This window comes from Streptomyces sp. NPDC001401 (assembly GCF_042895385.1).
In the GTDB taxonomy this organism is placed as follows: Bacteria; Actinomycetota; Actinomycetes; order Streptomycetales; family Streptomycetaceae; genus Streptomyces.
Genome location: NZ_JBIAWI010000003.1, coordinates 339084 through 454426, shown reverse-complemented (window position 1 = coordinate 454426; position 115343 = coordinate 339084). Strand labels below are relative to the sequence as shown.

The window sequence follows — 115343 nt, the reverse complement described above, 5'->3', positions numbered from 1 at the left end:
GCACACCGGCCCGCCCTGCTGCTCAAGATCGCGATCCGGGACACGGCGCCCGGCATGGACGCCCGCATCCCGTCCGCGCCCTTCGCCGCCGCAGCCGACGACGAGAACGCCACGAGCAGGCCGTCCATCCTGCTCGCCGAGCTCCACCCGGACGCGCTCCCCGCCTCCGCAGATGACCTGCCGGCCGGCGGGGGCGAGATGCCCGGCGCGCTGGAGGACGGCTGGCCCGGCTTCTTCCACCGCGCCCACCGGCTCCTGCCCGCAAACGGTCACCTGCTGATGGCCACCCGCCAGCGCCGGGATGGCGGACGCCTCACCGACCCGCTCGGCGCACTGATCGCGTCCGCCCGCACCGCCGGCTTCCGCTACCTCCAGCACCTCGTGGTCGTCTACGGCCACCCGGTCGGCGACCGCCTGGTACCCGCGCCGCCCACAGACGCGTCCCGCGGCGTCGCGCACTGCGACGTGATCGCACTGTCCGCGATCACCCATGCCTAGGCCGAGGAACAGGAGAACCGACATGCCGTCCCCCCTCTCGGTGTGGAACACCGCCCCGACCTCCGCCCCCGCCCAGCGCGCCGACCGCTACGTTCCCGGCTCCGCCGCCCACCCCGCCAAGATGCTCCCCCAGATCGCCGCCCACGCCATCGCCGCCTACACCCACCCCGGCGAACTGGTCCTGGACCCCATGTGCGGCATCGGCACCACCCTCGTCGAAGCCATCCGCCTCGGCCGCCACGCCCTCGGCACCGAGTACGAACTACGCTGGGCCGACCTGGCCCGCGCCAACGTCATCCACACCATGCAGACGAGCGGACGCGGCAGCGGACAGGTCGCCTGCGGCGACGCCCGCCACCTCACCGACCTCATCGACGAACGCCACCACGGCAAGATCGCCCTCGTCGTCACCTCACCGCCGTACGGCAACTCGGTGCACGGCCAGGTCCGCTCCACCCGCGAGACCGGCGAACGCGGCGTGGTCAAGAAGGACTACCGCTACAGCCACGACCCCTCCAACCTCGCCCACGTCTCCACCGACCGGCTCCTGGAGGCCTTCACCGAGATCCTCACCCAGTGCCGACGCGTCCTGCGCCCCGGCGGCACCGTGGTCGTCACCACCCGCCCCTGGCGCGAGGGCGGCGAACTCATCGACCTGCCCTCCGCCGTCCTCGCCGCCGGCCAGGCAGCCGGGCTGACCCCCGCCGAACGCTGCGTCGCCCTCCTCGCGGGCATCCGCGACAGCCGCCTGATCACCCGCCCGTCGTTCTTCCAGATGAAGAACGTCCGGGACGCCCGCCGCCAGGGCATCCCACTTGCCGTGATCCAACACGAGGACGTCCTGGTCTTCACACGCCCCGCCCTCACCCCGATGCGCCCCGCCGGCCACACGCAACTGCCGAGCACACCGCGATGCACGACCCGGGGTACCCGCACACCGGCCACCGGAAAGGCTTGCCGTTCTCGCACATGCATGTCAGAAGGCAATCGCGGCGAACACTGATGGCGGACATCGACTCGGACCTAAACTCCCGGACGCGCGGCTCCCGGCAGGTGGTCCGGCGGTGGCTCGCACACCAGGCTTCCTGCATAATCGCCACCTCCGTATCACCCTGCGCGCGAGCAGCACCGGGTTCTTTCGACCACCGCTCGTGACGGGCGCCAAGGCAGTTGACCGCCCTGGGCTGCCGTGGAGTGGTCCGCCACCGTTGTGGACCGTGAGCCAACCCGACTCGGCGCGGTTCGCGAAGTCGGGGGGAGAGCGAGGACGTGAGCCGCCGGGCCCGTTCCTCCTATGGGCAGGAACGGGCCAGGCGTGCCTCGTCGACGGACTACACGGTCCGTTCCGGCATCGCCGCGCGGTAGGTGCGCGGGCGGTCGGTGACCTGTTCGACGAGGCCCTGCCTGGCGAGGGTGGCGAGGGCATTGGCGATGGCGCCGGAGGAACGGTCGATCATGCGGCTGATCCGGGTGGCCGTGAAGGCTTCACCGGGGTGGGCGTTGAGGTGGTCGGTGACGAGTTGGCGGAGGCATCCGGGGGCGAGGCGCTGCTTTCCACCGGGCAGGGAGTCACCGGGGGAGAGGCTGGTCGGCACCGCGCGTTCGGTGTGCCGGGAGGGCGCGGGAGCGGCGGTCTTCTCAGGCTCCCGGGCAGCACAGGTGCTCTCACTCCTGTCCGCCATGGGCGCGTCCGGCACCGCGTCGGAGTCAGTGAGGTCCGCAGCCGGTTCGCCGGGGGATGCCGCGGCGGTCATTGGCTCGACCGGGCCCTTTTGGGCGGCGGACTCGTCGGGCGCCGCACAGGAATCTACGGCGGTGGCGCACCAGAGGTCAGGGCGGCGGCAGGGACCGTTCTTGATCCCGCGGTCGCGGCGTGCGAGACCGCGCTTCTCGAGCGAGACAAGAGCCTTGAACGTGCTGGAGCGGGCGGCCCCGGCTGCACTGGCGATGTCGTCGACGGCGGCCGGTTCGGTGAAGGCGACCAGCTGGGTGTAGACGGTGATGACGGCGGGGGCCAGGCCCGCCAGTTGATCGACCGTCGTGGTCTGGGACATGAAGGGGCCTCGTTTCCTGAGAGGTGAAGTGGTGAGGTCCCCGGCCGGGGTGCGGTCCCGTGCGGGCCGCTGGTGTCGCCGGCGCGTGCGCATCGCGGGTGATCCGGGCTGACGGGGCCGACGACGTGGTGGACCATGGCGGTCCGTGATCCCCCTCGGCGGGTCGGCCGCGACCATGGACGCTCGGATACGGGTATGAAGTCAAGCGCTGGTTATCCGCTCGGTGTCCGACCACTCAGGGGAGGTTCAGACTGCGGCAGCGTGATCCCTGCACGCGATCCGGGCCCCGAAGGACTGTGGGGTCAGGAGCTCGCGTAGATACTGACCCGCATGGCAGAAGATTCCGATCCACGGCAGGACGTCACCTACCGAGCGCCGGTCGGTTCCGTCGATCTCAGGGCATTCGATGACGACGACAACTCGTACGAGATCCACGCGTGCCACGACTGCCTGCCGTGGCACGCGGAGGTCGTGGTCATTGACGGGCAGATCCTCGTCAGGGAGTGGCATGCCGTCGGATGTCCGCAGTTTCAGCAGCTCATCCGAGACTGATCGGGAATCCGTCACTCAAGTCCGGGCCCGCCCTGATGGGTGATGATGTTGGGGTGAGTCTGGACCTGAGTGACTACGAACTCCTCTGGCCCACATTGCTGTTCGTGCCCGAAGGCCAGCGTGTCCTTCGGTACTCGAACACCTCATGGGAGGACCAGGCGATATAGAGGACCAGGCGATATAGCTGATGACGGAGCACTGGCCGGTACCACGCTCACCTCGACGCACAGCTCCACGAGGTCAACCTCATGATCAAGAAAGCCGACCAGTGACCGATTCGCCCAAGACCGAACGAGCTCTCCGCGAGGCGGTGGAGCGTCTCCTCGCTGGCGCCCCCGAACGCACCGACGGCAAGCTGACCAAGAACAACCTCTGCCACGAGGCCCAGGTCAGCCGGGCAACGATGAACAGGGCCGGGCCCCGACGTTCTGACGGAATGAGGCAGCCGCGTCGGGACCAGCCCCGCTGGCCTCCGGGAGCAACGGCGTGACGCCGAGCTCGCCGCGCTCCACAGCAACTGAAGTTCCGCAAAAGACGCGATCAGTATCGGCAGCTCTAGAACAAGTCGACGCTGCCGCGACGGTCATCATGGCCTTACTGTCGGAGATCGCCACATTTCGCGAGCACGCAGGAACCCGCTCAGTCGCCGTCGTTCCACTCCCCCTCAGCCGAGCGCAAGCCACCCGGGAGTGAAATTCCTCTGCGCGAGGCGGGCGTCAGCCGGGACACCATGATGGGAAAAGCCTGAAAATTGACCCACCCGATCACGGTGCCTTCTTCAGTCCACGTCGGCTTGAAAGCAAGGCGACATCCTTCTTGTTGACACTCCGCTGCAAGCTGCCCAGGACGGCATGCTCGGTCTCGGGTGTCCAGAAGATTTGGAGATGCTCGCGGGCCCGGGTGATCGCCGTGTAAAAGATATTGTGCGAGATATCGTCCTCGTTGGCGTCCGTGATCACGACCTTCACCGAGTCATACTCAAGGCCTTGTGCCTTGTGGATAGATACTGCGTAGGCAACTTGGAACGGTACGGACCCGGTCGTCGAGTCGTCATCGTCGTCCCCGCTGCCACGCTCATAGACATCGAACTGCACCGTGGAGTCCTGGACGTAGCGAAGTTGGACGCCATCAACGTCGAAGGCGGTCACTGGTCGATCGAGCGACACATCGAACTGGATCCGACCAGGGAACGTCTGGATCGCTACGATCTTGCCTTTCAGATTGTTGTAAATGACCGGCCTGAACCGATCAGTCTCGTTGAACAACACCGGGTCGCCGACCTTGTAGGTCGAAGCACCCCAAACGGTTGCCGCACCAGGGTTGCTGCTCTGGAGGAACCGGTTAACGTTGTTGATGCCGTACAGACCATCGTAGTTCAAGCACAGGATGATCTCGTCGCTCCGCTGTGCTGCAAACAGAGACTTATCGAGAACCGTAGAGTAACTGTTGCGCGCCAGCGTCTCCGCGATGTCCTCCTTCAACTCACGAACAGTCGACCATAGGTCCAAAAGGTTCGCGTTCTTGGTCCTGAAAGGCGTCTCAAGCTCGAATACTGCAGTGCTCGGGATGAATGACCGGGAAAGCCCAAACCAGTTTCCAAACTGAATTGACTCAATCTGGAAGACATCACCAACTAGCACGAGAAGCTTGAAGGATGTCTGCTCAAGCACCTTGAGCAGGTCGGAATTGCTGACCGTACTGCACTCATCGATAACCAAGACGTCGTAGTCGGTCGCGTCGCTGCGGCCGATGTGGCTACTGATCGTGCGGAAGGTGGACTTCTGTGCACTGACTCGACGCTTGAGATTATCGACGGCCGGATTCGTGTGAGCGAGGAAGAGCTTCTCGTTGCCGTTGAAATAATTGGCGATGAGGCCGACCATCGTCGACTTGCCCGTGCCAGCAGCCCCGTAGATAAGTGCGACTTGCGAATCGACGAAGAGTTCCTGGAGTGCCTGCACCTTAATTGGGTCGTCGGGGGCGGGGGTCGCCTGAGCGAGCCACTGCTTGACCGCAGCCTCATACCCAGCAATCCCCGTAGCCGCGAGCTGCTGGAGCTTGGTGATGATCTCGACGATATCGTCCTCATAGCCCTTGATGAAGACGTGTCCCTTGTCTTTAAGTAGCCTCCGAGCAGTGTGCTTGTAGTACAACTTGCCGTTGTGGGTTGCAACCAACTGATCTACGTCTCCGAGATCCTCCAGGTCAGATACCGGCGAATAGAGCATGCCGCGGTCTTCGACGTTGGTCTTCACACGTCGAGCTAGGAACTCATGAGTGTGACCGCTCGTGTCCAAGCTCTCAATAAGGTCAGAAATTCGGGGGTTATGCCTATACAGAGACGTGCAGAAGGGCATCTCGTCGAACGGCTTGCACCCGTACTCCAGATTGAGGTTTGCCAGCACACCGCAGGCGGCCGGCCTGTACTGCCACTTAATGAACTGGTTGTTCATCTGCAGCATCAGGTAGCGGAGCACGTTGTGCCCGGCAACCCTCGACTGGATCATCTGGCGTGCCATGTCCAGCACGGGAAAGATCTGGGGCGCCTGTGACCGCTGCGTCGCCCAAGATTTCACTCGCGAGTACTGATCATCTGAGAGGTCAACGAGGTCGAGCAGGCTCGATGAGGTTGCAGTCAGATACTGCGCCAGATTGCGATACTCGGGACTGCCGGAGGACACACTGATGGTCTGGCCGAAGATCCTTGCAAAGTTGTCGAACTCGCATGGCCGGATCGACACCTCCCACTCGCGGATGATCGTGATCGGCATGGTTTGCCCGAGTACCCGAATCGAGTCGCTCGCAAGCATCAGATTGGCCGCGTGCTTGTCAGTGATCTCGATGTCCGTGAAACCAATGATGCGATCGAACTTGCTAACCCTGTTAACGGCGTTGTAGAAGGTCACCTCGTAGTAGATGTGCCCGCCCGAGTAAAAGGGTCGCACTGCGTGGATGTAGTAGCGAGCCTTGGGAGCTTGGCCGAGCGGCAACGCGCGTACAGCTAGGAGCCGGGCCGCGATCTTCTCGTGGTACTCCCGAAGCGAGGGGTCGAGATCGACGGGAAAGTCTTCCAGATTCGGTAGAATATCGAGATTGAGGTGAGTACGAGCCAGGTCGCGGATCCGAAGCAGGTAATCGTAGTACTTAAGTATCAGCCGCTCGGAAGGATCGCCGCCCATTGTGTAATGCGACGCACTGATCTGAAGCAGCTTATGGAATCTCGCGAGGAAGTTGAGCTTGGCATCCGAACTCACGTGGCCTGCTGCAGGTTTTACGGAGGAGTACTGGAACTCCACGTCTCCGCGGCCGGCGTGAACTCGCACCATGACGCCCTCAACCAAGTTGCGAAGCTGGCTGAGGATGTTCTGTGCCAGTAGGGCTCGATCGTGACCCAGAGACGTAATGTTCGAAGAGATCGTGCTGGCAGCACTACGAATCTGTTCGTCTACGGTGCCCATGCGATGCCCTCTGACTTTCCCTCTGCGCAGTTCCAAGACGGCTGCGGCACTCCCACTCACCTTCAACAAACCGAGGCCGAAGCGCCGCTCGCAGAAGACGCCGAGTTCGTTTAGCTCACTCTGCTTCCTCGCCGTGCCCGCCGTCAGCCACGAAGAGTGAGGCCGGCGGAAGCACCTTGGTGCCCAACCGGCTTCAGGAACAACTGCGACAGCTCCCTATTCTGCCTCATGAAGCTCAACTACCACCGAGGGCCAACGCGTTGTCTGCGCTCAGATGCACCGCCGGACATCCGTCCGGATGCCGGGGCAACGGCCTGCTGTGCGCGGTCAACCTCCTGGGTGAGGTATTCGGCGAGGGCAACGCGGGCTGGAGAGGCTGCATGAGCCGTCGAGTGTGGCGTTGGGAAGAGCATCGGCTGGGCGCGACCGCGCACCCGTCGGCAGTCTGGGTGGTCCAGGCTGCGAAGAATCTCGTCATGGACCTGGAGGATGCGGGCTGCCGAGTAAGGTTCTTGATCCGGGACAGGGGCGGCAAGTTCCCCGAGTTGTTCGATGCCATCTTGAAGGATGCGGGCGTCAAGGTAGTGCTCAGTGGAGCCCGGATGCCGCGAATGAACTCGATCATGGAGCGGTAGGTGCAGACCTGTCGGCGTGAGCTGCTGGACCGCACGTTGACCTGGAACCAGCGCCATCTCTGTCATGCCCTGCGGGAGTTCGAGCGGTTCTACAACTTCCATCGGCCGCATCAGGGCATCGCGAACGCCCGACCGCTGCACCCCTTGCCTGGGGTGATCACCGATCCAGGGCAGATCGGTCGTCTCGACATACGTAGGCGTGAACGCCTGGGCGGCATCCTTCACGAGTACGAACGAGCCGCGTGACCTGGGCGGACGAGGTTCCCAGCAAGGGCAACGTCCCGTGTTCGAGCCGAGACCATTACGTCACCACCGTCGGCGGCCTGGCGGTAGGCTCGCGTCATGCCGATCATCGAATACCGGGGCGAGAGCGCGAACTTGAAGGTGCTGGCACGGGAGATCGAGGCGGATCCACACCTCGCCGGAAAGTGCTCTCTCACCCTCATGCCCCTGCGCCAGGACAGGCGCGACTCCTTACGTCACGCGAACTGGGCGGAGATCACCATCTCAGTCGCCTCCGGACTGGCCACGAACGCGGTGTACGACGCTCTGAAGGCCTTGGTCGAGCGGGCGCGTGACCGTGGACCCGTGGACGAGGTGTCCCCACGTCCGGAGGGCGGCAGCGGCGAGGAGACGGACAGCACCGAGGTCGCGGCGGAGCGGTGACCGTACACTCCCCACGCCTGCGGAACTCCAGCGGCGCCGAGCTGAACCTGCGCAGCCAGATCCTTTTCCAGGACCCGACCCGCACCCGTACCAAAGACCTCGTCACGGCGGTCGGCTCCTGGCACAAGACCTACGTCCACGAGAGCAGCCACTGGGCGCGGTACCACGGATCCACCGTCGGCATCCTGCTGAGCCTGCTGCGGCGATCGAGGGACCAGCTGGCCGCGTACACGATCTCCCACTTGAGTCAGCGACAAGCGGGGGATCTCCACGAGGGCCGGAGGAGCGGACGGCCCTTCCTCTCCTTCAAGCGTTACCCCCAGCACGCCGGCGGGGAGTTGAGATACAACGCGCTGGACTGGCTCAATCTCTACTACGCCTACTACGTTCTGCTGGACCCTGCGGGCTTGACAGAGTTCGATTTCACGACCTGGGACACGCGGGCGGCGTTCGAGAACTCATTGCAAGACACTTGGCGCCAGAGCGCGGGCGTGGAGATGCTCGAGCGTCCCGAGGACACGCCTGTCAGCGTCACGGGGCCCCTGAAGCTCGTGCACACCTCCGAGGGACAGCTCACCACCCGCCTCCTGTTCGAGTGCGCGGCGGTGATCGACGAGCTCTTCCAGTTCGAGGGCGCTTTCATGCGAATGACCGACCCGACGCTGCGGGAGTTCCTGCTGGAGGAGATGAGCGGCGAGTACGGGCTTCCGTGGCGTCTGGCCAGTGCTCTGGCGGGGCGGAATCTCGGCGGGAGCGTCGTCCTGGCCCTCATCGACTTCGCGTTGAACCCGGTGGTGCCGGGCCTGACCTCCGCCGACCCGACCGTCGACTGGAGGGAGCTGTACCCTCCCTACCGCTTCACTGCGGCGGCGAAGGCGATGGCGGACTGGAAAAGCGACCTGGAATTCCAGTATCCGAGCCATGAGGTGACGGTTCACTTCCAGCACACACTGGCCAAGCGCAGCAGGCTCCGGATGGGACGCGTGGCGTCCCGCCCGTCCGGCCTCTCCACGCTGCGGGAAGCGGCCACGGTACCTATGCACCTCGCCGACCGAACCCCTGCCGTTTCCCTCATGTGCGCCTCACATCTGCTCGACCTCCGCGAGGAGGATGTCTGCGCGCTTTCCCACTACGGCGTCAACTTCCTGGGCGACCGGGCGGTCAGGTTCGTGGCCCCCGACCGGGACATGTGGTGGCTGTTCCCCGTGTTCCAGGTAAGCCAGGGTGAGTACCGGTGGCCGGCGGAGCACGTGACCCTCGACGAGGCCACGGACTTGCTGATAGGAGCCGCTGTGGCGTCGGCGTACGACGACATTCTGCACGGCACCGGCCCCCTCGCCTCCGACCATCTTCCCCATGCCTCCCTCGAGGACCGCGGAGAAGTCGAGGCACTGAACAAGGTCCTCAAGGACTCGACGGGCCTGGACATGGGCTGGCGTCAGCCCTGATCACCACGCGTTCGAGGGGCGTCCTGGCTCCGATAGGTGCCATGTCACGCCATCCTTTGTGGGTCATCCTGTCTCCCGGCACACCTCATCAGAGACAGAACTTCCCTTGCGCCACCACGACCGTATCGTCAGTAGTCAACTCGCCCCTCGGACACCAGTGAGACCCCTGCTGAGCAGGGGTCTTTTGCGTTTACGGACGAAACGCCCACTGCATTCCCGGCTCCACGGCGAAGCGGAAGACCCGCCGGACAGGCGGTGTGCACAGGGCGGTCACCACCGCGGCGGCGACGAGGGTGACGGTGATCTCGCCGAGCGGCCCGTGGATCCAGCCGGGGGAGTACCAGCCCCAGAACCTCGATCCCTGGGCGACGAAGCCGTGCAGCAGATAGCCGTACAGCGTGCCCGCGCCCAGTGCGGTGAACCACAGGCGGCGCCCCGGCACCCAGGCCAGGAAGCAGGCGACCAGGACCATCGAGCAGCCGAAGACGGCCAGCGTCATCACCGGCCCGTACCAGGCGGGCGCGCCCAGCTCCTCGGCGCTGTCGCGGTGGAAGAACCAGGCGCCGGTCATCCGCGGCACCGACCAGTACGCGGCGGCGAGCGCACAGACGAACACCGGCACGGCCAGTACGCGCACCTTCCAGCGGCGTACCAGCCGGAAGTGCTCCGGCCGCAGGCACAGACCGACCACGAAGTACGGCAGGAACTGCAGCACCCGCTGCAGATCGAGGTCGTTGCCGATGGACGGGGAGACGGTCGCCAGCATCGCAACCACGAGCGCCGCCGGCAGCGGCCATCGCACCTTCTGCCAGATCGGGGTGGTCAGCCGCCAGATGAACAGCGCGACCAGGAACCACGTCAGATACAAGGGGTCCAGGACCGTGACCGGCCGGTCCGGGACGCCGTCGGTCCAGCGGGTGAAAAGGGTGTACGCGGTCTCGAAGACGATGTACGGAACGGCGATGCCGGTCACCAGTCGTCTGATCTTCGCCGGGCTCGCGTCGAATCCGCGGGAGAAGTAGCCGGAGATCACGATGAACGCCGGCATGTGGAAGGCGTAGACGAGGTTGTAGAGCGCGGTGACGACCCGGCTGCCGTCCCGCATCGGTTCCCACGCGTGGCCCATTGCCACCAGCACGATCGCCAGGTACTTCGCGTTGTCGAAGTAGGCGTCGCGCGGTTTCACCCGCCCTTGCTGCACACCGCGTGGGGAACCTGTGCTCTCCGGTGCATGTCTTACCTGAGTTACGGCTGTGGTCTGGGGGTGGAACATCCCACGCGCCTCACCGGTTCTGCGCGACGTAAACCACCCGCGCAGGCCGGGGACGCCGCCGGTGGGGCGGAGGCCGGATCAGAGGTCGAACTCGTGCGGCGGCAGGTCGAGGGTGAAGCACGCCTCCCGCACCACGGCCTGCTCCGTCTTGTCGAAGTCGCCGTCTGCGCCGCCGATGACGATGCCGATCTGGATGACGGCACGGGCCTCGGCGGGCTTCTTCTTCGCCTTGGCGATCTCCTGCAGCACGCTGACCTTGCCGAAGGCGAAGTCCGTCGTCAGTTTGTTCAGGTTCTCCTCGAAGCGGCGGCGCAGATCGTCCGCGGGGAAGTTCTGCAGGACCTCGTTGGTGGCGATCAACTGGGCCACGCGCTGCCGCTCGGCCGGGTCGATGGTGCCGTCGGCGGCAGCCACCAGCGCGCACATCGCCATGCTGGCGTCGCGGAAGGCGCCGCTCTTCAGGTCGTTCTTCTTCGCCACGAGCTGGGTCTGCATCGTCGACGCGGATTCCTTGATGCGGTCCCACAGGGCCATGAGAGCTCCATCGTGTCGGTTGTCGTAAGAGGTAAGAGATCTACAGCAACCTAGAAACTTCCGGCCCGGGGGATAAGTTCCGACCGTTCCCGGAAAGTTCATGTGGACTGCCCGGGAAGCCGTGCCGCGGAAAATGCCGTGCCCCGCCCTCCTCGGTTTCCCTACACTCGCCACGCACCGCACGTCGCCGTGACGCGCGGGAGGAGTGACGAGGGGAGACCGGCCGTGCAGTACCGCACCGCTGTCGTCGTCCCCCGCTCGCAGTACGAGGTGATCCTGGTGTCCTCGTCCGTCCGGTGCCCGCTGCGCGGCCGGTACCGGATGCCCGTGACGAGCATCTGAGCACGCCAACATCTGTTGCCCGGCCGTCTGTTGACGGTCCGTCAGGTCATGCCTGCTTGCACACCACGCCTCGTCCGGGAATCGCGCTGCCCTGTTCCGATCATCGCCGATGATCAGCGATCACCAGAAAGGCCAACGGGCCGTGCGCACCAACCTCAGTACCCTCGCCGTCGTCCGCAACCTCGGCATCCTTGCCCATGTCGACGCGGGCAAGACCACCGTCACCGAGCGGATCCTGTACGCCACCGGGACCACGCACCGGCGCGGTGAGGTCCACGACGGCACCACCATCACCGACTTCGACCCGCAGGAGCGCGATCGCGGGATCACCATCTTCGCCGCGGCGGTGAGCTGCGCCTGGGACGGTCACCGGATCAACCTCATCGACACCCCCGGGCACGTGGACTTCGCCGACGAGGTGGAGCGCTCGCTGCGGGTGCTCGACGGAGCGGTCGCGGTGTTCGACGCCGTTGCCGGGGTCGAGCCGCAGAGCGAGTCCGTGTGGCGGCAGGCCGACCGGCACGGCGTTCCGAGGATCGCGTTCGTCAACAAGCTGGACCGCGCGGGCGCCGACCTCGACGCGGCCGTCGCGTCGATCCGCGCGCGGCTGCATCCGGCGCCGCTGGCCGTGCAGTTGCCGATCGGCGCGGAGGACGGGTTCCGCGGGGTCGTCGACCTCGTCCGCATGCGGGCGCTGGTCTGGGCCGACGGGAGCGACACGGTCGTGGAGGGGCCGGTGCCGGAGGAACTGCGCGAGGAGGCGCAGCGGCGTCGGCGGCTGTTGGAGGAGGCGGTGGCGGAACTGCACACCGGAGCACTGGAGGAGTTCTGCATGCGGGCGACCCTGTCCGCGCAGACCCTCGCCGCCGCCCTGCGCGACCTGACCCGTAGCGGCGACGGCGTGGTGGTGCTGTGCGGCTCGGCCTACCGCAACCGCGGGATCGAGCCGCTGCTCGACGCCGTGGTCGCCTATCTGCCCTCGCCGCTCGACGTGCCTGCCGTACAGGGGACGTTCGACGGTACGGAGCAGGAGCGGGCGGCCGATCCGGCGGCGCCGTTCGCGGCGCTGGCCTTCAAGGTGAATGCCACCCCGACGGGGCGGCTGACGTATCTGCGGGTGTATTCGGGAACGATCGAGAAGGGAGATGCTGTGTGGGACGCGGGCGTGCGCCGCACGGAGCGGGTCGGACGGATCCTGCGGGTGCAGGCCGACCGGCACGCCCGGGTGGACCGTGCGGTCGCCGGGGACATCGTCGCCGTGGTCGGGCTGAAGTCGGTCCGCGCCGGTTCGACGCTGTGCGCCCCCGGCGCGCCGATCGTGCTCGAACCGCCGGGTGTCGCCGAGCCGGTGGTCTCCGTGGCCGTCGAGGCCCGCAGGTCCACCGATGCCGGCAAGCTGGCCGCGGCACTCGCACGGCTGGCCGAGGAGGACCCCTCGCTGGTCGTGCGGACGGACCCCGACACCGGCCAGACGGTGCTGTCCGGGATGGGCGAACTCCACCTGGAGGTCGCGGCGGAGAAGCTCCGGCTCGGCCACGGGCTCGAGGTCAACGTCGGCCGTCCGAGGGTGAGTTACCGCGAGACGGTCGGGCGCGGGGTGTCCGGGCTGGTCTTCCGGCACGTCAAGCAGGACGGCGGTGCAGGGCAGTTCGCGCATGTCGTCCTCGACGTCGAACCCGCCGAGGGGGGCTTCGCGTTCCGCTCGGCCGTCGTCGGCGGCCGGGTGCCGCAGGAGTACGTCCGTGCGGTCGAGGCCGGCTGCCGGGACGCGCTCGCCGAGGGTCCGCTCGGCGGTCACCCGGTGACCGGGCTTCGGGTCACCCTCACCGACGGGGCGACCCATGTGAAGGACTCCTCGGAGACGGCCTTCCGCACGGCGGGCAGACTCGGTCTCCGGGAGGCCCTGCGCGCCTGCGCGATGGTCCTCCTGGAACCGGTCGTCGAGGTCACGGTCACCGTCCCCGAGGACGCGGTCGGCGGAGTCCTCGGCGATCTCGCCGCCCGTCGCGGCCGGGTCTCGGGCTCGGCAGCGCGCGGCGGCGCGGCGGTCGTCACGGCCACCGTGCCGCTGGCCGAACTCTTCGGCTACGCAACCCGGTTGCGCAGCCGGACGCAGGGCCGGGGCACCTTCACGGCCCGTCCCACGGGCTACGCGCCGGCGCCGGCCGCGACAGCGGTCCGGTGACCGACACGGCGGCCCCGCCCGTACGCGGGCGGGGCCGCCGCTCGTTCACGGATACGACACCACCGTGGACGGCACGGTCGACGTTCCCGACGTCGGCGCGCCCGTGTCGTTGATGACGTGCTCGTACTGGCCCTTGCCGCCCAGGGAGACCACCAGCAGGTCGTGGAAGCGCACGCCGGGCCGGTTCGGCGCGGCGAAACCGCTGTGCTGCACGATCGTCGGGTCGACGTTGTAGTAGCAGTAACTGCCCAGGCCCCAGCCCTCGTGCGCGGTGACGCCGTCGCCGACCTTGTAGGCGGCGTAGCCCTTCACGGCGCCGTTCTGGATCGCGGCCTGGTTCGGGGCGTCGTAGGCCTTCTCGTTCTGGAAGAAGATCGTGCGGCCCCGCTGCCCGTACCACTGCACGTCGTACTTGTTGAAGTGCTCCACGAACAGGCCGGTGCACAGCACGTCGTCCCCGTTCACGACGATCCCGTAGTCGGCGCGGTTGGTCTCCCAGCCGACACCCGTGCCATGGTCCGCGCGCCACACCCAGGTGTGGTCGACGATGGTGTGCCGGCTGTTGACGACCATGCTGGTGGTGGCCTTTCCGGCGCCCGCCCCGCCGATGCGGACGAACACGTCCTGCACGGTGGTCGGGTTGGCGGAGTGGTCGCGGGAGGCGCCGCGCGGGCCGATCTCCAGCAGCGTGGGGGAGTTGACCGGTCCGGCGTCGACCAGGAATCCCGCCAGGCGCACGCCGTCGACGTCGGCGACGCGCAGAGCGGTAACTCCGTTGTCGGGTACGAGAGTTGCGTAACCCAGGCCCAGAACGACCGTGCCCGCCCGGTTCACCTGGATCGGCCGGTCGAGGTGGTAGATCCCCGGCGTCAGCAGCAGGTGAAGCCCCTGCGCGAGCGCCTGGTTGAGGGTGGCCGCGGTCACGCCCGGCTTGGCGACGTAGAACTGCGACAGCGGCAGCGAGGTGCCTCGCGGGGTGCCGTTGCCCCAGGTGACACCGCGGGCGTTCGTCCGCTTCTCCGGCAGGAACACGCGCAGCTCGGAGGCGCCGCCGACGTACAGGAAGGGCTTCTCGCGCGAGACCGGTGTCGTGTCGAGAGTGGTGTACGGCGGGTTCGGGAAGCTCTGCGCCGGGGCGCCCTCGACGCCGGAGAACACCATGTTCCAGACGCCGTTGAGCCAGCTGCCGATCGCGCTGTCCCGCGTGTACCACTGCTGCTGGGAGTACGGGCCGACCTGGCCGTCGACACGGCTGTCGGCGATGTAGCCGCCGCTGGCCCAGCCGTAGCCGGTGGGCGAGAGGTTGAGGCCGCCGCGGACGTGCATCCGGCGGAAGGGGGCTGCCTGTGCGACCGCCCACCGGTTGGTGCCGTTCGCCGGGACCAGGGCCAGGTTCTCCGCCGAACGCCAGAAGTTCTGCGTGGCGTTGCCGTTGAACCAGCCCGCGTCGACCGTGACGTCCCCGTTGATGGTCGTGTCGTCGGGGGAGAGCCCCAGGCCCATGATCGAGGTGTAGAAGCCGAGTTGGGCGTTGAGACCGTTGTACGTACCGGGCTTGAACAGCAGCGCGTAGCGGCCGGTGCCGAACTGGGCCGACTCCTGCTGCTTGAACACGTCGTCCAGCTTGGCCTGGATGCCCGGGGTGGACGGGTCGAAGACCAGGACGTTCGGGCCGAGGTCGCCGCCGCCGGGGAGGAGCCGCGGCTTCTTTGCGGAGGGGGCGGCGAAGGCGCGGGCGGGCAGGCCGAGTACCGCGGGGGCGGTGGCGGCAGCGGCGCCGAGGACGGTTCTGCGGCCTATGTCGGGCAGGGGCATGGGGCGGCTCTCCTGTTCAGGAAGTGAACGAGGTGGGGTTTGGGAGCGCTCTCTCGCCGCTGAATGCTTCAACTACCCGAACAGGCGCGTCAAGGGGTGCGACCGGAGTTCCACAAGGGTTGCCGCACCCCTTGACGCGCCCACTCCTTGAGGTTTAACTCACGTCCTAAATTAAGTCATGAGTGCAATCCCTGAAGGGACACCGGGAGCCATGCGCAGCATCCGAGCCGCGGCCGTAGGCGCCGTCACCATGTCACTCGCCCTTGCCGCCTCGGCCTGCGGAGGCGGTTCGTCGACGGGCGGCGGGTCCAACGACTCGCCGAAGACGCTCACGTACTGGGCCTCCAACCAGGGCGCCAGCATCGCCGTCGACAAGAAGGTCCTGCAGCCCGAGCTCGACAAGTTCGAGAAGCAGACGGGCATCAAGGTGAAGCTGGAGGTCGTTCCCTGGTCGGACCTGCTCAACCGGATCCTCACCGCGACCACCTCCGGCCAGGGCCCCGACGTCCTCAACATCGGCAACACCTGGAGCGCCTCCCTGCAGGCCACCGGCGCACTGCTGCCCTGGGACGCCAAGAACCTCGCCAAGATCGGCGGCAAGGACCGCTTCGTCGACTCGGCACTCGGCTCGACGGGAGCGGCCGGCAAGGACCCGGCCGCCGTACCGCTGTACTCGATGGCCTACGCGCTCTACTACAACAAGCAGATCTTCGCCGACGCCGGTATCACCCAGCCCCCGGCCACCTGGGCCGAGTTGGTCGCCGACGGCAAGAAGATAGCGGCGAAGGGCAAGTCGCCCCTGGGTGCCGAGGGTTCGAACCTCGCGGAGAACATCCACCACGTCTTCGTCTTCGCCAAGCAGCACGGCGCCGACTTCTTCACCGCCGACGGCAAGCCCGACTTCACGAACGACGGTGTGGTCACCGCGGTCAAGCAGTACGTCGATCTGATGGCCAAGGACAAGGTCATCCCGACCGGCGACGCCGAGTACGCGCAGAACCAGTCCGTGAGCGACTTCGCGAAGGGCAAGCAGGCGATGCTGCTGTGGCAGTCCGCGGCAGCGAACCTCAAGTCGCAGGGGATGAGCGAGAGTTCGTACGGCATCGCGCCCGTGCCCGTGCAGTCCGGCACCCCCGGCACCGGCACCCAGACCAACTCGATGGTCGCGGGCATCAACCTGGCCGTCTTCAAGAACAGCCACAACCTCGACGGCGCCACGAAGTTCGTGAAGTTCATGACCAGCGACGCGGAGCAGAAGATCCTCAACACGGCGTACAGCTCGATCCCGCCGGTCAGGGCCGCGCAGGGCGAGGCCGCGTTCAACTCCCCGTCGAACTCCGTGCTGAAGGACACCCTCGCCAAGAGCGCGGCCGCACTGCCACAGGTCGCCGACGAGTCGCAGTTCGAGACGGCGGTCGGTACGGCGGTCAAGGACCTGTTCGCGGACGCGGCGGCCGGACGCGCGCTGACCGCCGACTCGGTGAAGGCGGCGCTCGAGAAGGCCCAGCAGCAGATGCCGGCGAAGTGATCCCGATGACGACCACCGCCCTCAAGGAGCCTTCGGTGCACGGGAGTTCCTCCGGGGCGGCGGCACGCGAACCGCGTCGCCGCCGCCCCGGCCGGATCCGCCGTGTCGGACTCCCGTACCTGCTCCTGCTGCCCGCCCTGATCCTCGAACTCCTGGTCCACCTCGTGCCGATGGTCATCGGCATCGTGATGAGCTTCAAGGAGCTCACGCAGTTCTACATCCGGGACTGGGGCACCGCGCCCTGGTCCGGCCTCGGCAACTACAAGGTGTCGGTGGACTTCGACGCCCCCGTCGGCGAGGCACTGCTGCACTCCTTCTTCGTCACCGTCGGCTTCACCCTGCTGTCGGTCGGCCTGTGCTGGCTGACCGGCACGGCGGCGGCGGTCTTCATGCAGGACACGTTCCGCGGCCGCGGCCTGCTGCGGGCGCTGTTCCTGGTGCCGTACGCGCTGCCGGTCTACGCCGCCGTCATCACCTGGGTGTTCATGTTCCAGCACGACAACGGCCTGGTGAACCACGTCCTGCACGACCAGCTGCACCTCACCGACAAGCCGTCCTTCTGGCTGATCGGCGACAACAGCTTCTACGCGCTGCTCACCGTGTCGGTGTGGAAGGGCTGGCCGTTCGCCTTCCTGATCGTCATGGCCGGCCTGCAGAACATCCCGCGCGAGCTGTACGAGGCGGCCGCCCTGGACGGTGCCGGGATGTGGCAGCAGATCCGCCGCATCACCCTGCCGTCCCTGCGGCCCGTCAACCAGGTGCTGATCCTGGTCCTGTTCCTGTGGACCTTCAACGACTTCAACACCCCCTACGTCCTGTTCGGCAAGGCGGCCCCCGAGGCCGCGGACCTCATCTCGGTCCACATCTACCAAGCGTCGTTCGTCACCTGGAACTTCGGCACAGGCTCCGCGATGTCCGTACTCCTGCTGCTCTTCCTGCTGGTGGTGACGGGCGGGTATCTGGCGCTCACCTCGCGCGGACGGAGGACTGCCGATGTCTGAATCCCGGATGTCCAACTCGCCGATGGCGCCGCCGAGTTCGTTCCTCTGGTCCCGGCGGGTCTTCCTCACCCTGCTCACCGGCTTCGTCCTGGTGCCGGTGTACGTCATGGTCTCCAGCTCGCTGAAGCCCCTGGCCGACGTGACGGGCAAGTTCCGCTGGCTGCCCAGCGGCCTCACGATCCGCCCGTACATCGACATCTGGTCGACGGTCCCGCTGGCGCGCTACTTCGTGAACTCGCTGATCGTGGCGGGCTCGGCGACAGTCTGCTCGGTGGTGATCGCGGTGTTCGCCGCCTACGCCGTCAGCCGCTACACCTTCCGCGGCAAGCGCGTCTTCACGATCACCGTCCTGTCCACGCAGATGTTCCCGGGCATCCTCTTCCTGCTCCCGCTGTTCCTCCTCTACGTCAACATCGGCAACGCCACCGGTATCGCCCTGTTCGGCTCGCGCGGTGGCCTGATCCTGACGTATCTCACCTTCTCCCTGCCGTTCTCGATCTGGATGCTGATCGGGTACTTCGACTCGGTGCCGCGCGACCTGGACGAGGCGGCGCTGGTGGACGGCTGCGGACCGCTGGGCGCACTGCTGCGGATCGTCGTACCGGCCGCGATTCCCGGCATCGTCGCGGTCGCCGTCTACGCCTTCATGACCGCCTGGGGCGAGGTGCTCTTCGCCTCCGTCATGACCAACGACACCACCCGCACGCTCGCCGTCGGCCTCCAGGGCTACTCCACCCTCAACGACGTCTACTGGAACCAGATCATGGCCGCCTCGCTGGTCGTCAGCGTGCCCGTGGTGGCCGGCTTCCTGCTGCTGCAGCGCTATCTCGTCGCCGGACTGACGGCCGGAGCCGTCAAGTGACCGACTCCGTTGACCCTGAAGGGACTTACGTGACCATCGACCTCGCCGCACTCCCGCACGACTTCCTGTGGGGCACGGCCACATCGGCGTACCAGATCGAGGGAGCCGTCACGGAGGACGGCCGCTCGCCGTCGATCTGGGACACCTTCTCGCACACCCCTGGCAAGATCGCGGGCAACGACCACGGCGACGTGGCCTGCGACCACTACCACCGCTGGCGCGAGGACATCGGGCTGATGCGTCAACTGGGCACGAACGCCTATCGGTTGTCGATCGCGTGGCCGCGCGTCGTCCCCGGCGGCGACGGTCCGGTCAACCCCAAGGGGCTTGCCTTCTATGACGAGTTGATCGACGGCCTGCTGGAGGCGGGCATCACCCCGTCCGTCACCCTCTACCACTGGGATCTTCCGCAGGTCCTCCAGGACCGCGGCGGCTGGCCGGAGCGGGAGACCGCCTTCGCGTTCGCCGAGTACGCCGCCGTCGTGGCCGAACGCCTCGGCGACCGCGTCACCCACTGGGCCACCCTCAACGAACCCCTCTGCTCGGCCTGGATCGGCCACCTGGAAGGCAGGATGGCCCCCGGCCTGACCGACCTGACGGCCGCCGTCCGCGCCTCGTACCACCTGCTCCTGGGGCACGGTCTCGCCACGGAGGCGATCCGCGCCGCGTCCCCGTCCGCCCAGGTCGGCCTGGTCACCAACCTCTCCACGGTGCACGCCGCCACCGACCGCGACGAGGACGTCCGGGCGGCCCGCCGCATGGACGGCCACGTCAACCGCTGGTGGCTGGACCCGGTGCACGGCCGTGGCTTCCCGGCCGACATGCGCGAGGTGTACGACGTCGAACTCCCGGAACAGGCAGGCGACTTGGCCACCATCGCCGCCCCGCTCGACTGGCTCGGCCTGAACTACTACATGCCGGCCACCGTCGCCGACGACCCATCGGGCCCCGCACCCCGCATCCGCTCGGTCCGCCGGCTCGGCGTCCAGCGCACCGGCATGGACTGGGAGGTCGACCCGAGCGGCATCGAGGCCCTCCTGCTCCGCCTCACCGACGAGTACGGCGCCCGCAGGCTGTACGTCACGGAGAACGGCTCCGCCTACCCGGACGTCGTACGCCCCGACGGAACCGTCGACGACCCCGAACGCCAGGACTATCTGGAACGGCACCTGGCCGCCTGCGCGTCCGCGGCCCGCAAGGGCGCACCGCTGGCCGGCTACTTCGCGTGGTCGCTGCTGGACAACTTCGAGTGGGCCTACGGCTACGACAAGCGCTTCGGCCTCGTCCACGTCGACTACCGGACACAGGTCCGCACGATCAAGGGGAGCGGACGACGGTACGCGGAGATCGTACGGGCGCACCGGGAGAGGGGGCGGAGGGCGGCCTGAGCCTGCCGCTGCGGCGGACCACGTACCTGACCAGGGGCTTCTCGGTCGCACGAACAGATTCAGGAGCTTTGCCCATCCATGAAGTGTCGAGTCCGCGTCAGCATGGCACGATAGTGATGAACATCACCCTACGAGGGGGTGTGCGGCATGGCCGTATCAGAAAAGGCGCCCATTCCGGGAACCCACAAACCGGGACTGAAGCGCGAGATCGGCTTCATCGGTCTCATCTGGGCCTCGGAGGGATCGATCATCGGATCCGGGTGGCTGTTCGGCGCCCAGGGCGCCCTCGCGGCGGCCGGGCCGGCGGCGATCATCTCCTGGGCCATCGGCGGCGTGGCGATTCTCATCCTGGCGCTGGTGCACGCCGAGCTCGGCGGAATGTATCCGGTGTCCGGCGGGACCGCCCGCTTCCCGCACTACGCCTACGGCGGCGCCGCCGGCGCCTCCTTCGGCTGGTTCTCCTGGCTGCAGGCCGCCACGGTGGCACCCATCGAGGTGCTGGCCATGATCACGTACGGCCAGCACTACTCCTGGGCGCACGGCTGGGAGAAGATCAAGGGCGGCGAGCACGTCCTGACGGGGTCCGGCATCGCCGTCGCGGTCGGACTGATGGCGGTCATCACGGCGATCAACTTCCTCAGTATCCGGCTGCTGGCCCGCACCAACAGCGCGGCGACCTGGTGGAAGGTCGGCGTACCGCTGCTGACGATCTTCGTCTTCGCCATCGCGACATTCCACTCGGGCAACTTCACCGCTGCCGACGGATTCAACCCCTACGGCGCCAAGGGCATCCTGTCCGCCGTCTCCACCAGCGGCATCATCTTCGCCCTGCTGGGCTTCGAGCAGGCCGACCAGCTGGCCGGTGAGAGCGCCCATCCCAAGCGGGACATCCCGAGGGCGGTGATCGGATCGATCATCCTCGGCATCATCATCTACATCCTGCTGCAGGTCGTCTTCCTCGCCGCACTCCCCGCGAACCAGATCGGCCATACCTGGGCCGATTCCGCGTTCAACGCCCTGAGCGGACCATTCGCCCAGGTCGCCACGCTCATCAGCCTCGGCTGGCTGGCCACGATCCTCTATCTCGACGCGGTGATCTCCCCCGGCGGCACCGGCCTGATCTACATCACCGGCTCCTCCCGGGTCTCCTACGGCCTCAGCCGCAACGGCTACGTGCCGTCCGCGTTCGAGAAGACCAACGGGCGCGGTGTCCCCTGGGTCGGACTGATCACCGCCTTCGTGATCGGCTGCATCTGCTTCCTGCCCTTCCCGAGCTGGCGCTCCCTGGTCGGGCTGATCACCAGCGCGAGCGTGCTGATGTACGCGGGCGCCCCGCTCTCCTTCGGCGTGTTCCGCAACCGGCTGCCCGACGCCCACCGCCCCTACCGGCTGCCCGGCGGCAGCTGGATGTCCCCGCTCGCCTTCTGCGTCGCCAACCTGCTGATCCTGTGGTCGGGCTGGACGACCGACTGGAAGCTCGGCGTCGCCATTCTCATCGGCTACGTCATCCTGGTCGCCAACCGGGTGTTCAAGATGAACCCGATCACCCCCGAGCTGGACCTGCATGCCGCCCAGTGGCTGCCCGCCTATCTGGTCGGCATGGGCCTGATCGTCTACCTCAGCGACTTCGGGCCCCTCAAGCACCCGTGGTTCCCGCTGTGGTGGGACATGGTGGTCACCGCCGGCTTCAGCCTCGTCATCTACTACTGGGCGATGGCCGTCGCCCTGCCGGCCGAGAAGATCCAGCACATGATCGACCAGGTCGTCATTCCCGAGGAGGAAGAGATCCTCTGATCCTCTGACCTGCTGAGACCTTCTGGCCCGAAGCGGCCGGCAGGGTGTCGCCCGTCAGCAGTCCCTGAACTCCGGCGACTGGTTGAGCACCTGCGATCGCAGCGACGTGAACCGCGCGTACGTCTCCCCGTCCCGCGCCCCGGGCCGGAACGCGGCCACCCGGTGGCAGTTCTGGAAGGCCAGTTCCACGCCGAAGTGGCGTTCCAGGCTGCCGCGGATGGCGTCGCTGGCGAGGGCGCGCAGGAGCTGGCCGCGTTCCTGCTCGGAGGGGGGAGGGGTCTGGTTGTCGGTGAACTCGGCGGTGGTGCCGTTGAGTTCGGTGGTGAGGGAGGCGATCAGGTTGTAGGCGTACGGGAGGGACGTGCGGACCGTGTCCACGAAGTCCTTCTCGCGGATGTCACCGGACTCGGCTTCGGCGAGGAGCTTCGGGGAGACGTCGAGAGACATGAAAGGGGGCGTCCGTTCCAAGGGTTGGTGGATGTGCTTCATGGGGGCCGGTGGTCAGGTGAGCGCCGTCGGGCCCGGTACGAACTCCGGGTCCACCTGGGCGGCCAGGTCCAGGCCCGTCGCTTGGTCCGCCCACGCGCGGGCATTGCGCAAGTGGAACTCGACGGCGTGGCGGTGGAGGGTGGGCCAGTTCTTGGGGTGGCCGTCGATGGTCTCGCGCAGGATGTTCAGGGCGTGGCGGTTGTGCGGCTCCAGGGTGTCCAACCCGTCCTCCGGGCGGCCCTGTTCGGCCGCTCGTACCCAGGGGGAGTGGACCAGGTGGGTCAGGAGGTCGTCGCCCACCTGCTCCTTCAGGAACAGCAGGTCCTCCTCGCCGGTCACCTTGTTGCCGATCACGGCGATCCGGATCCCGAACTCGCGGGCATGGTCGCGGTACTGGCGGTACACGGAGACGCCCTTGCGGGTGGGCTCCGCCACCAGGAACGTGATGTCGAACCGGGTGAACAGGCCCGACGCGAAGGCGTCCGCGCCCGCCGTCATGTCGACCACGACGTACTCGCCGGGGCCGTCGACCAGATGGTTGAGATACAGCTCGACCCCGCCGAGCTTGGAGTGGTAGCAGGCCACCCCCAGGTCGCTCTCGTCGAACTCGCCCGTCACCATCAGCGGTACGTCGCCCACGCGCCGGACGTGCCGTGCGTGGATTTCGTCGTCGCCGAGGAGGCGGAGGAGGCGGGAGCCGCGGCCGGGCGGGGTCGTCTTGATCATCGCCTCGCGGGAGGCGATGCGCGGGTTGGTGCCCCGTAGGCAGTCCTTGATCTCGGGCAGGTGGGCGCCCAGGGGTGGTGCGTCCAGGTGGTCCTGTTCGAGTCCCAGTGCCTCGGCCAGGTGCTGGTTGATGTCGCCGTCGATGGCGAGTACCGGCGCGCCGGAGCGGGCCAGATGACGGGAGAAGAGCGCTGACAGGGTGGTCTTGCCGCTGCCGCCCTTGCCGACGAACGCGACCCGCATTACCGGGCCGACCTCATTTTGAAAATGAATGTCATGTGGCTAGGTTTTAGGCAGCTTCCGACGCTCTGTCAAATCGGGAGATGATCAGAGTGGGGGTCTTAATGCATATGATGTGCAAGTGCTTGACTACTGCATCAGGGCAGCGGGCCCGGACGACCTCGACGGTGCGCGAGCCGTGATGCTCGACACCGTCCACCGCGACTTCGGCACCGGCTACGTGCCCCGCTGGCACGGCGACATCCTCGACCCGGCCGCCGCCTACCTCGCCCCTTCCCGCCACGCCCTGCTGGTGGCGCTCGACCCCGCCGACGGAAGCGTCGTCGCCACCGGCGCCCTCGACTCCCGCGGTCCCGCCCACCCGCCGAACCCGCGCCACCTCGCCGAGCGCTACCCCTCCGGCGAGACCGCGCAGCTGCGCCGGGTCTACGTCCGCTCCGAGCACCGTCGGCGCGGCCTGGCCCGGCGGCTCGTCGGCGAGCTGCTCGCGTTCGCGGCCGCGGACGGCGGCTACCGCGCCGTCTACCTGCACACCGACCCGGCGGTCCCGGGCGCGGAGGCCCTGTGGCGGTCGCTCGGCAAGGTCGTGCACGACGAGCGCGAGGAGCCCGGTGGCGGGCAGGGGATCGTCCACTTCGAGATACCGATGGGGCGATAGCCGCCGTGCGCCATCTCCGACTGCTCCTCGCACTCCTGCTCGCGCCCGTCCTGACCGGCTGCTTCGCCTCCGAAGGCCCCGGCGGCTCCGGCGGTGGGGCCGGTGGGGCGAAGGCCGGCTCCCGGTTGCGGGTCGCCCTCGCCTTCCCGCCCGCCCAGAACCTCTCGCCGTACGGCGACGACGCCACCATCCTCAGCCGCCTCGGCGTCACCGAAGGCCTCACCGCCCTGGATGCCAACGGTGCCGCCGCCCCCGCGCTCGCCGCCTCCTGGCGCCGGGAGAGCGACCGCAGCTGGCTGTTCACCCTGCGCGAGGCCACCTTCCAGGACGGCACGGACGTCACCCCGTCCGCCGTCGCGGCCTCCCTCACCCGTGCCGGCCAGGCGAAGCCCGCGCCCGCCGCCCTCTCCGGCGTCAGCCTCGAGGCGGAGGCCGACGGCAGGACGGGCGTACGGATCACCACCGGCAGCCCCGATCCCGTACTGCCGTCGCGCCTGTCCAGCCCGAGCCTCGCCGTCTTCGCGCCGAAGGCCTACGGCGCCACCGGCCGCGTCGATCCGGTCGGCACCGCCACCGGCCCCTTCGAGCTCACCAAGGTCACCGGCACCACCTCCGCCACCCTCGACCGCTTCGACGACCACTGGGGCGGACTTGCCCGGTCCTCCGGCGTCGACGTGAGGTTCATCGCCGACGGCACCGCCCGCACGGCCGCCCTGCGCACCGGGCAGGTCGACCTTGCCGAGGCCGTCCCCGTCGCGCAGGCCGCCACCCTCGAGGGGGCCACCCGCAAGGAGACGGCCACGACCCGCACCACCAGCCTGCTCCTCAACACCCAGTCCGGCCCCTTCAAGAACCCCGGGCTGCGGGCCGCCGCGCGTCGGGCCGTCGACACCTCCGCGCTCGCCGACGGCGTCCACGAGGGGCACGCCGACGCCGGAGCCGGTATCTACGGGCCCGCCGTCACCTGGGCCGAGAGCAGGCGCAGGCCGCCGGTCGGGCGTGCGAAGGCCACGGCTCCCGATGGCAGGAAGCTCACCCTCGCCACGTACGACAACCGGCCCGAACTCCCGGAAGTCGCCCAGGTGTTGAAGCAGCAGCTGGAGAAGGCGGGGTTCGAGGTCGAGCTGGAGGTGCGCGAGTACTCGCGGCTGGAGAGCGATGCGCTGGCCGGGAAGTTCGACGCCTTCGTGCTCGCCCGCAACACCCTGGTCGACACCGGCGATCCCGTCGCAGTCCTGGCCAGCGACTACACCTGCGACGGCGGCTACAACCTGGCGCTGCTGTGCGACAAGGACGTCGACCGGGCGGTGGCGAGGGCCGAGCGGGCAACCGACAGTGCGCAGCGACAGGTCGCGGTCATGGCGGCCGAGGCGGAGATCCTCGGCACCGACGCCGTCGTCCCGCTCGTCCACCAGCGCCTCATCACCGGCGTCGGCGCCTCGGTCCACGGTGCGCTCCTCGACCCGTACGAGCGCACCCTCGTCGGCCCCGGCACCCGGCGCTGACTCATGCGCCACCACGTCACCGCGCTCCTGTGGCGCGCCGGACTCGCTCTCGCCCTCCTGTGCGGTGTCGGCCTGCTGCCCTGGCTCTCGCGCACCGACCCGGCGCTCACCGTGCTCAAAGCGCGCTCGGCCGAACGCGACCCCAGCCCCGACGTGCTGGCCGACATCCGGGCCCAACTCGGCCTGGACGACGGCCCGTTGCGACTCCTCGGGCAGTGGTTCGGCGGGCTGTGGCGCGGGGATGCGGGGCGGTCGTGGATCTCCGGCGCCGAGGTCACGCCCGCCGTGCTCCAGGCCCTCGGCGTCTCCCTGCTGCTGATGGCCGTGGCGTTCGTGGTCGCGGTCGTGACGGCGGGGCTCGTCTGCGCCCGGACCCTGTGCAGGCGGGAGCGCCGGGGCGGTTCCGGCCCGGCGGTCCTCGCCGCGCTGCCCGAGTTCCTCACCGCGTCGGTGCTCGCCACCGTGGTCGGCGTGCAGCTCGGCTGGCTGCCCGCCCTCGGCTGGTACGGGCCCCGCTGGACCGTGCTGCCTGCGCTCGCCCTCGGTCTGCCCGCCGGGGCCGTGCTCGGGCGGCTCCTCGACGACCTGCTGCCCGGCGCCTTCGCCGAACCCTGGGCGCGCGCCGCCACCGCTCGCGGACTGCCCCGCCGGAGCATCGCCCGTCAGGCCGTACGCCGCTGCCTGCCCGGACTGCTGCCCAATGCGGGGCTGTTCGTGGTCGGGCTGACCGGCGGATCCGTCGCCGTGGAGCAGATCTACGACATCCCCGGGCTCGGCCGTACGACCCTCCAGGCCGCCCTCGCCCAGGACCTGCCGGTCCTGCAGGCCGGAACGCTCGTACTCGTCCTGCTCGCCGCCGTCGCGGCGGGCGCCGCCCGGCTCGCGGCCCGGCTGCTGATCGGACCCGCCCTGCGCGACGGGGCCCTGCCGTCCCTGCACCGGCCGTCGCCGCAGGTCCGTGGGATCCGGCTTCTTGCATACGGTGGGCTGTTGCTCGTCGTCATCGGGCTGGGCCTGCCCCGGGATCCGCTCGCCCTCGACACCGGCGAGCGGCTCCGACCCCCCTCCTTGACCCACCCGTTCGGCACCGACGCTCTCGGCCGGGACATGCTCGCCCGGGTCGCCCACGGCGCCCTCGACACACTCCTGCTCGCCCTCGCGATCGGTGCCGTTGCCCTGCTCACCGGCGTACTGCTCGGACTGCTGCCCCGGCTGTCCGGGCCGCTCGTCGACACCGTCAACGCCGTACCGCCCGTGCTCGGCGCACTCCTCGTCGCCGCCGTCGCCGGCAGCGGACCGGCGACGCCCGCGCTCGCCGTGAGCGCCGTCGCCTGGACGCCCCTCGCCGCGCACACCTCCGCACTGCTGCGGCAGGAGCGCGCCGCCCTGCACCTGACCGCCACCCGCGGCCTGGGCGCCGGCCGCCGACACCTGCTCCGCCACGGGCTGCTGCCCGCTGTCCTGCCGCCCGTCACCCGCCACGCCCTGCTCCGCCTGCCCGGCACCGCCCTCGCGCTCGCCTCGCTCACCTTCCTCGGCCTGGGCGCCCAGCCGCCCTCCCCGGAGTGGGGCCTGCTGCTCGCCGAGAACCAGCCCTACGCCGAACGCGCCCCCTGGGCGGTCCTCGCCCCCGCCGCCGTACTCGCCCTGCTCGGCGCGCTGGCGGTCGGCGCGGGCGGGGGAGTGCGGTGGCCCCGGCGTCGTATCGCTGCAAGGGTCGTTGAACAGCAGGCGCACGCAAGGGAGTTGGTGGGCTTCAAGTGACGTCGCTGTCGGTCGGACTGCGGAAGGCGGACGGCGGCACCCGGCGTCTCACGCCCCTGCTGAGACTCCTGATTCTCACCCAACTCGCCTTCAACATCGGGTTCTTCGCCGTGCTGCCCTTCCTGTCCGAGCACCTCGGGCAGTCGATGGGCATGGCGGGCTGGCTCGTCGGGTTCGTCCTCGGGCTGCGGACCTTCAGCCAGCAGGGACTGTTCGTGGTGGGCGGGGCGCTGGCCGACCGGTACGGCATCCGACCGGTGGTGCTTGCCGGTTGCGCACTGCGGATCGTCGGCTTCGCCTGGCTCGGGTACGCCCGTGAGACCTGGGCGGTCGTCGGTGCCGTGCTGATGATCGGGTTCGCCGCCGCACTGCTCTCACCGGCCGTGGAGTCCGAAGTCGCCCGGCAGGCCGTGGTGTTGGAGGAGACGGGCGGTTCACGCACCCGCGTGCTCGCTCTGTTCACCGTGGCCGGACAGGCGGGGGCGTTCGTCGGGCCGCTCCTCGGTGCGCTGCTGCTGGCGGTGGACTTCCGTGCGGTGTGCCTGGCGGGTGCCGGGATCTTCGTCCTCGTCCTGGCCGGGCACGTGTGGCTGCTGCCGCAGCACATCCCCGGGCGGGCGCACACCCGGGTCGGAGGCGGGATGCGCGCGCTGCTGCGCAACCGCCGCTTCCTGGCGCTGTGCTGCGCGTACGGCGCCTATCTGCTGGCCTACAACCAGCTCTACCTCGCGCTGCCCGCGGAGGTGGAGCGCGCGGCGGGCTCGCAGGCGCCGCTGGCCTGGCTGTTCGCGCTGTCGTCGCTGCTGGTGGTGACCGCGCAACTGCCCGTCACACGCTGGGTGGGCGGCTGTCTCACGCTGCGCCGCTCCATGACGGCCGGGCTGTTGCTGATCGCGGCCGGGTTCGCGGTCGTGGCCGTTGCTCGTCCGGCCGGTCTGACCGGCACTACGGGACTGCTGCCCGCCGCCGGTTTCGTCACGCTGCTCACCCTCGGCCAGATGCTCGTCGCGCCCGTCGCCCGCGCCTGGGTTCCCGACCTCGCGGAAGAGGGACGGCTGGGGCTGTACACGGGGGCACTGTCTTCGGTGTCCGGACTCGTCGTCCTGGTCGGCAGCGCGGCGACCGGGACTCTCCTCGACATGGGTCTGCCGGTGGCCGTGCCCTGGCTGGTGCTGGCCGCGGTGCCTGCTGCGGCGATCGGGCTGCTGCCGCGCCCGTAACCGCCGCTATCAGTCGTCGGTCGTCCGCCGCGGCGTCGTGGCTGGTCGCGCCCCGCGGCGGAGCCGCTGATGTCATGGCCCCGCGCCCCTTTTGGGGCGCTGCTGAACCGTTTCCTGACCTCAGGACGCCACCGTCTCGCGTTCCGACTCCAGCTCCAGCATCTCCTCGACCTCGCCGTCCCGGACCCGTGACGTGCGCCGCAGCCACAGGACGTCGCGGCCGAAGGACCAGATCAGCGAGGACAGGGCCACCACGACGATCCCCAGGGACGCGGAGTGCGGAAGGTAGTCCGAGGCGGCCAGCAGCAGGCAGATTCCCTGCATTGCGGCGACCGTCTTGCGGGCCGTGCTCGGCGGGAGTGAGGCGTTCAGCCACGGCCAGACGCGGGCCGCGGCGACGAAGGCGTAGCGCATGCCGCCGATCAGGAGGACCCAAGGGCCTTGCTGCATCGAGACGTAGACGCTGAGCACCAGGATCAGGAACGCGTCGACCTCCATGTCGAAGCGGGCGCCCAGGGGGGTGGAGGTGCCGGTGGCGCGGGCGACCTTGCCGTCGACTCCGTCGAGGATCAGGGCCACGGCCGTCAGGCCGACGAAGAGGGTGACCGGCGGGGAGCTCTCGAAGGAGTCCGCGACCAGGGCCGTGACGCCGCCGACCAGAGTGGCCCGGCCGAGGGTGACCCGGTTGGCCGGGCCGAAGGAGCGCAGCCGGGAGCGGTGCAGTGCCCGGGAGAGCACCGCCCAGCTGGCGACGGCGAAGGCGAGGCCGGTCAGCCAGCCCGCCGGCCCCATGCCGATCGCCGTTCCGAGCAGAGCCAGCAACAGGATCTGAACGCCCGCTCCCACAGCGGTCTCCTGCTGGACCAGCCTTGCGTCGTAAGTGTTGTTCAGGGCCACCGCACACCCTCCGGCCGTATGACAGAGTCGATCAACGCCGCGTACTGTGCGCGGCCTGTGCACACCTCGGTACGTGAACAACTTCCAGATCGTTCAGGAGGAGGCCGGATGAACCGCGTCGCACGCGCGTTCTGGCTCAGTCGTCCGGGTCTCGGCGAGATCCGGAGCGTCGACCTGCCGGAACCCGCGCCGGGCGAGGTGCTGGTGCGCTCGCTCTACTCGGGAGTCAGCCGTGGCACGGAGACGCTCGTCTTCCGCGGCGGCGTTCCGGAGAGTCAGCAGGCGGCCATGCGGGCGCCTTTCCAGGAGGGCGAGTTCCCCGCGCCCGTGAAGTACGGCTACCTCAGTGTCGGGATGGTGGAGGAGGGGCCCAAAGAGCTGGTCGGGCGCACGGTTTTCTGCCTGTACCCGCACCAGACGCGGTACGTCGTCCCGGCCTCCGCCGTCACGGTGGTACCGGAGAACATCCCCGCCGAGCGGGCCGTCCTCGCCGGCACCGTCGAGACCGCCGTGAACGCCCTGTGGGACGCTGCGCCGCTGGTCGGCGACCGGATCGCCGTGGTCGGCGGCGGCATGGTGGGCTGCTCGGTGGCCGCCCTGCTGGCCCGCTTCCCGGGCGTACGCGTGCAGCTGGTCGACGCCGACCCGGCCCGCGCCAAGACGGCCGAGGCTCTCGGCGTCGACTTCGCGCTGCCCGAGGACGCGCTCGGCGGCTGCGACCTCGTCGTGCACGCCAGCGCCACCGAACAGGGCCTCGCCCGGGCACTGGAACTCCTGGCTGCCGAGGGCACCGTCGTCGAACTGAGCTGGTACGGCGACCGGAAGGTGAGCCTCCCGCTCGGCGAGGCCTTCCACTCCCGGCGGCTGACGATCCGCAGCAGCCAGGTCGGCACCGTCTCCCCGGCCCGCGCGAGCCGCAGTTACGCCGACCGGCTCGCCCTCGCCCTCGACCTGCTCGCCGACCCGGCGCTCGACGCACTCATCACAGGGGAAAGCGCGTTCGAAGAGCTGCCGGAGGTGATGCCCCAGCTGGCCTCCGGCGAGATTCCCGCGCTGTGTCACCGTGTGAGGTACCCCGAAACGGTCTGACCTGAGAAAAGAGTGAGACTGGGCTGAACGCGGGAAAGCGAAGAGCCGTACTAGACGGCATCCTCCGGCGGCCAACGGCCGGAGGACCAGACGCGCCGCACCTGGAGGGTCGTCCGTTGTTCAGTGTCACCGTCCGCGATCACATCATGATCGCCCACAGCTTCCGCGGCGAGGTCTTCGGACCCGCGCAGCGCCTGCACGGAGCGACGTTCCTGGTGGACGCCACCTTCCGGCGCGAGCAGCTGGACGACGACAACATCGTCGTCGACATCGGACTCGCCACCCAGGAACTCGGCGCCGTCGTCAGCGAGCTGAACTACAGAAACCTCGACAACGAGCCCGACTTCGCCGGAATCAACACCTCCACGGAGTTCCTGGCCAAGGTCATCGCCGACCGGCTCGCCGAGCGCATCGAGAAGGGCGCGCTCGGCGAGGGCGCCAAGGGCGTCGCGGGCATCTCCGTGACCCTGCACGAGTCGCACATCGCCTGGGCGAGTTACGAGCGTGCCCTGTGACCGACGTGACCCTGGAGAAGGTGAACCAGCCCCTGGGGAAGGCGGAGACGCCGTCGCTCGGCTACGTGCCGGTACAGAACTCCGCCCTGAAGAACGCCGAGATCATCCCCATGTCCCTGCGCTCCGTGCACTTCGTCATGCCGGGCGGCGTCGACGACCCGGCCGCGCCGAGCGGCGGCAACGCCTACGACCGGCGCGTCAGCCTGGACCTGCCCGGCTTCGGCTGGCAGGTGCACAAGCACGCCGTGGCCGGCGAGTGGCCCCGGCCGGGGGCGGCGGCCCGGACGGAACTCGCGCGTACGCTGCGGGAGTTGCCGGACGGAACGGTCGTCCTGCTGGACGGGATCGTCGCCTGCGGGGTCCCGGAGATCGTCGTCCCGGAGACGGAGCGGCTGCGCCTGGCCGTCCTCGTACACCTTCCGCTCGGCGACGAGACCGGCCTCGAGCCCGCCGTCGCCGCCGAGTTGGACGCCAAGGAGCGCGACGTGCTGCGGGCCGTGCCCGCCGTGATCGCCACCAGCGACTGGGCGGTCCGCCGCCTCGTCGCCCACCACGGCCTCGCGCCCGAGCGGGTCCATGTCGCCGCCCCCGGCGCCGACATCGCGCCCCTCGCCTCCGGCACCGACGGCGTCTCCCGGCTGCTGTGCGTCGCGGCGGTGACCCCGCGCAAGGGGCAGCACCGGCTGGTGCAGGCGCTGGCCGCGGCGGCCGACCTGCGGTGGAGCTGCGTGTGCGTCGGCGGGCTCGGGCACGACCCCGAGTACGTCGGCCATCTGCGGCTGCTGATCAAGGAGCACGGTCTGGAGGACCGCATCGAACTGGCGGGCCCGCAGGCCGGTGCCGAGCTCGACGCCAGCTACAACGCCGCCGACCTCATGGTCCTCACCTCGTACGCGGAGACCTACGGCATGGCGGTCACGGAGGCCCTCGCGCGCGGCATCCCCGTGCTGGCCACGGACGTCGGCGGTCTCCCGGAGGCGGTGGGACGCGCCCCCGACGGCGGAGTCCCCGGCATCCTCGTGCCGCCGGAGGACCCTGCCGCGCTCGCCGCCGAACTGCGCGGCTGGTTCGGCGAGGCCGACGTACGACGCCGGCTGAAGGCCGCCGCCCGGGGCCGACGGGCCGCCCTGGACGGGTGGGCGACCACGGCCCGAAGCCTTGCCGGAGTACTGGGCCGGCTGCCGAACGAGCCCAGGAGGGCGGCATGAACAGGACGGCACAGATCGGTGGGAAGATCCCGGCGCAGCCCGGGGCGCGGAACGGCTCCGAACCGGTGGACGAGGACGGCTCCGAACCGGCGGACTCCGTGATCCCCGGCGCCGGCCCCGCCCCCCGCCCAGGCGAGCGCGCCACCGTGCGGCTGCGGGACACCGGGTCCGAGGAGCCGCCCCGTTACGCGCCCGAGTGGCTTGAGCTGCGCGAACCCGCCGACGCCGCCGCGCGGGCAAACGAACTGCTCGACCCGCTGCGGATCCGGCTGGCCAACCTGCCGGGCAAGGCCGGGTCTGCCATCCACGACCTGGGCTGCGGCACCGGCTCGATGGGCCGCTGGCTCGCACCTCGCCTGGACGGTGCCCAGCACTGGATCCTGCACGACCGCGACCCCTACCTGCTGCATTTCGCGGCCGTCGCCTCCCCGCGCTCCGCCGCAGACGGCAGCCGGGTCACCGTGGAGACCCGCCGCGGCGACGTCGCCCGGCTCACCCCGGACGCCCTCGCCGGCGCCTCGCTCGTGACGGCCTCGGCGCTCCTCGACGTCCTCACCCGCGAGGAGATCGAGACCCTCGCCGACGCCTGCACCGGAGCCGGCTGCCCGGCCCTGCTGACGCTCTCGGTGGCCGGACGCGTCGAACTCACCCCGTCCGACCCGATGGACGAGGAGATCACCGAGGCGTTCAACGCCCACCAGCGCCGGGGCGGCCTGCTCGGCCCGGACGCGATCACGGTGGCCTGCGAGGCCTTCTCGGAACGGGGCGCGACGGTACGGGTCAACCCCAGCCCCTGGCGCCTCGGCCCCGACGAGGCCGCCCTGACGGCCCAGTGGCTGCGCGGCTGGGTGGGTGCGGCCGTCGAGGAGCGCCCCGAGCTGAAGGCCCGTGCAGAACGGTATCTGCAGGACCGGCTGGCGGCCTGCGCGGCGGGCGAACTGCACGTCGTGGTCCACCACAGCGACCTGCTGGCGCTGTCCCGGCCGACGGGCGGCGCGTCATGAGCGTGGAGACGGTGAAGGCGTACGTGGCGCGCGCGCCGCGGGAACGAGCGATACGGGCCGGGCGCCGCCTGCCCCTCGAGGCGCGCGTCGACAGCGTGACGTCGGCGGGCGTGGCCGTGGACGTGCTGACGGGCCCCATGCCCGCCGCCGCGCCGACGGGTACGGCCGTCGAGGCGCGGACGGGCGCCGTCGCGGCCGTCTCGCCCACCGGTGCGGCCGTCTCCAAGGCGCGTATCGGCGTGATCGTCTCCTCGGCCCGGCCCGCGGCGGCAACCGCGCGACAGCCCTGGTGGCGTGCGGTGCTGTCCCGTCTCAACTCCCGTGCCGTACGCACCCACTTCGGCACCGTCGCCGGAGTCGTCATCCTCGGCGCGCTGCTGTGGCGCCTCGGTACCGGGGTGCTTCTGGACGGGCTGCGGCGGATCGACGTGCCGACGCTGCTGGCGGCGCTGGTGATCGGAGTGGTCACCACCGTGCTCAGTGCCTGGCGGTGGGCGCTGGTGGCCCGGGCGCTCAGGATCCGGCTGCCGCTCGGACCGGCCGTCGCCGACTACTACCGGGCGCTGTTCCTGAACGCCGCCCTGCCCGGCGGTGTCCTCGGCGATGTGCACCGGGCGGTGCGGCACGGGCAGAGCGCCGGTGACATGGGCCGCGGCGTGCGCTCGGTCGTCCTCGAACGGGTCGCCGGGCAGGTCGCGCTGACCGTCATCGGCGGCGCGGTGCTGCTGACCATGCCGTCCCCCGTGCTGGCTCAGACCCGGCACTTCGCGCCGCTGGTCGCGCTCGCGGTGGTGGGCGCACTCGCCGTCGTGGTCGCGCTGCGGATGAACCGGGCGCCCTCCCGCCGCGGGCGGGCGCTGCGCGCGACGCTCGCCGAGGCGCGCGAGGGGCTGCTGTCGCGGCGCAACTGGCCGGGCGTCGTCGTCTCGTCCGTGCTCGTCCTGGCCGGCCACATCGCGATGTTCGTGCTTGCCGCGCGGGTCGCCGGATCCGGCGCCTCCGTCGCCGCGCTGCTGCCGCTCGCGGTCCTCGCGCTGGTCGCGATGGGGCTACCGCTGAACGTCGGCGGCTTCGGCCCCCGCGAGGGCGTCGCCGCCTGGGCGTTCGGAGCGGCGGGGCTGGGCGCGAGCAGCGGGGTGGCCGTCGCCGTCGTGTACGGGGTGCTCAGCTTCGTGGCGGCCCTGCCGGGCCTCGTCGTCCTCGTCGCCCGCTGGTACACGGGCCTGCGGGCGGGTTCCGGGACGGCCGCGACGGCAGCCCCGGAACCCGCCCGCGAACGCGACTACCCGCGCGCACTCCCGGCTTCCCCCGTGTCTCCGGTTCCTCCGGTTTCCGTGTCGGAATCGTCCGCCGAGGTGAGGAGCGAGAAATACGCTCCGAAGGAATCCGCCAGGGCGGCGAGCAGTTCCTTCCCCTTTTCCGCGGAACCCAGCGAAGGGCGTCCGATGACGCCCGAATCGGTATAGCCGGACATACCGAGGGTGAGCAGATGACGCCGGTCGTCCGCGACGAAATCAGAGGTCTCATAACCGGGCCGGAGCAATTCGGGGTGAGCGTGCAGAAGGATAGAGGTCTCGATTTCTCCCGCGTGCATGTCGGTCAGCAGCGAGGTGGTCACCCCCGCCCGCTGCCGCGCCGCTTCCCAGTCCTCCGCGGCCGGGAAGAGCGCCATGCGCTCGCCGCGGGCGGAGGATTCCTGAACGACGTTGCCCAGTACGTAGTTTCCGCCGTGCCCGTTGACCACCACCAGGGCGTCGACGCCGGAGCGGCGCAGCGACTGTGCAATGTCACATACCACCGCGTGAAGGGTCACGGAGGAGATGCTGACGGTCCCCGGCCACGCCGCATGCTCGTGCGAGCAGGAGATCGTCACCGGCGGAAGGAGGTGCACCGGGTACGCCGCGGCGATCTCCCGGGCCACGGCACAGGCGACCAGAGTGTCGGTCGCCAGCGGCAGGAACGGACCGTGCTGCTCGAAGCTCCCGACCGGAAGGACGGCGATCTGCGTTGAGACACCCGCCGCCCTGGTCCGTACCTCTTCCGTAGTGTCCGCCGGCACCAGCCCGTATGCCGCCGTACGCGCGCCCGAAACACTCATTTCTTCACGGCCTTTCGTCTCTGCTTAGGAATCAGATCATGACAGATAAAATCGGCGTCCTCGGCAAGAAGTCCCCACAGCGCACGGGCGTGGAACGCATTGTGAATGCCCCGCTGCCCACGGTGTACGGGCAATTCCGGGCGGTGGGTTACATGGATCACGATCGCGGCGACGAGCAAGTGGCCCTCGTCCATGGTGACATCGGCACGGAGGGTGTTCTCACCCGGCTGCATTCCGAGTGCCTGACCGGTGACGCGTTCGGCTCCCAGCACTGCGAGTGCGGCGACCAGCTCGCCTCCGCGCTGAAGGCCGTCGTCGCCGAAGGCAGCGGCATAGTCGTCTACTTGAGGGGCCACGAGGGCCGCGGCATCGGCCTGCTCGCCAAGCTGCGGGCGATGGCGCTGCAGGCGGAGGGCCTGGACACCGTCGAGGCGAACCTCGCGCTGGGGCTGCCGGTGGACGCCCGCGACTACGGCGTCGCCGCCAAGATCCTGCAGGACCTGGGTGTGAACTCGGTGCGCCTGATGTCCAACAACCCCCGCAAGCGGGAGGCGTTGGTGCGGCACGGCATCCAAGTGGCCGAGACCGTCCCGCTGCTGATCCCGCCGTGCGAGAGCAACATCACCTACCTGCGCACCAAGCGGGAACGGCTCGACCACGTCCTGCCGCATCTGGACGCGGTGGCGCACCTGTCCTGAACGGCATCGCGGATCACCTCGCCGGCACCGGCCGCCGGCGAGGTGATCCGCGCCCCGGCCGCACACCCTTCGGGGACGTCGGCCAACGGCGTTCAGTCCATGACCGCCTCATGGACCAGCCGCTTGAGGTCGGGGAAGAGCTTCAGCGACGACTTGGGCCGGACCTGCGTCATGAACTGCACGGTCAGATCACGGCTCGGGTCCACCCAGAAGGTCGTGGTCGCCACCCCGCTCCAGCCGTACGTGCCCGGGCCCGAGGGTGCCTGGGCGCGTTCGGGGTCGATGACGACGGAGACGCCGAGGCCGAAGCCGACGCCGTCGTTGCCGGGCTCGTCGTGAGCCGGGCGGCTGCCGAAGGCGCGCAGGTCGGCGCCGCCGGGCAGGTGGTTGCGGGTCATCAGGTCCACCGTCCCGGGGGCGAGGAGTCGGACGCCGTCGAGCTCGCCGCGGCGGCGCAGCAGCTCCATGAAGCGGTGCACGTCGTGTGCGGAGGCCACCATGCCGCCGCTGCCGGACAGGAAGCGGGGCCGCCCGCGCAGCGGCAGCCCGGCGATCGGCTCGATGCCGCCGGCGTCGGTCTCCCCGTACAACTCGGAGAGTCTCGGGGCCTGTTCGTCCGTGATGCGGAATCCGGCGTCGGTCATGCCGAGCGGGCCGAGGATGCGTTCGGCGAAGAACACGTCGAGCGGTTGCCCGGTCACGACCTCGATCACTCTGCCGAGCACATTGGTGGCGACCGAGTAGTTCCACTGCGTGCCCGGCTCGAACTGCAGCGGCAGGCGCGCGTACGCGTCGACGGTCCCGGCCAGGTCGGAGCCCGGCAGCACGGCCGAGTCGAGGCCCGCCTCGCGGTAGAGGGCGTCGACGGGGTGGTTGTGATAAAAGGCGAAGGTCAGGCCCGCGGTATGGGTCAACAGGTGCCGGATCAGCGGGGGTTGGGCGGCCGGGCGGGTGCGCAGGCCCGCGCCGGATCCGCTCTCGTACACCTGTGGGTCGGCGAAGGCCGGGAGGTGGCGGGCGACCGGGTCGTCGAGCGACAGGCGGCCCTCCTCCACCAGGATCAGCGCGGCGACCGAGGTGACCGGCTTGGTCATGGAGTAGATCCGCCACAGGGTGTCGGCCTCGACCGGCAGACCCGCCGCGACGTCGCGCCGGCCGTGGGTGGTGAGGTGGGCGACGCGTCCGCCGCGGGCCACGGCCACCAGGTAGCCGGGCAGGCGTCCCTCGTCGACGTAGTGGGCGAAGTGCTGGTCGAGGCGGTCCAGCGCCTTGGCGTCCAGCCCGGCCTCGCCCGGGTCGGCCTCTTGTCGCAGCTGTGCCATCGCTCTCCTCCGAATGCGCGAAGCGCTCCGCTGTGAGTGCCGCGACCGACCGTCGGTCGTCCGCGGCACCTTTGTGGCTGGTCGCGCAGTTCCCTGACCTGCCTGGTCGAGGTGCAATCCGGCATACCCCGCCGCACCGGCCTCAGACCTCATCGTCGCTCAGGAACGCGGACGAGGTCCCCCGGTTGACCATGATTGATCGTTGCGGCGGAACGTTTCGGCAGTGCGCGGCCCGCCGCCGCCCCGGCCATCGCCACCGCGGCGAGGACGAACAGCGGCAGCCCGTGCCCGTGGCCCAGCCCCATGAGCGTCGTCGCGGCGGCCACGCCCAGCGCCGGGCCGACGTTCATCGCGGTCTGCTGCAGCCCGCCCGCCACCCCGGCCGACCCGACGGCGGCCTGTCGTACGACGACATGGGTGGCCGCCACCATCACCGTGCCGAATCCGGCCCCCAGCAGCGCGAAGGCGGTGCAGAACCCGACCGTGCCCGAGGCCCGGCCCAGCACCAGGACCCCGGCGGCCAGGACGGCCATCGCCGCCACGGTCGTACGGCGGGCCCCGGCCCGGCGCAGCAGCAGCGCGCACCCCGGTGCGGCGACGATCATCAGTGCCGCGAGCGGCAGGCTGAGCAGGGCCATGTGCAACGGGTCGAGACCGAGCGTGTCCTGGAGCAGGAAGGTCGCGATGAACAGCGTGCCGTTCAGGGCGGCCGACGCGGCGACGAGAATGCCGAGCGCGCAGCCGACGGCCGCCGAGCCCACGATGTCCGGCGGCACCAGCGGGCTCGGGGTCCGCCGTTCATGCCGTACGAAGGCGGCACCAGCGACGACGGCGGACGCCAGGCCGAGCGCGCTCGCCGTGGTCCATCCGCCGTCCGGCAGCGTGACGAGGGTGTGGACCAGACAGGTCAGGGTCACCGCGAGCAGGAGCGCGCCGGTCACGTCCGGGCGGGCCGCTTGACGCAGACCCTGGGGGCGCGGGCCGTGCAGCGTGAGCGCGAGCAGGCCGAAGGCGAGTGCCGGTACGACGTTGAGGAAGAACACCGCCCGCCAGCCCGGCCCGGCCACCAGCGCCCCGCCCAGCACGGGCCCCGCCGCGGCCGCCACTGCGATCGCACTGGTCCGCACGGCGATCGGCATCCGCAGCCGGTCGGGCGGGAAGGCGGCCCGCAGCATCCCCAGCGTGGCAGGCTGCAGCAGCGCCCCGAACACGCCTTGCAGGACCCGCAGACCGATCACCCAGCCCACACCGGGCGCCAGACCGATGCCCGCCGACGTCGCCCCGAAGCCCAGCATCCCTATGCCGAAGACCCGTTGATGCCCGTACCGGTCGCCGAGCCGCCCCGAGAAGACCAACAGGCCCGCCACCGCGATGAGATAGCCGGTGCTGGTCCACTGGACCTGCGCGAAGGACGCGCCCAGATCCCGCTGCAGGGTGGGCTGCGCGACGGTGAGGACCGTGCCGTCCAGGGCGACGATCACCGCCCCGACCACGCTGCTTGCGCATGTCAACGCGCGGTGCGGGCTCATGCGCCGTCCCCGAGATGCGCGTCGAGGGCCGACCGCAGCAGGGGTACGAAGTCGTCGGCGCCCGTGGCGAGTTGGAGGCTGCCCCAGGCCCACAGCTGGGCGATGCCGTGCAGGTTCGCCCACAGCGCGCCCGCGACGACCCGGGCGTCCGCGCCGGGCCGGGCCCGTCCGACCAGCTCCACCAGGCGCCCGAACAGCGGCAGGCTGGTGTCGCGCAGGCCCAAGTGGCCGCTCTCCAGCAGGTCGTGACGGAACATCAACTCGTACATGCCGCGGCTCTCGACGGCGAACTCCAGGTAGACCCGCCCCAGCGCCGTCAGCTGCTCGCGCGGGGGCGCCGTGCCGTCTCCGGTCGCCGCCGTCGCCCGCTCGGCCAGCTCGGCGAAGCCGCGGCGGGCGATGGCGGACAGCAGCTCCAGGTGGGTGGGGAAGTAGCGGCGGGGCGCCCCGTGCGAGACGCCCGCCCGGCGCGCGATCTCCCGCAGGGTCAGCGCCTGCGCGCCTTCCCGGGCGACCAGATCCACTCCGACGTCGACCAGGCGGTTCCGCAGCCCCGTATCCGATTCAGACATAGACACTGTCTACCACCCGCCAGTAGACAGTGTCTACGAGGGAATGCGGAGGTCGGTCGGACGAGTTGACCGGGTATGACTCACGACACACTGCTCGAGCTGCTCTCCGACGACCGCAGCGGCGTGCTGGTCACCCTCAAGCGCGACGGCCGGCCCCAGCTGTCCAACGTCAGCCACCACTACGACCCCGACGAGGGCATCGTCCGGATCTCCGTCACCGACGACCGGGCGAAGACCCGCAACCTGCGCCGGGACCCGAGGGCGTCGTACCACGTGTCCACCCCCGACCGCCGGGCCTACACGGTCGTCGAGGGCACTGCCGAGCTCACGCCGGTCGCCAAGGACCCGCACGACGAGACAGTCGAGGAGCTGATCCGTCTCTACCGTGGCGTCCTGGGTGAGCATCCTGACTGGGACGAATACCGGGCGGCGATGGTCCGCGACCGTCGGCTGGTGGTGCGGCTCAAGGTGGAGCGGGCGTACGGGATCCCCAAGGGGGTCAACCGGGGGTGACGGCCGCCATGTCATCGCCGCCGTAGCCGACCGGAGTGCCATGGGCCGGCCCGCGACTCCGAGGCGGGCCGGGGACCCGTGGGTCAGCGACGCCGGGCCGGGTGCACCGTCATGAGATCTGTTCGTTGTCCTGGGGGGCTCCGTTGTTGTCGGTGTCCGCGTACACGCTGGACTGCACCGTCGTGCCTTTGTCGTAGTCCTCGGAGTAGTCGTTGACGCCGACGGTGGCGGTCAGGTGCCGGTAGACGCGGCTGCGCGGAGGGGTGTGCGGTGAGGGACGCAGTGGTGGTCTCCGCCGGAGCCGTGGGCCGACATCAGGGCGACTTTCGGTTGCCAGGCAACCTGCTTCGAATTCTCACCGTTTTCACAGATGGCACACAAGAACCTCCTTCCGTGCCTGCAAAGCGTGCACGACTCGTCCCGACCAGACGCAGAAAGAGCACCCATGAACAGACACCACCCCACCGTCTTACGGCGTTCGGCGATCATCGCCGCTGCCGCCCTCACCGTCGGCGCCGCCGGAACCCTCGCCGCGCCCGGCGCGGGAGCGGCGACGCCGGCGGGTACGCCGAAGCTCCAACTGATCGCCGCATCCCCCGCGGTGACCGTCGACCGTTACGAGGGCGAGCCGGGGGTCTACCTGGATCTCGGCACCTACATCACCGTCGACGGGGGGCCGCTCGAGCTGCGGGTGACGCGCAAGTCCTACAACGACGCCGTCGTCGCGTCGCAGGTCATCCGCTCCGGCGGCCGGACGGTGACCAAGACCCTGCCGAAGGGTCTGGTGAAGGACTTCTCGGGCCTGCCGGACTTCCTCAAGGTCAGCATCAGCGACGCGTCGGGCGCCAAGGTGGCCGACACCACGCAGTCGTTCTGCCCGAACAGCCGGGCGGGCCGGATCCGGCCGGACGCCCCGGCCACCTCGAAGTACCCCGCCGGCTGCTCCGACAACCCGTTCGCGCTCGGCGGGGTGTGGGGTGTCGAGAAGGGCTGGGCGGCCGCCACGTCCCAGGGCTTCCGCGGGGACAACACGATCGACCTGCCCGCCGGTGTCTACACCGCGAAGGTGTCGGTGGCGAAGAAGTACCGCGACCTGTTCGGAATGCCGGACAAGACCCAGACCGTCAAGGTGACGGTCCGCCAGAACTCCGGCGGGGGCCAGGGCCTGGCCGGCGTCAAGCACGGGCAGAAGAACGCGTCGAAGAGCCCGAAGCCGGCGGCGAACCGCCCGGTCGGCAGGGCGGCCGTCCCCGCCGATGTGCCCAAGCCCGACCTGCGTGCCCTCCCTGCGTACGGCATCGCGATCACCGACGGGGGCGAGGGCGGAGCGGGTGCCGTCCCGGGCAAGGACTACCTCGCCTTCAGCGCCACCGTCTGGAACGGTGGCCCCTCGCCGCTGGTCGTGGACGGGTTCCGCAAGCCCGGCGCGGAGAAGATGGACGCGTACCAGTACTTCTACGACGCCAAGGGCAAGCAGGTCGGGTACACGCCCACGGGCACCATGGAGTGGGACCCGCGGGAGGGCCACCAGCACTGGCACTTCAGCGACTTCGCCAGTTACCGGCTGCTCGGCGCGGACAAGAGGGAGATCGTCCGCAGCGGCAAGGAGGCGTTCTGCCTGGCCAACACCGACGCCATCGACTACACGGTGAAGAACGCCAACTGGCACCCGTACAACACCGACCTCGCCACCGCCTGCGGTGAGGAAACCGCCGTCTCGGTGCGCGAGGTACTGGACGTCGGCAACGGCGACACCTACAGCCAGTACCGTCCGGGTCAGTCGTTCGACGTCTCGGACCTGCCGAACGGCACCTACTACATCCAGGTCATCGCCAACCCCGACAACCGGCTCAAGGAACAGAGCACGGCCAACAACGTCACGTACCGCAAGGTCGTCCTCGGCGGCACGCCGGGGGCCCGCACGGTGACCGTGCCGAAGTACGGCGTCATCGACGCTCCCTGACCACCCGGCGGGCGGGGGCACGCGCCTCCGCCCGCTGCCCGGCAGGACGCCAGGCAGCAGACGCCCGTATGCGCGGAGAACCCCGGTTTCGGCGTCGCCCGTCAGCCCGCTTCGCTCGCGGACGTCGCCCAGCAGAGCCTCGACGGACTTCATCGGCGGCAACGCCGTACCGCGGGTCTCCCACGGGCACTTCGGCCGGGCGGGAGCGTGAACACGGTTGCGGTGCAGCGGCGGGTGTGCGGATCTTCCCCGGTCCGCGCACCCCGGCCGCCCCTGAATCCGGCCGGAGCGCGCGGAGGTCCCTCATGATTACCGCAGTGCGCGCAATGCCTCAACAGCGCCTTCGGCCCGGAGGTTCACGAAAGCGGGCGTGACGGTGAGCGGGGTGGCGTGCGCCTTGAGGGTCGTGGAACCCTCGGTCGTCGTACCGCGGTTGACGTTGCACCACGTGCCGGGCGGCAAGATGCAGGGCGCGAGCCGCTCATGGCGGGAGATCGCCTCGTGGAGACCTAGGTCCCAGGATGCAGGGCGGGCGACCGATGGTCCGCCGATCACGGACTGCTTAGGCTGCGAAGACGAATCCCGGAGCTCAGGAAGAGGTTCACGATGCCGGTCGACGGCCGCAGCCACATCCGTATCGCCCGCCCGTCCCGGGACCTCGCGGCCGCCGAGCGGTTCTGGGCCGAGGGGTTCGGGCTGAGTGTGGTGTGGCGGGCCGAGGGCGGCTCCGAACCCGGCGAGCACGACCTCCTCATGCTCGGCCGGCCGGACGCCGCCTGGCATCTGGAGCTCGTCCACGAACCCGCCCGGCCCGTCGAGCCCCGGCCCACCGAGGAGGACCTCCTCGTCGTCTACGTCGACGGGCCGGTGCCGGACGACCTGGTGGCCCGGCTGGAGGAGCACGGCGGCAAGCGGGTGCAGTCGCCCAATCCCTACTGGAACCAGTGGGGCGTCACGATCGAGGATCCGGACGGCTACCGGCTGGTGCTGTGCGAGCGGGGTTGGTCGAACGCCTGATCAGACTCCAGGCGCGGCCCCGCTGTCAGTGGTGCGCAGTACGGTCCTCGTATGGCAGCCACCTTCGATCTCACGTTTGACTGCGCGGACGCGCGGCTTCTCGCCGAGTTCTGGAAGACGGCGCTCGGCTACGTCGACGAGCCGCCGCCGGCTCCCTTCGCCACGCGCGAGGAGTGGCTCGCGCAGTTCGACCTGCCGGACGACGACCCGGCGGACGACGGCGCCTGGCTCTGCGATCCCGACGGCGTCGGCCCCCGGCTGTCCATCCTGAAGGTCCCCGAGCCCAAGACGGCGAAGAACCGCCTCCACATCGACGTCCGGGTGCCGGGAGGCGGCGGCCCGGACGAGCGGTGGGCCCGCATCCGGGCCGAGTCCGACCGCCTGGTGAAGGCGGGCGGAAGCGTCCTGGAGGAGTTCGACGGACACCACATCCTGATGGCCGACCCGGAGGGCAACGAGTTCTGCGTGGCCGCGGCCTCCGCCTGACGGACCGCGTGCCGCCCTTGCCGTGCCCCGGGTCGGGGACCTAGCCTCCGCGGGTGATCAATGGTGCACATGTGGTGATCTACACCCGCGACGCCGAGGCGGACCGTGCCTTCTTCCGGGACGTTCTCGGCTGGGCGCACGTCGATGCCGGACACGGCTGGCTGATCTTCAAGGCGCCGCCCGCCGAGGTCGCCTTCCATCCGTCCGACGGCGAGCCGTCGCACGAACTGATGCTGATGTGCGACGACATCGACGCGACGACCGCCGAACTGACCGAGAAGGGGGTGGAGTTCACGCGGCCCCTGCAGGAGGCACGCTGGGGCCGGTTGACGGGCTTTCGGCTGCCGGGCGGCGGCGAGGTCGGCCTCTACGAGCCGCGTCACCCGCGAGCGTAGGACCGGAGGCCTGCCCGGCCCAGGCCTCCAGCAGGTCCGCGAAGTCCGCCGCGCTGTGCTGCCAGTTGAGACGGGCGAGTGCGGCCTCGCGGCCGCGTTGCGACGCGCGGAGCCGGAGTCCGGGGTCCGCGCACAGGCCTCGTACGGCCTGTGCCGCGGCCGGCGGATCCTCGTACGGCACGACGAGGCCGCAGCCGTGGCGCTGGACGAGTTCGGCGGCCAGCGGAGTGGGCGTGGTGACGACGGGGACGCCGTAGGCCATGTACTCGACGACCTTGGTCGGGCGCGAGTGGCGGTAGTTGGGCTGGTCGTGCAGGAGGGACAGGCCGGCCAGGGCGCCGGGGAGCAGGGCGAGCGCGCGGTCGTTGGGCAGGAAGCCGTGCCAGCGCAGGACGCCGTCCCGGTCGGCGGCGGCGAGTGCGTCCCGCACGTCCGGGTCCACCGCCCCGATCACCTCGACCAGCAGGGCGGGGCCGAGCAGGGCCGCCGTCTCGATCAGGTCCAGCGCGCCGCGCGCCCTCGACAAGTGGCCCAGATAGACGACCCGTTCGGTGCCCGGCGGCTCGGGCGGGGCGGACGGTGCGGTCGCGAAGTTCGGGACGACCGGGTGGGTGCGGCGGAAGCGGGCCTGGTAGGCGTCCTCGGCGAGCAGCAGCCGCAGATGCCGCTCCGCCAGCCCTTCGGCGGCGCGCACGCCGAGCCGCAGCGGCGGCCGCAGCGCCCGCGGCACCCAGCGCTTCATGGTGAGCGCCGCCGCCGTGTCCTCGTGCACGTCCCAGACGGTCACCGGGGATGTCCCGGCCTGCCGCCAGCGGCGCAGCGTGCCGGGCAGGGCCAGCAGCAGCTCGGGGTCGTGCAGCAGGACGACGTCCGCCTCCGGGCCGCGCTCGGCGAGCAGCGTGCGGGCCGCCCGCAGCGCCGCGCGGCGGTCCCGGCCGGCGGCCCGGGGGAGGTCGACGCCCTCGACATCGGCGCGCGGCGCCACGCCTCGGGCCGCGAACGGTGCGGCGTACACGATCCGATGTCCGCGCTCCCGCAGGGCGGCGATCTGCCGGTGCAGGATGCGTGCGTCCTCGGGGTGGTGCACGACGGTGACGACAAGTATCCGCATCAGAGCACCTTTCAACTCCGCGCAAGGGAAAGGGTTTTGGCGTTTGCCGGAAGGTCAGAGGACCTCGACGTCCGGGCGGAAGATGCGCCCTCGGGTGTCGAACAGCAGGCGGGCCTGGTCGGCGAGGGCGGGCAGGTCGTAGGCGGAGTGGTCCTGGAGCAGGATGGTCAGGTCGTGGCCGCGGACGGCCGCCATGAGGTCGTCGACGCGGGGGATGTCCGTGCCGGTGACGGACCACCGCGGGACGTGCGGGTCGTGGAAGGACACCTCGGCCTCCCGCTCCCTCAGCAGTCGCGCCACGGGCACCGCCGGGCTCTCCCGCTGGTCGGCGACGTCCGGCTTGTAGGTGACGCCGAGCAGCAGCACCCGGGAGCCGTGCAGCGGCCGGCCGGCACTGTTGAGGAGGTCCTGGGCGCGGCGCACGACGTACTCGGGCATGCGCCGGTTGATCTCCTGGGCCAGCTCGACGAACCGGAAGTCGTACCCGAGCGACGAACGCACCTTGTACAACAGGTAGTTGGGGTCGATGGGGATGCAGTGACCGCCCACGCCGGCGCTCGGCCTGAACGCCTGGAAGCCGAACGGCTTGGTGCCCGCGCAGCGGATCGCGTCCCAGACGTCGATGTGCAACTCGCGGCTGATGATGGCGAGTTCGTTGACCAGGGCGATGTTCACATGCCGGTAGGTGTTCTCCAGCAGCTTGGCCATCTCGGCCTCGCGGGTGCCCTTCGCCTGGACCACGGTGTCGATGAACTTGCCGTAGAAGGCGACCGCCCGCACCGCGCAGGACGGGGTGCATCCGCCGACCACCTTGGGCACCTCACGCAGGGAGTGCGTGGTGTTGCCCGGGTCGATGCGCTCCGGTGAGAAGGCGAGCGCGAAGTCCGCGCCGGCCCGCAGCCCCGACTCCTCCAGCAGCGGGCGTACGACCTCCTCGGTGGTGCCCGGATACGTCGTCGACTCCAGGACGACGAGCTGTCCGGGCCGCAGCCTGCCCGCCACCGACCTCGCCGCGGCGGTCACGGCGCTCAGATCGGGCCCGCCGTCCCCGCTCAGCGGGGTCGGCACGCAGATGACGACGGTCTGCGCACGGGCCAGACAGGCGTTGTCCGTGTGCGCGGTGAAACCGGCCTCCCGCATTCTGCGGACGTCCTCGTCCGAGACGTCGTCCACGTGCGAGCGGCCGGAGTTGAGTGCCGTGACGACATGTGCGTCCTGGTCGAGACCCACGACGCGCAGGCCGACCGACGACGCCTCCCGCGCGAGTGGCAGTCCTACGTAACCGAGGCCGATCACCGCCAGTTCGACGTGGCCGGCCGGTGCTGATTCCCCGAGCTGTTCGCTTGCTTCCCCGAGCGATACGGCCTGTTCGACCTGCATAGGGATTCACCCAGTCTCAAGGCAGGACTCGATGGAATGGGGTCTAGGCGCATCCCAGTGCGCGATACGCCTCACGGGTCGTGGCGGCGACCCGCTTCCAGGTGCGTTCACGTGCGACCAGCGCGCGGGCAGACGCTCCCCACTGGGTCCGCCGCTTTTGACTGTAAAGCAGATCTTCGAGCGCATCTGCCCAGGGAAGGGACGATTCGGGGAGAATTAGCCGCCCGTTCACTTCCGGTTCGATCAGTTCTCTCATTGCGGTGAGATCACTACTGGCCACGGCAAGACCGCTCGCCATCGCCTCGACCGGTTTGAGAGGGGTCACCAGATGGCAGACGCGCTCGTCGGTGCGCGGCACCGCGAACACATCCAACACGGCGTGGAATTCCCGCACTTGGGCGTGCGGCACCCGGCCGGTGAACAGGACGACGCCGTCGCCCAGGCCCAGCCGGACGGCCAGCCGCTGCAGCGCGGCGCGCTCCGGGCCCTCGCCGACGATCAGCAGCCGCAGCGGAACACCCCGGCGCCGCAGCTCGGCACCCGCATGGAGCAATGTGCCGATGCCCTCGTGCGGGGTGAGACTGCTGACGGTGCCCACGACGAGGTCGTCCGGCGCGATGCCGAGCCGGGCCCGCACCGGCGCCCCGTCCGGCAGCGGGGCCAGAAACGCCTCGTCCACGGCGTTCGGCGAGATCAGCACCCGCTCCTCGGGCACCCCGCGCGCCACGATCTCCGCCTTCATCGCCGCACCCAGCGTCAGCACCAGGTCGGCCTCGCGCATGCAGTACGTCTCCAGCTCGCGCCGCATGCGGTACACGGGATCCTGCCGGCTGCGTCCCGGGGCCTGGGTCAGCCAGGTCTCCTCCAGAAAGCCCCGCACCTCGTAGACCACGGGCAGCCCGTAGGCCTCGCGCAGGGCGAGCGCCACCCGACCGTTGCCGTGGTCGGTCGCCGCGTGCAGCACGGCGGGCCGCAGCCGCTCCACCAGCCGCCCGGCCAGCTCGGCGTTGCGCGCCAGCACCGCGCCCTGCCCGTACGGCAGCGTGCGCGGCAGCAGCCGGTGCTGCGGCACCCCGCCCACCAGCTGCAGCGGCCGGGCGTCCAGCACGCCCTGCGCCACCGGGAACCCGACGCGCGTCACGACATGCGGATCGAGGCCCGCCGCCCGCTGCGCCTCGGCCAGTTTCTGCGTGCGCACCGTGTAGCCGGCGTGCTTGAACGGCAGCCCGTTGGTGACCAGATGCAGTACCCGCCCCGGCACGGGCCGGACCGCCCGTCCGGCGGGCGCGGGCACCCGGGCCGTGGAAGGGTTCGCGGTGGGCCCTGCTGTACGGGCCCGCGCACCGAGCCGCCGCTCGACCGGCCGCATCCGCCGGCGGACACGGCCGGGCAGCAGCCGTACGCCGAGCAGCGCGGCCCGAGCCGGGCCGTGACGCAGCTCGCCCCAGGCCACGGACGCGGCCAGGAGGAGAGCGCGGGGGAGACGTCGGGGCACGCGGTCACCGTAGGGCGGCTCGATGAACATCCGGGGGGCCGACACGACGGAGGAGGTCCCGTATGAACGGCCGTGTCCTGCACGTCGTCGGCACCCGCCCGAACTTCGTCAAGGCCGCCCCGGTCGTCGCCGCACTCGGCAGGGCCGGCTGCGAGCAGGTCCTCGTCCATACCGGCCAGCACTACGACGAGCGGATGTCGGACGTCTTCTTCCGCCAGCTCGGCCTGCCCGAACCGGACACCGACCTGGGCGTCGGCTCCGGCAGCCACGCCCGCCAGACCGCCGACCTACTGGTGGCCCTGGAAGCCGAACTCGCCGCGCGGGCCCCGGCGTTGACCGTCGTCTACGGCGATGTGAACTCCACGCTGGCCGCCGCCCTCGCCGCCGCCAAGCTCGGCATCCCGGTGGCCCATGTGGAGGCGGGTCTGCGCAGCTTCGACATGTCGATGCCGGAGGAGGTCAACCGGCGCCTGGTCGACCAGCTGGCCGAGCTGCTCTTCGCCACCAGCCCGGAGGCCGTCGGCCACCTCGCCCGCGAAGGCGTCGACCCCGGCCGCGTCCACTTCGTCGGCAACCCGATGATCGACACCCTGCTCACCCACCTGGACCGCCTCGATGCGGCCGCCGCCCGCACCGCCTGCGGCCTGCCCGCGCGCTACGGCGTCGTCACGCTGCACCGCCCCGCCAACGTCGACGACCCCGACGCGGCCCGCGCCGCGGCCCGCGCGCTGGCCGAGGCCGCCGCCCACCTCGACCTCGCCGTACCGCTCCACCCGCGTGGAGGGGCGGCACTGCGCGCCGCCGGTCTTGTGCATGCACCCGGCATCCATCTGCTCGAACCGCTGGGTTACGTTGAGTTCATGAGCCTGGTCCGCGGCGCCGCCGCCGTCATCACCGACTCGGGCGGCGTCCAGGAGGAGACCACCGTGCTCGGCGTCCCGTGCCTGACCCTGCGCACCACCACCGAGCGCCCGGTGACCGTCAGCCACGGCACCAACCGCCTGGTCACAGCCGCCGAGTTGGCGCCCGCGCTGCACAAGGTGCTGAACGGCTCCGCGCCCGCACCCGCCGAGGGTCCGCCCCTGTGGGACGGAAAGTCCGGCCACCGTATCGCCCGGGTGCTCACCCGCTGGCTGGAGAACCATGACTGACCACCGCACCCGCTCCCACCAGTACTGGGACACCCGTCACCGCGAACGCGACGACCTCGCCTCCGGCGGCCACATCGGCCTCGACCGCCCCGGCAACGAGATCTTCTACGCGCAGCGCCTCGGCGCCCTGCTCACCCTCATCGGCGACCTGTCGAGCCCCGAGGCCCCTCTCTTCGTGCTCGACGCGGGCTGCGGCAAAGGGCACTTCGCGCGTGGCCTCACCCGCTGCGGCCACCGCGTCGACGCCTTCGACGCCAGCCCCGAGGCGATCACGCAGGCCCGCGCCGAGGGCGGCGGCCCGCGCTACAGCGTCACCGGGCTCACCGACTTCCGCAGCCCGTGGCCGTACGACATCGTCCTGTGCGTGGACGTCCTCTTCCACGTCCTCGACGACACCGAGTGGGCGGCCGCCCTGCACAACCTGGCCTCGCTGGTGCGCGTGAGCGGACGGCTGATCCTCACCGACGAGGACACGTCCGAGCGCACGGCACGCGGCGACTACATACTGCACCGCCCAACTGCCGCCTACCGCAAGGAAATCGAGCACCTCGGCCTGACCCACACCCGCTTCCAGCCCTACGGCTTCCGCGAAAACCTGGTCGGCTTCCACGTCTTCACAAGGACCCGCTGATGCGCCTGACCGATCTGCTCCGCCCCCATCTGGACGGCGTCACCACCGTCGTGGACGCGACCGCGGGCCGCGGCCTGCGCCTGGCTCCCTATCTGGACCTGCCACCGGGAGTGGAGCTGCGGGAAGGCGAACAACCCGTGGGCGAGGGTGAGTTGGTGCTCCTCTCCTACGGCCCCGACCCCGACCTGCACGGCGACGAGCAGCACTGCCGCTCCGTCCTGGAGCGGATGCGGCCCGGCGGCCGGGGCCTGCTCCTCTTCGGCCACCGTCCGGCCGATCTGCCCTACCACCGGCTCCTCGACCACCTGGTCACCCGCAGCTGCCAGGTCCTGCGCGCCGCCGCCCTCGACTACGCGCATCTGCACGCGGGCGCCGTCTTCGCCTGCACGGAGGAACTCCTGCCGCTGCACGACTGGTTCGGGCGGTCCGTGCCGACCGGCGGGCTCGCCACGGCATTGCGCCTCGCCGACGAGTACGTGTTCGCCGACCTCGTCTCCCGGGCCGTACGGGCCCGTGCGCTGGATGCGGAACGCGAGGCCGAGGAGGCCGTCCGCGCCCTGGACGCCGCCCGCGACGACTCCGCCTTCGATCAACTGGCCGCCGCCGTACGGGACAAGGAGCGGCTGGCGTCCGCTCTGCGTGCCGCCCGCGAACGGGTCGGCGTGCTGGAGGCGCGGGTGGCGATGCTGGAGGGGTCGACCTCGCTCCGGGTAGGACGGGCGCTGGTCTCGGCGGCGCGGTCGCCGGGGCGGGAGGCGGTGCGGTTGCCGGGGGAGCTGTACGAGGTGTGGAAGGGCAGGCGGAGGGGCGGTGCGCGGACTGCCGGTGCCGGCCGGCCGGCGTCCTCGGCCGACACCCGGGGTACCGGCGGGTCGGTGCGGACGCCCGAGACCGACGATGCCGCGGTCGTGGCCGGCCGCGCCCTCCTCGCGCACCGCGCGCTCGTGTCCACACCCCGCGACCGTCTCGTCCTCGCCGGAGTGTTCACCGACCGCACCGCCGAGGACCTCGCGGCCGACGCGGTCGTCAACCGGCTGCTGCCGCACGACGGGCGGCTGCTCGTCGAGCGCACGGACCCGGACGCCGTGGTGGTGCAGCTCAGTGCCTGCGCGGGGGACGGGGACGGCGTCCGCCCCTGGGCACTCACGGGCACGGGCCTGGCCCCCGACCTCGACCGACGGCTGGCCGAACTCCTCGGCCAGGCACAGGCGTTGGACCGCACGACGATCCTGTGGCAGGACGCCCCCGTTGCCTGCGCCCCCGGCCTCGCACAGTTCGCCTGGGACGCCGTCCTCGACGCCGATACCGGTGTACGGCTCTCCCGGCTCGACCCCGCCGCGGACGGCGCGGAGCGGCTCAGGGAGGCGTTTTTCCGGGACAGCACCCGCGTCCGCCTTGCGGAGCTCGCCCGGCTGGCCGGCGCCCCGGACCCGCTGGCCGGGCGGCGGGTCGCCGTGCTGGCCGACCCGCGTGACGCGGCCGACGTGGCAGTGCTGACCGCGCAGGTGCTCGGCCAGCTCCATCGGCCGGCCGAGGTGATCGTGCCCGATCCCGCACTGCCCTTCGACGAACTGCTCGCCTCCGGGGTGACGGTCCGCGAGGGACCGCCCGCCGCACCCTGGGTCGCCGACTGGACGGACCTCTCCGCCGACCGCCCGGACACGCTGCTGCTGGACCTGATGTGCGCTCAGGAACACTCCGGCGCCGACGCGTTGGGCCACACGCCCGCCGACGAGCCCTACACCTTCGTACCCGCCCTGCACCCGCTCCTCGTCCGACTGCCGCTGTTCCTCTCCGGGCTGCCACCGGAGTCCTGGTCCGGCAGGGGCCACCGGCTGTTCGCCGTACCCGGGAAGGAATCGTCATGACGCGCACGCTCAAGGCCCTCGTCTACGGCGACGTCGACATGAACCTCATCGACGGCTCGGCCGTGTGGGCGCAGTCGACGGTGCAGGCGCTGTCGCTGGCGGGGTGCGAGACCCGGCTGGTCCTCAAGTCACCCGTGCGGACGGGGCGGTTGACCGATCCGCTGGCGGAGCAGCCCGGGGTCACGGTGGTGCGGCCGTACGAGGAGCGGCTGGTGGGCGGGCAGGGGGCGCGTCCGCTGTCGCCCGCGCAGGCCTCGCAGTTGCTGGCACGGCTGGACCAGGACGAGCCCTGCGACCTGCTGGTGCTGCGGGGGCGGGCGCTGACCGGCCGGGTCGTCGCCGAAGGCGCCTTCGACGGGCGGATCTGGGCCTACCTCACCGACATCCCGCAGTCCGCCGCCGAGATGACCGAACAGGAGCGGGCAGAGCTGTCCCGTATCGCCGCCGCGTCCTGCCAACTCCTTTGTCAGACGGAGGAGTTGCGGAGCTTTCTGGAGACATGGGTGCCGGAGGCCTGCGGGCGCTGCGCGCTCAGTCCGCCGGCCGTGCCCGAACCCGGCTTCGCGCCGCCGGAGCGCGAGGGGATCCACGACCCCGTACGGCTCGTCTACACCGGCAAGTTCGCGCCCCGCTGGAACACCCTGCCCATGACCCGGCTGCCGGAGCTGCTGGCCGGGCAGGGCATCCGGGCCGAACTCCACACCGTCGGCGACAAGATCCACGACGACCCCGCCCACCCGGACTTCCGGTCCGCCATGACCGAGGCCCTGCACGGCGGCACACCCGGCGTCCGCCACCACGGCGGACAGACCCGCGAACAGGCCATGCGCATCGCCGCCGACTGCGACCTCGGCCTCGGCTGGCGGGACCCCGTGCTCGACGCCAGCCTCGAACTGTCCACCAAGATCCTGGAGTTCGGCGCGGTGGGCCTGCCCGTCGTCCTCAACCGCACCCCCGCGCACGAGGCACTGCTCGGCGCCGACTATCCCCTCTACGTCCCCGGACGCGCCACCCTCGCCGACGCGGCCGAGGCCGTCGCCCGTGCCGTACGGGAACCGCAGGCGCGGCGCCTGGCCGCCGGCCGCTGCCGGGAGGCGGCCGGCCGCCACACCCTGGAGGCCGCGGCGGCACGCTGGCGCACTCACCTCGACCGCGCCTTCCCGTCCGAGCCGCCCTCCCTGACCTCCCGCTCGCGCCCCCTTCGGGTCGGCGTGGCGGGCCACGACCTGAAGTTCCTCACCCGGCTCCTCGACCACTTCCGCGCGCTGCCCGGCCTCGACGTACGCGTCGACAACTGGCCCGCGATCGCCTCGCACGACGAGACCGCGAGCCGGGAACTCGCCGACTGGGCCGATGTGGTGGTCGTGGAGTGGTGCGGGCCGGCCGCGGTCTGGTACAGCCGCCACAAGAGGAAGGGCAGTCGACTGCTCGTACGGCTGCACCGTTTCGAGCTGGAGGCGGAGTGGCCGCGGCAGGTCGACATCGGCGCGGTCGACCGGGTGGTGTGCGTCAGCCCGTACTACCGGCGGCTGACTCTGGACCACACCGGCTGGCCGGAGTCGAAGGTCACCGTGATCCCCAACTGGGTCGACACCGACCAGCTCGACCGCCCCAAGGCACCCGGCGCCCGCTTCCGCCTCGGCATGATCGGTATCGCCCCCAGGCGCAAACGCCTCGACCTCGGCCTGGACGTCCTGGAGAAACTCCGCGCCCACGACCGCCGTTGGCAGCTGTCGGTCAAGTCGAAGCCGCCGTGGGAGTACTGGTGGATCTGGAACAAGCCCGAGGAGCGTGCGCACTACGACACGATCCTGCGCCGCATGCAGACCTCCCCGCTGCTCGAAGGGGCGGTCGTCTTCGACGACTTCGGTCCGGACGTCGCGAGCTGGCTCCGCCGCATCGGCCACGTCCTGTCCACCAGCGACGACGAGAGCTTCCACCTCGCCCCGGCCGAGGGGATGGCCTCCGCCGCCGTACCCGCACTGCTGCCGTGGCCCGGCGCCGACGAGATCTACGACCGGCGGTGGATCCACGACAGCCCGGAGGCCATGGCGCAGAGCATCGCCTCGCTGGTGGGGGACGAGGCCGAGGGTGCCGACCGCTGGCGGGCGGCCGGTGCGATGGGGCGCGAACAGGTTCGCGAGGGGTTTGCGTTGTGGCGTGTGGCCGAGGCGTGGACGGCGCTGCTTGCCGGGGGGTGAGGACTTCGCCGCCGGGCCGTGATGTGCCGTCTTTCGTCTGCGGCATCATCGTGGCTTGTCGCGCAGTTCCCCGCGCCCCTTCAGGGCGCTGCCGGAACCCCCGGGCGCCGGAGCCTGTATGGCATCCGGTGCCCAGGGGTGTTCGTGGGGTGCCGTCAGGCGGTGACCGTCTCCGGCTGTGACGCCCCCTGGGCGGCCCGCTCACCCAGGTGCTCCGTCGGGACCTTGGCCGTCTCGCGGGCGGAGAAGGCGGCGATCACCGGCGGGACGCAGAGGGCCGCGGTGAAGAAGGCGACCGCGGACCAGTCGTTGCCGTCCGGGCCCGCGATCTGCGCGGCGAACGTGACCGCGAAGCCGGCCACGGCGAAGCCGATCTGGGTGCCGATCGCCATGCCGGACAGGCGGACGCGGGTGGAGAACATCTCGCCGTAGAAGGAGGGCCAGACGCCGTTCGCGGCGCTGTAGACGATGCCGAAGGCGACGATGCCCAGGATCAGGGTCAGCGGGTAGTTGCCCGTCGAGATCGCCCACAGGTAGCCGAACATGGCGATCGCGCTGCCCGCCGCGCCGATCAGGAACACCGGGCGCCGGCCGATGCGGTCCGAGAGGGTGGCCCACAGGGGGATCGCGGCGAGGGCCACGAGGTTGGCGAGCGCGCCCACCCACAGCATGGAGGAGCGGGACATGCCGACCGAGTCGCTGGTGGCGTAGGCGAGGGCCCAGACCGTGAAGATCGTGGAGACGGAGGCGATGAGCGCGCCGCCGATCACCCGCAGCACGTCCACCCAGTGCTCGCGCAGCAGCACCACCAGCGGCAGCTTCACGACGCCCTCGGTGGCCGCCTGCTTCGCGAAGGCCGGCGTCTCCTGGAGCTTGCGGCGGATGACGTAGCCGGCGACGGCGACCGCGACGCTCGCCCAGAACGGGACCCGCCAGCCCCAGGACATCAGCTGGTCGTCGGGAAGCTGGGCGACGGCCAGGAAGACCAGGGTGGCGATGAGCTGGCCGCCCTGTGTGCCGCTGAGGGTGAAGCTGGTGAAGAAGCCGCGCCTGTTCGGTGGCGCGTGTTCCAGCGTCATCGAGTTCGCGCTGGCCTGCTCGCCCGCCGCCGAGATGCCCTGCAGGACGCGGCAGGCGACCAGCAGGACCGGAGCGAGGCCGCCGACCTGGGCGCGGGTGGGCAGACAGCCGATGAGGAACGTCGACAGGCCCATCAGGATCAGCGTGAAGACCATGATCTTCTTACGGCCGACACGGTCGCCGAAGTGGCCGAGGAAGAGCGCACCGACCGGGCGGGCCGCGTACGCGACACCGAACGTGGCCAGTGACAGCAGGGTCGCGGTGGCCGGGTCGGACTGGTCGAAGAAGACCTTCGGGAAGATCAGCGCGGCCGCGCTGCCGTAGATGAAGAAGTCGTAGTACTCCAGGGCGCTGCCGATCCAGGCGGCGGTTGCCGCCTTTTTCGGCTGCCCGACGGCTTCGGCGGGGAGGGACACGGCTTGCTCCTTCGAGGGAACTCCAACATAGGCGGAGTGAGCGGCGGGGGAGAAGTGCCGGATCCCTGGGGTGACGGGACGGCCGTGCCGGTTGCTATCCGGCTAATTAACCCACTGGATAGTTAGTAGTGGTTGGCTACGGATGTTGCGCCCACGTTTCCCGGGTGTCAAGGGGTGCTGCCGAAGGATCTTGCCGCGCCAGGGGGCGAGTCCGGTGCTGCGGTCAGTCCGCCGCGCGGTCCGCCGTCAGGTACGCGATCACCATGTCGCCCAGCATCGTGCGGTAGTGCTCGCGCTGGGCGGGGTCCACCAGGTCGCGGCCGAACAGGGCGCCGAACGTGTGCCGGTTGGCGACCCGGAAGAAGCAGAAGGAGCTGATCATCGCGTGCAGGTCGACCGCGTCGACGTCGGCCGTGAACAGCCCCGACTCCTGCCCGGCGGCCAGGATGCGGCGGATCACGTCGAGCGCGGGGGAGCCGATCCTGCCCAGCTTCTCGGAGGCGGCGATGTGCTCGGCCCCGTGGATGTTCTCGATGCTGACCAGGCGGATGAAGTCCGGGTGCTGCTCGTGGTGGTCGAAGGTCAGCTCGGCCAGGCGCCGGATGGCCGCGACCGGGTCCAGATGCTCGACGTCCAGCTTCTGCTCGGCCTCGCGGATCACGCCGTACGCCCGCTCCAGGACGGCCGTGAACAGCTGCTCCTTGCCGCCGAAGTAGTAGTAGATCATCCGCTTCGTGGTGCGGGTGCGGGCGGCGATCTCGTCGACCCGGGCGCCGTCGTAACCGGCCCGCGCGAACTCCTGTGTCGCCACGTCGAGGATCTCGGCCTGGGTGCGGGCGGCGTCGCGGATCCGCCCGTTCGGTCGTGCCGGTTCGTCGACGCTGGTCATCGGGTTCCTTCGGGAGTGCGGCCAGTGCCGCAGATTCTAGAAGGCGGGCCCGGTGGCGCCGCCGCGGTCTTCCCAGGGAACCGCCGGGCTGATATAGCTAACGTACTAGTTCGTACATTAGCGCTCGGCTCAGGAGGCCCCGTGGCCAAGGACTCGTATCTCGTCGGACTGATCGGTTCCGGCATCGGCCCGTCGCTCAGCCCGGCGCTGCACGAGCGGGAGGCGGACCGGCAGGGCCTGCGCTATGTGTACCGGCTCATCGACATCGACACCCTCGGCGTGCCGCCGGAGGCGGTCGGCGACCTGGTGCGGGCCGCCCGCGACCTCGGCTTCGACGGGCTGAACATCACGCACCCGTGCAAGCAGCTCGTCATCGAGCACCTGGACGCGCTCGCCCCGCAGGCCGAGGCGCTCGGTGCGGTGAACACCGTCGTGTTCGACGGCGGTCGTTCCATTGGGCACAACACGGACGTCACCGGGTTCGCCGCGTCGTTCGCGCGCGGGCTGCCGGATGCTTCGCTGGAGCGGGTGGTGCAGCTCGGCGCCGGCGGGGCGGGGGCGGCGGTCGCGCATGCGACGCTCACCCTCGGGGCGGAGCGGGTCACCGTCGTCGATGCGTTGGCCGATCGGGCGGCGGATCTTGCTGCCTCCCTCAATCGCCACTTCGGCCCAGGGCGGGCGGCCGCGGCCACCCCCGATCGGCTGGCGCAGTTGCTCACCGCCGCCGACGGCATCGTGCACGCCACGCCGACCGGGATGGCCGCGCATCCGGGGCTGCCGTTCCCTGCGGAGCTTTTGCACCCTGGGCTGTGGGTTGCCGAGGTTGTCTATCGGCCGTTGGAGACGGAGTTGCTGCGTGCCGCCCAGGCGGTTGGCTGCGCCGTATTGGACGGGGGTGGGATGGCCGTTTTCCAGGCTGCGGATGCGTTTCGGTTGTTCACCGGGCGGGAGCCCGACAGTGGGCGGATGTTGGCGGACATTGCGGAGATGGCCGGTGGTGTCGAGAGCTCGGTGGGCAAGGCGGTCTGAACGCTGCGGGTTGTTTTGTGGTTGCTCGCGCAGTTCCCCGCGCCCCTATCGGGGCGCCGCAGTGCCGGCAGTTTGAAGGAGCAGGTTCATGCTTACGTCCATTGCCACCGTTTCTCTGAGTGGGTCTCTGACCGAGAAGCTGACGGCTGCCTCGCGGGCCGGGTTCGACGGTGTTGAGATCTTTGAGAACGATCTGCTCGCCAGTCCCCTTGCCCCCGAGGAGATCCGGGCCCGCTGTGCCGACCTCGGGCTCACCATCGACCTGTATCAGCCGATGCGGGACGTCGAGGCCGTGCCCGAGGATGAGTTCGTGCGCAACCTGCGCCGCGCCCGGCACAAGTTCGAGCTTATGCAGCGGCTGGGCGTGGACACCGTGCTCGTCTGTTCCAGCGTCTCCCCGCTCGCGATCGACGACGACGCCCTCGCAGCCGAGCAGCTGAGCCAACTCGCCGAGCTGGCACAGGACTTCGGAATCCGGGTCGCCTACGAGGCGCTCGCCTGGGGGCGGCATGTCAGTACGTACGACCATGCCTGGCAGGTTGTCGAGACCGCGGACCACCCCGCGCTCGGCACCTGTCTCGACAGCTTTCACATTCTCTCCCGGGGGTCCGACCCCAAGGGCATCGAGGACATCCCCGGCGAGAAGATCTTCTTTCTGCAGCTCGCGGACGCTCCGCTGCTTGCGATGGATGTCCTGCAGTGGAGCCGGCACTATCGCTGCTTCCCGGGGCAGGGCGGCTTCGACGTCGCCGGGCTCGTGCGGCACGTGCTGCGCGCGGGGTATGCCGGGCCGCTCTCCCTGGAGGTCTTCAACGACGTCTTCCGGCAGGCCGAGGCCGGGCCGACGGCCGTGGACGCGCACCGGTCCCTTCTGGTCCTGAAGGAGGCGGTGGGGCTGGCCGATCTGCCTGCCCCGGTCGTTCCGACGGGTGTCGCCTTTGCCGAGCTGGTCACTCCCGACGCGGAGCCGGTCAGCGAGGTGCTGGGGGCCCTGGGCTTCGCCCGCACCGCCCGGCACCGCAGCAAGCCGGTCGATCTGTGGCAGGCGGGGGAGGCCCGAGTGCTCGTCAACACCGGGCCGGCCGCTCGACGTGACGGCACCGGGCTGGCCGCGATCGGTCTGGAGTCCCCGGACCCGGTGGGCGCCGCGCGTCGCGCCGAGGCGCTGCTGGCGCCCGTACTGCCGCGCCGTCGTGCGGCCGAGGACGCCCCGCTGGACGCCGTCGCTGCCCCCGACGGCACGGAGTTGTTCTTCTGCGCGACGGACCGTCCCCAACTCCCCAGCTGGCGCGCCGACTTCGAGGACGTCCCGGACGCCGCGACCGGTGCAGGCGTAACGCGCATCGACCATCTCGCCCTCGTCCAGCCCTGGCACCACTTCGACGAGGCCACCCTCTTCCACCGCAGCGTCCTCGGCCTGTCCGCCCAGGAGAGCGTGGACGTCGCCGACCCGTACGGCCTGTTGCGCAGCCGTGCCGTCACCGATGCCGACGGCAGCGTCCGTATCGCCCTGTCCGTCGGCGCGGCGCCCGCCGACGACACGGTCCACGCCCAGCACATCGCGCTGGCGACGGACGACGTGGTGGCCGCCGCGCGCCGTTTCCGCGAGGCGGGCGGGCTGCTGCTGCCGATGCCCGCGAACTACTACGACGATCTGGCCGCCCGGTTCGAGTTCGCCGAGGGGGAGTTGGAGACGTATCGCGGGCTCGGGATCCTCTACGACCGGGATGCGTACGGGGAGTTCCGGCACTGCTACACCCGGACGGTCGGCCGCGTCTTCTTCGAACTCGTCCAGCGTGATGGGGAGTACAGGGGGTACGGCGCCCAGAACGCGCCCGTGCGCCTGGCGGCGCAGCACGCCGTGCGGCGGCTCACTGGCGGCTGACGGTTCTGGTCACGCCGGTGACGACCGTGGTGGCCAGGATCCAGCCGGTGATGATCAGGGCGTAGGCGAGGTACTGGTACCAGCCGTCCGGCGCGAACGCCTCCTCCTGGCCGAAGGAGATCACCGGGAGCAGCAGGTCGAGGGTGTAGAAGACCGGGTTGAAGCGCGGGGCCTCCGACGCCTTGAGCGCGTGCGGGTGGTGCAGGGCGTAGGCGATCGAGCCGATCGCGAGGAGCGACAGCAGCCAGACGGCCGCGCGCAGCGGGCGGAAGCCGTAGCCGACGGTGGCGTCCTGGACGTAGCCCCACAGGCGGCCGTACCAGGCGCGGGTGGAGCGCAGGCGGCGCTGCTTGGCGAGCTGGACCATGCGGGCGGCGTGGTCGTCGCCGACCCGGCGGTAGGAGGTGGCCAACTGCTCGTAGGCGTGCGGGACATAGCCGTCACCGTCCCGTTCCAGCATCGGCAGACGGTGCTCGGCGGGCACGTGCGGGGTGAGCGAGGTGTAGACGAGGTCGCTGAGGAACACCTGGGTGGGCAGCTTCTGCGGTTCCAGGAAGAGGACCTCGATCTGGGCGCGGCGCAGATTCAGGTCGCCTTCCATGGGCGGGCCCTTGCGCAGCCACAGTTCCCCGATGGTGCAGCTGCTCGCCCGCAGCGCCGCGTCCCCGGGGTTCGACAGCCGTGCGTGCGACAGCTCGAGACGGCCCCCGATGCGGGCGCCGCGCAGACCGATCCATCCGCGCGTGCGCACCTTCCGCATCAGGACATCGCCCTGCACGGTCAGGGTTTCCGCATCGAGGACGGCGCGGCCGGGACGCTCGAGCCGTGCGTCGTTCAGCCTGATCGACCCGGCGACCTCGGCCCCGTTGAGGCGCACCTCGCCCTCCGTGCGCAGTCCGGGTGCCCACAGGTCGTCGCCGATGGTGACGTGGTTGAGTTCGAGCACGGTCTCGTCGGGCGCCGAGAGCTCGGCCCGGTCCATGAAGATGGCCCCCGCGATGTGCGCCCCGCCGAGCCGCACCGGCCCCCGTATCCGGCAGCCCGTCAGCCGCAGCACGCCCTCCACCCGCACGGTCGCGGCGGTCAGCCCCGGCAGCACCGAGTCGCTCAGGTTGAGCTGCCGGAACCGGGCGCCGTACAGCAGCGGTACCTCGTCGAAGTGGCAGTGGCTCAGCCGGATGGCGAAGTCGCTCGTGCCGTACCGCACATCGAGCACTCCGGTGATCCGGGCCCCGGCCAGCTTGACCGCGGCTATCTCGCCCGGTTCCTGCGGCCCGTTGAGCAGGAGGGCACGCAACACGGCTGCCCGGACCGTCCGTTCGGGCCCCCAGCTCGCGCCCTCCGCCACATCCTCGGCGGTCCCTTCCAGGAAGTCGACCGCCGCCCCCGTCGAAAACGCCCGCCACACCTGCTGCTCGGCCGGCGTCAGATCGTTGATCTCCACACTGCGGGACTCTAATCCCAGAGCTCCGCATGCCGCCGGTGGGTGTCCGTCAGCCCGTTCACGAAGAACCGCTCGTAGTACTCCCGTTCCACGTGGTGGGTCTGCAGCCAGATGCCCGGGACATGGATCGCGTCCGTGTGCGCCGGGAACCGGCGATGCGTGCGGATGACGTATTCGCAGATGTCGCGGGCGCAGTCGATCACCCGCTCCTCGTACTCGCTCGCCTCCGCGAGATAGCGCTGGCCGTAGTCCTCCTTGTAGATGCGGGTGAAGACGTCCTTGTCGGTGTAGACGCCGCCGGTGCCGAACTTCGAGCCGATCACCGAATCCACGGCGTCCGACATGGACTTGTGCGCGGGCGGACATGCGGCCGCGATGAGGGCTTCGCCGTCCCGGGAGGTGAGCCCCACCGGGTGCGAGCGCAGGGTCGCGTACTTCGGCAGCGGGACGTGCCAGCGCCATACGTCCGCGAGCCGCCAGCGCGGGGTGACGAAGGTGAAGCCGAGCATCTTGCCGTACGCCCGTGAGAACTTCGGGTCTCCCAGGGCGATCTGGGGGTTGATCGACGCGTGGATCCAGGCGCCGAGGCCCATTCCCTCCGCCGTGAGCATGAGGTTCTGCAGCAGCAGGTCCGCCTCGATCTGGGTGCGCATCGGGCCGAGTGCGCCGAGCGGGAGCTTCAGGTCGCCGTTCAGGAAGCCGTTCTTGACCCACTTCTTCACGCCGGCGGGGCGGTAGAAGTTGCGGTCGTCGACGAGGGTCGGACGTGCTCCGTCCGGCTGGGTCAGGAGGTACATCAACGCGTTGATGTACTGATGGGACAGGTCGACGACAGGGAAGAACACCGTCGTCCCCGACAGGTTGGACAGGAATCGGTTCGAGTCCAGGTACGCAGGGAAGTCCCGCCTGTTCTGCGGTACGTCGAGCCGGTGGTCGAGGACCTTCACCTTGGACTGCGCTGCCCGCGCCGCCAACGTCTCGGCGTCGAAGGGCTCTTGAGGAGCCGGTGGCAGCTTCCGCAGGTAGTAGGTACCCGTGTCGTTGATCATGAAGAAGTGGGTGCCCTGCGCGTTGTCCGGGCTGCCCGCGGTGCGGCCCGCCATGGTCAGGTTGGGCTTGGCCATGATGGGTTTGCCGTCGCGCGGGTCCTCGAAGGGGCGGTCCGGCATGGTGAGGCCCGTACAGCCGGTGATCGCGATCAGCACCGCCTCCTCCAGCTCCGACAGCGGCTGCTGGGTGTGCGGGGAGCGGTAGCTCATCGACCCGGCCGGCACCGAGGCGCCCCGGCTGACGCGGTGGGTGCGCCGGTGCCAGACCGTGTCCAGCAGGGGCCGGCCGAACAGGTCGGCCAGCCCCGGGTGACCGTTGGCGGTGCTCATTCACGGCCTCCGTGCATGTCCCCGTCGCTCGTCGGCCGCACCGTCCGCCACGGCGCGAACGCGCTGGCCCCGCGCGGCAGCAGCGCCGCCAGCTCCGGGCAGTGCCGCAGGATGACGGAGCTCATGCCGCCCCGCTCCACCCAGTCGATGCCCAGCGGCGTGTACACCTCGGGCCGGTAGTCGACGTTGAGGAAACGGTCGGACTGCAGGCGCCGCGTGGCCATCAGGATGAAGATGCGGAACGCGGTGTCGCTGAACCCGAAGCCGGTCGGCGGGTTCTCCGCGAACAGCCCGACCACGGTGTCGATCTCGTCGACCGAGCTGTAGACCTCCTTGAGCCGGGCCAAGGTCTCCGCGTTCTCCGTCAGTTCCTCGAAGGAGCGGATGCGCTGCTTGTGCAGGCCCGCGCGGAAGTCGTTGTAGCGCGGGACGCCACGCCGACGGGTCCGTACGAGGTCCACCACCGACAGGTCGATGATCTCCCCGTCCCGCTCGAACTGCTGCAGCGAGCGCGGGTAGTTGTGCAGGGTGATCGCGCCCGGGTGGGCGATGCCGAACGAGTAGAGGGTGTTCGCGAGGCCCGTCTTGCGGATCTGCGCTTCCGCCGCACCGCCCTGGATGTCCAGGAAGCCCACCGTCTCCATGCGCTGCCCGAAGTGGTGCTCACGCAGCTCGAAGTCGTCCGGGACCAGCGGGTGCATCCGGTAGACGGTGACGAAGTCCTCGGTCAGCGAGTACGGCGCCGTGTGGTGGTCCGGCACCGTCTTCGGAATGCCCACCAGCGAATGCGCCTCGAACAGCCACAGTCCCAGCTGGTTCAGCCAGTTCTTCGGCGGGCCCTGCCAGTTGGTGTGCAGCCCGATGTCGATCGCCTCGGTGGCGAGGATCGCCGGCGTCCACTCCACCGTGTGGATCTTCGCGATCAGTGCGGAGACGACCAGCCGGGCGGTCTGGTAGATCCGCTCCTCGCTCATCGACGGGTACTCGGCGCGCAGCGCGGCACACACCGCGTTGTGCTCGCGGGCGAACAGCGTGTGCATGGCGCTCAGGCCCATCCACCAGCTCTCGTTGAAACCGGTGAGCGGGATGTGACCGTTGCTGCCGCCGGGCAGGTGGCCGTCCTCCAGGCGGAGTTCGGCGCGCCCGTCGGCCTCGCGCAGGAAGCGGGCGGTCTGCTCGTCCTCGCCGTACACCTCGGAGCCGTCCCACCAGTGGGAGGCGTTGTTGGCGAAGAGGATCGGGGGCCGGCCGGGCACCTCGATGCCCTCGTTCTCCACGAACCGCATCACGTTCTCGCCGGGCCCGCCGGGCGTGTTGTGCCAGGGCCCGCTGCCGGGCGGCAGCGGCACCTCGACGCTGCGCTCGCCGGGCTTGTAGCGGCGGTGGTTGACCCAGTCGTGCACCTGGAACTGGATCCAGGCCGCGGCAAGGATGTTGAGGGAGGTCGCCGGCACGAACGCCTCGCGGTACAGGAGCTCGCGGCTGACGGTGACCGGGTTCGGGGTGTCGAAGAGGTCGGGTCGGTAGTCCGGCTTCAGATTGCGGCCGAAGGTGGCCCCCACCGCGCCCATCTTCGGGGCCGACAGATCGTTGTACGTCCCGTCGTAGGACCGCTCGCCGCGCAGCTGCTCCGGGATCGGCGCCGGCACCCGCTGGGCCTTCGGCGGTGCCTCGCGCAGCTCGGTGTCGACCAGGTTGCGGCGGCGCAGCACCTTGCGCAGGAACACCAGGTTCAGCAGGCTCAGCTGCAATGGCAGCCGGTGCCAGGGGACATACCGGTTCAGCAGCGCGAAGGCCGCTTCCATCGGGCGGCCCAGGATGCGGTTGCGCAGGGGCTCCTCGGTGACGAACTTCAGCCCCAGCCGATGCGCGCTCGCCGCCTGGTAGGCGGCCTTCCGGGCCCGGTTGATGTTGCCGAGCGGACGGAAGTCGTCCGTCGTGTACCAGGGGTTGAAGGCGAGGTCCTCGATCCGGCGGGCGGTCGCGCGGGCCTCGGCGGTGTTCAGGTCCTGGCCGGGAATGGTGAGGCGGGCGATCGCGATCGCGGGCGACACTCCGTCCTTCCACTCCACCGAGGCGTCCTCGACCGGAGTGCGCCGCTCGTCGACGAACCGCTGCACGCACAGGTCGTAGGAGACGTCGCCCTGTGCCAGCCGGCGCGTGAACTCCCGGTGCAGGGCGTCCGGGTCCCGGCGGTCCGGAGCGGGTGCCGCGGGGGTGCCGGGGGCCGGCCGGAACAGGAACCGCACCGGTCCCGCCTCGCCCCACAGAACCGCGCCGCGGCTCCAGAACGTCTCGTTGGCAAAGGAGTTGACGGTGTGCCGGGTGGCGGCCTGGACATTGCGGCGCATGCGGTTCGCGGTGCCGAGGCCCACGGCCAGCGGCAGCTTCACGAACAGCCCGAACGCCTTCTGCACGGGGCTCTTGGCGCCCGCCATGGCCTTCGCGAAGGCCACGAACTCCCGTGCGTTGCGGGCGTGCGAGACGGGATAGCTGGTCGCCAGCAGGTCGTGGCTCTCCTCGTCCGACACCTGCACGCGTACGGCGGCCCCGCGCAGGTCGGGCGAGCCGTCGCCCTGCCGGATCCCGCTCGCGTTGGACAGCCGCACCGTCACCGGATACTCGGCGCCCGGCTGGGCGAACCCCACGCGCAGCGCGGCGGGGAGGTCGTCGTGGAAGCGCAGCCGCGCGTTGTCAACGGCCACCGGCGCCTTGGCATGGAAGGTCCGGGAGATCCCACCGCCCCCCGCCCGCCGGTTCCTGACCTGCACCTTCATCAACTCGGCGGCCAGCTGCTCGAACACCAGCCGTTCCGCTTCGGGACTACCGCCTTCGTACCGCTCGTACTGCGGTTCTTGCTGCCCGGTCTCGGCCATCGGTCGTTTCCTCACGCGCACGGATACGTACGGGACAGGGCCCCGCACGCTACTGGCGGCCGAGGCGCGCTCACAGCGATGGTTCGCGCCGATGTGCGCCACCTTGCGCCCCATGCGGACAATTGCGCGGTGAGTCGTGTTTGCGCACGTCAGGCGGGTGTGTGAGGGAGCCGTAATCTCCCGTGCCCGCCCCGCGGACGCTTTCCTTCCCCAGCAACCCCACCTGCCGCGCCCGCCGTGGCCGGGGAACGACTCCTTCCCGGTGACGGTTCGGGGCCATGGTGGGTGCCCATCACCTGCAGACGTCCCGGGGGAGGTCCCAGATGCGGGACACATACGTCAAAGGGCCCAGCTATGCCGCGCTGCGCCCGTGCAAGCCGGAGACCGATCCGAGCAGCTTCCCGGTCTACCCCGACCTGGTGGAACGGCTCGTCGAGGACAAGCACCAGCCCGACCCGGACGGAGTCGTGCCGCACGTGCTGGCGACCTGTGCGGCCTATGCGTACGCCGGGTTCGAGCAGCACAGCGACGTGGAGACCGTCGCCATGATCATGGCGCGGCTCGGCCTGGAGGAGAACGGCTGCCGGGCCTTCGAGCAGCGCGTGGACGCCATGTACATCGCGTCCGCCGCCTATCTGGTCCAGGACAAGGACCGCAGGGTGGCGATCCTCTGCTACCGCGGCACCCAGCCCGAGGACGTCATCAGCATCCTCACCGACGCCGACGTACGGCCGGAGATGCTCACCGTCGAACTGGAGGGCCGCAAGTACGAGGTCCACGCCGGCTTCTACCGCAACGTCCGCGCCACCCGCCACCTGATCATCGAGGCCCTGGAGCGCGCCGTGCGCGGCGAGTCCCTGAATCCCGAGGAGCAGGGGACGCGCGGCGGCGGCCTGGAGGCCCTCTACATCACCGGGCACAGCCTCGGCGCCGCCATGGCCGCGATCATGGCGGTCACCATCGTGCACGAGCCCCGCTACCGGCACATCGCCGACAAGCTCAAGGGTGTCTACACCTTCGGCCAGCCCATGGTCGGCGGCCCCGACCTGGCCCGCGCCTGCGAGGAGACACCCGGACCGCTGGACAACTACGTGCTGCGCGACCGGATGCTCCGCTACATCTTCGACCGGGACGTCGTGCCCGCCCTGCCGCCGCGGCCGGTCGGCCCGTACGCCCCCTTCGGCCGCGAGTTCCACTACCGCAGGCGGCACGGCCCCGTCGACGCGACGCTCACCTTCGCCGCCGACTCGGCGATCGAGAGCCTGACCCTGCCGGTCGACGTCCTGCGCACGGCCGTCGACCGGGACTGGGGCGGGCTGCTGGTCCGCGTCACCGAAGGGTTCCGGCGGTCCGTGCAGCCCCTGTTGCGGGCCGGCGGTGAGGGCTGGACGGAGGTCGCCGAACCGGGCCTGCACTACCCCCAGATGGACAGCCTGGCGGGTCTCGCGGTGGTGGCGCCGCTGGCGTTCTTCGCGACCCGGCTGGCGCTGACCCGCACCATCCCGTTCAAGTACTCCTTCGACGACCACGGACCGGGCCACTACGTCAACGCGCTTGCCCCGCCTGGGGTGTTGAGCGAGTTCGGGGACGTTCTGTAGCCCGGGCCGGGGGAGTCAGGGCCGGGTGTTCCACTCGGCGATCACCGGGCGGTCGTGCTCGGTCGACAGGCGGCTGACGGTGCCCGTCGCCAGCTGGAAGAGCCGTCCGTCCGCCGGGTCCAGACCCAGCCGACGGGCCGTCAGCACCCGTAGGAAATGGGCGTGTGCCACGAGGACCACGTCCCCGTCGGGGAGCGCCGCGTCGACCCGGGCCAGCACGCGGTCGGCGCGCTGCCCGATCTGTTCGGGGGACTCGCCGGGGTGCCCGTCCGGGCCGGGTGGCACGCCGTCGGTCCACAGGTACCAGTCGGGGCGGGTGCGGTGGATCTCGACGGTGGTGATGCCCTCGTAGGCGCCGTAGTCCCACTCGTGCAGGTCGGGCTCGACGGCGGCCGCGGGGATGCCCGCGAGTTCGGCGGTGCGTATCGCGCGGCCGAGCGGGCTGGTCAGGGCAAGTGCGTAGGTCCGCTGCGAGAGGAGTGGAGCGAGCGACTTGGCCTGCTCCTCACCGTGCTGAGTGAGGGGCAGGTCGGTCCAGCTGGTGTGCTGTCCCGACACGCTCCACTCCGTCTCGCCGTGGCGGACCAGGAGAAGGTCCCCCACGGTGCGCCTACTTCGACTCGACGGCGTGCCCGCCGAACTGGTTGCGCAGCGCCGCGATCATCTTCATCTGCGGCGAGTCGTCCTGCCGGGACGCGAACCGCGCGAAGAGGGAGGCGGTGATGGTGGGCAGCGGGACGGCGTTGTCGATGGCCGCCTCGACGGTCCAGCGGCCTTCGCCGGAGTCCTGCGCGAAGCCCTTCAGCTTGTCCAGGTGCTCGTCCTCGTCGAGGGCGTTGACCGCCAGGTCGAGCAGCCAGGAACGGATGACCGTGCCCTCCTGCCAGGAGCGGAACACCTCGCGCACGCTGTCCACCGAGTCGATCTTCTCCAGCAGCTCCCAGCCCTCGGCGTAGGCCTGCATCATGGCGTACTCGATGCCGTTGTGGACCATCTTGGAGAAGTGCCCGGCGCCGACCTTGCCCGCGTGGACATAGCCGTACGGGCCCTCCGGCTTGAGCGCCTCGAAGATCGGCTTGAGGCGGTCGACGTGCTCCTTGTCGCCGCCGACCATGAGCGCGTAGCCGTTCTGCAGGCCCCACACGCCGCCGGAGACGCCCGCGTCGACGAAGCCGATGCCCTTGGCGCCGAGCTCCTCGGCGTGCTTCTCGTCGTCCGTCCAGCGGGAGTTGCCGCCGTCGACGACGGTGTCGCCGGGGGAGAGGAGCCCGCCGAGCTCGTCCACCACCGACTGGGTGGGGCCGCCGGCCGGGACCATCACCCAGACCACGCGCGGGGCTTCGAGCTTGTCGACCAGCTCGGCGAGACTCGCCGCGTCGGAGAGGTCGGGGTTGCGGTCGTAGCCGATGACGGTGTGGCCGGCGCGGCGGATCCGCTCGCGCATGTTGCCGCCCATCTTGCCGAGACCGATGAGACCGAGCTGCATTTCAGTTGCCTTCCTTGAGGTCGCGGTAGGCGGCCACTAGTGCGGTGGTGGAGGGGTCGAGGCCGGGGACGTCCGCGCCTTCGGTGAGGGCGGGTTCGACGCGCTTGGCGAGGACCTTGCCGAGCTCGACGCCCCACTGGTCGAAGGAGTCGATGTTCCAGACGGCGCCCTGGACGAACACCTTGTGCTCGTAGAGGGCGATCAGCTGGCCGAGGACGGAGGGGGTGAGTTCCTTCGCCAGGATGGTGGTGGTGGGGTGGTTGCCCTGGAAGGTGCGGTGCGGCACCTGCTCCTCGGGGATCCCCTCCGCGCGCACCTCGTCGGCGGTCTTGCCGAAGGCCAGCGCCTGGCCCTGCGCGAACAGGTTGGCCATCAACAGGTCGTGCTGGGCCGCCAGTTCGCCGCTCAGCTCGGCCGCCGGGCGGGCGAACCCGATCAGGTCCGCGGGGATGAGCCGGGTGCCCTGGTGGATCAACTGGTAGTAGGCGTGCTGCCCGTTGGTGCCGGGGGTGCCCCACACCACCGGACCGGTCTCCCAGCCCACCACATGGCCGTCGCGGTCGACCGACTTGCCGTTGGACTCCATGTCCAGCTGCTGCAGATACGCCGTGAACTTCGACAGGTAGTGGCTGTACGGCAGCACCGCATGGGACTCGGCGCCGAAGAAATTGCCGTACCAGATGCCCAACAGGCCCAGGATCAGCGGGGCGTTGGCCTCGGCGGGTGCGGTCTTGAAGTGCTCGTCGACGATGTGGAAGCCGTCGAGCAGCTCCCGGAACCGGTCCGGGCCGATCGCGATCATCAGCGAGAGGCCGATCGCCGAGTCGAAGGAGTAGCGGCCGCCGACCCAGTCCCAGAACTCGAACATGTTGTCCGGGTCGATGCCGAACTCGGTGACCTTGCCGGCGTTCGTCGACAGTGCCACGAAGTGCCTGGCGACCGCCTTCTCCTCGCCGAGCCCGCCGGGGCCGTTCAGCAGCCAGGAACGGGCCGACGTGGCGTTGGTGATGGTCTCGATCGTGGTGAACGTCTTCGACGCGACGATGAACAGCGTCTCCGCCGGGTCGAGGTCGCGCACCGCCTCGTGGAGGTCGGCGCCGTCCACGTTGGAGACGAAGCGGAACGTCAACTCCCGTGCGGTGAAGGTGCGCAGCGCCTCGTACGCCATCGCCGGGCCGAGGTCGGAGCCGCCGATGCCGATGTTGACGACGTTCCTGATGCGTTTGCCGGTGTGGCCGGTCCAGGCGCCGGAGCGGACCCGCTCGGCGAAGTCGCTCATCTTGTCCAGGACGGCGTGGACCTGGGGGACGACGTTCTCGCCGTCGACCTCGATCACGGCGTCCCGCGGGGCGCGCAGTGCGGTGTGCAGCACCGCCCGGTCCTCGGTGACGTTGATCTTCTCGCCGTGGAACATGGCGTCGCGCAGCCCGAACACGTCGGTGGCGGCGGCCAGTTCCTGCAGCAGGGCGAGGGTCTCGTCGTTGACCAGGTGCTTGGAGTAGTCGATGCGCAGATCGCCGACGCGCACCACGTACCGCTCGGCGCGCGCGGGATCGGCCGCGAACAGCTCACGCAGCCGCGGGCGTTGCAGCGCATCCGCGCGGTGGTCCTCCAAGGCGGTCCACTCGGGGCGCCGGGTCAGCTTCGGGGAGTCAGACATGGGAGACGTTCTCCTTGGTGGCCTCGCCCCGCAGGGCGACGGCGTACATCTCGTCCGCGTCGAGGCGCCTGAGCTCCTCGGCGATGAGTTCGGAGGTGGTGCGGACCTTCAGCGCGAGGGTGCGCGAGGGCTGGTCCGGCAGGGTGAGCGTGGCCAGCGGGCCCTCGGGGCGGTCGATGACGATCTCGCCATGCTCGGTGCCCAGGCGGACGGCCGTGACGACCGGTCCCGCGGTGACCACGCGGTCGATCTTCACGTTCAGCCGCGCCTCCAGCCAGCGCGCCAGCAGCTCGGCCGCCGGGTTGTCGGCCTCGGCCTCCACGGCCCCGGAGACGATCCGGGTGCGGGCCTGGTCCAGGGCCGCCGCCAGCATGGAGCGCCACGGCGTCAGCCGGGTCCAGGCCAGGTCGGTGTCACCGGGCGCGTAGGAGCGGGTCCGCTGCTCCAGGGCCGCCAGCGGGTTCTCGACCGCGTACAGGTCGGTGATCCTGCGCTGCGCCAGCGCGCCCAGCGGGTCCTTGGCGGGCACCTCCGGGGCGTCCACCGGCCACCACACGACGACCGGAGCGTCCGGCAGCAGCAGCGGCAGGACGACCGAGTCGGCGTGGTCGGACACCTCGCCGTAGGTGCGCAGCACGACCGTCTCGCCGGTGCCGGCGTCCGCGCCGACCCGGACCTCGGCGTCGAGCTTGGACGCCATGCGGTCGCGCGGGGTGCGGGCGTGCCGCTTGATGACGACCAGGGTGCGCGAGGGGTGCTCGTGCGAGGCCTCCTCGGCCGCCTTGATCGCGTCGTAGGCGTTCTCCTCGTCCGTGACGATGACCATCGTCAGGACCATGCCCACGGCCGGTGTACCGATGGCGCGGCGGCCCTGCACCAGCGCCTTGTTGATCTTGCTTGCCGTGGTGTCGGTCAGGTCGATCTTCATGGCCTGCGCCAGCTCCGTCCGTCTCGTGCGAGCATCTCGTCGGCTTCCTCGGGTCCCCAGCTGCCCGAGGGGTACTGCGCCGGCTTGCCGTGCCGCGCCCAGTACTCCTCGATCGGGTCGAGGATCTTCCAGGACTCTTCCACTTCCTGGTGACGGGGGAACAGGTTGGCGTCGCCGAGCAGCACGTCCAGGATGAGGCGCTCGTACGCCTCCGGGCTGGACTCGGTGAAGGACTCGCCGTACGCGAAGTCCATCGACACGTCCCGGATCTCCATCGAGGTGCCCGGCACCTTCGAGCCGAACCGGACCGTCATGCCCTCGTCCGGCTGGACGCGGATGACGATCGCGTTCTGCCCGAGCTCCTCCGTGGCGGTGGAGTCGAAGGGGGAGTGCGGCGCCCGCTTGAAGACGACCGCGATCTCGGTGACCCGGCGGCCCAGGCGCTTGCCGGTGCGCAGGTAGAAGGGGATGCCCGCCCAGCGGCGGTTGTCCACCTCCAGCTTGATGGCCGCGTAGGTGTCGGTCTTCGAGTTCGGGTCGATGCCGTCTTCCTCGAGGTAGCCGAGGACCTTCGCACCGCCCTGCCAGCCCTCCGCGTACTGCGCCAGAACCGTGTGCTCGCCCAGGTTCTCCGGCAGCCGCACCGACTTCAGCACCTTGAGCTTCTCGGTGAGCAGCGACTCGGCGTCGAAAGCGATGGGCTCCTCCATGGCGGTGAGCGCCATCAGCTGGAGCAGGTGGTTCTGGATGACGTCACGGGCGGCGCCGATGCCGTCGTAGTAGCCGGCCCGGCCGCCGATGCCGATGTCCTCGGCCATGGTGATCTGGATGTGGTCGACGTACGACCGGTTCCAGATGGGCTCGTACATCTGGTTGGCGAAGCGGAGCGCCAGGATGTTCTGGACGGTCTCCTTGCCCAGGTAGTGGTCGATGCGGAAGACCTGGTCCGGCTCGAACACGTCGTGCACGAGCGCGTTCAGCTCGCGGGCGCTCGTCAGGTCGTGCCCGAACGGCTTCTCGATGACCGCGCGCCGCCAGGAGCCCTCGGGCGCGTCCGCGAGGCCGTGCTTCTTCAGCTGCTGGACGACCTTCGGGAAGAACTTCGGCGGTACGGAGAGATAGAAGGCGTAGTTGCCGCTCGTGCCGCGCGCCTTGTCGAGCTCGTCGACGGTGCTGCGCAGCTGCTCGAAGGCCGAGTCGTCGTCGAAGTCACCCGGAATGAACCGCATGCCCTCGGCGAGCTGCTGCCAGACCTCCTCGCGGAACTCGGTGCGCGCGTGCTCACGGACCGAGTCGTGCACGACCTGTGCGAAGTCCTGGTCCTCCCAGTCCCGGCGGGCGAACCCGACGAGCGAGAAGCCCGGGGGCAGCATGCCGCGGTTGGCGAGGTCGTAGACGGCGGGCATCAGCTTCTTGCGGGACAGGTCGCCGGTGACGCCGAAGAGGACGAGTCCGGACGGGCCCGCGATGCGCGGGAGCCGGCGGTCGCGTTCGTCGCGCAGGGGGTTGGTCCAGTCGAGCGCCGGCCCGACCACAGCTTCCTCGGTCATTCCGTCTCAACTCCCTTGCTGTCCAGGGACTTCGTCACCGCGTCCAGCAGGTCCTGCCAGGCCACCTCGAACTTGGCGACGCCCTCGTCCTCGAGCTGCTGCACCACCTCGTCGTAGGAGATACCAAGTGTCTCCACGGCGGCGATGTCGGCGCGAGCCTGCGCGTAACCGCCGGTCACCGTGTCGCCGGTGATCTCGCCGTGGTCGGCGGTGGCGTTCAGAGTGGCCTCCGGCATCGTGTTCACGGTGCCGGGTGCGACCAGCTCGTCCACGTACAGCGTGTCCTTGTAGGCGGGGTCCTTCACGCCGGTCGAGGCCCACAGCGGGCGCTGCCGGTTGGCCTTGGCACCGGAGAGGGCGGTCCAGCGGTCACCGGTGAAGACGTCCTCGTAGGCCTCGTAGGCGAGGCGTGCGTTGGCGAGCGCGGCCTTGCCCTTGAGGGCGAGGGCCTCGTCCGTGCCCAGAACCGTCAGGCGCTTGTCGATCTCGGAGTCGACGCGGGAGACGAAGAAGGAAGCCACGGAGTGGATCGTGGAGAGGTCGAGGCCCTTCGCGGCGGCCTTCTCCAGGCCGGCCAGGTAGGCGTCCATGACCTCGCGGTAGCGCTCCAGGGAGAAGATCAGCGTGACGTTGACGCTGATGCCGAGGCCGATGACCTCGGTGATCGCGGGCAGGCCCGCCTTGGTCGCCGGGATCTTGATCATGACGTTCGGGCGGTCGACGAGCCAGGCGAGCTGCTTGGCCTCGGCGATCGTCGCCTTGGTGTTGTGGGCGAGGCGCGGGTCGACCTCGATGGAGACCCGGCCGTCGCGGCCGCCGGTGGCGTCGTAGACGGGCCGCAGGATGTCGGCGGCGGCGCGCACGTCGGCGGTGGTCATCATCCGTACGGCCTCGTCTACCGTGACACCGCGGACGGCCAGGTCGGCGAGCTGCTCCTCGTAGCCCTCGCCGGAGCCGATGGCGGCCTGGAAGATGGACGGGTTGGTGGTCACGCCCACCACGTGCCTGGTCTCGACGAGTTCGGCGAGGTTCCCGGACTCGATCCGCTTGCGCGACAGGTCGTCCAGCCAGATGGAGACGCCCTCGTCGGACAGGCGCTTGAGTGCTCCCGCGGTCGCGGTTGCTTCGGTCACTTTGATCATCCTCTTTCTGGCGATCGGATCAACCGCGGGCGGCGGCCAGGGATTCCCGGGCTGCGGCGGCGACATTCTCGGGGGTGAAGCCGAACTCGGCGAACAGGGTCTTGGCGTCGGCGGAGGCGCCGAAGTGCTCGAGGGAGACGATGCGTCCTGCGTCACCTGTGAAGCGGTACCACGTCAGACCGATCCCGGCCTCGACGGCGACGCGGGCTCGCACGGACGGCGGAAGGACCTGCTCGCGGTACTCGCGCGGCTGCTCCTCGAACCACTCCACGGACGGCATCGACACGACCCGGGTGCCGATCCCCTCGGCCTCCAGCTGCTCGCGGGCGGCGACGGCGAGCTGGACCTCGGAGCCGGTGGCGATCAGGACGACGTCCGGGGTCTCCTTCGAGGACTCCTTCAGGACGTAACCGCCCTTCGCCGCATCCGGGTTGGGCGCGTACGTCGGCACGCCCTGACGGGTGAGGGCGAGGCCGTGCGGGGCCGGGTTGGTGGCGTGCCGCTTGAGGATCTCGGCCCAGGCGACGGCGGTCTCGTTGGCGTCGGCCGGACGGACGATGTTCAGGCCCGGGATGGCGCGCAGGGAGGCGAGGTGCTCGACCGGCTGGTGGGTCGGGCCGTCCTCGCCGAGGCCGATGGAGTCGTGGGTCCAGACGTACGTCACCGGGAGCTGCATGAGAGCAGACATCCGCACCGCGTTGCGCATGTAGTCGGAGAACACCAGGAAGGTGCCCCCGTAGATGCGGGTGTTGCCGTGCAGGGCGATGCCGTTCATCTCCGCGGCCATCGAGAACTCGCGGATACCGAAGTGGACGGTACGGCCGTACGGGTCGGCCTCGGGCAGCGGGTTGCCCTTCGGCAGGAAGGACGAGGTCTTGTCGATGGTGGTGTTGTTCGAGCCGGCCAGGTCGGCGGAGCCGCCCCACAGCTCGGGGACGATCGAGCCGAGCGCCTGCAGCACCTTGCCGGAGGCGGCGCGGGTGGCGACGGACTTGCCCTCCTCGAAGACGGGGATCTCGGATTCCCAGCCCTCGGGCAGCTGACCGGCCACGATCCGGTCGAACAGCTCGGCCCGCTCCGGGTTGGCGCCGCGCCACTTGTCGATCTGCTTGTCCCAGGCGGCGTGCGCCTCCGCGCCGCGGTCCAGGGCCTCACGGGCGTGCGCGAGAACATCGGCGTCGACCTGGAAGGACTGCTCGGGGTCGAAGCCGAGGATGCGCTTGGTGGCGGCGATCTCGTCGGCGCCGAGCGCGGAGCCGTGGGAGGCTTCGGTGTTCTGGGCGTTCGGGGCGGGCCAGGCGATGATCGTGCGCATCGCGATGATGGACGGCCGCCCGGTCTCGGCCTGCGCCGCCTTCAGTGCCGCGTACAGGGCGGCTGCGTCGATGTCGCCGCCGAGCGCCGGCTCGACACGCTGCACGTGCCAGCCGTAGGCCTCGTACCGCTTCAGGACGTCCTCGGAGAACGCGGTCGCGGTGTCGCCCTCGATGGAGATGTGGTTGTCGTCGTAGAGGAAGACCAGGTTGCCGAGCTTCTGGTGGCCGGCCAGCGAGGAGGCCTCGGCGGAGACGCCCTCCTCCAGGTCGCCGTCGGAGACGATCGCCCAGACGGTGTGGTCGAAGGGCGAGGTGCCCTCCGGGGCCTCGGGGTCGAACAGGCCGCGCTCGAAGCGGGCGGCCATCGCCATGCCGACGGCGTTGGCGACGCCCTGGCCGAGCGGCCCGGTGGTGGTCTCGACGCCGGCGGTGTGCCCGTACTCGGGGTGACCGGGCGTCTTGGAACCGTGCGTCCGGAAGGCCTTGAGGTCATCCAGCTCGACTTCATACCCGGCGAGGAACAGCTGGGTGTAGAGGGTCAGCGAAGTGTGTCCGGGGGAGAGAACGAAACGATCCCGGCCGGTCCACTCGGGATCGGCGGGATCGTGACGCATCACCTTCTGAAAGATCGTGTACGCGGCCGGAGCCAGGCTCATCGCCGTGCCCGGGTGCCCGTTCCCGACCTTCTGCACGGCATCGGCCGCGAGCAGACGGGCCGTGTCGACGGCACGCCGGTCGAGTTCGGTCCATTCGAAGCTGTCCGGAGTCTGCGTACTCATCTTCAAGAAGTCCTCGATCGAAGCGGCTGAACTGCTCTGATGCGTTCAAACTTAAAAGTCTGACTTTTACGGGGGAAGGTCGCTGTGTGTCAGCCTGTGGTGAAAGTGGGACACCGACGGCACGACCGAGGCGGCACGAGTAGGACATGGCGGGCAGAACCATCCAAGGTGGAGACGGTGACGGCGGGGTGGACGGCATCCGAACGTTCCCTTTCCCTGTCGAGCTGAGTCTGGGCGGTGTCGGCATGCGGGTCGGCCCGATGGGGGCCGGTCGCACCTGGCACGCCGAGGCGTCGTCGGCGCCGCTGGAGCGCGTGCACCGGATCGACTTCCACGTCGTGATGCTCTTCGACGACGGCCCCGTCCGCCACATGATCGACTTCGCGGAGTACGAGGCGTCGCCCGGCGACATTCTGTGGATCCGCCCCGGCCAGGTCCACCGCTTCTCGGAAGCGAGCGGGTACCGCGGAACCGTCCTGGCCATGCAGCCCGGCTTCCTGCCCCGCGCCACGGTGGAGGCGACCGGCCTCTACCGCTACGACCTGCCGCCCCTGCTCCATCCCGACCAGGCCCAGCTTTCGGCCCTGAAATCCGCCCTCGCCCAACTGCAACGCGAGTACGAGGACACCACGACCCTGCCGCTGAGCCTGCACACCGCGGTGCTGCGCCACTCCCTGACGGCGTTTCTGCTCCGCCTCGCCCACCTGGCGGCCAGCTCGGCGGAGGCGGCCCGCCGCCAGTCGGACACCACCTTCACCCTCTTCCGGGACGCCGTGGAGAAGAACTTCGCCACCAACCACAGCGTCAGCGCCTACGCCGACTCCCTCGGCTACTCCCGCCGCACCCTCGTCCGCGCGGTCCGCGCCGCCACCGGCGAGACCCCCAAGGGCTTCATCGACAAACGGGTCGTCCTGGAGGCGAAGCGTCTGCTGGCCCACACGGACATACCCATCGGCCGGGTGGGCGCTGCCGTCGGCTTCCCGGACGCCGCGAACTTCTCGAAGTTCTTCCAGCAGCACACGGAGATGACGCCGGCGGCGTTCCGGGCGGAGTTGCGGTAGGGGACACCCCCTGCCGGTTGCCCGGCCGTCGGTGCGCCGCTTGGACGGGCGTATGCTGCGTCTGCGCGACATCGTCTTCGACTGCGCCCGTCCCGCCGCCACGGCCCGCTTCTGGGCGGCCGCCCTGGAGGGGCACTCCGTCGCTCCCTACGACGACGCGGAGCTCGCCCGCCTGCGGGCGCTGGGTATCACCGACCCCGACGACGACCCGACGGTCCTCGTCGAGTCCGCCAACTGCCGGACCTCAGCCGCGCCGGCGCCGGAACAGCCCCCGCACACACCCGAAACCCCCGGCCTCCCTGGCCGCCGACACCTCCACGGCAGCGGGAAGTCCGGGCACATGCCGAGCCGTCCCCGTCAGGGCTCGGTCCGCGCCGCCAACCGCTCGGTCACCTCGCGTGCGTCCAGGGCCCGACTCGTTGGGCCGGTGCGCCGCGCGATCTACGCCGTCGAGGCGCCCAGCCACGGCATCCGGCGCACGAGTGTGTCCCGCATCCTGGCCAGGGCCTCGATGCGCTCGCTGAGTTCGGCCACCCGCTGGGCGCCGACCTCGTAGTTCGCGGCACACGAGTCCGAGTACGCGAACACCTCGGGCAGATCGCTGTCCAGGAAGCGCACGAAGGACTTGACGTTCTCCACGGTGAACCCGGAAGCGAGCAGATCGCGGATGTTGCGGACCCGCATCTCCGCCCCCGACCCGTAGACGCGGTAACCGGCCGCGCTGCGGTCGGAGTCCAGCAGGCCCTGCTCCTCGTAGTAGCGCAGGGCGCGGGTTGTCGTTCCGGTCCGCGCGGCCAGGTCACCGATCAGCATCTCAGTCACCTCCGGAGCTGCCTTCCTTACGTATACGTGGGCGTCAACTCCCCAGCCGCATCATGGTCTTCCCCGTGTACCTGCCGCGCACGAGGTCGATCAGGGCGCGGGGCGCGTTCGGCAGCCCGTCGATCACCGTCTCGTCGTAGACGAGGGAACCCTCGCGCAGCCAGCCGCGGAACTGCTCCCCGAACTCGGCCGCCCGGTCCATGTGGTCGTGGACGGTGAAGCCGCGGATGGTCAGCCGCTTGCCGACGACGGACAGCAGGTCGCCGGGGCCAGGGTCGGGACGGCCGGTGCTCTGCCGGGTCAGCGCCCCGCAGACGGCGATGCGGCCGTGCTCGTTCATCACCTCGATCGCGGCCCGCAGTTGCTCGCCGCCCACATTGTCGAAGTACACGTCGATGCCGTCGGGGGCGGCCTCGCGCAGCCGGTCCAGGACCGGGCCGTCGTGGTGGTCGAAGGCCGCGTCGTAACCGAGCTTGTCGGTGAGGTGCCGTACCTTTTCCGGCGAACCGGCGCTGCCGACCACGCGCGCTGCACCCTTCAGGCGGGCGATCTGACCGGCGAGGCTTCCGATCGCTCCGGCCGCGCTGGAGACGAACACCGTGTCGCCGGGCCGCAGTTGAGCGATCTCCATGAGGCCGACGTAGGCGACCAGGCCGAAGCTCAGGTGGAGGGAGGGAGTCGGGTAGGCGCCTTTGTCGACGCGGCGGAAGGCCTCCGGACCGGCCAGGGCATACTCCCGCCAGCCCAGGCGGTGGACCACCAAGTCGCCCTCTGCCAGGGAGGGTTCGGCCGAGGCGATCACCTCGCCGATGGCGTCCCCGTACATCACCTCGCCGATCTCGTAGCGGGGCCTGGGCACGCCGGGCTGCTCCGACATCAGCATCAGCACGCCGGGGTCGAGCGAAAGATACAGATTGCGGACCAGTACCTGGCCCGGCGCCGGATCCGGCACCGGGACCTCGACGATCTCGAAGTTGTCTGGTGTGGGCAGGCCGTTCGGCCGGGAGGCGAGACGGACCTCAAGCCCGGTACGGGAGTTCAAGGAGGAAATGGTCATGGCGGCGACGCTAGGCCTTGACCCCTACGTGAAGGTCAAGCCGCCCAGCGCCGCCGACTTCCGTCAGTGCCCGAAGTCGAACCAGTTCACATTCACGAAGTCCGCCGGCTGGCCGCTGCTGAAGGTCAGATAGACGTCGTGCGTGCCGGTCACCGAGCTGATGTTGGCCGGGACCGTCTGCCAGGTCTGCCAGCCGCCCGTGTTGGCGAGGGAGAAGCTGCCGATGGGGGTGCTGGTGGCGCTGTCCAGGCGCACCTGGACCAGGCCGCTCACCCCGGAGGCGGCGCCGCTCGCCACCCGGGCGTAGAACTGAGTGGCCGCCGTGGAGCCGAAGTTGACGCCCTTGTAGAGGGCCCAGTCGCCGTTCGCGATGTAGCCGATGTCCGAGCCGCCGCCGGTGTCGGAGGTGGCCTCCGTGCTGATGCCGGACTGGCTGTCGTACGACTCGGCCTGGATGGAGCTGTAGGCGTCACGGTTGCCGGTCGGCGGGGTCGTGGTACCGCTCCCACTGCTCGACAGAACCTGGACGTAGTCCACGAGCATCGGGTGGCCGGACTCCGTGGCGCTGGTCGGCCCGCCGCCGAACGCGGCCGGGAAGCCGCCGCCCATCGCCACGTTCAGGATGACGAAGAAGCCGTGGTTGGTGGCGTTGGCCCAGGTCGTGGCGTCCACCTGACTGGCCGTGACGGTCTGGTAGTTGACGCCGTCGACGTAGAAGCGGATCGCCTCGGGGCTGACCGAGCGGTCCCACTCCATCGTGTAGGTGTGGAAGGAGGACTGGCACGTCGTGTTGGGGCACGCCGTCGAATTGCCGAGGCCCGTCGTCTCGTTGCAGGGGCCGCCCGGGTTCGTACCGCAGTGCATCGTCGCCCAGACCTTGTTCAGGCCCTGGACGTTCTCCATGATGTCCAGCTCGCCGACGCTCGGCCAGTTCTGGTAGTTGCCGCGGTAGGGGGCGCCCAGCATCCAGAAGGCCGGCCAGTAGCCGAGCGCCGCGTCGCCTGTGACGTTGGGCATCTGGATGCGTGCCTCGACGCGCAGCTTGCCGCCGGCCGGGGGCTGGAAGTCGGTGCGGTTGGTCTCGATACGGCCCGACGTCCAGTTGCCGGACGAGTCGCGGATCGGGGTGATCTTCAGGTTGCCGCTGCCGTCGAGCGCGACGTTGCTGGTGCTGTTCGTCATCGTCTCGACCTCGCCGGTGCCCCAGTTGGCGGCGCCGCCGGGATACGAAGTCCCGGTGTCGTACTGCCAGTTGGAGGTGTTGACGCCGGTTCCGGCCGAGCCGTTGAAGTCGTCGAGGAAGACCTGTGACCAGCCCGACGGGGGTGTGGGCGCGGAGGCGTCGGCGGACTGGGTGGCGGCCGTGGCGAGCACGGCCGCCAGGCCGAGCGTGCTGAGTACGGCGAGGAGCGCACGTCGCCGTCTGGGTATGCCGGAGGTTGCACTCATGGGGGTGCCTCCCGGGTGCGGAGTGATGGGCTGCGGGTGCCCTTGAGAGCGCTCTCAAAGTGGGCCCAATGTGCTCTCCGCCACCAGGGCCGTCAAGAGTTAAAGCAAGGAAAGTCCTTTCCGGGCAGGGAAGTTCACCCCCTGAACGGTGCAAACGTGTTAAACCGCGCTCCCCGCCTTCCACTGGGACCACGACAGGTTCCAGCCGTTGAGCCCGTTGGCCGGATCGACCGTCCTCTCGCCCGAGTTCTTGACGACGACCACGTCACCGAGCATCGAGGAGTCGTAGAACTTGTAGCCCGCCACGGAGCTGTCGCTCGCCCCCTTCGCATCGTGCAGGCCGACGCAGCCGTGGCTGGTGTTCTGGTGGCCGAACACCGAGGTGGACGCCCAGTAGTTGCCGTGTACGAAGGTGCCGGACGTGGTCAGGCGCTGGGCGTGCGGCACGTCGGAGATGTCGTACTCGTCGCCGAGCCCGACCGTGGAGGACTCCATGCGGGTCTGCTTGAACCGCTCGCTGATCACCATGATTCCGGACCAGGTGGTGTGCTGGGCGTTGCCGCCGGAGACCGGGTACGTGGCGATCGTCTCGCCGTCCCGTTTGACCACCATTTCCTTGGTGGACAGGTCGACCGTGCTGATCTGCGCGCGGCCGATGTGGAACGTGACGTCCTTCTGCTGCACGCCGTAGACGCCGTCGGAGCCCTCGATGTCCTTCAGCTGCAGGCTGAGCGTGATCTTCGTGCCGGACGCCCAGTAGGTCTCCGGGCGGAAGTCGAGCCGGGTGTCGCTGAACCAGTGGCCGACCACCTCGACGGCGGGCTCGGCGGTGACGGTGATGGCCTTCTGGACGGCGGCGCGGTCCTTCACGGCGTGCGTGAAGTTGATCGACACGGGCATGCCGACGCCGGAGGTGGAGCCCGCCTCGGGCGTGAAATAGCCGACGAAGGTCGAGCCGGGCGACTTGGTGGTGAAGGTCGCGGTCTGCGCCGCGGCGCCTTCAGTGGTGGCGGTGACCGTGTACTTCGTGCCCGAGTACGGGTTCTTCGCCGACGTCCACCTGGTCTTCGCGGCATTGAGCGAACCGTCCAGTGTGGAGCCGTCGTTGCCGGTGACCTTCACCGACGCGAGGGTGCCGTCGGTCACGGTGACCTCGACGGGGCTGGTGAAGCCGGCCTTCCTGGTGCCGTCGGCGGGCGTGACCGAGACGGTGGGCTTCTTCGCCGCCGCCTTCGCGGACGCGGCGGCCTTCGCAGTCCCGTCCGAGGCGCCCGCCGAGCCGCTGCATCCGGTCAGTACGGTGGCGGCCGGTGCCACGCCGAGCACGGTGAGCAGTCCGCGCCGGGACCACCTCTGCGACTGCTGCTCGGACCGGTTCGATATGTGCGAGACGCCCACGGCAGGCCTTTCTGGGATGTCCACCTTTTCCGGGTGCATCCTGCGTCGCGCAGATTTGTTGATCCTTTGAATTTCCGGGCGACTTCCTGAGATTCCTGTGAGGAATTGCCGTGAGAAGGCCCGAAACCACGGTTGTGCGAGGTCCCGGGGTTGTGAACAGAGTATGAACGGCCCGGCCGGGGCCCTTGAGCATGCGCAAGGAACGAAGACCATCGCCGGAGGTATACGTGACCGAAGTCCGCGAGCCGCACACCGTGGCCGTCGTCGGAGCAGGCGCGGCGGGCACGCTGACCGCCGTCCAGCTCTGTGAGACGGCGACGCGCCGCCGGACACCGCTCGACCTCGTTCTTCTCGACCCGGCCCCGGAGGCGGGCCGCGGCACCGCGTACGCCACCCGCGACCTGCGCCACCGCCTCAACGTGCCCGCGGGCGGCATGAGTTGCTACCCCGACGATTCCGGCCACTTCACCCGCTGGCTGTGCCGCCACGGCGAACCGGCCGTCAGCGCCGCCGACTTCGCCACCCGCTACCGCTACGGCGCCTACCTCGCCGACACCCTCGCGCAGGCCATCGTCCGGGCTCAGGGCACGGTGGCGGTACGACGGCTGCGCACCCGCGCCGAGAGCTGTACCGGCACCCCCGAGGGCCGGGTGGAGCTCCACCTGGCCGACGGGGGACACCTCACCGCCGACAGCGCGGTTCTGGCCACCGGACCCGCCGCCCCGTCCGCGACCTGGGCCCCGCCCGCCCTGCGCACATCGGCCCGTTTCATCGCCGAGCCCTGGGCCACGGGCGCGCTGGACGGCCCGCTCTCCGACACCGCCGACGTCCTGCTCGTCGGCACGGGCCTGACGGCCGTCGATCTCGCCCTCACCCTCGACCGCCCCGGCCGCACGGTCCACGCCCTCTCCCGCAGCGGTCTGCTGCCGCAGCCGCACGCCCTCATCCCGGCGGGACCGATGGGCCCGCCGGAGGACCTCGACGACACCTCGCTCGGCCGCCTGCGCAGGGCCGTCTACCGCCACATCAGCCGCTCCGTGCGCACCCACGGCGACTGGCGCCCCGCCCTCGACAGCCTGCGCCCGCACACCGCCCGCCTCTGGCACAGCCTCACCCCCGAGGACCGGGCCGAGTTCCTCGCCCGCGAGGGCGCCCTGTGGAACACCCACCGCCACCGCATGGCCCCCGCCACCGCCGAGTCCGTCTCCCGGGCCCGTACGGCCCGACGGCTCACCGTCCACGCCAGCGCCGTGACGGACGCGGTCGAACACGACGGCTCACCCGTGGTCACCCTCTCCAACGGCCGTACCCTGCACGTCGGTTGGGTGATCGACTGCACCGGACCGGGCCGACGGTCCGACGACCCCCTGTGGCGCTCCCTGTTCGCGTCCGGGGCCGCGGTCCCGGGCCCGCTCGGCATGGGCGTGGCCACCTGCGACGGGCGGTTGCTGGACGCGGAAGGCCGCGCCGACCGCCCGTTGTTCACGCTGGGCGCCCCGCGGCGCGGCGAACTGTGGGAGACGACCGCGATCCCCGAGATCCGCGTCCAGGCGGCAGGCCTGGCGCGGCAGTTGCTCGCCCCGCCGGCGGGGAGGACCGGCAAGACCCGCTCCTCCCGCCGTCCCGTCGACGGCCACGGACTCGCCCTCTCCACCCACGCGGAGGCGGCCGCCGCCTACCGCACCGGTCTCCACCGGGTCCTCAAGGTCCGGGCCGGCGCCGAGGACGCCTTCGCCCGGGCCGTGGCCCTCGACCCGGGGTTCGCCCTTGGCCATGCGGCCCTCGCCCTGCTCGGCCACGAGTGCGGGGCCGCCGTCGACGTACCGCGGGCGCTCGCCGAGGCGCAGCGCTCCGCGCGCGAACAGGCCGACGAGCGGGAGCGTTCCTTCGTGGACGTGGTCACCCGCCGGGTGCACGGCGACGACGGCGACACGGCTCTTGTACGGCACCTCGAAGCGCACCCCGCCGACGCGCTCGCGCTCGCCGCCGCCGTGCCCACCATCGCCTTCTCCGGCGTCACGGACCTCGACGGCGACCAAGCGCTGCGGCTGGTCGAGCGGACGTCTCCTGCCTACGACGGCCACTGGTTCCACACCTCGCTGCTCGCCTTCCTCCGGCAGGAACAGGGCCGGCTGCACGAGGCCGGCGAACTCGCCCACCGCGCCCTGGCTCTGGAGCCCGCCTCGGGGCATGCCGTGCACGCGCTCGCGCACGTCCACTACGAGTCCGGCGCGCACGAGGCGGGCCGCGACTGGCTGGACGGCTGGGTGTCCGGGCAGGGCCGGGGCGCCGTGCACCGGGCGCACTTCTCCTGGCACATCGCCCTGCACGAACTCGCCCTCGACGACCCGGCCGCGGTGCGCAGGCGCTGGTTCGCGCAGCTCGCGCCGGGCCGGGTGGTGACCGGGGTGCGAGCGCTGGTCGACTCGGGTTCGCTGCTGTGGCGGGCCCGGCTGAGCGACAGCTGGCGGGGCGAACTGCCCGCCGGGGACGTCCTGGACACGGTCGCGCGAGACGTCCTGGAACGTCCGGCGACCGCCTTCACCGCCCTGCACGCCGCCGTCGCCCTGGCCGCCGCGGGGGACCTGCCGGCGCTGCACCGGTTGCGCGACCATGCCTCCGGCGCGGACTCGGTGCAGCGGGAGGTGATCGTCCCGCTGTGCGAGGCGTTCGCCGCGCTGGTCGAGGAGCGCTTCCAGGAAGCCGCCCGCGGACTTGACGCGCTGCTGCCGGTGCTGCGGCGGGTCGGCGGCAGCGCCGCCCAACGTGAGGTCGTCGAGGAGACGCTGCTGTATGCCTTGGTGTCGGCGGGGCGGTGTGACGCTGCGCGCCGCCTGTTGGATGCCCGTCTGGACCGGAAGGAGGCGCCGCGGGATCGGCGTATGCGGGCTGGCCTTCCGGCCTGAGGGCTGTGCTGGGAGGCGCCGTTGGAAGTGCCGCGATGTGTCGTTGGGCGTCTGCGGCTGCGTCGTGGCTGGTCGCGCAGTTCCCCGCGCCCCTTCAGGGAGCGGGGACAGCTGCCCGGGTCAGCGGTTCACCAACTCCGCCTGTTCCGTGGGTTCTTCACGCAAGCCGAACCGGTCGTGCGCCCGCCGCAGTGGCTTCGGTGCCCACCACGCCGATCGGCCCAGCAGGGTCATCGTCGCCGGGACCAGCAGCATCCGTACGACCGTTGCGTCGATCAGGACCGCGAGGGTGAGGCCGAGGCCGATCTGGAGGATGGGGGAGAAGCCGCCCGTCATGAAGGCGCCGAAGACGACGGCGAGGAGCAGGGCGGCGCAGGTGACCACGCGGCCGGAGCGGCGCAGACCGGCCACCACGGCCTCCTGGTCGTCTCGCGTCACGCTCCGCGCCTCCCGCATCCGGGCCAGGATGAACAACTCGTAGTCCATGGCCAGTCCGAAGGCGATCGCGACGATCAGGGGCGGAGCGGTCAGGCTCAGCGCGCCCAGGCGCTCGGCGCCCAGCGCGCCGGCCAGGTGGCCGTCCTGGAAGACCCAGACCACTGCACCGAGCGCCGCGCCCAGGCTGAGCAGCGTGGTCAGGATCGTGCGCAGCGGGATCAGCACCGAGCCCGTGAACGCGAACAGCAGGACGAAGATGCCGGCCAGCACGGTCAGGGCGGCCCAGGGCGCGCGGTCGGAGAGCATCGCGCGGAAGTCCACCAGGCGGGCGGCGGGCCCGGTGACCTGGACCGGCTCGGTGCCGCGCACGGCCCGTACCTCCTTGACCAGGCCGGTGGCCTCCTTGCCGTCGACCCGGCCGGACGGCTGCAGTTGTACGACCGTCCCGCCGTCCGGCAGCGAGCGGGACCGCGCTGTCGGCGACAGGGCGCGGATCCGGTCTGCGGTCGCGGAGTCCGTGCCCGGTTTGAGGACGACGGTGACCGGCGAGACGCCCGTGCCTTGCGGGAAGTGCGCGTCGACGGTGTCGTACAACTGCCGTGCCTCGGTGCTGGAGGGCAGCTGCGTCGCGTCCCCGATCTCGATCTTCATGCCGGTGACGGGCAGTGCCAGGACCAGCAGGGCCGGGACGACCGTGGCCAGGACGGCGACGCGGCGGCGGGCCGAGAAGCGGGCCACGCGGGCGAAGAAGCGGCCCTCTTCGCCCTCCGGTCCCGCCTTCGCCGGGGCGATCTTCGCGCCGAACCGGGTCAGCAGCGCCGGCAGCAGGGTCAGCGCGGCCAGCATGTCGATGACGACCACGGCGGCCACGGCCAGGCCCATGCTGCGCAGGAACACGCTGGGGAAGACGAGCAGACCGGTCAGGCTGACCGCCACGGTGAGTCCGGAGAACAGCACCGTGCGCCCGGCCGCGGCGACCGTGCGGTGCACCGCCTCCACGACGTCCTGCGTGTGCCGGCGCTCCTCGCGGAAGCGGACCAGCATCAACAGGGCGTAGTCCACGGCGAGTCCGAGGCCCAGCATGGTGGTCACCTGGATCGCGTACACGGAGATGTCGGTGACCTGGCTGAACCCGAACAGTGCCAGGAAGGCTCCGGCGATCCCGCTCACCGCGATCACCAGCGGCAGCCCGGCCGCGCGCAGCCCGCCGAACACGACGAGCAGCAGGGCGAGTACGACGGGCAGGGAGATCAACTCGGCGTTCTTCACGTCCTCTTGGGCCCGTTCCCCGAGCTGCTTGCCCAGCAACGGGCCGCCGCTGACGTGGACCTCGGGCGCGTCGATCTGCTTGATGCGGTCGGCCGCCGCATCCACCGCCTTCTCCTCGGCGTCGTCGCCGAGACCGCCCTTGAGGGTGACGGGGACGATCAGGGCCTGTCCGTCGGCGGCCGTCAGACCGCGGGTCGTGTACGGGTCCGGCACCGCGGCGACACCGGCGATCCGGCGTACGTCGGCCACGGCCCGCTCGACCTGGTCGCGCAGCCCGGGGGCGGAGACGGCGACACCCTCGACGACGGCGGTGAACGACTCGCCCGTCGGGTCGACGCGGTCCAGGTACTGGGCGGCCCGCTCCGACTCGGTGCCCGGAACCTCGGGCACGTTGTCGGAGAGCCGCCCGAAGACGCCCGTCCCCAGCCCGAAGCCGAGCAGCAGGAAGAGCACCCACAGAAGGATGACGGTCAGCGGGCGGCGGGTCGCTGCCCGGGCGAGTGTGGAGAGCACGGTGCCTCCCGGCGGTCGTCGGTTCTCAACGCCCTCAGGCTCGTGGGGACGGGGGGTGTGGCGGATCGCCGGGGGGAGTGGTTTCGAGGCCTCGGTCGCACGGGGGAGGAAGACGTTCGGCTCACTCCCGAGAGGGAGACGGCGGGAATCCTCCGCACGGGCGCCGGAGTTGAGGGAGCAGAACAACCGCGATCTTGGAGGCGCCCGTATGTCCGACGAACCCGCCGTCCGCGAACTCCGTCTCGTCGTCACGGCACCCGACTACGACGAGGCCCTGCGCTTCTACCGTGACATCCTCGGCCTGCCCGAGCGCGCCGCCTTCTCCTCCCCCGACGGAAGAGTCACCATCCTCGAAGCGGGCCGCGCCACCCTGGAGCTGACCGACCCGAACCACGCCGCCTTCATCGACGACGTCGAGGTGGGCCACCGCGTGGCCGGGCACATCCGGGTCGCCTTCCAGGTCGACGACTCCACCGTCACCACGGCACGACTGGCCGCCGCAGGGGCCGAGGTCCTCGCCCAGCCGACGCGCACCCCGTGGAACTCCCTGAACTCCCGGCTCGAAGCACCGGGTGCCCTCCAGCTGACCCTCTTCGAGGAACTGGACGGCTAGGAGGCGCCCGGCGCCACCAGCCCCGTCTCGTACGCGCAGATCACCGCCTGCACCCGGTCCCTGAGCCCCAGCTTGCTCAGCACGTTGCTGACATGCGTCTTGACGGTGTGCTCGCTGACGAAGAGGGTCGTGGCGATCTCGGCGTTGGACAGTCCGCGGGCCAGCAGCCGCAGCGTCTCCACCTCGCGGGCCGTCAGGGCGTCCAGGCGCTGCGGGGTGACCTCGGCGGCGGCCTCCTCCCGGCGGCGCCGCACGATGTCCGCGACCAGCCGCCGTGTCACCGTCGGCGCCAGCAGGGAGTCGCCGGCCGCGACCACCCGTACGGCGTGCACGAGGTCGTCGCGGCGCACGTCCTTGAGGAGGAAGCCGCTGGCGCCCGCGTACAGCGCCTCGTACACGTACTCGTCCAGGTCGAACGTGGTCAGCATGACGACCTTGCAGCAGGACTGCGCACACACCCGCCGGGCCGCTTCGAGCCCGTCCATGACCGGCATCCGGATGTCCAGGAGCAGCACGTCCGGCGTGTGGCGCTGGACCGCCGCGACCGCCTCCGCGCCGTCGCCGGCCTCGGCGACCACCTCGATGTCCTGCTGCGCCTCCAGGATCATGCTGAAACCGCTGCGGACCAGCTCCTGGTCGTCGGCGACCACCACCCGGATGCTCACCCGAGGGCCGCCTGACGGTCGGCGGCGGCAGGCAGGTGTACGACGACCCGGAAGCCGCCCTCCGGTCCGCGCCCGGCCTCGGCGCTGCCCCCGCACGCGGCGGCCCGCTCCCGGATGCCGATCAGCCCGTGCCCGCCGCCGGGTGCCGCCGGGCCCCGTCCGTCGTCGGTCACCGTGAGCGTCAACATGTCCTCCGTCCAGTCGAGTTCGACGGTCGCGCAGGCAGCGTACGCATGCTTCACGGTGTTGGTCAGGGCCTCCTGCACCACGCGGTACGCGGCGACCTCGGCGTCCGCGGGCAAGGGGCGCGGTTCGCCCGTGGTGCGCAACTCGACCCGCAGGCCCGCCGATTCGCCGACCTGCCGCAGCAGCAGCGGGAGCGCTGCCACCCCCGGCTGCGGCGAAGTCCCGTTCCGCTGCTCCTCCTTGAGCACCCCGAGGATCCGCCGCAACTGCGCCATCGCGTCCCGCCCGGCCGCCGCGATCGCTTCGAACGAGGCCTCCGCGCGCTCCGGATCACTGCGCACCACGACCGGCCCCGCCTCCGCCTGCACCACCATCAGACTCACCGCGTGGGCGAGGATGTCGTGCATGTCCCGGGCGATTCGGGCGCGTTCCTGGGCAATGGCCCGCGCGGTGTCCGCGGCGCGCTCCCGCTCCAGCCGCCGGGCCCGGTCCTCCAGTTCGGCGGTGTAGGCGCGCTGGACGCGGGCCAGGGTGCCGAGAGCGTAGGCGCAGGCGATCGACAGCAGATGGAAGGCGTACTCGAAGGGCCGGGCGTCCTCCTTGAAATGCATGGTGACGGTGGCCCCGATCACCCAGCCCACCAGCATCAGCCGCCGCTGCCAGGGCGGGGTGCAGGCGGCCACGGTGTAGAGGACGACGAGACCGCCGTACAGGACGTCCGGCGGCGGCGCGTGGTACATCGCCATCGCGGGCGTGGCCCCCGAGACGACCCATGCCGTCGCGAACGGGGCTCGCCTGCGCCACACCAGCGGCACCGCCGTCGCGGCCCCCAGCAGCCAGCCCAGCCAGGTCAGCCGGTCGTCCCCCTCGTCGGGGAACAGCCACTGCAACGAGACCGCGAACAGCACGAGCGCGGCGAGGGCGGCGTCGACGACGTACGGATTCGCCGTGCGCAGCCGCGCGGCGACCTGCGAGAACCAGGACTGCGGGGACATGGGCGGCTCCTGAAGGCAGGGGGCCGTTCCAGTATTCCGAGGCTCCCGTGGACGGCACCTCGCCGGTGAGAGGGATATACGGCGCTAGTCAGTGGAGCACAGCCGATCCGGTGCCGGTTTGTCATCCTTTAACTATCAGTGCTCACCTACTCGTTCGTAATCTCGCGGCTCTCACTCACCGTGCAGAAGGGACATTGTGATGGTGAAGAGGAGAGTCGCAGTGCTCGCAGCCGGAGCCCTGCTCGGCGGAGCCTTAGCCGTCCCGGCCGTGACCGCCTCGGCCGGGACGAGCGGGCCGTGCACCGACGCCGACGCCGCGATCTACCGGCCGCCGGCAGTCGCGAGCGTAACCCCGGGCGACATCGTCGCCTGCCGCAGCGTGGACTCGCTGCCCATGATCGGCCCCGGAACGCCGGTCAACGCTTGGAAGGTGCAGTACGGCTCCACCGACGGCCACGGCAGGAAGGACGCCGTCGCAGGTACCGTGATCGTGCCCAAGGAGGCGTGGCAGGGCCCGGGCGAGCGGCCGCTGGTCGCGTTCGTGCCCGGCACCCTCGGCATCGGACCCCAGTGCGCCTTCTCCAAGCAGCTCGCCGGCCAGTACCAGGACGCCTACGAGGGGCCGAACATCGCCGCGCTGCTCAAGGCCGGGTTCGCCGTCGCGGCGACCGACGGCGCCGGATACCTGGACGGCCAGGTCCATCCGTACGTGTCCGGCGCCGACGCCGGCCACGCGGTCCTCGACGTCGTACGCGCCGCCTCCAGGCTGCCCGGCAGCGGGGTGAGCCCCGACGCACAGGTCGGGATCTGGGGGTACTCGGAGGGCGGTGCGGGGAGCCTGTGGGCCGCGCAGCTCGCCAAGTCGTACGCCCCCGAGGTGAAGGTCGTGGGCGTGGCGTCCGGCGGGATTCCGGGCGACCTGAAGCAGGTGGGGAACGCGCTCGACGGCGGGGCGTTCGCCGGGTTCCTCGTGGACGCGGTGATCGGCCTGTCGGTCACCCACCCGGACATGCCGTTCGACGGACTCCTCAACGACACGGGCCGCCAGGCGGTCAAGGACGCCGAGTCCCTCTGCGCGGTCGGCACGGTCGCCCGCTTCACCGGCGCCCACATCGAGAACTACACCACGGACCGGCTCACCCTCGACCGGCTCTACGCCCTGCGCGGCCCCGACGGCACGACCTGGGGCGAGGTCGCCGACACCGACAAACTCGGCGTCGGCGTGGGCCCGGCCGGCTCCGGGGCCCGCTACGAGATCGGCTTCCCGGTCCTGCAGTACCGCGGCCTCCTCGACGAGGTGATCCCCGCCGAGACCGGCCAGGGCACGCGCCGCGCATACTGCGACGCGGGCATCGCCACGCAGTGGACCTCGTACGCCGGCGACCATCTCCTCGGCGACCCGCAGGCGATCGGCAACTCGGTCACCTGGCTCACCGACCGGTTCGCGGGCCGGCCGATGCGCGGCAACTGCTGAGCGATCTCTACGGCTCCTTCGCCGGCCGCCACCCCAGCGCCCGCGAAATGCCGCGCGCCGCAAGCCGCACCGCAGGGACCAGCACCGGTACCTGCGCGTCGGCTTGCGGCACCACCACCGACACGGCGGCGAGAACCGCCCCGCCCGGCCCGCGCACCGGCGCGGCCACCGACAGGGCGTCGTCGGTGACTTGACGGCTGCTCACCGCAACTCCCGTGCGCCGCACCTCGGCCAGCACCCGGCGCAGCCGGGCCGGCTCGGTGATGGTGTACGGCGTGAACGACGCGAGCGGGCCCGCGCAGTACTCCTCCTGGAACTCCGGACCGCAGTGCGCCAGCAGCGCGAGCCCGACCCCGGTGGCGTGCAGCGGCCAGCGCGCCCCGACCCGGATGTGCACGCCGACGGCACTGTGGCCGGATATCCACTCGATGTAGACGACCTCCCCGCCGTCCCGCACCGCCAACTGCACGTTCTCGTGGGTCGCTTCGTACAGGTCCTCCAGGTACGGCAGCGCGATCTGCCGCAGCGCGAGACCGCGCGGGGCGAGCGCTGCGATCTCCCACAGCCGGAGCCCGACCTGGTAGACGCCGGACTCGTCCCGCTCCAGGGCGCCCCAGTCGGTGAGGGCGCCCACGAGGCGGTGCGCGGTGGTGAGGGTCAGCCCGGCCCGTCTGCTGATGTCGGTCAGGGACAGGGCCGGGTGCTCGTGGTCGAATGCGGCGAGCACGGCCAGCAGCCGGTCGGGCGCGGAGCGGACGGTCATGGCCGGGCGTCTTTCCGCATCAGCCGAGCCCGTCCTCCGCGATCCGCAGCAGCAGTGCGTGCAGCGTCTCGCGTTCGGCCGGTTCGAGCGGCTGGAAGAGCTCGTTCGTCGCGCGCAGGCCCGCGTCGTCGGTGTCGCGCAGGAAGGCGCGGCCGTCCTCGGTGAGGACGACGATCCGGCTGCGGCGGTCGTCGGGGGAGGGGCGGCGCTCGGCGAAACCCAGCTTCTCCAGGTCGTCGACCAGGCCGACGATCGCGCTCGGGTCGTAGCCGAGGCGGGTGCTCAGTGCGCGCTGCAGGGCGCCGTCGGAGGTGGCGAGGAAACGCAGCACCGCGTAGTGGCGCAGGCGCAGCCCCGACTCCTGCAGGAATGCGTTGAACAGCTGTCCGGAGCGCAGGCCCAGGCGGTACAGCAGGTAGCCCGTGTCCGCGTGCAGCCCACGCATCCATGGCTCGTCCGCGTCGATCGAGGCTGCGTTCGTGGCGTGCTGGCGGGTGATGGCGGGCTCCCTGGTCTCGGCCCCTCAGGGGCGCGGTTCTCGGTGCAGATTCCAGCATGTCGCACCCGGAGGTCTTCAACAACTATTGACGTCAACAATTATTGCTCTTAGCTTCGATCTCGAAGCCGCGGTGCGGCAGCCGCACCATCCGCATCACCTCGTGCCCGCATCACCTCGTGAAGGGACCCATCCGTGCCCAGCATCGATCTCACCGGCAAGGTCGCCGTCGTCACCGGCAGCGGCCGGGGCCTCGGCCTCGCCTACGCGCACGCCCTGGCCGCCCACGGCGCGTCCGTGGTCGTCAACGACGTCGACGAGGCAGTGGCCGAGGCGGCCGTGAAGTCCATCGCCGAGGCCGGCGGTACCGCCGTCGCCGAGGTGGTCCCGGTCGGCACGAGCGAGGCCGCCGACCGGCTGGTGGGCCGTGCGGTCGAGGAGTTCGGGCGGCTGGACATCCTGGTCACCAATGCCGGCATCCTGCGCGACAAGGTGCTGTGGAAGATGTCCGACGAAGACTTCGACGCGGTGATCACCACCCACCTCAAGGGCACCTTCACCTGCGCCCGCGCCGCCGCCGTCCGGATGCGCGAGCAGGGCGAGGGCGGCACCCTGATCCTGGTCGGCTCGCCGGCCGGCCAGCGCGGCAACTTCGGGCAGACGAACTACTCCGCCGCCAAGGCCGGCATCGCCGCCTTCGCCCGCACCTGGTCGATGGAGCTGGGCCGCGCCAACATCACCGTCAACGCGATCGTGCCGGTCGCCGCGACCGCGATGACCGAGACCATCCCCGCCTTCGCCCCGTACATCGAGGCCATGAAGAACGGCGAGCCGCTCCCGGACTTCCTGCGCAAGGGCGAGGGCTTCGGCACCCCCGAGGACTGTGCGGCCCTCGTCCCGTTCCTCGCCTCCGAGGCCGCCCGCTCCATCACCGGCCAGGCCATCGGCATCGGCGGCGACAAGGTGGCACTCTGGTCGCATCCGCAGGAGATCAAGGCGGCGTACGCCGACGGCGGCTGGACCCCCGACACCCTGGCCGAGGCCTTCCCCACCTCGGTCGGCGCGGAACTGCAGAGCGTCGGCGTCCCCGCCCCGAAGTTCCCGGAGGCCTGACACCATGACGACCCTCAACGTCGAGGAACTCGTCGCGATCGACGTCCACACCCACGCGGAGGTCTCCTCCAAGGGCCACTCCTCCCTGGACGACGACCTGCACGACGCGTCCTCCGCCTACTTCAAGGTCGAGGGCAAGCGGAAGCCGACCCTCGAGGAGACGGCCGCCTACTACCGGGAGCGGAAGATGGCCGCCGTGATCTTCACGGTCGACGCCGAGTCCGCGACCGGCACCGCGCCCGTCCCGAACGAGGAGGTCGCCGAGGCCGCGGCCGCCAACCCGGACGTCCTCGTCCCCTTCGCCTCCATCGACCCCTTCCGCGGCAAGGCGGGCGTCAAGCAGGCCCGCCGCCTGGTCGAGGAGTACGGGGTGAAGGGCTTCAAGTTCCACCCCAGCATCCAGGGCTTCTTCCCCAACGACCGCTCGGTGGCGTACGACCTCTACGAGGTGATCGAGGAGACCGGCACCATCGCCCTCTTCCACACCGGCCAGACGGGCATCGGCGCCGGAGTCCCGGGAGGCGGCGGCATCCGCCTCAAGTACTCCAACCCCCTCCACGTGGACGACGTGGCCGCCGACTTCCCCCACCTCAAGATCATCCTGGCGCACCCGTCCTTCCCCTGGCAGGACGAGGCCCTCGCCGTCGCCACCCACAAGCCGGGCGTGCACATCGACCTGTCCGGCTGGTCGCCGAAGTACTTCCCGCCGCAGCTCGTGCAGTACGCGAACACGCTGCTCAAGGACAAGGTCCTCTTCGGTTCCGACTACCCCGTCCTCACCCCGGACCGCTGGCTCGCCGACTTCGCCAAGCTGCCGATCAAGGACGAGGTGAAGCCGAAGATCCTCAAGGAGAACGCCGCCCGTCTGCTCGGGCTGACCAAACCGTAAGGGGCCGGACATGCGCAACGAGGGACTGGGGTCGTGGCCCGCACGCCGGGCCCGCAAGACCCCGCACCGCACCGCACTGGTCCACGGCGGCACGACGCTCACCTACGGCGAGCTGCACACCCGCACCACCCGCCTCGCGCACGCCCTGCGCGCCCGGGGCGTCAGGCGCGGCGACCGGATCGCCTACCTCGGACCCAACCACCCGTCCTTCCTGGAGACGCTGTTCGCGGCGGGCATGCTCGGCGCGATCTTCGTACCGCAGAACACCCGCCTCGCCGGCCCCGAGATCGCCTACCAGCTCGCCGACTCCGGCGCGAAGGTCCTCGTCTACGGCCCCTCGCACGCGGGGCTGGTGGCCGGACTGCCGGGCAGCACGGACGTACGCGTGTATCTCGAAGTGGGCCCGGAATACGAGGAGTTGCTGTCCGGATCCCCCGACGATCCCATCGACGAGCCCGTCGCCGCGGACGACACGTGCCTGATCCTCTACACCTCGGGTACGACCGGCCGCCCCAAGGGCGCGATGCTCTCGCACGCCAACGTCACCTGGAACAGCGTCAACTTCCTCATCGACAAGGACCTCCTCGCCGACGAGCGGGCCCTGGTCTCCGCCCCGCTGTTCCACATCGCCGGGCTGACGGTGCTCACCCTGCCCGTGCTGCTCAAGGGCGGCACGTGCGTCCTGGTCGAGGCCTTCGACCCGGGCGCCACCCTCGACCTCGTCGAACGGCACCGGATCACCTACATGTTCGGCGTACCGGCGATGTTCGAGCAGGTCGCCCGCCAGCCACGCTGGCCGGACGCCGACCTGTCGTCCCTGCGCATGCTCAGCTGCGGCGGCGCCCCCGTGCCGACCCCGCTGATCGAGACGTACCAGGCACGCGGACTGACCTTCCTCCAGGGCTACGGCATGACCGAGGCGCTCGGCGTGCTCTTCCTGGACGGGGAGAACTCCGTCGCCAAGGCCGGCTCGGCGGGCGTCCCGATGTATTTCACGGACGTACGCGTCGTGCGCCCCGACCTCACCCAGGTCGAGCCCGGAGAGACCGGCGAGGTCGTCTCGCGCGGCCCGGCCGTGATGTCCGGCTACTGGGGGCTGCCGGAGGAGACGGCGGCGGCCTTCGCCGACGGCTGGTTCCGCACCGGGGACGCCGCCCGCGTCGACGAGGACGGCTACGTGTACATCGTCGACCGCATCAAGGACATGATCATCTCCGGGGGCGAGAACATCTACCCCGCCGAGATCGAGGACCGGCTCCTCGCCCACCCCGACATCGTCGAGTGCGCCGTCATCGGCGTGCCGGACGAGAAGTGGGGCGAGGTGCCGCGCGCGGTGGTCGTGCCTCGCGAGGGGGCCACGCTCGACCCCGACGAGATCCTCGCGTCCCTCTCCGGGCAGCTCGCCAAGTACAAGATCCCGAAGTCGGTGGTCCTCGCGGACGAACTCCCGCGCACCGCCTCCGGAAAACTCCTCAAGTCCCGAGTGCGCAAGCGCTACGGCACCAATTCCTGAACTCCGTTTGAACTTAAGGAAGTTACATGAGCGTCACCGTCAACGGCATCGACGAACTGAAGAAGCTCGCGGGCAGCGACCTGGGCACCAGCGACTGGATCGAGGTCACCCAGGAGCGCATCGACACCTTCGCCGACGCCACCGGCGACCACCAGTGGATCCACGTGGACCCCGAGCGCGCGAAGGACGGCCCCTTCGGCGCCCCCATCGCCCACGGCTACCTCACCCTCTCCCTCTTCATCCCCCTCTTCACCGAACTCCTGGACGTCCAGGGCGTCACCACGAAGGTCAACTACGGCCTGAACAAGGTCCGTTTCCCCTCCCCGGTGAAGGTCGGCTCCCGCATCCGCCTGGTCGGAAAGCTCGCGGAGGTCGAGGAGGTGCCGGGCGGCGTGCAGATCACCGTCGACGGCACGATCGAGATCGAGGGCGGCACAAAGCCGGCGGCGGTGCTGCAGAGCCTGTCGCGGTTCTACGCCTGACCGGTTCTACGCCTGATCGGGGCGTACCGGCACCAGGTCGAGAAGGCGCTCCGAGGCCTCCCGGGCGAGCGGCGTGAGCCGGTCGTGCACCGCCCGGAACGTCTTCTCGGCCCGTTCCGCCGGCCAGTCGTCCGGCAGGTGCTTGACCGGGAGGCGCGGGTCGCGGCGGATGACCTGCAGCCACTCGGCCTGCAGCCGAAGCCGCAGCGCGAGGGCTTCGTCGGCATCCGGCAACCGGCTCTCCCACGCCTCCCAGCGGCGCACGAACTCCTCGTAGCTCGTGGCCAGTTCGGACAGCTCCCAGGTCTCCTCGATCATCGCGCCGATGTCCATGCCGGCGTCGGCGTGCGCACGGAAGACCTTCACGTGGGCGGCGAGCCCGAGCTCGGACACCAGCTCCGCCACGTCGACCTCGCCCGGCGCGATCCACAGACCGCTGAACAGCGGTCCGAAACCGCTCCAGGTCAGCTTTGAACGCAGATCGTGACGCTGACGCTGCCAGGACTCGGGCAGCGAGAAGCCGAGCAGGGTCCAGGTGCCGTCCCAGTTCCGGTTGACCGCGCCCGTCTGCCAGATACGGTGCTCGCCGTCCCGCAGCACCGCCGCCGAGTGCTCGGTCAGCCCGAAGTACATCTTGCGGCCCTCGCGCTGGCGGCGCAGCAGACCCCGCTTGACCATCCGGGTCAGCGTCGAGCGGGTCGCCTGCTCGCCGACCCCGGCGCGCTCGAACACGTCGATCACGCTGCCCGAGTACACACAGACATCCCGCCCCAGCACCTGGTCACCCAGGAACGTGAGCAGGAGGGACTGCGGCCGCAGCGACTCTTCACCGGTCATGCGGCCACGGTACGACGCGATGGATCACTTCGTGACCTGGCGGTACGGTCGGCCGCGCCCTGAAGGGGCGCGGGGCTGCATCGATATGCGGCTCCGCCGCGTGGGCGCGACCAGCCACGACGACGCGGCAGACGATCGACGGCCATTGCGGCACAGCCGGCGCAGCGCTCACGCACCTGCCACGTCAACGAACACGGGGTTCGAATAGAACCACGTGTCCGCCCACGGGTCACCGTTTCCGGGCTCGTGCGGAATCGGCCCGTTCGGGTCGATCGAGGCGCCGAGATAGCCCGTGCCGTGGCGGTTGCCGTCGCTGCCGCGCAGGCGGACGTAGAAGGACTCGTCCCCGGCGGTCAGCGGGATGCGCAGGGTGTACGTCCCCTGGCGACCGGACACGTCCTTCGTCTGTACGACCTTGGTGTCCGGCGCCTTCCAGGTGTCGAGGTCGGTCACCGGGCCGCGCACCGCGCCCCGGATGACGTCCACGTGCGCCAACTCCGGCAGGATTCCCTGCGGGTTGGCCCGGGAGGCGGTCGTGACGGTGACGTACAGCGTGATCTTCTCGCCCTTGCGGACCCGCAGCCGCCCGCCGAGGGTGACGCCCCGGCCGGTGTCGCAGTCCCGCTTCAGCCGGACGTCGAGGCCGTCGAGCAGGTGCCCGTGGTCGAGCCAGACGCGGCCCGCGCGCAGCCCCGCCATCACCGCGCGGTAGCCGTAGCGGGTCACGCCGACGTGGGTGCGGCTGAACTCGCCGGGCCAGAAGTCGCTGCCGGGCTGCGGGGTATCGGTGTTCACCGGGTCGGGCAGCTTGCCGGTGTTGTCGAAGTTCTGCCCGGCCGGCCAGTCGCCGTTCTTCCAGGTGTCGAAGACGGTGCGGTGGTTGTCGGAGTTGGTGGTGATCGAGAACAGCCGGCCCTCGGCCAGCATCGAGTCCCACAGGCCGCCGACGGTCGCGGTCGCCCAGTCGAAGCCGCCGTAGGTGAGGTAGGCATCCGCCGGGTAGCCCGACCAGGACTGCGCCGACGGCTTGTTCTCGTACTCGCCGCGGATCGACGTCGCACCGCGCCAGCCGGGGATGGCCGCGCCCTGGGCGCCGGGTGCGCCCTCCATGCCGATCATGATCTCGGGGGCCGCGTCCCGCCAGTTGCGCATCTCGTGCGGGGAGTCGATGCCGAGGCGCAGGGGGTGGTTGGCGAGGACGAGGACGTCGTCGACGTAGCCCGAATCGCGCTGCTCGGCCAGCCACTTGATGGCCTTTACGGCGTGAGCCTCGTTGCGGGCGGTGTCGGCGCCGGTCGCGGAGCCGTCGGTGTAGCCGAGGAGCTTGCCGTCGTAGGCGAGCTCGAACTGGGTGAGCAGGTCGACCTCGTGGGGGCCGGGTGCGGCGAAGACGGTGCAGTGCTCGGCGGCCGGGATGTACCACTCCAGGCCTTGGAAGATCAGCTGGCGCGGGTTTGCGGCCCGGGCCTTGAGGATCTCCTGGTGTTCCAGCGCGGCACCGTAGCGGGCGTGCCCGAAGTTGGAGTGCTCGTTGAACACCATCCAGTCCAGGCCGTACTTGGCGGCCGCCTGCGCCTGCTGGGAGAACGTGTACTTGGCGTCGTGGCTGTAGACGGAGTGGACGTGGTGGTCGCCGACGAGGTACGCGAGGCGCGGGTCGTCGCCGCCGAAGCCGGGCCGCGAGGAGGCGGCGAAGGCAGGGGTGGCCACCGACCCGAGGGTGAAAGCGGCGCCGAACAGGCCTGCGCGGCGCAGGAGCCCGCGTCGGGAGACGCCCTGGGCGTCGAGATGGGCGGGGGAGACGGACGGGTCGGCCCAGGCGGGCAGCTGTTGCTCGGTCATCGTGAATCCCTGTGCAGGTCGTGGGCCGGTCAGTGGTTCATGAAGGAGGTGACGGGCAGCGCCCGCGAGACGATCCGGACATCGCCGAGGCGGCCGTGCAGGATCTGGTCGATCTTGCCCGCGTACTCGTAGCCGCCGAGCAGCCATGGCAGTCCGACGGAGCTGATGCCGACGGCGGCGGCCTTCGGGTTGCGCACGACCGGGCAGCCCTCGACGTACAGGGTCGTGTGCTTGCCGTCGTTGACGACCGCGAGGTGCCACCAGGTCTCCAGCGGGGTCTCCTGGCCCCAGTTGGTGGCGATGCCCTGCTGGTTGAGCGGGCGCATCGCCCACTGCGGCTCGCGGTCGTTGGACAGCGACAGCGTGGCCAGCGGCTCGTCGGGGTCGTCCGCGGTCTTGCCGGCGGCGCCGCCCGTGCCGGTGCGGCTGACGATGCCGGACCAGGCGTGGTGGTCCGGGTCCCAGTCGGCGGGCAGGCGGTAGAACGCCTCGATGGTGTAACCGTCCTTGAACGTCGCCGAGTTGAGCGGGGCGCCGTCGACCGTCTTCAGGTACGCGCCCTTCAGCGGCGACTTGTAGCCCTGGAACTCCAGGCTGCCGTGGCCGGGCTGGTCGGGGTGGTGGTCGGACGACCAGTTCAGGGCGCCGCCGCCCACCGTGACCAGGGTGAGGTCGTTGCCGCGCCCGGACAGGTCACGGACGGTGCCGCTGACGGCCGTGGCGTCGGCGTGGCCGTCGAAGCGCCAGTAGGCGACCGTGCCGGGGATGACGACCTTGGAGGCGGGGCGGGCCGGACGTGCCGGGACGGGGGCGAATCCGGCGAAACGCTTCTCGAAATCGATCTCCACCGAGAAACGGTCCGCATCACCGCTCAGCTCGATCTCCTGCCGCTCGAGCTCGTTGAGGCCCTTGCCCGCCCGGCCGAGGATCCACGGGGAGACGGTCTCCACGTCGATGACGCCCCGGTCCAGGTCGAAGCGGTACAGGCGGATCATCGCCGCGCCGCCGAAGTAGCGGTTCTGGTAGTTCGTGAGGTGCAGGTGCACCTCGTTGCCGGCCGCGTTCTTGCGGGTCGCGCGGCCCGCGGGCCAGTAGTGGCCGTTCAGGGTCAGGAAGATCTGGTCGTGGTCCTCGATCAGCTGGTCCCACAGCTGCTGACCGTACGTCGACAACTGGTCGTCCTCGACGACGAGTTCATGCGTGGTGAGAATGACCGGCGTCTTCGGATGCCGGGCGAGCACGTCTTTCGCCCAGGCGTACCCCTTGGCCGACAGCCGCCAGTCCAGCGCGAGCACCAGCCACTCGCGGCCGGCCGCCCGGAACAGGTGGTAGGTGTTGTAGCCGTCGTCGGACGCGCCGCCGAACGTCTTGCTGCCCTTGAGGCGTTGCGGCCCGAACGTGTCCAGGTACGGCGTCGAGCCGCGCTGGTCGTCCGTCGACGACTTCACGTCGTGGTTGCCGGCCAGGACGCTGTAGCCGACGCCCCGCCTGTCCAGCAGCTTGAACGCCTTGCCGATCGCGGCGAATTCGGCCTCGGCGCCGTTCTGGGTGAGGTCGCCGAGGTGGGACAGGAAGACGATGTTCTCCTCCTTGCCGTGCTCCAGCAGGTAGCGCAGCGACGCCTCCACCGGCGCCTTGTCGATGCTGGGTCCGTCGAAGAGGTACTGGGTGTCGGGCATCACGGCGAGCGTGAAGCGACGGCTGTCGGTGTCCGGCCGCCGGCTGCTTGCGCTCGCCTCAGCCGCCTCGGCGACGGCCGGCAGCGTGACACCGGCGGTGGCGGCGGCACCGAGCAGCGCGGTGGCGCGCAGGAAACTGCGTCTTCCGGCGCCGGCCTGTGCGGCCTCGCCCTGGTTGTGGTCATGCGAAGTGCACACGTGGGCTCCGTGAGATGTGACATGTCACATGTGACATACGACAGGAAGGGGGGAGATCAGGGAGGTCTTACAGAACGCGCAGGGTCCAGCTCCAGCGGTGGACACCCGGGGGAATCAGGTACGAGGCGAAGGTGTCGGGGCCGCACGACGCCGTGCCGAGTCCCCGGTGCGCCGCGTCGAGGTGCACGACACAACCGGAGCGCGGCACCAGCTCGTCGTGGTGCGAGGCGGCGGTCAGGTCCTCGGCGCGATGGCGGGTGACGGAGACCTGGCGCGGTTCGTCCAGCACGACCGCGAGGCCGGTCGCGTCCGGCGCGGACAGGGTGAAGTGCCGTACACCGTGCCGGCCGCCGCTCTCCTGCGGACGCAGATAGGGGGTGAACAACTCGTCGACGGGCAGGGAGTGGTGGCCGACGGGCGCGCCGACGCTCCGGTCGGGATACGACTCCCAGGGCCCCTGCCCGAACCACTCCAGCAGGTCCAGGCCCTCCGCCGTCTCGAAGACCGAGCCGACCCGCGCCACATCGTGGAACTCGTCCGGCAGTTCGGCCTCCTCGTCGATCCGGATGCCGCCCTCGACCGGCGTGAAGACCTGCCGGTGCCGCACGACGCCGACCGTGCCGGCGTACTCGGCGTCCACGGTCACCCGGCCGCCGTCCTGCCGCACCGACACGACCTTGCGGACGAGCGAGTCGAGCCCCCAGGTCCGCCAGCCCAGCGCGATACCGCCGAGCTCGTCGTTGTCGGTGGGCGCCCGCCACAGGGAGAGCGTGGGGGCGGCCGTCAGCAGCGGATGGACCAGGAGGCCCTCGCCGTCGACCTCGACGGTGCCGTCCACGGGGACGTCCCAGGACACCGAGGGCCCGCGCAGCCGCACCTGCGGCGCGCACACATCGGTGCCGCGCGGCGCCCACGGCTGGTCCTGCGCGGTCGTCACCCGCAGCGTCAGCCAGGCCTCGCCGCCGTCGCGCGGGATGTCGAAGGGCAGCGGTACGGCGGCCGTCTCGCCGGGCCGCAGGGCGGGCAGTTCGGCGGGCGCGGTCAGCGTGCGGCCGTCGGCGAGGGACAGTTCCCACTCGCCGGTCAGCCAGTCCAGGCCCCGGAAGTGCTGGTGGTTGCCGAGCACGATGCCCTCGTGCTTGAAACACTCGATGCGCACCGGCGCCGCGATCTCCCGGTGCTCGTACATCGCGGGCTTCGGGGTGCGGTCGGGGAAGACGACTCCGTCGGCGATGAACGCGCCGTCATGGATCGTCTCGCCGAAGTCGCCGCCGTACGCCCAGCGGTGGCCGGGCGCGGCGACACCGTTGTCATACAGCCCGGCGCCCGCGCGCCCGACCGGTCTGCCATCGCTCACGCGTTGCAGAATTCCGTGGTCCCAGAACTCCCAGATGAACCCGCCCTGAAGACCTGGCGTGGACTCGATGGCGGCCCAATGGTCGGCCAGCGTGCCGTTGCTGTTGCCCATCGCGTGCGAGTACTCGCACTGGATCAGGGGCCTGGTCTGCCGGCCCGACAGGGCGTGGGCCACGCACTCCTCGAGCGGCGCGTACATCGGGCAGGCGATGTCGGAGGCGTCGTCCGTCGCCGCCCAGTCCAGCTTGGCGGCCCCCTCGTACTGGATCGGCCGCGTCGGATCGTGCCGCCGCAGCCACCCGGCGGCCGCGTCGTGGTTGGCGCCGTAGTCCGACTCGTTGCCCAGCGACCAGATGATGATCGACGGGTGGTTCTTGTCCCGCAGCACCATCCGCGAGACCCGGTTCACGAAGGCGCCCAGATAGCGCGGGTCGTCGGCGATCTCGTGGGCGTGGTCGTGGGACTCGATGTCCGCCTCGTCGACGACGTAGAAGCCGAGCTCGTCGGCGAGGTCGTACAGCGTCGGGTCGTTCGGGTAGTGGGAGGTGCGGATCGCGTTGAAACCGAACCGCTTGAGCAGGGCCAGGTCCGCGCGCAGGTCGTCGTACGACAGCGTGCGGCCGGTCAGCGGGTGGAAGTCGTGCCGGTTGACGCCCCGGATGAAGACGCGCTCGCCGTTGACGAGCAGGTCCCGGCCGACGATCTCGACGTCGCGGAATCCGATGCGGTGCTGCGAGGTGTCGGCGACGGTGCCGTCGGGGCGGTGCAGGCGGACGGTGAGGCCGTACAGCTCGGGAGTCTCGGCGTTCCAGGTGCGCACCTCGGGGATGGTGGTGTGGAGGCGGGCCTCGCCGAGGAAGTCGGAGACGCGGTCGTCCTCGGCGTTGGCCCGGTCGAACTCCCGGTCCTGGGTGAGGAGTTGACCCTCCAGCTCGCCGCTGACGTGCCACCCGTCGGGCAGCGCACCGTGCGTGTCCCGCACCCGGCAGTCGATGCGCAGCTCGCCGTCGTACGACGCCCGCACGGTCACGTCGGCCAGGTGCAGTGGATCGGTGGCGTACAACAGCACGGACCGCGTGATCCCGCCGTGCCACCACTGGTCCTGGTCCTCGATGTGCGAGGCGTCCGACCACTTCACGACGGTCAGCCGTACGACCGAGCGCCCGCCGGCCCGCACCACGTCCGTGAGGTCGAACTCGGCGGCCAGATGGGAGTCCTTGGAGACCCCGACGGGCCGTCCGTCCACATGCACCAGCAGGACGCTCTCGGCCGCGCCGACCTGGAGCACGATCCGGCGTCCGGCCCAGTCGGCGGGGACGTCCACCTCGCGCTCGTAGACGCCCGTCGGATTGGCGGCGGGCGAGGCGGGCGGGAACTCGGGGAACGGCATACGGACGTTGGTGTACTGCGGCAGGTCGTCGGCACCGGCGGGCTGCATGGTCCAGACGCCGGGGACGTACGACGACGACCACGTACCGCCGACCGGCGCGTCCGGAGCAGGCAGCAACTGGAAACGCCAGTCGCCGTCCAGGGAGAGGGCTCCGGGGCGCCGGTCGACGGCGTTCATGGGGAGGCGCCCGAAGGAGGTCACCTCGGGGGCCTCCCAGGGGCGGAGGGCGATCAGGGGGTCGGCGGGGAGTGCGTCGGTCATGGCCATTCCGAAGTCGGTGTGGTGGGCCGGGGCAGGGCGCGGCCCTGCAGGCCCCAGGCGGGGTCGACGGGGATGCCGAGCCGGTCCAGGACGGTGGGGGCGATGTCGATGAGGCGGGGTGTGTCGAGCAGGGTGCCGCCGGTCCTGCCGGGCTCGGCGAGGATGACGAAGACTTCCCGTTCGGCGTGTGTGTCGCCGCCGTGGCCGCCGGTGTCGAGGTGACCGTGGTCCGTGGTGACCAGGACGGTCCAGCGCTCGTCGGCGCGTGCGGGATCCGAACGGCGGGCGTCGATCGCCTCCAGCAGCCGCCCGAGGTGGGCGTCCTGGGCGAGGAGGGCACGGTCGTAGGCGGGGGAGAGGGGGCCTGTGGCGTGGCCGGCCTCGTCGGTGGCGCCGAAGTACACGAACACGACGTGCGGGTCGTGCTTGGTGAGCCAGCTTGCGGCGGTGCGGGCGACCCGGCGGTCCGCGGTCCGGTAGCCGCGGAATTCGCCGTTGTAGCGCGCCCGTCGGCCGATGGCGGCGCCCAGGACGCCGCGGCGCACCAGTTGCGGCCAGGACACCGCGGCCGCGGTGCGCAGACCGGGCCGGGCGGTGACGGCGCGGGTCAGGAAGTCCGGGTAGCGGGCGTAGTCGGCGCCGATGAAGTCGTTGCCGGTCACTCCGTGGCGGTCGGGCCAGACCCCGGTCAGGATGCTCGACCAGCCGGGTCCGGAGTCGGTGTAGGCCATGCTGGCCGAGGGCCCGTTCCCGGCCTGGCCGTCGGTCTCGCCGTAGGGGAGCAGGCTGGTGCCGTGGGCGCCCGTGGCCATCAGGCCGTGCAGCACGGGCGCGTGGGAAGGTGAGCGGGTCAGCCGGTCGAAGCGCAGCCCGTCCATGCCCACCACGAGCACCCTGTGGCGGCCGGCGCCGCCACGCTCACCCGCTGCCTGCCGGTCCTCGCCGTCGATGTCCGTCACCGCGTCCCCCTCTCGCGTCGTCGCGTCTGCCGCACACCCTGTACCCTCCCCCGGCATCCGGCCGAGGGACCCCCATCTCCCTTCGCTCACCGCGCGCGAGGTCAACTCCCCTGCACCGCTCCCTCGGTGGCGCCCGCGATGAAGCCCCGGGCGAAGATCGTGAAGACCGCGACCAGCGGGACGGCCGCCATGAGCACGCCGGCCATGACCATGCTGTAGTCGGTGGTGTGGCCGACATGGAGCTGGGCCAGCGCCACCTGGAGGGTGAGGCGCTGCGGGTCGGTCAGTACGACGAGCGGCCAGATGTAGTCGTTCCAGGCACCGACGAAGGCGTAGATGGCCAGGAAGGACAGCCCGGGCTTGATCATCGGCAGCGCGATGTTCCAGTACTGCCGGAAGAATCCGGCGCCGTCGATGCGCGCGGCGTCCAGGAGTTCGTCCGGGACACCGTTCTCGATGTACTGGCGCAGCCAGAAGATGCCGAAGGCGTTGGCGAGGGCGGGCGGGACCAGTGCCTGCAGGGTGCCGACCCAGCCGATGTGTCCCATGAGGATGAACTGCGGCAGCACGGCCAGCTGGAGCGGCAGCATCATGAACCCCAGCAGCGTGGCGAACAGCAGCCTGCGGCCGGGGAAGTCGAACTTGGCGAAGGTGAAGGCCGCCAGGGAGTCGACGAACAGGACCAGGACGGTGGTCACGCACGCGACGAGGAGCGTGTTGAGCATCGACCCGAAGAAATCGATGGTGTTCAGCACGTGCCGGATGTTCTCCAACAGGTGCGAACCGGGGGTCAGCTTCGGCGGGCTCTTGTAGATGTCCTCGGTGGTGTTGGTCGCCATGACGATCGTCCACACGAAGGGGAAGACCGAGATCACGACGGCCAGGATGAGGAAGAGGTGCGCGGTCAGGCCCCTGGGGCGCCGGGACCGCCTGGTAACCGCTGCGGTCATGACTTCCTCCCGCGCTGCACGACGCGCCAGTTGATGACGACCAGGACCAGGATCAGTACGAAGAAGGCCCACACGATGGCCGCGCCGTAGCCGTAGTCGTTGTTGACGAAGGCCGACTGGTAGAAGTACAGCAGCGTGGTCAGGCCGGCCTGGCCGGGGCCGCCGAGATTGGGGTTGGCGGCGTTGCTGGCGAACAGGACCTGGGGTTCGCTGAAGCTCTGCAGGCCGTTGATGGTCGAGATGACGACGGTGAACAGGATGATGGGCCGCATGATCGGCATGGTGATCTGGAAGAAGGTACGGATCGGGCCGGCGCCGTCCACCTTGGCCGCTTCGTAGATCGAATTCGGGATGGCCTGGAGACCGGCCAGGTAGATGATCATGTTGTAGCCGGTCCACATCCACGTCATCAGCAGCGCGATGACCAGCTTGATCAGCCACGGATTGCTCAGCCACGGGACGGGCGAGATGCCGACCGTGCCCAGGATCGCGTTGACCAGGCCGAAGTTGTTGCTGAACACCGCGCCGAAGAAGATCGACACGGCGACGATCGAGGTCACGTTCGGCACATAGAGGGCGATGCGGTAGAAGCCCTTGAAGCGGCGCACGGAGTGCAGCAGCGTTGCCAGTACCAGGGCGCCGAACAGGGTGGGCACGGTGGACAGCACCCAGATCACCAGGGTGTTGCGGATCGACAGCCAGAAGACCGGGTCCGACCAGAGGAACTTGAACTGCTGCAGGCCCACGAACTGCATGTCACCCAGGCCGTCCCAGCGCTGGAAGGCCAGATACAGCGAGTAGAAGACCGGGAAGAACGAGAACGCGATGAAGATCAGGAAGAAGGGCGAGATCGCCAGGTACTGCCGCCAGTAGGACAGCAGCCCACGGCGCCTGGGCCGCACGGCGCCCGCGGGCGGTGTACGCCGCGGGCGGAAGCGGGCCGGGCCCGGCCCGCCGAGGCGCTGCGGCACCTCGGCGGAACCGGTGACCGGAGGGGACGACACCTCAGCTCACCCCCTGCCGGCGGGCGATCTGCTTGGCCTGGCTGACGGCGTCCTTCCAGGCGTCGTCGGGCTTCTTGCCCTTGGCCTCGATGTTGGTCAGTTCCGTCATGAAGGGGGCCATGACAGCGGCGTCGGCGGGAGCCTCGTAGCTGTCCGGGATGGCCTTGGCGGCCGGGCCGAAGACCTCGATGATCTTCTGCCCGCCGAAGAAGGCGTCGGGGCCCGTCATGGCCGGCATGGAGTACGCGGCCGGGGCGGCGGGGAAGATGGCGGCGTCGGTGAAGCCGCGGGCGTCGTTGGCGGGGCTGAGGATCCAGCTGATGATCTTGAACGCTTCTTCGGGGTTGCGGCACTGCTTGGGCAGGGCCAGGTAGGAGCCGCCCTGGTTGGCCGGTCCGCCGGGCATCGCACAGACCCGCCACTTGCCCTTGGTGCCCGGGGCCGCCTGCTCGATGTCCAGCGCGTGCCAGGCCGCGCCGAGTTCGGTGCTCAGGCTCTTGCCGACGGCGGCGTTCCAGGTGTTGTCGTTGATCTTGGCGTCGAGGCCGAGGGTGTAGGGGCGTATCGCCGTGGTCCACGCGGTGCGGATGTGGTCCTGGTCGCCGATGAAGTGGTTGTTCTTGTCGATGAACCGCTTGGTGCCCTGGCCGACGGCCTGGGTGAACACCGAGCCGATGTTGTTGACCAGGTAGGTGCCGGGGACCTTGTTCTTCAGCTCGGTGCCGAGCGCGAAGTAGTCCTCCCAGGTCTTGGCCTGTGCGGCGACCTTGTCCGGGTCGGTGGGCAGCCCGGCCTTGTCGAACAGGTCCGCGCGGTAGAAGAGCGCGGTGGGACCGATGTCGATCGGGAAGCCGATCTGCTTGCCGTCCTCGGTCTGGGCGAGCTTGGTCTTCCAGTCCAGGTACTGGGACGAGATCTTCTTGAAGCCCAGGTCGTTCAGGTCGAGGAAGCGGGCGGCGTTGGGCAGGAAGGACGCCATGTCCTCGCCCTTGATGCCGGTGATGTCGGGCACGGACGTGCCCGCGGCCAGCGTGGTGGTGAGCTTCTGCTTGAAGTCGCCGCCTATGGAGGCGGCGGTCAGCTTCACCGAGCTGCCGAAGTGCGTCTTGGCCTCCGCGACGACCTTGTCGCTGAGTGCGCCACCCCAGTACCACAGGGTGAGGTCCTTGCCGTTCTTGGTGCCGCCCGATCCTGAGCTTCCACCGCATGCGACGGTCAGGCCTGATGCGGCCGCGGTGAGCGCGGCGGCCTGGAGGAAGCCTCTACGAGAAAGGTCCACGGGTCACTCCTGTTGTTCCTGTTCGACGTGGAGAGGGGGAGAGGGGGAGGTGGGAGGGTCAGCGCCGCCGTTAGGAGGCGCGTGGGCCGACGGGCGTGTGGGCGGGTGGGGTCACGGGGGCGTACCGGACCGGCGGGCCGACGTCCGCCGGTATGCGGTCGGAGAGGAAGCCGTACGCCCGCTTCAGCTCCGGGTCGGTCAGGGAGCGCCACCAGCGGTCGATGCCGTACCAGCCGGGGGCGGCGAGTGCCCCGCCGCGGTGCCGGACCGACAGGCCCGCGGCCAGTACCGCGAACCGCAGCCGCTCCGCCAGCGGCCAGCCGCCGAGCGAGGCCGCGACGAAGCTCGCGCCGAAGACGTCCCCGGCGCCCGTCGCGTCCAGGACGTCGACGTCGAGGGCGGGGACCTCCGCGTACTCGCCCGTCGACTGGTCGACGGCCACCGCGCCGTCGCCGCCCCGCGTGACGACGGCCACCGGCACCAGCTCGGAGAGCGTGCCGAGCGCGGCGACCGCGGTGTCGGTGCGGGTGTAGGCCATCGCCTCGGTCTCGTTGGGGAGGAAGGCGTGGCACAGCTTCAGCTGGTCGAGGAGGTCGGTGGACCATTCCTGGGTGGGGTCCCAGCCGACGTCGGCGTAGATCCGGGTGCCGTTCGCGGCGGCCTTGGCGAGCCACTCGCGCGGTTCGGCCTCGATGTGCACGAGGGCGGTGCGCGCCTCGGGCGGGTCGCCCATCAGCGTGTCCTGCGAGTACGGGGGTTCCTGGCCGTGGGTGACGAGGGCCCGGTCGTGGCCGGTGGCGAGCGAGACGGTGACGGGGGTGGGCCAGCCGTCCGCGGTGCGGGAGAGCGAGAGGTCGATGTCCTCCTGGTCGCACAGGACGTCACGGCAGTACTCGCCGTAGAAGTCGTCCCCGAAAACCGTGGCCAGCGAGGTGCGCAGACCGAACCGGGATGCGGCCACCGCGAGGTTCGCGATGCCGCCCGGGCCGCAGCCCATGCCGGCCGTCCAGATCTCCTCGCCCGGCGTCGGGGGCTTCCCGAGCCCGGTGAGGACGAGGTCGTAGAAGAGCAGCCCGGTCAGCAGCACGTCGGGCCTGTCGTCGTCCACGCGCACAGCCTCTCGTCAAAACTCGTCATTTTCGATGACCGGAATCGTGCGCTGATCCAGGAGATTGGTCAATACCCGAGCAGAACTGAGCATGGATTTGATTGAAGATGACGAGTAGTGTTCACGTCGTGCTGGCAGAACGACGACACCAACTCATCCTGCGGGCCCTGCGCTCCGGCGGTCCCGCGTCCGTGACGGACCTCTCAGAGCAGCTGGGTGTGAGCCCCGCCACGATCAGGCGCGACCTGGTCAAACTCGAGGAGGACGGCCTGCTCACGCGTGTGCACGGCGGCGCCGTCGTGGAGGAGGGCGACCAGCCCTTCGCCGAGGTCGCCGAGGTGCGCGTGTCCGAGAAGGACGCGATAGCCGAGCGCGCCGCGGCGATGGTCAAGGACGGCCAGTCGGTGCTGCTCGACATCGGCACCACGGCCTTCCGGCTGGCCCGCCAGCTGCACGGCCGCCGCCTCACCGTGATCACCAGCAACCTGGTGGTCTACGAGGAGCTCGCCGACGACGAGGGCATCGAGCTGGTGCTGCTCGGCGGCATGGTCCGCCGCGAGTACCGCTCCCTGGTCGGCTTCCTCACCGAGGACAATCTGCGTCAGCTGCACGCCGACTGGCTCTTCCTCGGCACCAGTGGAGTGCGCCCCGGTGGGCAGGTGATGGACACGACGGTTGTCGAGGTGCCGGTCAAGCGGGCCATGATCAAGGCGAGCGACAGGGTGGTGCTGCTCGCCGACGCGGCGAAGTTCCCGGGTACGGGGATGGCGAAGGTCTGCGGTCCCGAGGACCTGGACATGGTGGTGACGAACGCGTCGGCCGATCCGGCGACCCGCTCCTCCCTGGAGGAGGCGGGCGTCGAGGTGGTCGTGGCAGGAGAGGTGCAAGCGTGAAGCTGACGATTCTGGGCGGCGGCGGGTTCCGGGTGCCGCTCGTGTACGGGGCGCTCCTGGGCGACAGAGGCGAGGGCCGGGTCACCGAGGTCGTCCTGCACGACCTGGACGCGGGCCGGCTGTCCGCGGTGACCCGAGTCCTCGCGGAGCAGGCCGCGCAGGTCGCCGACGCCCCCGAGGTGACCGCGACGACCGACCTCGACGAGGCCCTGCGCGGCGCCGACTTCGTGTTCTCCGCGATCCGCGTCGGCGGCCTGGAGGGCAGGGCGAACGACGAGCGGGTGGCCCTCGCGGAGGGCGTCCTCGGCCAGGAGACGGTCGGCGCGGGCGGCATCGCCTACGGCCTGCGCACGGTCCCGGTCGCCGTCGACATCGCCCAGCGCGTGGCCCGCCTCGCGCCCGACGCCTGGGTCATCAACTTCACCAACCCGGCCGGCCTGGTCACCGAGGCCATGTCCCGCCACCTCGGCGACCGCGTCATCGGCATCTGCGACTCGCCGGTCGGCCTCGGCCGCCGTATCGCCCGCGTGCTCGGCGGGAACCCGAAGGAGGCCTGGATCGACTACGTCGGCCTCAACCACCTCGGCTGGGTCCGCGGCCTGCACATCGCAGGGCGTGACGAACTGCCGCGGCTGCTCGCCGACCCCGACCTGCTCGGCTCCTTCGAGGAGGGCAAGCTCTTCGGCGTCGACTGGCTCCAGTCCCTCGGCGCGATCCCCAACGAATACCTGCACTACTACTACTTCAACCGCGAGGCCGTCCGCGCCTACCAGCAGGCCGAGAAGACCCGCGGCGCCTTCCTGCGCGACCAGCAGGCCCATTTCTACGAGGAGATGCGCAACCCCGACGCCCAGGCCCTCGCCGCCTGGGACCGCACCCGGGCCGAGCGCGAGGCGACGTACATGGCCGAGAACCGGGAGACCGCGGGCGCCGGTGAACGCGACGCCGACGACCTCTCCGGCGGCTACGAGAAGGTCGCCCTCGCCCTGATGCGGGCCATCGCCCGCGACGAGCGCACCACCCTGATCCTCAACGTCCGCAACCGCAGCACCCTCTCGGTGCTCGACACCGAGGCCGTCATCGAGGTTCCTTGCCTGGTCGACGCCAACGGTGCGCACCCGGTCTCCGTGGCCCCGCTGCCCGACCACGCCACCGGCCTGGTCTGCGCGGTCAAGGCGGTCGAGCGCGAGGTGCTGGCCGCCGCCGAGTCCGGCTCCCGTACGACGGCCGTGAAGGCGTTCGCGCTGCACCCGCTGGTGGATTCCGTGAACGTGGCCCGACGGCTGGTCGAGGGCTACACGGACGTGCATCCCGGGCTGTCGTACCTTAAGTAGACGCGCCGCCGGAAAGCGCTTGCCGTCTCTCCGGCCTCCTGCCCCTCTTCGGCTTCCTGGTTTTCTGGAGACTTCCCATGCACGACGAACGCCGCCGGATCGAGGAGCGCGCCGAGCGCCTCCACAACCAGCGCATCAAGCCCGCGATCTACGCGGCCACCGTCCCCCTGACGGTCGAGGCCTGGCAGGCGCCGGGCGAGCCGGTCCCCTTCGAGGAGGCCGCGGCAGCCCCGTACAAGCCGTTCGCGATGGACACCCCGTGGGGTCCGCCCTGGGGTACGACCTGGTTCCGGATGCGGGGGCAGGTGCCCGCCGAGTGGGGCGGCAAGCGGGTCGAGGCGGTCATCGACCTCGGCTTCGTGGGCGACTGGCCGGGCAACCAGGCCGAGGCGCTGGTCCACCTCACCGACGGGACGCCGCTGAAGGCGGTCAATCCGCTCAACCAGTACGTGGCCATCGCCAACCCGGCGACGGGCGGCGAGGAGATCCACTACCTGGTCGAGGCCGCCTCCAACCCGGACATCCTGGCCAACAACTTCGCCGAGCCCACGCTTCTGGGCGACGTCCTGACGGCCGGCGACAAGCCGCTGTACACCTTCAAGCGTGCCGACCTCGCCGTCCTGGACGAGGAGGTCTTCCACCTCGACCTGGACCTCCAGGTGCTGCGCGAGCTCATGGTCCACCTCGCCGAGCACGAGCCGCGCCGCCACGAGATCCTGCACGCCCTGGACCGGGCCATGGACACCCTCGACCTGGACGACGTCTCCGGCAGCGCCGCCGCCGTCCGCGAGGTGCTCGCGCCGGTCCTGGCCAAGCCCGCGCATGCCAGTGCGCACGAGATTTCCGGCGTGGGCCACGCGCACATCGACTCCGCCTGGCTGTGGCCCATCCGCGAGACCAAGCGCAAGACGTCCCGCACCTTCTCCAACGTCACCTCGCTCGCCGACGAGTACGACGACTTCATCTTCGCCTGCTCCCAGGCTCAGCAGTACGAGTGGGTGCGCGACAACTACCCCAAGGTCTGGGCGCGCATCCAGGAGTCCGTGAAGAAGGGCCAGTGGGCGCCGGTCGGCGGCATGTGGGTCGAGTCCGACGGCAACCTGCCCGGCGGCGAGGCGATCGCCCGCCAGCTCGTCCACGGCAAGCGGTTCTTCATCGAGCACTTCGGCATCGAGACCAAGGGCGTCTGGCTGCCGGACTCCTTCGGCTACAACGCCGCCTACCCGCAGCTCGCCAAGCTCGCCGGCAACGAGTGGTTCCTCACCCAGAAGATCTCCTGGAACCAGACCAACAAGTTCCCCCACCACACCTTCTGGTGGGAGGGCATCGACGGCACCCGCATCTTCACCCACTTCCCGCCGGTCGACACCTACAACGCCCGCTTCAGCGGCGAGGAGATGGACCGCGCGGTCCGCAACTACGCGGAGAAGGGCGCCGGTACGCGCTCGCTGGCCCCCTTCGGCTGGGGCGACGGCGGCGGCGGCCCCACCCGCGAGATCATGGAACGCGCCCGTCGGCTCGCCGACCTGGAGGGTTCGCCCAAGGTCGTCGTCGAGCACCCCGACGAGTTCTTCGCCAAGGCCCGCGCGGAGTACGAGGACGCCCCGGTCTGGAACGGCGAGCTCTACCTCGAGCTGCACCGCGCCACCTACACCTCCCAGGCCCGCACCAAGCAGGGCAACCGGCGCTCCGAACACCGCCTGCGCGAGGCCGAGTTGTGGGCGACGACGGCCGCGCTGCACGCGCCGGGCTACTCCTACCCGTACGAGAAGCTGGACCGGCTGTGGAAGACGGTGCTGCTGCACCAGTTCCACGACATCCTGCCCGGCTCGTCGATCGCCTGGGTGCACCGGGAGGCCGAGGCCGAATACGCCCGTGTGGCAAAGGAGTTGGAGGAACTGACCGCCGAGGCGGTCGCCGCGCTGGGCGGTGGCGCCACCCGCGTCTTCAACACCAGCCCCTTCGACCGGGCCGAGGTCGTCCGTACGCCCGAGGGCGTCCCGACGTACGTCGAGGTGCCGGCGAGCGGCAGCGCCGTCGTGGGCGCCGAGTCGGCGCCGGACCCCGTCACGGTGAGCGGACGGGTGCTCGACAACGGCCTGGTGCGGGTCGAGGTGGCGGAGGACGGCACACTGGCCTCCGTACGCGACCTGCGCGCCGGCGGTCGTGAAGTCCTCGCCGACAAGGGCAACCTGCTGCGCCTGCACACCGACCTCCCGAACTACTGGGACGCCTGGGACATCGACAAGCACTACAAGAACCGCTACACGGATCTCCTGGCCACGGACTCCGTGACCGTCGTCGAGGAGGACCCGCTGCTCGGCGCGATCCGCGTGGAGCGCAGCTTCGGCAAGGGCTCGAAGCTCACCCAGACGATCACCCTGCGCGCGGGCAGCCCCCGTATCGACTTCGAGACCGACATCGACTGGCACGAGGCCGAGAAGATCCTCAAGGCGGGCTTCCCGGTCGACATCCGCGCCCCGCACTCCTCCGCCGAGATCCAGTTCGGCCACATCCAGCGGCCCACGCACACCAACACCAGCTGGGAGGCGGCCCGTTTCGAGGTCTCCGGCCACCGCTGGGTGCACATCGCCGAGCCCGGCTACGGCGTCGCGGTCATCAACGACTCGACCTACGGCCACGACGTCTCCCGCACGGTCCGCGAGGACGGCGGTACGACGACCAGGGTCAGCCTCAGCCTGGTCCGCGCCCCGCGCATCCCGGACCCGGAGGCCGACCAGGGCAAGCACCGCTTCACCTACTCCCTCCTGCCCGGCGCGAGCATCGAGGACGCGGTCGCCGAGGGCTACGCCCTCAACCTCCCGCTTCGCCTTGCGGATTCGGCGGGCGCACCGGAGCCGGTCGTCTCGGTCGACGGCGAGGGCGTGACGGTCGAGGCGGTCAAGCTCGCGGACGACGCCTCCGGCGATGTCGTCGTACGGCTCTACGAGTCCCGCGGCGGCCGCGCGACCGGCGTGCTGCGCACCGGCTTCCCGCTCGCGGGCGCCCAGGTGACCGACCTGCTGGAACGCCCGCTGGAGGAAGCCGAGTTGGCCGACGGCGGAGTTCCCGTCTCCCTCCGTCCGTTCCAGATCCTGACGCTCCGCCTGCGGAGGGCCTGACCCATGGTCATGCAACCCTGGTTCACCGACGCCAAGTTGGGGATCTTCATCCACTGGGGCATCTACGCCGTGGACGGCGTCCAGGAGTCCTGGTCGTTCTACGACGACATCGTGCCGCACGACCAGTACATGTCCCAGCTGGAGCGCTTCACGGGCGCCAAGTACGACCCGAAGGCGTGGGCCGACCTGTTCGCCCGCGCGGGCGCCAAGTATGCGGTCCTGACGAGCCGTCACCACGACGGCGTGGCCCTGTGGGACACGCAGTACGGCGACCTCAACCTCGGCAGGGACTACCTCGGCCCGTACGCCGAGGCCCTGCGCGAGAAGGACCTCAAGGTCGGCTTCTACTACTCCCACTCCGACTGGAACCACCCCGACTACGCCTCCACCCGCAAGCCGGGCCGCCCGCCGGAGCAGGAGGACAACCGCTACTCCGAGGTCGCGGCCGAGGACGAGGACCTGGACGCCTGGGAGCGGTTCATCGCCTACCGGGACGGCCAGATCCGGGAGTTGGCCTCCCGCTACCGGCCCGACCTGATGTGGTTCGACGGCGAGTGGGACCGCAGCGAGGAGCAGTGGCGCATCCCGGAGCTGGCCGCGCTCATCCGCTCGTACGTCCCCGACGTCGTCTTCAACGCGCGCATGCTCAGCGAAGGTGACTACGCGACGCCGGAGCAGGGCGCCCCCATCGTGCCGCCGGACGGCCCGTGGGAGCTGTGCCTGACGATCAACGACTCGTGGGGCTACCAGCACCAGGACCACAACCACAAGTCGCTGTCCCAGCTGATCCGTTACTTCACGGAGACGATCGGCGGGGGCGGCAACCTGCTCCTCGACGTCGGCCCCATGGAGGACGGCACCATCCCGCAGCCGCAGGTCGAGCGGTTGGAGGGGCTGGGGGAGTGGATCCGCAGGCACGCGGAGGCGGTGTACGGGACGGTGCGCGGGCTCCCGGCCGGGCACCACTACGGGCCAAGCACCCTGTCGGCCGACCGCCGCACGCTCTACCTCACCCTGTTCGACATCCCCCGATCCGAGATCGGCGTCCGGGGTCTGGCGACGGCGGTCCGCAAGGTCACCGTCCTCGGCACCGGCACCGAACTCGGCCACCGGGTCGTCGGCGGGCTGCACGACGCGGTCGGCGTGCTGTGGATCGACCCGCCGGCGCAGGCGGACCTGGATCCGTACGCCACTGTGCTGGCCGTGGAGTTGGAGGGGGAGCTGGAGCTGTACCGCGGCTCCGGACGCTTCTGACGGGCACTCACATATAGCCGTCCCGGCTCTGATCGCGCTGCCGACGGGCTTCCCCGCGAGCTCGCACGAACTCGGTGAGGGGAGCCCGTAGCGCGTAGACGGCGACCAGCGCGGTCGCGATACCGCCCGCCGCGATGAGCCAGTCCTTCAGTGAAGTGATGCGGTGCGACCACGTGTTGTGCACGGTCAGATGGATCTTGATCGGGGGCCGCAGGGTGTCGAGGGCGCGTTTTGTGTCGCCCTGGTAGGTGGTGACGGTGAGCGCCAGGTCGTAGTCGCCCGGTTCGTCGGCGGAGACGCTCCACTGCCACTCCGCGGGGTCGCCGGGCTGGGCGATGATCTGTTCGGGCTTCGAGTCGGTGAGCATGACCACCCGCACATTCCTGCTCCCGCAGGTGAGCGCGGCGCCTTCCACCCCGCCCACCTGGAAGGCCCGGGTCACCAGCACGGCCTGTGCGAAGCCCACCGACTTCTCTCCGCGCGCGGTGAGCAGGACGTCGTACGTCAGGCTGCCCCCGACGGACATCGAGACCGAAGGGT

At 70.4% G+C, this 115343-nt stretch carries 93 protein-coding genes and 1 pseudogene (2 of these 94 cut by a window edge); 48 read left to right on the top strand and 46 right to left on the bottom strand.

Features of this window, described 5'->3' with window-relative positions:
- Window positions 1–498, top strand: the 3' portion of a protein-coding gene (locus ACFY10_RS14000; protein ID WP_390665322.1) for a hypothetical protein. Its footprint begins 174 nt before the window's first position; only the last 498 of its 672 coding nucleotides appear in the window; its start codon lies off the left edge, out of view; it ends in the stop codon at window positions 496–498.
- A 22-nt stretch (window positions 499–520) separates the two neighbouring features.
- A complete protein-coding gene (locus ACFY10_RS13995; RefSeq protein WP_390665321.1) occupies window positions 521–1501 on the top strand; it encodes a TRM11 family SAM-dependent methyltransferase in 981 nt (326 codons plus the stop codon).
- A gap of 328 nt (window positions 1502–1829) precedes the next feature.
- On the opposite strand, the gene ACFY10_RS13990 is transcribed toward ACFY10_RS13995, so the two are convergent.
- Complete coding sequence (locus ACFY10_RS13990) at window positions 1830–2552, bottom strand: helix-turn-helix domain-containing protein (protein WP_390665320.1); 723 nt, start codon at window positions 2550–2552, stop codon at window positions 1830–1832.
- A 330-nt stretch (window positions 2553–2882) separates the two neighbouring features.
- Between ACFY10_RS13990 and ACFY10_RS13985 the strand changes: the two genes are divergently transcribed.
- Window positions 2883–3104 (top strand): hypothetical protein, encoded by a 222-nt coding sequence (locus ACFY10_RS13985; protein ID WP_390665319.1) that lies wholly within the window; start codon window positions 2883–2885, stop codon window positions 3102–3104.
- Window positions 3105–3868: 764 nt separating this feature from the next.
- Here the strand turns inward: ACFY10_RS13985 and ACFY10_RS13980 are convergent.
- Window positions 3869–6562, bottom strand: coding sequence for an ATP-dependent RecD-like DNA helicase (locus ACFY10_RS13980; protein ID WP_390665318.1), 2694 nt, complete (start codon window positions 6560–6562; stop codon window positions 3869–3871).
- Window positions 6563–6942: 380 nt separating this feature from the next.
- Here ACFY10_RS13980 and ACFY10_RS13975 point away from each other — a divergent pair, with 380 nt between their 5' ends.
- The 4 genes from ACFY10_RS13975 to ACFY10_RS13960 all read left to right on the top strand — a co-directional run bounded on the left by ACFY10_RS13975 (window position 6943) and on the right by ACFY10_RS13960 (window position 9311).
- Window positions 6943–7197 carry a hypothetical protein gene (locus ACFY10_RS13975; protein WP_390665317.1) on the top strand — a complete coding sequence of 85 codons (255 nt, stop codon included), beginning with the start codon at window positions 6943–6945 and terminating at the stop codon, window positions 7195–7197.
- A complete protein-coding gene (locus ACFY10_RS13970; RefSeq protein ID WP_390665316.1) occupies window positions 7198–7443 on the top strand; it encodes an integrase in 246 nt (81 codons plus the stop codon).
- 96 nt (window positions 7444–7539) lie between these two features.
- Window positions 7540–7863: a hypothetical protein gene (locus tag ACFY10_RS13965; protein WP_390665315.1), complete on the top strand. Its 324-nt coding sequence runs from the start codon at window positions 7540–7542 to the stop codon at window positions 7861–7863.
- A complete protein-coding gene (locus ACFY10_RS13960) occupies window positions 7860–9311 on the top strand; it encodes a hypothetical protein (RefSeq protein ID WP_390665314.1) in 1452 nt (483 codons plus the stop codon). The genes ACFY10_RS13965 and ACFY10_RS13960 overlap by 4 nt, the downstream gene beginning before the upstream one ends.
- A gap of 190 nt (window positions 9312–9501) precedes the next feature.
- Here ACFY10_RS13960 and ACFY10_RS13955 read toward each other — a convergent pair whose 3' ends face one another.
- Complete coding sequence (locus tag ACFY10_RS13955) at window positions 9502–10584, bottom strand: acyltransferase family protein (protein WP_390665313.1); 1083 nt, start codon at window positions 10582–10584, stop codon at window positions 9502–9504.
- A gap of 78 nt (window positions 10585–10662) precedes the next feature.
- Window positions 10663–11118: a tellurite resistance TerB family protein gene (locus ACFY10_RS13950; RefSeq protein WP_266962873.1), complete on the bottom strand. Its 456-nt coding sequence runs from the start codon at window positions 11116–11118 to the stop codon at window positions 10663–10665.
- A 451-nt stretch (window positions 11119–11569) separates the two neighbouring features.
- On the opposite strand from ACFY10_RS13950, the gene fusA reads away from it, so the two are divergent.
- Window positions 11570–13645, top strand: coding sequence for an elongation factor G (gene fusA, locus ACFY10_RS13945; RefSeq protein ID WP_390665312.1), 2076 nt, complete (start codon window positions 11570–11572; stop codon window positions 13643–13645).
- A gap of 45 nt (window positions 13646–13690) precedes the next feature.
- Here the strand turns inward: fusA and ACFY10_RS13940 are convergent, their stop codons facing one another.
- Window positions 13691–15460 (bottom strand): coagulation factor 5/8 type domain-containing protein, encoded by a 1770-nt coding sequence (locus ACFY10_RS13940; RefSeq protein WP_390665311.1) that lies wholly within the window; start codon window positions 15458–15460, stop codon window positions 13691–13693.
- Between the two features lie 211 nt (window positions 15461–15671).
- On the opposite strand from ACFY10_RS13940, the gene ACFY10_RS13935 reads away from it, so the two are divergent.
- The 5 genes from ACFY10_RS13935 to ACFY10_RS13915 all read left to right on the top strand — a co-directional run bounded on the left by ACFY10_RS13935 (window position 15672) and on the right by ACFY10_RS13915 (window position 22033).
- Window positions 15672–16988 carry an ABC transporter substrate-binding protein gene (locus ACFY10_RS13935; protein ID WP_390665310.1) on the top strand — a complete coding sequence of 439 codons (1317 nt, stop codon included), beginning with the start codon at window positions 15672–15674 and terminating at the stop codon, window positions 16986–16988.
- A gap of 5 nt (window positions 16989–16993) precedes the next feature.
- Window positions 16994–17989 carry a carbohydrate ABC transporter permease gene (locus ACFY10_RS13930; RefSeq protein WP_390665309.1) on the top strand — a complete coding sequence of 332 codons (996 nt, stop codon included), beginning with the start codon at window positions 16994–16996 and terminating at the stop codon, window positions 17987–17989.
- A 22-nt stretch (window positions 17990–18011) separates the two neighbouring features.
- Window positions 18012–18851, top strand: coding sequence for a carbohydrate ABC transporter permease (locus tag ACFY10_RS13925; RefSeq protein ID WP_390665570.1), 840 nt, complete (start codon window positions 18012–18014; stop codon window positions 18849–18851).
- A gap of 29 nt (window positions 18852–18880) precedes the next feature.
- Complete coding sequence (locus tag ACFY10_RS13920) at window positions 18881–20239, top strand: GH1 family beta-glucosidase (protein ID WP_390665308.1); 1359 nt, start codon at window positions 18881–18883, stop codon at window positions 20237–20239.
- A gap of 147 nt (window positions 20240–20386) precedes the next feature.
- Window positions 20387–22033, top strand: coding sequence for an APC family permease (locus ACFY10_RS13915; protein WP_390665307.1), 1647 nt, complete (start codon window positions 20387–20389; stop codon window positions 22031–22033).
- Window positions 22034–22087: 54 nt separating this feature from the next.
- Here ACFY10_RS13915 and ACFY10_RS13910 read toward each other — a convergent pair whose 3' ends face one another.
- Window positions 22088–22480, bottom strand: coding sequence for an SCO5389 family protein (locus tag ACFY10_RS13910; RefSeq protein ID WP_390665306.1), 393 nt, complete (start codon window positions 22478–22480; stop codon window positions 22088–22090).
- 54 nt (window positions 22481–22534) lie between these two features.
- On the bottom strand, window positions 22535–23491 hold the full coding sequence (locus tag ACFY10_RS13905; protein WP_390665305.1) for an AAA family ATPase: 957 nt from the start codon (window positions 23489–23491) through the stop codon (window positions 22535–22537).
- Window positions 23492–23609: 118 nt separating this feature from the next.
- Between ACFY10_RS13905 and ACFY10_RS13900 the strand changes: the two genes are divergently transcribed.
- Genes ACFY10_RS13900 through ACFY10_RS13885 form a run of 4 tightly spaced genes read left to right on the top strand, consistent with a single transcriptional unit; the run spans window position 23610 to window position 28635 of the window.
- Entirely contained in the window at window positions 23610–24146 is a 537-nt protein-coding gene (locus ACFY10_RS13900) for a GNAT family N-acetyltransferase (RefSeq protein WP_390665304.1), read from the top strand.
- Window positions 24147–24151: 5 nt separating this feature from the next.
- Window positions 24152–25651: an ABC transporter substrate-binding protein gene (locus ACFY10_RS13895; protein WP_390665303.1), complete on the top strand. Its 1500-nt coding sequence runs from the start codon at window positions 24152–24154 to the stop codon at window positions 25649–25651.
- A gap of 3 nt (window positions 25652–25654) precedes the next feature.
- Window positions 25655–27415 (top strand): ABC transporter permease subunit, encoded by a 1761-nt coding sequence (locus ACFY10_RS13890; protein ID WP_390665302.1) that lies wholly within the window; start codon window positions 25655–25657, stop codon window positions 27413–27415.
- Window positions 27412–28635, top strand: a complete 1224-nt coding sequence (locus ACFY10_RS13885; protein WP_390665301.1) for an MDR family MFS transporter — start codon at window positions 27412–27414, stop codon at window positions 28633–28635. Before ACFY10_RS13890 ends, ACFY10_RS13885 begins: the two co-directional genes overlap by 4 nt.
- Window positions 28636–28755: 120 nt before the next feature.
- Here the strand turns inward: ACFY10_RS13885 and ACFY10_RS13880 are convergent, their stop codons facing one another.
- Window positions 28756–29532 carry a CDP-alcohol phosphatidyltransferase family protein gene (locus tag ACFY10_RS13880; protein WP_390665300.1) on the bottom strand — a complete coding sequence of 259 codons (777 nt, stop codon included), beginning with the start codon at window positions 29530–29532 and terminating at the stop codon, window positions 28756–28758.
- Window positions 29533–29640: 108 nt separating this feature from the next.
- Here ACFY10_RS13880 and ACFY10_RS13875 point away from each other — a divergent pair, with 108 nt between their 5' ends.
- From ACFY10_RS13875 to ACFY10_RS13855, 5 genes and pseudogenes are all read left to right on the top strand, one after another.
- Window positions 29641–30621: a zinc-binding alcohol dehydrogenase gene (locus ACFY10_RS13875; RefSeq protein ID WP_390665299.1), complete on the top strand. Its 981-nt coding sequence runs from the start codon at window positions 29641–29643 to the stop codon at window positions 30619–30621.
- A gap of 116 nt (window positions 30622–30737) precedes the next feature.
- Complete coding sequence (locus ACFY10_RS13870) at window positions 30738–31136, top strand: 6-pyruvoyl tetrahydropterin synthase family protein (protein ID WP_390665298.1); 399 nt, start codon at window positions 30738–30740, stop codon at window positions 31134–31136.
- Window positions 31133–32344: a glycosyltransferase family 4 protein gene (locus ACFY10_RS13865; RefSeq protein WP_390665297.1), complete on the top strand. Its 1212-nt coding sequence runs from the start codon at window positions 31133–31135 to the stop codon at window positions 32342–32344. The genes ACFY10_RS13870 and ACFY10_RS13865 overlap by 4 nt, the downstream gene beginning before the upstream one ends.
- On the top strand, window positions 32341–33348 hold the full coding sequence (locus ACFY10_RS13860) for a class I SAM-dependent methyltransferase (RefSeq protein ID WP_390665296.1): 1008 nt from the start codon (window positions 32341–32343) through the stop codon (window positions 33346–33348). Before ACFY10_RS13865 ends, ACFY10_RS13860 begins: the two co-directional genes overlap by 4 nt.
- A pseudogene (locus tag ACFY10_RS13855) lies at window positions 33345–34526 on the top strand (YbhN family protein); the annotation flags it as partial. The gene ACFY10_RS13860 and the pseudogene ACFY10_RS13855, both read left to right, overlap by 4 nt.
- A 104-nt stretch (window positions 34527–34630) precedes the next feature.
- On the opposite strand, the gene ACFY10_RS13850 reads toward ACFY10_RS13855, so the two are convergent.
- On the bottom strand, window positions 34631–35446 hold the full coding sequence (locus ACFY10_RS13850; protein ID WP_390665295.1) for a creatininase family protein: 816 nt from the start codon (window positions 35444–35446) through the stop codon (window positions 34631–34633).
- Window positions 35447–35484: 38 nt separating this feature from the next.
- On the opposite strand from ACFY10_RS13850, the gene ribA reads away from it, so the two are divergent.
- Window positions 35485–36144: a GTP cyclohydrolase II gene (gene ribA / locus ACFY10_RS13845; protein WP_390665294.1), complete on the top strand. Its 660-nt coding sequence runs from the start codon at window positions 35485–35487 to the stop codon at window positions 36142–36144.
- Between the two features lie 92 nt (window positions 36145–36236).
- On the opposite strand, the gene ACFY10_RS13840 is transcribed toward ribA, so the two are convergent.
- The 3 genes from ACFY10_RS13840 to ACFY10_RS13830 form a co-directional block, all read right to left on the bottom strand.
- Window positions 36237–37466 (bottom strand): serine hydrolase domain-containing protein, encoded by a 1230-nt coding sequence (locus tag ACFY10_RS13840; protein WP_390665293.1) that lies wholly within the window; start codon window positions 37464–37466, stop codon window positions 36237–36239.
- Window positions 37467–37615: 149 nt separating this feature from the next.
- On the bottom strand, window positions 37616–38995 hold the full coding sequence (locus ACFY10_RS13835) for an MFS transporter (RefSeq protein WP_390665292.1): 1380 nt from the start codon (window positions 38993–38995) through the stop codon (window positions 37616–37618).
- Window positions 38992–39567, bottom strand: a complete 576-nt coding sequence (locus ACFY10_RS13830; RefSeq protein ID WP_390665291.1) for a TetR/AcrR family transcriptional regulator — start codon at window positions 39565–39567, stop codon at window positions 38992–38994. Before ACFY10_RS13830 ends, ACFY10_RS13835 begins: the two co-directional genes overlap by 4 nt.
- 75 nt (window positions 39568–39642) lie before the next feature.
- On the opposite strand from ACFY10_RS13830, the gene ACFY10_RS13825 reads away from it, so the two are divergent.
- The 5 genes from ACFY10_RS13825 (at window position 39643) to ACFY10_RS13805 (ending at window position 43941) form a co-directional block, all read left to right on the top strand.
- Window positions 39643–40080: a PPOX class F420-dependent oxidoreductase gene (locus ACFY10_RS13825; RefSeq protein WP_390665290.1), complete on the top strand. Its 438-nt coding sequence runs from the start codon at window positions 39643–39645 to the stop codon at window positions 40078–40080.
- 445 nt (window positions 40081–40525) lie between these two features.
- Window positions 40526–42043 carry a lysyl oxidase family protein gene (locus ACFY10_RS13820; RefSeq protein ID WP_390665289.1) on the top strand — a complete coding sequence of 506 codons (1518 nt, stop codon included), beginning with the start codon at window positions 40526–40528 and terminating at the stop codon, window positions 42041–42043.
- 606 nt (window positions 42044–42649) lie between these two features.
- The gene (locus ACFY10_RS13815) at window positions 42650–43060 is read left to right on the top strand and encodes a VOC family protein (RefSeq protein WP_390665288.1); all 411 of its coding nucleotides are present in this window, start codon (window positions 42650–42652) and stop codon (window positions 43058–43060) included.
- A gap of 51 nt (window positions 43061–43111) precedes the next feature.
- Window positions 43112–43546 carry a VOC family protein gene (locus ACFY10_RS13810; protein ID WP_390665287.1) on the top strand — a complete coding sequence of 145 codons (435 nt, stop codon included), beginning with the start codon at window positions 43112–43114 and terminating at the stop codon, window positions 43544–43546.
- Between the two features lie 53 nt (window positions 43547–43599).
- Complete coding sequence (locus ACFY10_RS13805) at window positions 43600–43941, top strand: VOC family protein (RefSeq protein WP_390665286.1); 342 nt, start codon at window positions 43600–43602, stop codon at window positions 43939–43941.
- On the opposite strand, the gene ACFY10_RS13800 is transcribed toward ACFY10_RS13805, so the two are convergent.
- Genes ACFY10_RS13800 through ACFY10_RS13790 form a run of 3 tightly spaced genes read right to left on the bottom strand, consistent with a single transcriptional unit; the run spans window position 43838 to window position 47927 of the window.
- Window positions 43838–45052 (bottom strand): glycosyltransferase family 4 protein, encoded by a 1215-nt coding sequence (locus ACFY10_RS13800; RefSeq protein ID WP_390665285.1) that lies wholly within the window; start codon window positions 45050–45052, stop codon window positions 43838–43840. The genes ACFY10_RS13805 and ACFY10_RS13800 overlap by 104 nt on opposite strands.
- 54 nt (window positions 45053–45106) lie before the next feature.
- A complete protein-coding gene (locus ACFY10_RS13795; protein WP_390665284.1) occupies window positions 45107–46432 on the bottom strand; it encodes a nucleotide sugar dehydrogenase in 1326 nt (441 codons plus the stop codon).
- 43 nt (window positions 46433–46475) lie between these two features.
- Entirely contained in the window at window positions 46476–47927 is a 1452-nt protein-coding gene (locus tag ACFY10_RS13790) for a glycosyltransferase family 4 protein (protein ID WP_390665283.1), read from the bottom strand.
- A gap of 62 nt (window positions 47928–47989) precedes the next feature.
- On the opposite strand from ACFY10_RS13790, the gene wecB reads away from it, so the two are divergent.
- From wecB to ACFY10_RS13770, 4 genes are read left to right on the top strand one after another with little or no spacing between them, the layout of a single operon-like run.
- Complete coding sequence (gene wecB / locus ACFY10_RS13785) at window positions 47990–49078, top strand: non-hydrolyzing UDP-N-acetylglucosamine 2-epimerase (RefSeq protein ID WP_390665282.1); 1089 nt, start codon at window positions 47990–47992, stop codon at window positions 49076–49078.
- Window positions 49071–49709, top strand: coding sequence for a class I SAM-dependent methyltransferase (locus tag ACFY10_RS13780; protein ID WP_390665281.1), 639 nt, complete (start codon window positions 49071–49073; stop codon window positions 49707–49709). The genes wecB and ACFY10_RS13780 overlap by 8 nt, the downstream gene beginning before the upstream one ends.
- Complete coding sequence (locus ACFY10_RS13775) at window positions 49709–51577, top strand: hypothetical protein (protein WP_390665280.1); 1869 nt, start codon at window positions 49709–49711, stop codon at window positions 51575–51577. The genes ACFY10_RS13780 and ACFY10_RS13775 overlap by 1 nt, the downstream gene beginning before the upstream one ends.
- On the top strand, window positions 51574–53778 hold the full coding sequence (locus tag ACFY10_RS13770; RefSeq protein WP_390665279.1) for a glycosyltransferase: 2205 nt from the start codon (window positions 51574–51576) through the stop codon (window positions 53776–53778). The genes ACFY10_RS13775 and ACFY10_RS13770 overlap by 4 nt, the downstream gene beginning before the upstream one ends.
- Window positions 53779–53933: 155 nt before the next feature.
- Here the strand turns inward: ACFY10_RS13770 and ACFY10_RS13765 are convergent, their stop codons facing one another.
- A complete protein-coding gene (locus ACFY10_RS13765; RefSeq protein WP_390665278.1) occupies window positions 53934–55274 on the bottom strand; it encodes an MFS transporter in 1341 nt (446 codons plus the stop codon).
- Window positions 55275–55497: 223 nt separating this feature from the next.
- A complete protein-coding gene (locus ACFY10_RS13760) occupies window positions 55498–56163 on the bottom strand; it encodes a TetR/AcrR family transcriptional regulator (RefSeq protein WP_390665277.1) in 666 nt (221 codons plus the stop codon).
- A gap of 141 nt (window positions 56164–56304) precedes the next feature.
- Between ACFY10_RS13760 and ACFY10_RS13755 the strand changes: the two genes are divergently transcribed.
- Complete coding sequence (locus ACFY10_RS13755) at window positions 56305–57192, top strand: shikimate dehydrogenase (RefSeq protein ID WP_390665276.1); 888 nt, start codon at window positions 56305–56307, stop codon at window positions 57190–57192.
- Window positions 57193–57280: 88 nt separating this feature from the next.
- The gene (locus ACFY10_RS13750) at window positions 57281–59077 is read left to right on the top strand and encodes a bifunctional sugar phosphate isomerase/epimerase/4-hydroxyphenylpyruvate dioxygenase family protein (RefSeq protein WP_390665275.1); all 1797 of its coding nucleotides are present in this window, start codon (window positions 57281–57283) and stop codon (window positions 59075–59077) included.
- Here ACFY10_RS13750 and ACFY10_RS13745 read toward each other — a convergent pair.
- Genes ACFY10_RS13745 through ACFY10_RS13735 form a run of 3 tightly spaced genes read right to left on the bottom strand, consistent with a single transcriptional unit; the run spans window position 59064 to window position 64776 of the window.
- Complete coding sequence (locus ACFY10_RS13745; protein WP_390665274.1) at window positions 59064–60521, bottom strand: membrane-associated oxidoreductase; 1458 nt, start codon at window positions 60519–60521, stop codon at window positions 59064–59066. The two genes, ACFY10_RS13750 and ACFY10_RS13745, sit on opposite strands and share 14 nt — an antisense overlap.
- Before the next feature lie 11 nt (window positions 60522–60532).
- Entirely contained in the window at window positions 60533–61900 is a 1368-nt protein-coding gene (locus ACFY10_RS13740; protein WP_390665273.1) for a hypothetical protein, read from the bottom strand.
- Complete coding sequence (locus tag ACFY10_RS13735) at window positions 61897–64776, bottom strand: peroxidase family protein (protein WP_390665272.1); 2880 nt, start codon at window positions 64774–64776, stop codon at window positions 61897–61899. The genes ACFY10_RS13740 and ACFY10_RS13735 overlap by 4 nt, the downstream gene beginning before the upstream one ends.
- 323 nt (window positions 64777–65099) lie before the next feature.
- On the opposite strand from ACFY10_RS13735, the gene ACFY10_RS13730 reads away from it, so the two are divergent.
- Window positions 65100–66374 (top strand): lipase family protein, encoded by a 1275-nt coding sequence (locus ACFY10_RS13730; RefSeq protein WP_390665271.1) that lies wholly within the window; start codon window positions 65100–65102, stop codon window positions 66372–66374.
- A gap of 15 nt (window positions 66375–66389) precedes the next feature.
- Here the strand turns inward: ACFY10_RS13730 and ACFY10_RS13725 are convergent, their stop codons facing one another.
- Genes ACFY10_RS13725 through tkt form a run of 7 tightly spaced genes read right to left on the bottom strand, consistent with a single transcriptional unit; the run spans window position 66390 to window position 75235 of the window.
- Window positions 66390–66977, bottom strand: coding sequence for a histidine phosphatase family protein (locus ACFY10_RS13725; protein ID WP_390665270.1), 588 nt, complete (start codon window positions 66975–66977; stop codon window positions 66390–66392).
- Between the two features lie 7 nt (window positions 66978–66984).
- On the bottom strand, window positions 66985–67860 hold the full coding sequence (gnd, locus tag ACFY10_RS13720) for a phosphogluconate dehydrogenase (NAD(+)-dependent, decarboxylating) (protein ID WP_390665269.1): 876 nt from the start codon (window positions 67858–67860) through the stop codon (window positions 66985–66987).
- Window position 67861: 1 nt separating this feature from the next.
- The gene (pgi, locus tag ACFY10_RS13715; protein WP_390665268.1) at window positions 67862–69520 is read right to left on the bottom strand and encodes a glucose-6-phosphate isomerase; all 1659 of its coding nucleotides are present in this window, start codon (window positions 69518–69520) and stop codon (window positions 67862–67864) included.
- Window positions 69513–70448, bottom strand: coding sequence for a glucose-6-phosphate dehydrogenase assembly protein OpcA (gene opcA / locus ACFY10_RS13710; RefSeq protein WP_390665267.1), 936 nt, complete (start codon window positions 70446–70448; stop codon window positions 69513–69515). The genes pgi and opcA overlap by 8 nt, the downstream gene beginning before the upstream one ends.
- On the bottom strand, window positions 70445–71998 hold the full coding sequence (zwf, locus tag ACFY10_RS13705; protein ID WP_390665266.1) for a glucose-6-phosphate dehydrogenase: 1554 nt from the start codon (window positions 71996–71998) through the stop codon (window positions 70445–70447). The genes opcA and zwf overlap by 4 nt, the downstream gene beginning before the upstream one ends.
- Window positions 71995–73140, bottom strand: coding sequence for a transaldolase (gene tal / locus ACFY10_RS13700; RefSeq protein ID WP_390665265.1), 1146 nt, complete (start codon window positions 73138–73140; stop codon window positions 71995–71997). Before tal ends, zwf begins: the two co-directional genes overlap by 4 nt.
- Before the next feature lie 19 nt (window positions 73141–73159).
- Complete coding sequence (gene tkt, locus ACFY10_RS13695) at window positions 73160–75235, bottom strand: transketolase (RefSeq protein WP_390665264.1); 2076 nt, start codon at window positions 75233–75235, stop codon at window positions 73160–73162.
- Between the two features lie 146 nt (window positions 75236–75381).
- Between tkt and ACFY10_RS13690 the strand changes: the two genes are divergently transcribed.
- Window positions 75382–76296, top strand: a complete 915-nt coding sequence (locus ACFY10_RS13690; protein WP_390665263.1) for an AraC family transcriptional regulator — start codon at window positions 75382–75384, stop codon at window positions 76294–76296.
- 52 nt (window positions 76297–76348) lie between these two features.
- The gene (locus tag ACFY10_RS13685; RefSeq protein WP_390665262.1) at window positions 76349–76852 is read left to right on the top strand and encodes a VOC family protein; all 504 of its coding nucleotides are present in this window, start codon (window positions 76349–76351) and stop codon (window positions 76850–76852) included.
- Here the strand turns inward: ACFY10_RS13685 and ACFY10_RS13680 are convergent.
- From ACFY10_RS13680 to ACFY10_RS13665, 4 genes are all read right to left on the bottom strand, one after another.
- Window positions 76738–77109, bottom strand: a complete 372-nt coding sequence (locus ACFY10_RS13680) for a MerR family transcriptional regulator (RefSeq protein WP_390665569.1) — start codon at window positions 77107–77109, stop codon at window positions 76738–76740. The two genes, ACFY10_RS13685 and ACFY10_RS13680, sit on opposite strands and share 115 nt — an antisense overlap.
- Before the next feature lie 43 nt (window positions 77110–77152).
- Window positions 77153–78175 (bottom strand): NADP-dependent oxidoreductase, encoded by a 1023-nt coding sequence (locus ACFY10_RS13675; protein ID WP_390665261.1) that lies wholly within the window; start codon window positions 78173–78175, stop codon window positions 77153–77155.
- A gap of 63 nt (window positions 78176–78238) precedes the next feature.
- On the bottom strand, window positions 78239–79624 hold the full coding sequence (locus tag ACFY10_RS13670; RefSeq protein WP_390665260.1) for a glycoside hydrolase family 16 protein: 1386 nt from the start codon (window positions 79622–79624) through the stop codon (window positions 78239–78241).
- 159 nt (window positions 79625–79783) lie between these two features.
- The gene (locus ACFY10_RS13665) at window positions 79784–81022 is read right to left on the bottom strand and encodes an Ig-like domain-containing protein (RefSeq protein WP_390665568.1); all 1239 of its coding nucleotides are present in this window, start codon (window positions 81020–81022) and stop codon (window positions 79784–79786) included.
- Window positions 81023–81213: 191 nt separating this feature from the next.
- Between ACFY10_RS13665 and ACFY10_RS13660 the strand changes: the two genes are divergently transcribed.
- Window positions 81214–83928, top strand: coding sequence for an FAD/NAD(P)-binding protein (locus ACFY10_RS13660; RefSeq protein ID WP_390665259.1), 2715 nt, complete (start codon window positions 81214–81216; stop codon window positions 83926–83928).
- A 120-nt stretch (window positions 83929–84048) separates the two neighbouring features.
- Here the strand turns inward: ACFY10_RS13660 and ACFY10_RS13655 are convergent, their stop codons facing one another.
- Window positions 84049–86148 carry an MMPL family transporter gene (locus ACFY10_RS13655; RefSeq protein WP_390665258.1) on the bottom strand — a complete coding sequence of 700 codons (2100 nt, stop codon included), beginning with the start codon at window positions 86146–86148 and terminating at the stop codon, window positions 84049–84051.
- 208 nt (window positions 86149–86356) lie between these two features.
- Here ACFY10_RS13655 and ACFY10_RS13650 point away from each other — a divergent pair, with 208 nt between their 5' ends.
- Complete coding sequence (locus ACFY10_RS13650) at window positions 86357–86761, top strand: VOC family protein (protein WP_390665257.1); 405 nt, start codon at window positions 86357–86359, stop codon at window positions 86759–86761.
- On the opposite strand, the gene ACFY10_RS13645 is transcribed toward ACFY10_RS13650, so the two are convergent.
- Both ACFY10_RS13645 and ACFY10_RS13640 read right to left on the bottom strand, forming a co-directional pair.
- A complete protein-coding gene (locus tag ACFY10_RS13645) occupies window positions 86758–87426 on the bottom strand; it encodes a response regulator (protein WP_390665256.1) in 669 nt (222 codons plus the stop codon). The two genes, ACFY10_RS13650 and ACFY10_RS13645, sit on opposite strands and share 4 nt — an antisense overlap.
- Window positions 87423–88607, bottom strand: coding sequence for a sensor histidine kinase (locus ACFY10_RS13640; RefSeq protein ID WP_390665255.1), 1185 nt, complete (start codon window positions 88605–88607; stop codon window positions 87423–87425). Before ACFY10_RS13640 ends, ACFY10_RS13645 begins: the two co-directional genes overlap by 4 nt.
- Before the next feature lie 220 nt (window positions 88608–88827).
- Here ACFY10_RS13640 and ACFY10_RS13635 point away from each other — a divergent pair, with 220 nt between their 5' ends.
- On the top strand, window positions 88828–90081 hold the full coding sequence (locus tag ACFY10_RS13635; RefSeq protein WP_390665254.1) for a lipase family protein: 1254 nt from the start codon (window positions 88828–88830) through the stop codon (window positions 90079–90081).
- Between the two features lie 7 nt (window positions 90082–90088).
- Here the strand turns inward: ACFY10_RS13635 and ACFY10_RS13630 are convergent, their stop codons facing one another.
- Window positions 90089–90844, bottom strand: coding sequence for an IclR family transcriptional regulator (locus ACFY10_RS13630; RefSeq protein ID WP_390665253.1), 756 nt, complete (start codon window positions 90842–90844; stop codon window positions 90089–90091).
- 19 nt (window positions 90845–90863) lie between these two features.
- Window positions 90864–91289: a MarR family winged helix-turn-helix transcriptional regulator gene (locus ACFY10_RS13625; RefSeq protein WP_390665252.1), complete on the bottom strand. Its 426-nt coding sequence runs from the start codon at window positions 91287–91289 to the stop codon at window positions 90864–90866.
- A gap of 246 nt (window positions 91290–91535) precedes the next feature.
- On the opposite strand from ACFY10_RS13625, the gene ACFY10_RS13620 reads away from it, so the two are divergent.
- The 4 genes from ACFY10_RS13620 to ACFY10_RS13605 are packed head-to-tail and all read left to right on the top strand — an operon-like array spanning window position 91536 to window position 95337.
- Window positions 91536–92453 (top strand): SDR family NAD(P)-dependent oxidoreductase, encoded by a 918-nt coding sequence (locus tag ACFY10_RS13620; protein ID WP_390665251.1) that lies wholly within the window; start codon window positions 91536–91538, stop codon window positions 92451–92453.
- A gap of 4 nt (window positions 92454–92457) precedes the next feature.
- The gene (locus tag ACFY10_RS13615) at window positions 92458–93342 is read left to right on the top strand and encodes an amidohydrolase family protein (RefSeq protein ID WP_390665250.1); all 885 of its coding nucleotides are present in this window, start codon (window positions 92458–92460) and stop codon (window positions 93340–93342) included.
- A 10-nt stretch (window positions 93343–93352) separates the two neighbouring features.
- Window positions 93353–94855: a long-chain fatty acid--CoA ligase gene (locus ACFY10_RS13610; protein WP_390665249.1), complete on the top strand. Its 1503-nt coding sequence runs from the start codon at window positions 93353–93355 to the stop codon at window positions 94853–94855.
- 26 nt (window positions 94856–94881) lie between these two features.
- On the top strand, window positions 94882–95337 hold the full coding sequence (locus tag ACFY10_RS13605) for a MaoC family dehydratase (RefSeq protein WP_390665248.1): 456 nt from the start codon (window positions 94882–94884) through the stop codon (window positions 95335–95337).
- Window positions 95338–95343: 6 nt separating this feature from the next.
- Here the strand turns inward: ACFY10_RS13605 and ACFY10_RS13600 are convergent, their stop codons facing one another.
- The 9 genes from ACFY10_RS13600 to ACFY10_RS13560 all read right to left on the bottom strand — a co-directional run bounded on the left by ACFY10_RS13600 (window position 95344) and on the right by ACFY10_RS13560 (window position 108200).
- Window positions 95344–96174, bottom strand: a complete 831-nt coding sequence (locus ACFY10_RS13600) for a PaaX family transcriptional regulator C-terminal domain-containing protein (protein WP_390665247.1) — start codon at window positions 96172–96174, stop codon at window positions 95344–95346.
- A 168-nt stretch (window positions 96175–96342) separates the two neighbouring features.
- Entirely contained in the window at window positions 96343–98016 is a 1674-nt protein-coding gene (locus tag ACFY10_RS13595) for a PHP domain-containing protein (protein WP_390665246.1), read from the bottom strand.
- 29 nt (window positions 98017–98045) lie between these two features.
- Complete coding sequence (locus ACFY10_RS13590) at window positions 98046–99893, bottom strand: LamG-like jellyroll fold domain-containing protein (RefSeq protein WP_390665245.1); 1848 nt, start codon at window positions 99891–99893, stop codon at window positions 98046–98048.
- A gap of 67 nt (window positions 99894–99960) precedes the next feature.
- Entirely contained in the window at window positions 99961–102900 is a 2940-nt protein-coding gene (locus tag ACFY10_RS13585; protein ID WP_390665244.1) for a glycoside hydrolase family 2 TIM barrel-domain containing protein, read from the bottom strand.
- Complete coding sequence (locus ACFY10_RS13580) at window positions 102897–103850, bottom strand: alkaline phosphatase family protein (RefSeq protein ID WP_390665567.1); 954 nt, start codon at window positions 103848–103850, stop codon at window positions 102897–102899. The genes ACFY10_RS13585 and ACFY10_RS13580 overlap by 4 nt, the downstream gene beginning before the upstream one ends.
- 110 nt (window positions 103851–103960) lie before the next feature.
- Window positions 103961–104809: a carbohydrate ABC transporter permease gene (locus tag ACFY10_RS13575; RefSeq protein ID WP_390665243.1), complete on the bottom strand. Its 849-nt coding sequence runs from the start codon at window positions 104807–104809 to the stop codon at window positions 103961–103963.
- The gene (locus ACFY10_RS13570) at window positions 104806–105690 is read right to left on the bottom strand and encodes a carbohydrate ABC transporter permease (RefSeq protein ID WP_390665566.1); all 885 of its coding nucleotides are present in this window, start codon (window positions 105688–105690) and stop codon (window positions 104806–104808) included. Before ACFY10_RS13570 ends, ACFY10_RS13575 begins: the two co-directional genes overlap by 4 nt.
- 124 nt (window positions 105691–105814) lie before the next feature.
- Window positions 105815–107092 carry an ABC transporter substrate-binding protein gene (locus ACFY10_RS13565; protein ID WP_390665242.1) on the bottom strand — a complete coding sequence of 426 codons (1278 nt, stop codon included), beginning with the start codon at window positions 107090–107092 and terminating at the stop codon, window positions 105815–105817.
- 70 nt (window positions 107093–107162) lie between these two features.
- Window positions 107163–108200 (bottom strand): carbohydrate kinase family protein, encoded by a 1038-nt coding sequence (locus tag ACFY10_RS13560; protein ID WP_390665241.1) that lies wholly within the window; start codon window positions 108198–108200, stop codon window positions 107163–107165.
- A gap of 128 nt (window positions 108201–108328) precedes the next feature.
- Between ACFY10_RS13560 and ACFY10_RS13555 the strand changes: the two genes are divergently transcribed.
- The 4 genes from ACFY10_RS13555 to ACFY10_RS13540 all read left to right on the top strand — a co-directional run bounded on the left by ACFY10_RS13555 (window position 108329) and on the right by ACFY10_RS13540 (window position 114803).
- Window positions 108329–109093, top strand: a complete 765-nt coding sequence (locus ACFY10_RS13555; protein WP_390665565.1) for a DeoR/GlpR family DNA-binding transcription regulator — start codon at window positions 108329–108331, stop codon at window positions 109091–109093.
- Window positions 109090–110427 carry a 6-phospho-beta-glucosidase gene (locus ACFY10_RS13550; RefSeq protein WP_390665240.1) on the top strand — a complete coding sequence of 446 codons (1338 nt, stop codon included), beginning with the start codon at window positions 109090–109092 and terminating at the stop codon, window positions 110425–110427. Before ACFY10_RS13555 ends, ACFY10_RS13550 begins: the two co-directional genes overlap by 4 nt.
- Before the next feature lie 77 nt (window positions 110428–110504).
- The gene (locus ACFY10_RS13545; protein ID WP_390665239.1) at window positions 110505–113549 is read left to right on the top strand and encodes an alpha-mannosidase; all 3045 of its coding nucleotides are present in this window, start codon (window positions 110505–110507) and stop codon (window positions 113547–113549) included.
- Between the two features lie 3 nt (window positions 113550–113552).
- Window positions 113553–114803: an alpha-L-fucosidase gene (locus ACFY10_RS13540; protein ID WP_390665238.1), complete on the top strand. Its 1251-nt coding sequence runs from the start codon at window positions 113553–113555 to the stop codon at window positions 114801–114803.
- 7 nt (window positions 114804–114810) lie between these two features.
- Here ACFY10_RS13540 and ACFY10_RS13535 read toward each other — a convergent pair whose 3' ends face one another.
- A protein-coding gene (locus ACFY10_RS13535) for a hypothetical protein (RefSeq protein ID WP_390665237.1) crosses the window boundary here: on the bottom strand, window positions 114811–115343 show its 3' portion. It continues 202 nt past the right edge of the window; the window shows 533 of its 735 coding nt (coding positions 203–735); the start codon falls outside the window, past its right edge; the stop codon is at window positions 114811–114813.

Bases quoted from the DNA above. Each gene is read 5' to 3' on its own strand.
- ACFY10_RS13605 (WP_390665248.1), top strand. From the start codon at position 94,882: ATGAGCGTCACCGTCAACGGCATCGACGAACTGAAGAAGCTCGCGGGC.
- ACFY10_RS13730 (WP_390665271.1), top strand. From the start codon at position 65,100: ATGCGGGACACATACGTCAAAGGGCCCAGCTATGCCGCGCTGCGCCCG.
- ACFY10_RS13685 (WP_390665262.1), top strand. From the start codon at position 76,349: ATGCTGCGTCTGCGCGACATCGTCTTCGACTGCGCCCGTCCCGCCGCC.
- ACFY10_RS13955 (WP_390665313.1), bottom strand. From the start codon at position 10,584: ATGTTCCACCCCCAGACCACAGCCGTAACTCAGGTAAGACATGCACCG.
- tal (WP_390665265.1), bottom strand. From the start codon at position 73,140: ATGATCAAAGTGACCGAAGCAACCGCGACCGCGGGAGCACTCAAGCGC.
- ACFY10_RS13650 (WP_390665257.1), top strand. From the start codon at position 86,357: ATGTCCGACGAACCCGCCGTCCGCGAACTCCGTCTCGTCGTCACGGCA.
- ribA (WP_390665294.1), top strand. From the start codon at position 35,485: ATGACAGATAAAATCGGCGTCCTCGGCAAGAAGTCCCCACAGCGCACG.
- ACFY10_RS13860 (WP_390665296.1), top strand. From the start codon at position 32,341: ATGAACAGGACGGCACAGATCGGTGGGAAGATCCCGGCGCAGCCCGGG.
- ACFY10_RS13545 (WP_390665239.1), top strand. From the start codon at position 110,505: ATGCACGACGAACGCCGCCGGATCGAGGAGCGCGCCGAGCGCCTCCAC.
- ACFY10_RS13925 (WP_390665570.1), top strand. From the start codon at position 18,012: ATGGCGCCGCCGAGTTCGTTCCTCTGGTCCCGGCGGGTCTTCCTCACC.
- ACFY10_RS13975 (WP_390665317.1), top strand. From the start codon at position 6,943: ATGAGCCGTCGAGTGTGGCGTTGGGAAGAGCATCGGCTGGGCGCGACC.
- ACFY10_RS13625 (WP_390665252.1), bottom strand. From the start codon at position 91,289: ATGCGTGGGCTGCACGCGGACACGGGCTACCTGCTGTACCGCCTGGGC.
- ACFY10_RS13660 (WP_390665259.1), top strand. From the start codon at position 81,214: ATGCGCAAGGAACGAAGACCATCGCCGGAGGTATACGTGACCGAAGTC.
- ACFY10_RS13760 (WP_390665277.1), bottom strand. From the start codon at position 56,163: ATGACCAGCGTCGACGAACCGGCACGACCGAACGGGCGGATCCGCGAC.
- ACFY10_RS13990 (WP_390665320.1), bottom strand. From the start codon at position 2,552: ATGTCCCAGACCACGACGGTCGATCAACTGGCGGGCCTGGCCCCCGCC.
- wecB (WP_390665282.1), top strand. From the start codon at position 47,990: ATGAACGGCCGTGTCCTGCACGTCGTCGGCACCCGCCCGAACTTCGTC.
- opcA (WP_390665267.1), bottom strand. From the start codon at position 70,448: ATGAAGATCGACCTGACCGACACCACGGCAAGCAAGATCAACAAGGCG.
- ACFY10_RS13850 (WP_390665295.1), bottom strand. From the start codon at position 35,446: ATGAGTGTTTCGGGCGCGCGTACGGCGGCATACGGGCTGGTGCCGGCG.
- ACFY10_RS13675 (WP_390665261.1), bottom strand. From the start codon at position 78,175: ATGACCATTTCCTCCTTGAACTCCCGTACCGGGCTTGAGGTCCGTCTC.
- ACFY10_RS13995 (WP_390665321.1), top strand. From the start codon at position 521: ATGCCGTCCCCCCTCTCGGTGTGGAACACCGCCCCGACCTCCGCCCCC.
- zwf (WP_390665266.1), bottom strand. From the start codon at position 71,998: ATGACCGAGGAAGCTGTGGTCGGGCCGGCGCTCGACTGGACCAACCCC.
- ACFY10_RS13940 (WP_390665311.1), bottom strand. From the start codon at position 15,460: ATGCCCCTGCCCGACATAGGCCGCAGAACCGTCCTCGGCGCCGCTGCC.
- ACFY10_RS13775 (WP_390665280.1), top strand. From the start codon at position 49,709: ATGCGCCTGACCGATCTGCTCCGCCCCCATCTGGACGGCGTCACCACC.
- ACFY10_RS13615 (WP_390665250.1), top strand. From the start codon at position 92,458: ATGACGACCCTCAACGTCGAGGAACTCGTCGCGATCGACGTCCACACC.
- ACFY10_RS13830 (WP_390665291.1), bottom strand. From the start codon at position 39,567: ATGTCTGAATCGGATACGGGGCTGCGGAACCGCCTGGTCGACGTCGGA.
- ACFY10_RS13800 (WP_390665285.1), bottom strand. From the start codon at position 45,052: ATGCGGATACTTGTCGTCACCGTCGTGCACCACCCCGAGGACGCACGC.
- ACFY10_RS13835 (WP_390665292.1), bottom strand. From the start codon at position 38,995: ATGAGCCCGCACCGCGCGTTGACATGCGCAAGCAGCGTGGTCGGGGCG.
- ACFY10_RS13840 (WP_390665293.1), bottom strand. From the start codon at position 37,466: ATGGCACAGCTGCGACAAGAGGCCGACCCGGGCGAGGCCGGGCTGGAC.
- fusA (WP_390665312.1), top strand. From the start codon at position 11,570: ATGATCAGCGATCACCAGAAAGGCCAACGGGCCGTGCGCACCAACCTC.
- ACFY10_RS13930 (WP_390665309.1), top strand. From the start codon at position 16,994: ATGACGACCACCGCCCTCAAGGAGCCTTCGGTGCACGGGAGTTCCTCC.
- ACFY10_RS13690 (WP_390665263.1), top strand. From the start codon at position 75,382: ATGGCGGGCAGAACCATCCAAGGTGGAGACGGTGACGGCGGGGTGGAC.
- ACFY10_RS13780 (WP_390665281.1), top strand. From the start codon at position 49,071: ATGACTGACCACCGCACCCGCTCCCACCAGTACTGGGACACCCGTCAC.
- ACFY10_RS13680 (WP_390665569.1), bottom strand. From the start codon at position 77,109: ATGCTGATCGGTGACCTGGCCGCGCGGACCGGAACGACAACCCGCGCC.
- ACFY10_RS13610 (WP_390665249.1), top strand. From the start codon at position 93,353: ATGCGCAACGAGGGACTGGGGTCGTGGCCCGCACGCCGGGCCCGCAAG.
- ACFY10_RS13595 (WP_390665246.1), bottom strand. From the start codon at position 98,016: ATGACCGAGCAACAGCTGCCCGCCTGGGCCGACCCGTCCGTCTCCCCC.
- ACFY10_RS13640 (WP_390665255.1), bottom strand. From the start codon at position 88,607: ATGTCCCCGCAGTCCTGGTTCTCGCAGGTCGCCGCGCGGCTGCGCACG.
- ACFY10_RS13905 (WP_390665305.1), bottom strand. From the start codon at position 23,491: ATGCGGGTCGCGTTCGTCGGCAAGGGCGGCAGCGGCAAGACCACCCTG.
- ACFY10_RS13630 (WP_390665253.1), bottom strand. From the start codon at position 90,844: ATGACCGTCCGCTCCGCGCCCGACCGGCTGCTGGCCGTGCTCGCCGCA.
- ACFY10_RS13575 (WP_390665243.1), bottom strand. From the start codon at position 104,809: ATGACCGCAGCGGTTACCAGGCGGTCCCGGCGCCCCAGGGGCCTGACC.
- ACFY10_RS13795 (WP_390665284.1), bottom strand. From the start codon at position 46,432: ATGCAGGTCGAACAGGCCGTATCGCTCGGGGAAGCAAGCGAACAGCTC.
- ACFY10_RS13815 (WP_390665288.1), top strand. From the start codon at position 42,650: ATGCCGGTCGACGGCCGCAGCCACATCCGTATCGCCCGCCCGTCCCGG.
- ACFY10_RS13540 (WP_390665238.1), top strand. From the start codon at position 113,553: ATGGTCATGCAACCCTGGTTCACCGACGCCAAGTTGGGGATCTTCATC.
- ACFY10_RS13740 (WP_390665273.1), bottom strand. From the start codon at position 61,900: ATGAGCACCGCCAACGGTCACCCGGGGCTGGCCGACCTGTTCGGCCGG.
- ACFY10_RS13750 (WP_390665275.1), top strand. From the start codon at position 57,281: ATGCTTACGTCCATTGCCACCGTTTCTCTGAGTGGGTCTCTGACCGAG.
- ACFY10_RS13950 (WP_266962873.1), bottom strand. From the start codon at position 11,118: ATGGCCCTGTGGGACCGCATCAAGGAATCCGCGTCGACGATGCAGACC.
- ACFY10_RS13600 (WP_390665247.1), bottom strand. From the start codon at position 96,174: ATGACCGGTGAAGAGTCGCTGCGGCCGCAGTCCCTCCTGCTCACGTTC.
- ACFY10_RS13670 (WP_390665260.1), bottom strand. From the start codon at position 79,624: ATGAGTGCAACCTCCGGCATACCCAGACGGCGACGTGCGCTCCTCGCC.
- tkt (WP_390665264.1), bottom strand. From the start codon at position 75,235: ATGAGTACGCAGACTCCGGACAGCTTCGAATGGACCGAACTCGACCGG.
- ACFY10_RS13980 (WP_390665318.1), bottom strand. From the start codon at position 6,562: ATGGGCACCGTAGACGAACAGATTCGTAGTGCTGCCAGCACGATCTCT.
- ACFY10_RS13820 (WP_390665289.1), top strand. From the start codon at position 40,526: ATGAACAGACACCACCCCACCGTCTTACGGCGTTCGGCGATCATCGCC.
- ACFY10_RS13915 (WP_390665307.1), top strand. From the start codon at position 20,387: ATGGCCGTATCAGAAAAGGCGCCCATTCCGGGAACCCACAAACCGGGA.
- ACFY10_RS13965 (WP_390665315.1), top strand. From the start codon at position 7,540: ATGCCGATCATCGAATACCGGGGCGAGAGCGCGAACTTGAAGGTGCTG.
- ACFY10_RS13735 (WP_390665272.1), bottom strand. From the start codon at position 64,776: ATGGCCGAGACCGGGCAGCAAGAACCGCAGTACGAGCGGTACGAAGGC.
- ACFY10_RS13875 (WP_390665299.1), top strand. From the start codon at position 29,641: ATGAACCGCGTCGCACGCGCGTTCTGGCTCAGTCGTCCGGGTCTCGGC.
- gnd (WP_390665269.1), bottom strand. From the start codon at position 67,860: ATGCAGCTCGGTCTCATCGGTCTCGGCAAGATGGGCGGCAACATGCGC.
- ACFY10_RS13935 (WP_390665310.1), top strand. From the start codon at position 15,672: ATGCGCAGCATCCGAGCCGCGGCCGTAGGCGCCGTCACCATGTCACTC.
- ACFY10_RS13910 (WP_390665306.1), bottom strand. From the start codon at position 22,480: ATGTCTCTCGACGTCTCCCCGAAGCTCCTCGCCGAAGCCGAGTCCGGT.
- ACFY10_RS13825 (WP_390665290.1), top strand. From the start codon at position 39,643: ATGACTCACGACACACTGCTCGAGCTGCTCTCCGACGACCGCAGCGGC.
- ACFY10_RS13585 (WP_390665244.1), bottom strand. From the start codon at position 102,900: ATGACCGACGCACTCCCCGCCGACCCCCTGATCGCCCTCCGCCCCTGG.
- pgi (WP_390665268.1), bottom strand. From the start codon at position 69,520: ATGTCTGACTCCCCGAAGCTGACCCGGCGCCCCGAGTGGACCGCCTTG.
- ACFY10_RS13810 (WP_390665287.1), top strand. From the start codon at position 43,112: ATGGCAGCCACCTTCGATCTCACGTTTGACTGCGCGGACGCGCGGCTT.
- ACFY10_RS13890 (WP_390665302.1), top strand. From the start codon at position 25,655: ATGCGCCACCACGTCACCGCGCTCCTGTGGCGCGCCGGACTCGCTCTC.
- ACFY10_RS13985 (WP_390665319.1), top strand. From the start codon at position 2,883: ATGGCAGAAGATTCCGATCCACGGCAGGACGTCACCTACCGAGCGCCG.
- ACFY10_RS13770 (WP_390665279.1), top strand. From the start codon at position 51,574: ATGACGCGCACGCTCAAGGCCCTCGTCTACGGCGACGTCGACATGAAC.